General features: G+C 59.3%; 106 protein-coding genes and 2 pseudogenes (2 of these 108 running past the window's edge). 44 read left to right on the top strand and 64 right to left on the bottom strand.

Features of this window, described 5'->3' with window-relative positions; all coding sequences use genetic code 11:
- The 5 genes from argE to ACSQ87_RS18885 all read right to left on the bottom strand — a co-directional run.
- A protein-coding gene (gene argE / locus ACSQ87_RS18905; RefSeq protein ID WP_436274081.1) for an acetylornithine deacetylase crosses the window boundary here: on the bottom strand, nucleotides 1–482 show its start. Its footprint begins 670 nt before the window's first position; only the first 482 of its 1,152 coding nucleotides appear in the window; its start codon is at nucleotides 480–482; its stop codon lies off the left edge, out of view.
- Entirely contained in the window at nucleotides 479–1,156 is a 678-nt protein-coding gene (locus ACSQ87_RS18900) for a DUF1028 domain-containing protein (protein WP_436274080.1), read from the bottom strand. The genes argE and ACSQ87_RS18900 overlap by 4 nt, the downstream gene beginning before the upstream one ends.
- A gap of 165 nt (nucleotides 1,157–1,321) precedes the next feature.
- Entirely contained in the window at nucleotides 1,322–1,738 is a 417-nt protein-coding gene (locus ACSQ87_RS18895; RefSeq protein WP_201202981.1) for a RidA family protein, read from the bottom strand.
- 24 nt (nucleotides 1,739–1,762) lie between these two features.
- Complete coding sequence (locus ACSQ87_RS18890; protein ID WP_436274079.1) at nucleotides 1,763–3,073, bottom strand: flavin-containing monooxygenase; 1,311 nt, start codon at nucleotides 3,071–3,073, stop codon at nucleotides 1,763–1,765.
- Between the two features lie 160 nt (nucleotides 3,074–3,233).
- Nucleotides 3,234–4,508: a flavohemoglobin expression-modulating QEGLA motif protein gene (locus ACSQ87_RS18885; protein WP_436274078.1), complete on the bottom strand. Its 1,275-nt coding sequence runs from the start codon at nucleotides 4,506–4,508 to the stop codon at nucleotides 3,234–3,236.
- 180 nt (nucleotides 4,509–4,688) lie between these two features.
- Here ACSQ87_RS18885 and ACSQ87_RS18880 point away from each other — a divergent pair, with 180 nt between their 5' ends.
- The 3 genes from ACSQ87_RS18880 to ACSQ87_RS18870 are packed head-to-tail and all read left to right on the top strand — an operon-like array spanning nucleotide 4,689 to nucleotide 8,033.
- Nucleotides 4,689–5,351 (top strand): VIT1/CCC1 transporter family protein, encoded by a 663-nt coding sequence (locus ACSQ87_RS18880; RefSeq protein ID WP_223432275.1) that lies wholly within the window; start codon nucleotides 4,689–4,691, stop codon nucleotides 5,349–5,351.
- A gap of 42 nt (nucleotides 5,352–5,393) precedes the next feature.
- Nucleotides 5,394–6,215 carry a polyphosphate kinase 2 gene (gene ppk2, locus ACSQ87_RS18875; RefSeq protein WP_436274077.1) on the top strand — a complete coding sequence of 274 codons (822 nt, stop codon included), beginning with the start codon at nucleotides 5,394–5,396 and terminating at the stop codon, nucleotides 6,213–6,215.
- Between the two features lie 48 nt (nucleotides 6,216–6,263).
- Nucleotides 6,264–8,033, top strand: coding sequence for a SulP family inorganic anion transporter (locus tag ACSQ87_RS18870; protein WP_436274076.1), 1,770 nt, complete (start codon nucleotides 6,264–6,266; stop codon nucleotides 8,031–8,033).
- Between the two features lie 16 nt (nucleotides 8,034–8,049).
- Here the strand turns inward: ACSQ87_RS18870 and ACSQ87_RS18865 are convergent, their stop codons facing one another.
- Complete coding sequence (locus ACSQ87_RS18865; protein WP_095132201.1) at nucleotides 8,050–8,418, bottom strand: DUF5064 family protein; 369 nt, start codon at nucleotides 8,416–8,418, stop codon at nucleotides 8,050–8,052.
- A 221-nt stretch (nucleotides 8,419–8,639) separates the two neighbouring features.
- Here ACSQ87_RS18865 and ACSQ87_RS18860 point away from each other — a divergent pair, with 221 nt between their 5' ends.
- Nucleotides 8,640–9,119: a VOC family protein gene (locus ACSQ87_RS18860; RefSeq protein ID WP_223432272.1), complete on the top strand. Its 480-nt coding sequence runs from the start codon at nucleotides 8,640–8,642 to the stop codon at nucleotides 9,117–9,119.
- An 8-nt stretch (nucleotides 9,120–9,127) separates the two neighbouring features.
- On the opposite strand, the gene ACSQ87_RS18855 is transcribed toward ACSQ87_RS18860, so the two are convergent.
- A complete protein-coding gene (locus ACSQ87_RS18855) occupies nucleotides 9,128–9,553 on the bottom strand; it encodes a hypothetical protein (RefSeq protein WP_150657415.1) in 426 nt (141 codons plus the stop codon).
- A gap of 199 nt (nucleotides 9,554–9,752) precedes the next feature.
- Between ACSQ87_RS18855 and ACSQ87_RS18850 the strand changes: the two genes are divergently transcribed.
- Genes ACSQ87_RS18850 through ACSQ87_RS18840 form a run of 3 tightly spaced genes read left to right on the top strand, consistent with a single transcriptional unit; the run spans nucleotide 9,753 to nucleotide 11,289 of the window.
- The gene (locus ACSQ87_RS18850; RefSeq protein ID WP_046049313.1) at nucleotides 9,753–10,124 is read left to right on the top strand and encodes a PH domain-containing protein; all 372 of its coding nucleotides are present in this window, start codon (nucleotides 9,753–9,755) and stop codon (nucleotides 10,122–10,124) included.
- 36 nt (nucleotides 10,125–10,160) lie between these two features.
- Nucleotides 10,161–10,826 carry a DUF2268 domain-containing putative Zn-dependent protease gene (locus tag ACSQ87_RS18845; RefSeq protein ID WP_436274075.1) on the top strand — a complete coding sequence of 222 codons (666 nt, stop codon included), beginning with the start codon at nucleotides 10,161–10,163 and terminating at the stop codon, nucleotides 10,824–10,826.
- Nucleotides 10,827–10,866: 40 nt separating this feature from the next.
- A complete protein-coding gene (locus tag ACSQ87_RS18840) occupies nucleotides 10,867–11,289 on the top strand; it encodes an HD domain-containing protein (protein ID WP_436274074.1) in 423 nt (140 codons plus the stop codon).
- A 286-nt stretch (nucleotides 11,290–11,575) separates the two neighbouring features.
- Here ACSQ87_RS18840 and ACSQ87_RS18835 read toward each other — a convergent pair whose 3' ends face one another.
- Both ACSQ87_RS18835 and speF read right to left on the bottom strand, forming a co-directional pair.
- On the bottom strand, nucleotides 11,576–13,252 hold the full coding sequence (locus ACSQ87_RS18835; protein WP_223432269.1) for an MFS transporter: 1,677 nt from the start codon (nucleotides 13,250–13,252) through the stop codon (nucleotides 11,576–11,578).
- 226 nt (nucleotides 13,253–13,478) lie between these two features.
- Nucleotides 13,479–15,662, bottom strand: a complete 2,184-nt coding sequence (speF, locus tag ACSQ87_RS18830; protein WP_436274073.1) for an ornithine decarboxylase SpeF — start codon at nucleotides 15,660–15,662, stop codon at nucleotides 13,479–13,481.
- Between the two features lie 452 nt (nucleotides 15,663–16,114).
- On the opposite strand from speF, the gene ACSQ87_RS18825 reads away from it, so the two are divergent.
- On the top strand, nucleotides 16,115–16,903 hold the full coding sequence (locus ACSQ87_RS18825; RefSeq protein WP_436274072.1) for a DeoR/GlpR family DNA-binding transcription regulator: 789 nt from the start codon (nucleotides 16,115–16,117) through the stop codon (nucleotides 16,901–16,903).
- A gap of 13 nt (nucleotides 16,904–16,916) precedes the next feature.
- Here ACSQ87_RS18825 and moaD read toward each other — a convergent pair whose 3' ends face one another.
- The 4 genes and pseudogenes from moaD to ACSQ87_RS18805 form a co-directional block, all read right to left on the bottom strand.
- Entirely contained in the window at nucleotides 16,917–17,168 is a 252-nt protein-coding gene (gene moaD, locus ACSQ87_RS18820; protein ID WP_436274071.1) for a molybdopterin converting factor subunit 1, read from the bottom strand.
- Nucleotides 17,165–17,490 (bottom strand): annotated as a pseudogene (locus ACSQ87_RS18815) (cyclic pyranopterin monophosphate synthase MoaC). Before ACSQ87_RS18815 ends, moaD begins: the two are co-directional and overlap by 4 nt.
- 37 nt (nucleotides 17,491–17,527) lie before the next feature.
- Nucleotides 17,528–18,355, bottom strand: a complete 828-nt coding sequence (gene fdhD, locus ACSQ87_RS18810; protein ID WP_436274070.1) for a formate dehydrogenase accessory sulfurtransferase FdhD — start codon at nucleotides 18,353–18,355, stop codon at nucleotides 17,528–17,530.
- Between the two features lie 136 nt (nucleotides 18,356–18,491).
- On the bottom strand, nucleotides 18,492–19,382 hold the full coding sequence (locus ACSQ87_RS18805) for a LysR family transcriptional regulator (RefSeq protein ID WP_436274069.1): 891 nt from the start codon (nucleotides 19,380–19,382) through the stop codon (nucleotides 18,492–18,494).
- Nucleotides 19,383–19,676: 294 nt separating this feature from the next.
- On the opposite strand from ACSQ87_RS18805, the gene moaB reads away from it, so the two are divergent.
- Together moaB and ACSQ87_RS18795 are read left to right on the top strand one after the other, a co-directional pair.
- Nucleotides 19,677–20,216, top strand: coding sequence for a molybdenum cofactor biosynthesis protein B (gene moaB, locus ACSQ87_RS18800; RefSeq protein ID WP_436274068.1), 540 nt, complete (start codon nucleotides 19,677–19,679; stop codon nucleotides 20,214–20,216).
- Entirely contained in the window at nucleotides 20,213–21,418 is a 1,206-nt protein-coding gene (locus ACSQ87_RS18795) for a molybdopterin molybdotransferase MoeA (RefSeq protein WP_436274067.1), read from the top strand. The genes moaB and ACSQ87_RS18795 overlap by 4 nt, the downstream gene beginning before the upstream one ends.
- Nucleotides 21,419–21,619: 201 nt before the next feature.
- On the opposite strand, the gene ACSQ87_RS18790 is transcribed toward ACSQ87_RS18795, so the two are convergent.
- Together ACSQ87_RS18790 and moaA are read right to left on the bottom strand one after the other, a co-directional pair.
- Nucleotides 21,620–22,519: a bestrophin family protein gene (locus ACSQ87_RS18790; RefSeq protein WP_436274066.1), complete on the bottom strand. Its 900-nt coding sequence runs from the start codon at nucleotides 22,517–22,519 to the stop codon at nucleotides 21,620–21,622.
- A 5-nt stretch (nucleotides 22,520–22,524) separates the two neighbouring features.
- Nucleotides 22,525–23,523, bottom strand: coding sequence for a GTP 3',8-cyclase MoaA (moaA, locus tag ACSQ87_RS18785; RefSeq protein ID WP_436274065.1), 999 nt, complete (start codon nucleotides 23,521–23,523; stop codon nucleotides 22,525–22,527).
- Nucleotides 23,524–23,854: 331 nt separating this feature from the next.
- Between moaA and ACSQ87_RS18780 the strand changes: the two genes are divergently transcribed.
- From ACSQ87_RS18780 to ACSQ87_RS18765, 4 genes are all read left to right on the top strand, one after another.
- Complete coding sequence (locus ACSQ87_RS18780; protein WP_436274064.1) at nucleotides 23,855–26,179, top strand: FdhF/YdeP family oxidoreductase; 2,325 nt, start codon at nucleotides 23,855–23,857, stop codon at nucleotides 26,177–26,179.
- 135 nt (nucleotides 26,180–26,314) lie between these two features.
- Nucleotides 26,315–27,736: a cytochrome ubiquinol oxidase subunit I gene (locus ACSQ87_RS18775; protein ID WP_436274063.1), complete on the top strand. Its 1,422-nt coding sequence runs from the start codon at nucleotides 26,315–26,317 to the stop codon at nucleotides 27,734–27,736.
- Between the two features lie 17 nt (nucleotides 27,737–27,753).
- Complete coding sequence (gene cydB, locus ACSQ87_RS18770; protein ID WP_436274062.1) at nucleotides 27,754–28,770, top strand: cytochrome d ubiquinol oxidase subunit II; 1,017 nt, start codon at nucleotides 27,754–27,756, stop codon at nucleotides 28,768–28,770.
- Entirely contained in the window at nucleotides 28,757–28,912 is a 156-nt protein-coding gene (locus ACSQ87_RS18765) for a DUF2474 domain-containing protein (RefSeq protein ID WP_150657429.1), read from the top strand. Before cydB ends, ACSQ87_RS18765 begins: the two co-directional genes overlap by 14 nt.
- A gap of 70 nt (nucleotides 28,913–28,982) precedes the next feature.
- On the opposite strand, the gene ACSQ87_RS18760 is transcribed toward ACSQ87_RS18765, so the two are convergent.
- The gene (locus ACSQ87_RS18760; protein WP_436274061.1) at nucleotides 28,983–29,834 is read right to left on the bottom strand and encodes a CAP domain-containing protein; all 852 of its coding nucleotides are present in this window, start codon (nucleotides 29,832–29,834) and stop codon (nucleotides 28,983–28,985) included.
- A gap of 175 nt (nucleotides 29,835–30,009) precedes the next feature.
- Here ACSQ87_RS18760 and ACSQ87_RS18755 point away from each other — a divergent pair, with 175 nt between their 5' ends.
- The 4 genes and pseudogenes from ACSQ87_RS18755 to ACSQ87_RS18740 all read left to right on the top strand — a co-directional run bounded on the left by ACSQ87_RS18755 (nucleotide 30,010) and on the right by ACSQ87_RS18740 (nucleotide 33,439).
- A complete protein-coding gene (locus ACSQ87_RS18755; protein WP_436274060.1) occupies nucleotides 30,010–30,630 on the top strand; it encodes a cell wall hydrolase in 621 nt (206 codons plus the stop codon).
- A gap of 177 nt (nucleotides 30,631–30,807) precedes the next feature.
- Entirely contained in the window at nucleotides 30,808–31,710 is a 903-nt protein-coding gene (locus ACSQ87_RS18750; protein WP_436274059.1) for a universal stress protein, read from the top strand.
- Nucleotides 31,711–31,715: 5 nt separating this feature from the next.
- Nucleotides 31,716–31,874: pseudogene (locus tag ACSQ87_RS18745) on the top strand (PLP-dependent aminotransferase family protein); the annotation flags it as partial.
- 17 nt (nucleotides 31,875–31,891) lie between these two features.
- Complete coding sequence (locus ACSQ87_RS18740; RefSeq protein ID WP_436274058.1) at nucleotides 31,892–33,439, top strand: phospholipase D family protein; 1,548 nt, start codon at nucleotides 31,892–31,894, stop codon at nucleotides 33,437–33,439.
- A gap of 22 nt (nucleotides 33,440–33,461) precedes the next feature.
- Here the strand turns inward: ACSQ87_RS18740 and ACSQ87_RS18735 are convergent, their stop codons facing one another.
- Both ACSQ87_RS18735 and ACSQ87_RS18730 read right to left on the bottom strand, forming a co-directional pair.
- Entirely contained in the window at nucleotides 33,462–34,886 is a 1,425-nt protein-coding gene (locus ACSQ87_RS18735; RefSeq protein ID WP_436274057.1) for a GGDEF domain-containing protein, read from the bottom strand.
- 194 nt (nucleotides 34,887–35,080) lie between these two features.
- Complete coding sequence (locus ACSQ87_RS18730) at nucleotides 35,081–35,371, bottom strand: hypothetical protein (protein WP_223432250.1); 291 nt, start codon at nucleotides 35,369–35,371, stop codon at nucleotides 35,081–35,083.
- A gap of 379 nt (nucleotides 35,372–35,750) precedes the next feature.
- Here ACSQ87_RS18730 and ACSQ87_RS18725 point away from each other — a divergent pair, with 379 nt between their 5' ends.
- Both ACSQ87_RS18725 and ACSQ87_RS18720 read left to right on the top strand, forming a co-directional pair.
- A complete protein-coding gene (locus tag ACSQ87_RS18725; RefSeq protein WP_436274056.1) occupies nucleotides 35,751–36,566 on the top strand; it encodes a carbon-nitrogen hydrolase family protein in 816 nt (271 codons plus the stop codon).
- Nucleotides 36,567–36,691: 125 nt separating this feature from the next.
- Nucleotides 36,692–37,792 (top strand): polyamine ABC transporter substrate-binding protein, encoded by a 1,101-nt coding sequence (locus ACSQ87_RS18720; RefSeq protein WP_436274055.1) that lies wholly within the window; start codon nucleotides 36,692–36,694, stop codon nucleotides 37,790–37,792.
- A gap of 305 nt (nucleotides 37,793–38,097) precedes the next feature.
- Here ACSQ87_RS18720 and ACSQ87_RS18715 read toward each other — a convergent pair whose 3' ends face one another.
- From ACSQ87_RS18715 to ACSQ87_RS18705, 3 genes are all read right to left on the bottom strand, one after another.
- Entirely contained in the window at nucleotides 38,098–38,475 is a 378-nt protein-coding gene (locus tag ACSQ87_RS18715; RefSeq protein ID WP_223432247.1) for a cytochrome c, read from the bottom strand.
- Between the two features lie 284 nt (nucleotides 38,476–38,759).
- Nucleotides 38,760–38,894, bottom strand: a complete 135-nt coding sequence (locus tag ACSQ87_RS18710; RefSeq protein ID WP_436274054.1) for a hypothetical protein — start codon at nucleotides 38,892–38,894, stop codon at nucleotides 38,760–38,762.
- A gap of 148 nt (nucleotides 38,895–39,042) precedes the next feature.
- A complete protein-coding gene (locus ACSQ87_RS18705) occupies nucleotides 39,043–39,978 on the bottom strand; it encodes a LysR family transcriptional regulator (protein ID WP_436274053.1) in 936 nt (311 codons plus the stop codon).
- 138 nt (nucleotides 39,979–40,116) lie between these two features.
- On the opposite strand from ACSQ87_RS18705, the gene ACSQ87_RS18700 reads away from it, so the two are divergent.
- A complete protein-coding gene (locus ACSQ87_RS18700; RefSeq protein WP_223432245.1) occupies nucleotides 40,117–41,172 on the top strand; it encodes a tartrate dehydrogenase in 1,056 nt (351 codons plus the stop codon).
- An 87-nt stretch (nucleotides 41,173–41,259) separates the two neighbouring features.
- Complete coding sequence (locus ACSQ87_RS18695; RefSeq protein ID WP_436274052.1) at nucleotides 41,260–42,612, top strand: dicarboxylate/amino acid:cation symporter; 1,353 nt, start codon at nucleotides 41,260–41,262, stop codon at nucleotides 42,610–42,612.
- 54 nt (nucleotides 42,613–42,666) lie between these two features.
- Here the strand turns inward: ACSQ87_RS18695 and ACSQ87_RS18690 are convergent, their stop codons facing one another.
- Entirely contained in the window at nucleotides 42,667–43,152 is a 486-nt protein-coding gene (locus tag ACSQ87_RS18690) for an adenosine-specific kinase (RefSeq protein ID WP_150657443.1), read from the bottom strand.
- A gap of 185 nt (nucleotides 43,153–43,337) precedes the next feature.
- Between ACSQ87_RS18690 and ACSQ87_RS18685 the strand changes: the two genes are divergently transcribed.
- Nucleotides 43,338–43,538 carry a YbdD/YjiX family protein gene (locus ACSQ87_RS18685; RefSeq protein WP_095132157.1) on the top strand — a complete coding sequence of 67 codons (201 nt, stop codon included), beginning with the start codon at nucleotides 43,338–43,340 and terminating at the stop codon, nucleotides 43,536–43,538.
- Here the strand turns inward: ACSQ87_RS18685 and ACSQ87_RS18680 are convergent.
- Nucleotides 43,535–47,023: a hypothetical protein gene (locus ACSQ87_RS18680; RefSeq protein ID WP_436274051.1), complete on the bottom strand. Its 3,489-nt coding sequence runs from the start codon at nucleotides 47,021–47,023 to the stop codon at nucleotides 43,535–43,537. The genes ACSQ87_RS18685 and ACSQ87_RS18680 overlap by 4 nt on opposite strands.
- Before the next feature lie 126 nt (nucleotides 47,024–47,149).
- Between ACSQ87_RS18680 and ACSQ87_RS18675 the strand changes: the two genes are divergently transcribed.
- Both ACSQ87_RS18675 and ACSQ87_RS18670 read left to right on the top strand, forming a co-directional pair.
- On the top strand, nucleotides 47,150–48,082 hold the full coding sequence (locus tag ACSQ87_RS18675) for a GlxA family transcriptional regulator (RefSeq protein WP_223432280.1): 933 nt from the start codon (nucleotides 47,150–47,152) through the stop codon (nucleotides 48,080–48,082).
- Nucleotides 48,083–48,344: 262 nt separating this feature from the next.
- Entirely contained in the window at nucleotides 48,345–49,319 is a 975-nt protein-coding gene (locus ACSQ87_RS18670) for a nitrilase-related carbon-nitrogen hydrolase (RefSeq protein ID WP_436274050.1), read from the top strand.
- 51 nt (nucleotides 49,320–49,370) lie between these two features.
- On the opposite strand, the gene ACSQ87_RS18665 is transcribed toward ACSQ87_RS18670, so the two are convergent.
- The 3 genes from ACSQ87_RS18665 to ACSQ87_RS18655 all read right to left on the bottom strand — a co-directional run bounded on the left by ACSQ87_RS18665 (nucleotide 49,371) and on the right by ACSQ87_RS18655 (nucleotide 50,939).
- Nucleotides 49,371–50,069, bottom strand: coding sequence for a dienelactone hydrolase family protein (locus ACSQ87_RS18665; RefSeq protein WP_436274049.1), 699 nt, complete (start codon nucleotides 50,067–50,069; stop codon nucleotides 49,371–49,373).
- A 94-nt stretch (nucleotides 50,070–50,163) separates the two neighbouring features.
- On the bottom strand, nucleotides 50,164–50,679 hold the full coding sequence (locus tag ACSQ87_RS18660; RefSeq protein WP_436274048.1) for an HvfX family Cu-binding RiPP maturation protein: 516 nt from the start codon (nucleotides 50,677–50,679) through the stop codon (nucleotides 50,164–50,166).
- Nucleotides 50,680–50,735: 56 nt separating this feature from the next.
- Nucleotides 50,736–50,939 (bottom strand): HvfA family oxazolone/thioamide-modified RiPP metallophore, encoded by a 204-nt coding sequence (locus ACSQ87_RS18655; protein ID WP_223432238.1) that lies wholly within the window; start codon nucleotides 50,937–50,939, stop codon nucleotides 50,736–50,738.
- A gap of 418 nt (nucleotides 50,940–51,357) precedes the next feature.
- On the opposite strand from ACSQ87_RS18655, the gene glsB reads away from it, so the two are divergent.
- Entirely contained in the window at nucleotides 51,358–52,266 is a 909-nt protein-coding gene (gene glsB, locus ACSQ87_RS18650; protein WP_149630625.1) for a glutaminase B, read from the top strand.
- Between the two features lie 16 nt (nucleotides 52,267–52,282).
- On the opposite strand, the gene ACSQ87_RS18645 is transcribed toward glsB, so the two are convergent.
- Nucleotides 52,283–53,074: an N-acetylmuramidase domain-containing protein gene (locus tag ACSQ87_RS18645; protein ID WP_436274047.1), complete on the bottom strand. Its 792-nt coding sequence runs from the start codon at nucleotides 53,072–53,074 to the stop codon at nucleotides 52,283–52,285.
- 166 nt (nucleotides 53,075–53,240) lie between these two features.
- On the opposite strand from ACSQ87_RS18645, the gene ACSQ87_RS18640 reads away from it, so the two are divergent.
- A complete protein-coding gene (locus ACSQ87_RS18640) occupies nucleotides 53,241–54,743 on the top strand; it encodes an aldehyde dehydrogenase family protein (protein ID WP_436274046.1) in 1,503 nt (500 codons plus the stop codon).
- A gap of 167 nt (nucleotides 54,744–54,910) precedes the next feature.
- Entirely contained in the window at nucleotides 54,911–55,261 is a 351-nt protein-coding gene (locus tag ACSQ87_RS18635) for a BON domain-containing protein (RefSeq protein WP_223432235.1), read from the top strand.
- A gap of 80 nt (nucleotides 55,262–55,341) precedes the next feature.
- Here ACSQ87_RS18635 and ACSQ87_RS18630 read toward each other — a convergent pair whose 3' ends face one another.
- On the bottom strand, nucleotides 55,342–56,004 hold the full coding sequence (locus tag ACSQ87_RS18630) for a carbonic anhydrase (RefSeq protein ID WP_436274045.1): 663 nt from the start codon (nucleotides 56,002–56,004) through the stop codon (nucleotides 55,342–55,344).
- Nucleotides 56,005–56,168: 164 nt separating this feature from the next.
- A complete protein-coding gene (gene cynS, locus ACSQ87_RS18625) occupies nucleotides 56,169–56,636 on the bottom strand; it encodes a cyanase (protein ID WP_436274044.1) in 468 nt (155 codons plus the stop codon).
- A 124-nt stretch (nucleotides 56,637–56,760) separates the two neighbouring features.
- On the opposite strand from cynS, the gene cynR reads away from it, so the two are divergent.
- A complete protein-coding gene (gene cynR, locus ACSQ87_RS18620) occupies nucleotides 56,761–57,666 on the top strand; it encodes a transcriptional regulator CynR (RefSeq protein WP_436274043.1) in 906 nt (301 codons plus the stop codon).
- Here the strand turns inward: cynR and ACSQ87_RS18615 are convergent.
- The 5 genes from ACSQ87_RS18615 to ACSQ87_RS18595 form a co-directional block, all read right to left on the bottom strand.
- Nucleotides 57,652–57,954 (bottom strand): hypothetical protein, encoded by a 303-nt coding sequence (locus ACSQ87_RS18615; RefSeq protein ID WP_056741688.1) that lies wholly within the window; start codon nucleotides 57,952–57,954, stop codon nucleotides 57,652–57,654. The two genes, cynR and ACSQ87_RS18615, sit on opposite strands and share 15 nt — an antisense overlap.
- 124 nt (nucleotides 57,955–58,078) lie before the next feature.
- Nucleotides 58,079–58,408, bottom strand: coding sequence for a hypothetical protein (locus ACSQ87_RS18610; protein WP_150657455.1), 330 nt, complete (start codon nucleotides 58,406–58,408; stop codon nucleotides 58,079–58,081).
- 519 nt (nucleotides 58,409–58,927) lie between these two features.
- Nucleotides 58,928–59,431: a GNAT family N-acetyltransferase gene (locus tag ACSQ87_RS18605; protein ID WP_436274042.1), complete on the bottom strand. Its 504-nt coding sequence runs from the start codon at nucleotides 59,429–59,431 to the stop codon at nucleotides 58,928–58,930.
- 99 nt (nucleotides 59,432–59,530) lie between these two features.
- Nucleotides 59,531–61,480, bottom strand: a complete 1,950-nt coding sequence (locus ACSQ87_RS18600; RefSeq protein ID WP_436274041.1) for a DNA topoisomerase III — start codon at nucleotides 61,478–61,480, stop codon at nucleotides 59,531–59,533.
- A 118-nt stretch (nucleotides 61,481–61,598) separates the two neighbouring features.
- The gene (locus ACSQ87_RS18595; RefSeq protein WP_436274040.1) at nucleotides 61,599–63,830 is read right to left on the bottom strand and encodes a C1 family peptidase; all 2,232 of its coding nucleotides are present in this window, start codon (nucleotides 63,828–63,830) and stop codon (nucleotides 61,599–61,601) included.
- Nucleotides 63,831–64,145: 315 nt separating this feature from the next.
- On the opposite strand from ACSQ87_RS18595, the gene ACSQ87_RS18590 reads away from it, so the two are divergent.
- Nucleotides 64,146–64,514: a DUF427 domain-containing protein gene (locus tag ACSQ87_RS18590; protein WP_046048949.1), complete on the top strand. Its 369-nt coding sequence runs from the start codon at nucleotides 64,146–64,148 to the stop codon at nucleotides 64,512–64,514.
- Nucleotides 64,515–64,582: 68 nt separating this feature from the next.
- Here the strand turns inward: ACSQ87_RS18590 and lldD are convergent, their stop codons facing one another.
- The 3 genes from lldD to ACSQ87_RS18575 all read right to left on the bottom strand — a co-directional run bounded on the left by lldD (nucleotide 64,583) and on the right by ACSQ87_RS18575 (nucleotide 69,367).
- Nucleotides 64,583–65,725 carry an FMN-dependent L-lactate dehydrogenase LldD gene (lldD, locus tag ACSQ87_RS18585; protein WP_129444902.1) on the bottom strand — a complete coding sequence of 381 codons (1,143 nt, stop codon included), beginning with the start codon at nucleotides 65,723–65,725 and terminating at the stop codon, nucleotides 64,583–64,585.
- Between the two features lie 197 nt (nucleotides 65,726–65,922).
- Nucleotides 65,923–67,545 carry an MFS transporter gene (locus ACSQ87_RS18580; protein ID WP_436274039.1) on the bottom strand — a complete coding sequence of 541 codons (1,623 nt, stop codon included), beginning with the start codon at nucleotides 67,543–67,545 and terminating at the stop codon, nucleotides 65,923–65,925.
- A gap of 157 nt (nucleotides 67,546–67,702) precedes the next feature.
- Nucleotides 67,703–69,367, bottom strand: coding sequence for a GMC family oxidoreductase (locus ACSQ87_RS18575; RefSeq protein WP_436274038.1), 1,665 nt, complete (start codon nucleotides 69,365–69,367; stop codon nucleotides 67,703–67,705).
- Between the two features lie 121 nt (nucleotides 69,368–69,488).
- On the opposite strand from ACSQ87_RS18575, the gene ACSQ87_RS18570 reads away from it, so the two are divergent.
- Together ACSQ87_RS18570 and ACSQ87_RS18565 are read left to right on the top strand one after the other, a co-directional pair.
- On the top strand, nucleotides 69,489–70,373 hold the full coding sequence (locus tag ACSQ87_RS18570) for a LysR family transcriptional regulator (protein ID WP_150657463.1): 885 nt from the start codon (nucleotides 69,489–69,491) through the stop codon (nucleotides 70,371–70,373).
- 76 nt (nucleotides 70,374–70,449) lie between these two features.
- Nucleotides 70,450–70,665, top strand: a complete 216-nt coding sequence (locus tag ACSQ87_RS18565) for a DUF4287 domain-containing protein (protein WP_223430929.1) — start codon at nucleotides 70,450–70,452, stop codon at nucleotides 70,663–70,665.
- A gap of 34 nt (nucleotides 70,666–70,699) precedes the next feature.
- Here ACSQ87_RS18565 and ACSQ87_RS18560 read toward each other — a convergent pair whose 3' ends face one another.
- Together ACSQ87_RS18560 and ACSQ87_RS18555 are read right to left on the bottom strand one after the other, a co-directional pair.
- Entirely contained in the window at nucleotides 70,700–71,803 is a 1,104-nt protein-coding gene (locus tag ACSQ87_RS18560) for a DNA alkylation repair protein (RefSeq protein WP_436274037.1), read from the bottom strand.
- A gap of 198 nt (nucleotides 71,804–72,001) precedes the next feature.
- Nucleotides 72,002–73,813: a monovalent cation:proton antiporter-2 (CPA2) family protein gene (locus ACSQ87_RS18555; protein WP_436274036.1), complete on the bottom strand. Its 1,812-nt coding sequence runs from the start codon at nucleotides 73,811–73,813 to the stop codon at nucleotides 72,002–72,004.
- A 294-nt stretch (nucleotides 73,814–74,107) separates the two neighbouring features.
- Here ACSQ87_RS18555 and ACSQ87_RS18550 point away from each other — a divergent pair, with 294 nt between their 5' ends.
- A complete protein-coding gene (locus tag ACSQ87_RS18550; protein ID WP_436274035.1) occupies nucleotides 74,108–75,013 on the top strand; it encodes a LysR family transcriptional regulator in 906 nt (301 codons plus the stop codon).
- Here the strand turns inward: ACSQ87_RS18550 and ACSQ87_RS18545 are convergent.
- The 4 genes from ACSQ87_RS18545 to ACSQ87_RS18530 form a co-directional block, all read right to left on the bottom strand.
- A complete protein-coding gene (locus ACSQ87_RS18545) occupies nucleotides 75,003–75,779 on the bottom strand; it encodes a substrate-binding domain-containing protein (protein WP_436274034.1) in 777 nt (258 codons plus the stop codon). The two genes, ACSQ87_RS18550 and ACSQ87_RS18545, sit on opposite strands and share 11 nt — an antisense overlap.
- Before the next feature lie 23 nt (nucleotides 75,780–75,802).
- Nucleotides 75,803–77,107: an MFS transporter gene (locus tag ACSQ87_RS18540; protein ID WP_436274033.1), complete on the bottom strand. Its 1,305-nt coding sequence runs from the start codon at nucleotides 77,105–77,107 to the stop codon at nucleotides 75,803–75,805.
- A 158-nt stretch (nucleotides 77,108–77,265) separates the two neighbouring features.
- The gene (locus ACSQ87_RS18535) at nucleotides 77,266–79,188 is read right to left on the bottom strand and encodes a M48 family metallopeptidase (protein WP_223430921.1); all 1,923 of its coding nucleotides are present in this window, start codon (nucleotides 79,186–79,188) and stop codon (nucleotides 77,266–77,268) included.
- A 24-nt stretch (nucleotides 79,189–79,212) separates the two neighbouring features.
- Nucleotides 79,213–79,809, bottom strand: a complete 597-nt coding sequence (locus ACSQ87_RS18530; protein ID WP_223430920.1) for a LemA family protein — start codon at nucleotides 79,807–79,809, stop codon at nucleotides 79,213–79,215.
- 554 nt (nucleotides 79,810–80,363) lie between these two features.
- Here ACSQ87_RS18530 and ACSQ87_RS18525 point away from each other — a divergent pair.
- On the top strand, nucleotides 80,364–80,828 hold the full coding sequence (locus ACSQ87_RS18525) for a hypothetical protein (protein ID WP_436274032.1): 465 nt from the start codon (nucleotides 80,364–80,366) through the stop codon (nucleotides 80,826–80,828).
- Nucleotides 80,829–80,833: 5 nt separating this feature from the next.
- Here ACSQ87_RS18525 and ACSQ87_RS18520 read toward each other — a convergent pair whose 3' ends face one another.
- The 3 genes from ACSQ87_RS18520 to ACSQ87_RS18510 form a co-directional block, all read right to left on the bottom strand.
- Entirely contained in the window at nucleotides 80,834–81,907 is a 1,074-nt protein-coding gene (locus ACSQ87_RS18520; RefSeq protein ID WP_436274031.1) for a diguanylate cyclase domain-containing protein, read from the bottom strand.
- Between the two features lie 103 nt (nucleotides 81,908–82,010).
- Nucleotides 82,011–82,334, bottom strand: coding sequence for a protealysin inhibitor emfourin (locus ACSQ87_RS18515; RefSeq protein ID WP_436274030.1), 324 nt, complete (start codon nucleotides 82,332–82,334; stop codon nucleotides 82,011–82,013).
- On the bottom strand, nucleotides 82,331–83,395 hold the full coding sequence (locus tag ACSQ87_RS18510; protein WP_436274029.1) for a M4 family metallopeptidase: 1,065 nt from the start codon (nucleotides 83,393–83,395) through the stop codon (nucleotides 82,331–82,333). Before ACSQ87_RS18510 ends, ACSQ87_RS18515 begins: the two co-directional genes overlap by 4 nt.
- Before the next feature lie 146 nt (nucleotides 83,396–83,541).
- Between ACSQ87_RS18510 and ACSQ87_RS18505 the strand changes: the two genes are divergently transcribed.
- Nucleotides 83,542–83,880, top strand: a complete 339-nt coding sequence (locus ACSQ87_RS18505) for an FKBP-type peptidyl-prolyl cis-trans isomerase (RefSeq protein WP_347805141.1) — start codon at nucleotides 83,542–83,544, stop codon at nucleotides 83,878–83,880.
- Nucleotides 83,881–83,984: 104 nt separating this feature from the next.
- On the opposite strand, the gene ACSQ87_RS18500 is transcribed toward ACSQ87_RS18505, so the two are convergent.
- From ACSQ87_RS18500 to ACSQ87_RS18490, 3 genes are all read right to left on the bottom strand, one after another.
- On the bottom strand, nucleotides 83,985–84,320 hold the full coding sequence (locus ACSQ87_RS18500) for a hypothetical protein (protein ID WP_223430913.1): 336 nt from the start codon (nucleotides 84,318–84,320) through the stop codon (nucleotides 83,985–83,987).
- Nucleotides 84,317–85,555 carry an S-type pyocin domain-containing protein gene (locus ACSQ87_RS18495; RefSeq protein ID WP_223430912.1) on the bottom strand — a complete coding sequence of 413 codons (1,239 nt, stop codon included), beginning with the start codon at nucleotides 85,553–85,555 and terminating at the stop codon, nucleotides 84,317–84,319. Before ACSQ87_RS18495 ends, ACSQ87_RS18500 begins: the two co-directional genes overlap by 4 nt.
- Nucleotides 85,556–85,677: 122 nt before the next feature.
- Entirely contained in the window at nucleotides 85,678–86,709 is a 1,032-nt protein-coding gene (locus ACSQ87_RS18490; protein ID WP_436274028.1) for a D-cysteine desulfhydrase family protein, read from the bottom strand.
- A 139-nt stretch (nucleotides 86,710–86,848) separates the two neighbouring features.
- On the opposite strand from ACSQ87_RS18490, the gene ACSQ87_RS18485 reads away from it, so the two are divergent.
- Both ACSQ87_RS18485 and ACSQ87_RS18480 read left to right on the top strand, forming a co-directional pair.
- Nucleotides 86,849–87,730 carry a LysR substrate-binding domain-containing protein gene (locus ACSQ87_RS18485; RefSeq protein WP_223430910.1) on the top strand — a complete coding sequence of 294 codons (882 nt, stop codon included), beginning with the start codon at nucleotides 86,849–86,851 and terminating at the stop codon, nucleotides 87,728–87,730.
- 81 nt (nucleotides 87,731–87,811) lie between these two features.
- On the top strand, nucleotides 87,812–88,288 hold the full coding sequence (locus ACSQ87_RS18480; protein ID WP_223430909.1) for an MEKHLA domain-containing protein: 477 nt from the start codon (nucleotides 87,812–87,814) through the stop codon (nucleotides 88,286–88,288).
- A 15-nt stretch (nucleotides 88,289–88,303) separates the two neighbouring features.
- Here ACSQ87_RS18480 and ACSQ87_RS18475 read toward each other — a convergent pair whose 3' ends face one another.
- A complete protein-coding gene (locus tag ACSQ87_RS18475; RefSeq protein WP_436274027.1) occupies nucleotides 88,304–89,425 on the bottom strand; it encodes a cytochrome P450 in 1,122 nt (373 codons plus the stop codon).
- 82 nt (nucleotides 89,426–89,507) lie between these two features.
- Here ACSQ87_RS18475 and ACSQ87_RS18470 point away from each other — a divergent pair, with 82 nt between their 5' ends.
- Nucleotides 89,508–90,272: an ArsR/SmtB family transcription factor gene (locus tag ACSQ87_RS18470; protein ID WP_436274026.1), complete on the top strand. Its 765-nt coding sequence runs from the start codon at nucleotides 89,508–89,510 to the stop codon at nucleotides 90,270–90,272.
- Here the strand turns inward: ACSQ87_RS18470 and ACSQ87_RS18465 are convergent.
- Nucleotides 90,269–90,877 (bottom strand): LysE family translocator, encoded by a 609-nt coding sequence (locus tag ACSQ87_RS18465; protein WP_436274025.1) that lies wholly within the window; start codon nucleotides 90,875–90,877, stop codon nucleotides 90,269–90,271. The two genes, ACSQ87_RS18470 and ACSQ87_RS18465, sit on opposite strands and share 4 nt — an antisense overlap.
- A gap of 105 nt (nucleotides 90,878–90,982) precedes the next feature.
- Between ACSQ87_RS18465 and ACSQ87_RS18460 the strand changes: the two genes are divergently transcribed.
- On the top strand, nucleotides 90,983–91,909 hold the full coding sequence (locus tag ACSQ87_RS18460) for a LysR substrate-binding domain-containing protein (protein WP_436274024.1): 927 nt from the start codon (nucleotides 90,983–90,985) through the stop codon (nucleotides 91,907–91,909).
- Here the strand turns inward: ACSQ87_RS18460 and ACSQ87_RS18455 are convergent.
- The 6 genes from ACSQ87_RS18455 to ACSQ87_RS18430 all read right to left on the bottom strand — a co-directional run bounded on the left by ACSQ87_RS18455 (nucleotide 91,899) and on the right by ACSQ87_RS18430 (nucleotide 98,647).
- The gene (locus tag ACSQ87_RS18455) at nucleotides 91,899–92,240 is read right to left on the bottom strand and encodes a hypothetical protein (protein WP_150657482.1); all 342 of its coding nucleotides are present in this window, start codon (nucleotides 92,238–92,240) and stop codon (nucleotides 91,899–91,901) included. The two genes, ACSQ87_RS18460 and ACSQ87_RS18455, sit on opposite strands and share 11 nt — an antisense overlap.
- A 134-nt stretch (nucleotides 92,241–92,374) precedes the next feature.
- Nucleotides 92,375–93,394: a branched-chain amino acid aminotransferase gene (locus ACSQ87_RS18450; RefSeq protein ID WP_223430904.1), complete on the bottom strand. Its 1,020-nt coding sequence runs from the start codon at nucleotides 93,392–93,394 to the stop codon at nucleotides 92,375–92,377.
- 299 nt (nucleotides 93,395–93,693) lie between these two features.
- Nucleotides 93,694–95,076, bottom strand: coding sequence for a dihydrolipoyl dehydrogenase (gene lpdA / locus ACSQ87_RS18445; RefSeq protein ID WP_436274023.1), 1,383 nt, complete (start codon nucleotides 95,074–95,076; stop codon nucleotides 93,694–93,696).
- A gap of 3 nt (nucleotides 95,077–95,079) precedes the next feature.
- Nucleotides 95,080–96,351, bottom strand: coding sequence for a dihydrolipoamide acetyltransferase family protein (locus ACSQ87_RS18440; protein WP_436274022.1), 1,272 nt, complete (start codon nucleotides 96,349–96,351; stop codon nucleotides 95,080–95,082).
- A complete protein-coding gene (locus ACSQ87_RS18435; protein WP_033054499.1) occupies nucleotides 96,352–97,410 on the bottom strand; it encodes an alpha-ketoacid dehydrogenase subunit beta in 1,059 nt (352 codons plus the stop codon).
- 1 nt (nucleotide 97,411) lies between these two features.
- Nucleotides 97,412–98,647: a 3-methyl-2-oxobutanoate dehydrogenase (2-methylpropanoyl-transferring) subunit alpha gene (locus ACSQ87_RS18430; protein ID WP_223430901.1), complete on the bottom strand. Its 1,236-nt coding sequence runs from the start codon at nucleotides 98,645–98,647 to the stop codon at nucleotides 97,412–97,414.
- Nucleotides 98,648–98,832: 185 nt separating this feature from the next.
- On the opposite strand from ACSQ87_RS18430, the gene bkdR reads away from it, so the two are divergent.
- A complete protein-coding gene (gene bkdR / locus ACSQ87_RS18425) occupies nucleotides 98,833–99,321 on the top strand; it encodes a Bkd operon transcriptional regulator BkdR (RefSeq protein ID WP_033054503.1) in 489 nt (162 codons plus the stop codon).
- 154 nt (nucleotides 99,322–99,475) lie between these two features.
- On the opposite strand, the gene ACSQ87_RS18420 is transcribed toward bkdR, so the two are convergent.
- The gene (locus ACSQ87_RS18420) at nucleotides 99,476–100,339 is read right to left on the bottom strand and encodes an MBL fold metallo-hydrolase (protein ID WP_436274021.1); all 864 of its coding nucleotides are present in this window, start codon (nucleotides 100,337–100,339) and stop codon (nucleotides 99,476–99,478) included.
- 159 nt (nucleotides 100,340–100,498) lie between these two features.
- On the opposite strand from ACSQ87_RS18420, the gene ACSQ87_RS18415 reads away from it, so the two are divergent.
- The 4 genes from ACSQ87_RS18415 to nahK all read left to right on the top strand — a co-directional run bounded on the left by ACSQ87_RS18415 (nucleotide 100,499) and on the right by nahK (nucleotide 106,693).
- Complete coding sequence (locus tag ACSQ87_RS18415) at nucleotides 100,499–101,305, top strand: sulfite exporter TauE/SafE family protein (RefSeq protein ID WP_436274020.1); 807 nt, start codon at nucleotides 100,499–100,501, stop codon at nucleotides 101,303–101,305.
- Between the two features lie 209 nt (nucleotides 101,306–101,514).
- A complete protein-coding gene (locus tag ACSQ87_RS18410; RefSeq protein ID WP_436274019.1) occupies nucleotides 101,515–102,699 on the top strand; it encodes a porin in 1,185 nt (394 codons plus the stop codon).
- Nucleotides 102,700–102,966: 267 nt separating this feature from the next.
- The gene (gene nosP, locus ACSQ87_RS18405) at nucleotides 102,967–104,130 is read left to right on the top strand and encodes a nitric oxide-sensing protein NosP (RefSeq protein WP_223430897.1); all 1,164 of its coding nucleotides are present in this window, start codon (nucleotides 102,967–102,969) and stop codon (nucleotides 104,128–104,130) included.
- Complete coding sequence (gene nahK / locus ACSQ87_RS18400; protein WP_436275103.1) at nucleotides 104,099–106,693, top strand: hybrid sensor histidine kinase/response regulator NahK/ErcS'; 2,595 nt, start codon at nucleotides 104,099–104,101, stop codon at nucleotides 106,691–106,693. The genes nosP and nahK overlap by 32 nt, the downstream gene beginning before the upstream one ends.
- 113 nt (nucleotides 106,694–106,806) lie before the next feature.
- On the opposite strand, the gene ACSQ87_RS18395 is transcribed toward nahK, so the two are convergent.
- The 6 genes from ACSQ87_RS18395 to ACSQ87_RS18370 all read right to left on the bottom strand — a co-directional run.
- Nucleotides 106,807–107,469: a response regulator gene (locus ACSQ87_RS18395; protein ID WP_436274018.1), complete on the bottom strand. Its 663-nt coding sequence runs from the start codon at nucleotides 107,467–107,469 to the stop codon at nucleotides 106,807–106,809.
- 56 nt (nucleotides 107,470–107,525) lie between these two features.
- Entirely contained in the window at nucleotides 107,526–108,083 is a 558-nt protein-coding gene (locus ACSQ87_RS18390) for a PQQ-dependent catabolism-associated CXXCW motif protein (RefSeq protein ID WP_436274017.1), read from the bottom strand.
- Between the two features lie 139 nt (nucleotides 108,084–108,222).
- Nucleotides 108,223–109,014: an ABC transporter permease gene (locus ACSQ87_RS18385; protein WP_033054522.1), complete on the bottom strand. Its 792-nt coding sequence runs from the start codon at nucleotides 109,012–109,014 to the stop codon at nucleotides 108,223–108,225.
- Nucleotides 109,011–109,742 (bottom strand): ABC transporter ATP-binding protein, encoded by a 732-nt coding sequence (locus tag ACSQ87_RS18380; protein WP_223430895.1) that lies wholly within the window; start codon nucleotides 109,740–109,742, stop codon nucleotides 109,011–109,013. The genes ACSQ87_RS18385 and ACSQ87_RS18380 overlap by 4 nt, the downstream gene beginning before the upstream one ends.
- Nucleotides 109,739–110,698 carry a YVTN family beta-propeller repeat protein gene (locus ACSQ87_RS18375; protein ID WP_436274016.1) on the bottom strand — a complete coding sequence of 320 codons (960 nt, stop codon included), beginning with the start codon at nucleotides 110,696–110,698 and terminating at the stop codon, nucleotides 109,739–109,741. Before ACSQ87_RS18375 ends, ACSQ87_RS18380 begins: the two co-directional genes overlap by 4 nt.
- Before the next feature lie 37 nt (nucleotides 110,699–110,735).
- Nucleotides 110,736–111,677: the 3' portion of an ABC transporter substrate-binding protein gene (locus ACSQ87_RS18370; protein ID WP_223430893.1), read on the bottom strand. 243 nt of this gene lie beyond the right edge of the window; 942 of the gene's 1,185 nt are visible here — the last part of the coding sequence; its start codon lies beyond the right edge, outside the window; its stop codon occupies nucleotides 110,736–110,738.

Genomic DNA, 111,677 nt, shown 5'->3' with positions numbered 1-111,677 from the left:
CCGATGATGCAGAGCATCGGTTTGACTGGACGCTTTTCCAATTCCGATAGCAACGAACGCACACCGAGGCAACCGACTTCCTCATCGTACGAAAGCGCGATATGCACCGGCAGCCTCAGCGAGGCGTTTACCAAGGATGGAACGAGGGCCAGTACGCAAGCAATGTAGCCTTTCATGTCCGCCGTGCCGCGACCGTACAGTTTGCCGTCGCGCTCGGTGAGTTCGAACGGTGCAACGGTCCACGGCTGGCCGTCGACGGGCACCACGTCGGTGTGCCCCGACAGCACGATGCCCGGCCGGTCCGCCGGGCCGATGGTCGCGAACAGGTTGGCCTTGCTGCGCGGCTCGTTGTAGACCAGTTCGCAAGGCACGTCGAAGCGTTCGAGGTAGTCGCGGACGAACTCGATGAGGTGCAGGTTTGATTCGCGACTCGTGGTGTCGAACGCCACCAGCGTTTTCAGCAAATCGAGGCTGTTGCTCATCGGTCGTCTCCGGCGACGCCGTAGCCAGGGGATTTGTCGGGGGCCAGGGCGCGGTCGATGTAATCCTGAACCTGTGGGCGATAGGCGTCCCAGAGTTTCTCTAATTGACCGATTGGATCGTGATCCGCCCAGTCCACCCGCAGGTTGATGATCGGCCAGGTCAGCTCGCCGACCACCACCACCGCCGCCGAATGCACCGGCCCGGCTTCGCCACCTGCCGCGATGGCTGCTTTCATGGCCGCGAGCAAGCGGTCGGTCAGTTGACCCTCGCCATGCTCGAATGCCTCGACCATAGCTTCGATCACTGATCGGTCCGCCAGCATGTTGCCGGCAGCGACGCATTGATCGCCGGACACGGCGTTGTGGTTGCCCAGGGTTTGTGCGCCGCTGAAGTGGGCGGTTTGGCCGAGGTGGTCAATCGCGGTGATTTGGCGATATTGGCTGTAGCCGTTGCGGGTCAGGACCTTGTCCAGTGCCTCGGCCGGTGCAAGGCCTTGTTCCATGAGGGCAAGGACTTCCGGGCCGAGCGACGGCAGGGTGATGTTTTGTGTGGAAACGGCGCCGACACCCGGCAGTAGCCAGGGGCAACGGGCGCCGACGGCGATGCTGGAGGAGCTGATCGCAATGCCGAACTGACCGGTTTCGGGGCAACGGGCGGCGATGGAGAAGGTCATGTTTTGGTTCCTTGTTTAGCCTTGGCAAAGTGGGTGTCTGTGCGGACGCCTTCGCGAGCAAGCCCGCTCCCACATTTGATCTGTGTCGCTCACACATTTTGTGTTCGCTGAAGATCCCCTGTGGGAGCGGGCTTGCTCGCGAAGGCCGCGCCTCGGTCTACTTCCTTACTCAGGAATCACCGCAATCACATCAATCTCCATCAACCACTGCGGTTGCCCCAACGCCGACACCACCAGCCCGGTCGAGATCGGAAACACCCCTTTGAGCCACTTGCCCACTTCCTGATACACCGGCTCGCGATACCGCGGATCGATCAGGTAGGTGGTGGTTTTCACAATGTGGCTGAGGTCGCTACCAGCCTCTTCCAGCAACTGCTTGACGTTGCGCATGGCTTGCTCGGTTTGCGCTCGCGGGTCGCCGAGGCCTACCAGTTTGCCTTCGAAATCGGTGCCGACCTGACCGCGAACGTAAACGGTGTTGCCGGCCCGAACCGCTTGGCACAGGTCATTGTCCAGACTCTGGTTCGGGTATGTTTCTTTGGTGTTGAACATGCGAATGCGGGTATGGGTTGGCGTGGACATTTGAAGCTCCTAAAGAAAAATGGCTCAAGCGCTGACAGTTGTTTTATGGGCGACCGGGGCGATTTCAGCCTCGCGTTGCGCCGCATCGTGGTAGTCGAGGTATGAACGCTGGATGGCGATGTGATCAGCCACGTACTTGGCGTCATGCCAAACGCCCCAGATGAACGAAGAGCCGCGACGGGACTGCCATGGCAGCCCGAGGAAATACACGCCAGCTTCGCTCGACACGCCGCGCTGATGCGCCGGCTTGCCGTTGTCGTTGAAGGCGTCAACCTTGAGCCAGCTGTAATCCGTGGCAAAACCGGTGGCCCAGATGATCGAGGTCACGCCGGCCTGGGCCAGGTCGAGCTGAAGAATCGGGTTGGTCACGCACTCCGGATCCGGGAAGGTAATGCGCGCTTCAGGCTCTTCCGGCAGGTCCAGGCCGTTGCGTTCGATGTAGGCATCGGCGGCATTGAGCAGCGCCAGATAGTTCTCATCGCCACGCGCCAGGTTGTCGGCAAGGTTCGGTTGAAAAGTCGCTACGTCGCCATTGAACGATTGGGTCAAACCCACCAGCGTCATGCCGCGATGGGCGAGACCACGGAAGTCCACCGTGCGGCCGCCATGCGCACCGCTGACCGCGATGGTGACGTGTTCCCGGCCGGGTTTCATCGCCGCCTGATCCCACTCGCCGAGCACACCCAACCACCAGCAGAAGTCACGGTTGCGATAGGCGCGAGGAGGGCGATCGTGGGCGCCGACAGAGAGGTAGACCTTCTTGCCGGCGCGCTGCAATTCATCGGCGATTTGCACGCCCGACGAGCCGGCACCGACCACCAGAACCGCGCCTTCGGGCAGCTGCGCCGGGTTGCGATAGTCGGCGGAGTGGATCTGCAGGAATGGCTGATCTTTCGGCGCGATTGGCGGGATGACAGGGCGCTGGAATGGCCCGGTGGCCGCCACCACGCGGTTGGCCTCGATCACGCCCTCGGAGGTTTCAATGGTGAAGCCCGGGCGACCGACATTGCGCTCAACCTTCAGCACGTCCACGCCGGTGCGGATCGGGGCGTTGAATTTCTTGGCGTAGGCTTCGAAGTAGTCGGCGACCCGCTCTTTCGGGGCAAAGTCGTCGGGGCTGAGGTCGTCGAAATCGAGACCGGGAAAACGGTCGTGCCAGGCCGGACCGTTGGCCACCAACGAATCCCAACGGCCGGTGCGCCAGCGCTCGGCGATACGGTTGCGCTCCAGCACCAGGTGCGGCACGCCGAGTTTGCTCAGGTGTTCACTCATGGCCACGCCAGCCTGACCGGCGCCAACAATCAGCGTATCTGTTTTTATTTTTTCAGTGGTCATCTCAATACCCTTCGAAGTTGGATTTAGGTCGGTAACGGCCTGCCATTTCTTGGGGTCAAGACTAGGGATCACCCTGGTATCGGTAAAATATTATTAAGCTGGCATTTGAGTATAAATAACTGATGCAGAGCGTTTGGTTCGGTGGCTCTCCCTTTAAACGCTAGGCGCTGGCATCGGCTTCATGCTCGTCGGCGAAGGCCATGAGCACCTCCAGATCGAGTACATCCAGCTTGATCCGGGAAATAAAAGCGGAGAAGGCCAGGTTGGCGGCGAGCAGACGCAGATCGGAGGCCCAGGCCGGGACATGGACCGGCCCCTGCAGCCAGCCGGACTCGAAGAGCGGGGCCAGGCGCACGGTATCCCCCAGACTGAGGCGCCCGGCGAACAAATGGCCCACCAGTTCCGGCCGGTTGTCGCGGATCGCGATGCGCAACAGGGTATGCACGCCGAGCAAACCGGTCAGGTAGGCGGCATCCTTGGTGAACGCCGAACCGCCGCGCAGGTCGGCGCCGCGGAACACCCGCTGGGTCGAGCGGAAGGATTCCTCTTGCGACTGTCCGGCCGCGAGAAAACCTTCAAATACCTGGATGAAATCGGCGCCATCCAGCGCCTGCTGGACCGCGAGTACGCGCAGGGCGAGGCGGCGCAGGCGGTTGATGTCCATGCTGCCGGTGAACAGCTCGGCCAGGGTGGCGATGCCCTCCTGAGTCTGGGTCGTGCGTGGCGCCCCCAGGCCCAGGCTTTTGAGGTTGGGTTGGAGTGCGCCGTTTTGTGCCGTGGCGACATGCACGAAGGCCTCATGCTGCAACAGCTGGTTCTTGTCCAGTTCCGAGAACAGGGCGCTGGCACGCAGGCGGATGCGACTCGCTCCAGCGATGGCCTTGGCGGCCAGGGTCGGATCGAGCACGACCGTGATCCGGCCCGGTCCGAAGAAACGGTCGAGTTCCGGCTGCATCCAGGCGGCGAAGACCTCGGCCGGAATTTCTGCCGGGCACGGTGGAATCCGGGCTCCGCCCAGAAGGGCGTCGGTGGTCTTGAGGAAGAATTGGGCCGCGTCCAGCATGCTCAGTTTCAGGCGCGAATAGTAGAAGTCCGGGCGTCGGTACAGCGCTGACGAATACTGAGTAAAGTCGGGTGTGCCGATGGCACCGAGCATGTGCCCGGCGGTGGCATAGCTGCGCGCCGTCATGGCGAGGTGGCGCCCGGCCGGATGGCCCTCATCGCAGCGGCCGATAAAGGCTTCGAGGGCGGCGATGTCGGCGCTGTGGTCGCGCGGGTGCAGTTCGACCCTGGGCAGTTCTGCCTGCCCGGCGCGCCAACGTGTCAGGAATGCTTCCTCAACCCCATCCGGCCAGGCCAGGGCGTCCAGCACGCGGATCTTGCGGACCAGACCGGGTAGAGCAGCATCGAGTTCGGACAGGGACGCGGTGCTCATGAAGATCTCCTTGGGGAACAAGGTTCAATCGCAAAAGTTTAGTCGTTGTCGATACGCCGCGTTGTGACAGGTCAAGTCTGAACTAAGCTGTTCGGTGTGCTTGCGGATGCCGGGTCTTGGCCATCCTGGCACGGCTGAAAACCAGGACCACGCTGACGCAGCCGTGGTGAGGATGAGCGCATGCAAAGCACTGGAGAGCAAAAGCGGGCCCGTGTACTTGATCCGGTCGATCGTGTCACGGAGGTCATCTTCGGCCTGCTGATGGCAATGACCTTCACCGGAACCATCAGCGTGGCCACGTCTGGTCAGGAGGCGGAACGGACGATGATGATCGCCGCGCTGGGTTGCAACCTCGCCTGGGGACTCGCGGACGCCGTGATGTATTTGCTGCGAACCCTGATCGAGCGCACACGCAACCGTACGCTTCGCACCAACCTGCGCGATGCGACGGACGCAGCCGCCGGGCAAGCGCTCATTGCCGAGGCGTTACCCCCGCGTCTCGCAGCAGCGGCCGGCCCTGAAGAGCTGGAATCGTTGCGGCGCCGCCTGGTCGAGTATTCATCGATGCCGGTACAGCCGCGCCTCGGTTGGGATGATTTCAGGGGCGCTGTGGGCGTTTTCCTGTTGGTGGTGTTCTCGACATTCCCGCTTGTCGTGCCGTTTCTGTTGCTCGACCAGACGGCGCTCGCCGTGCGCCTGTCTAACCTGGTCGGACTCGGGGTGCTGTTCATCGCCGGTTGGGTGCTCGCGAAATACGCTGGCGCAAAACCGTGGCAAGGCGCAATTGCGCTGGCAGTCACCGGCGCTGTTCTAATCACCGCGATCATCGCGCTCGGTGGATGAGCAGATTGCAACCCTACGCTGTTTATTGGTGAGGTCTCGATCATGGCAAAGGACAAGAAAAAAGCCCCTAAGCGTAAATCTGCTGAAAACCCGAAGCTGAAGAGCAAGGATTACCTTGAGCAACTGCGCACCCTGCACGTCGAACTGGTCAAGTTACAGGAGTGGGTAAAAGCCAAAGGCATCAAGCTCTGCATCGTCTTCGAGGGGCGCGATGGCGCTGGCAAGGGCGGAACGATCAAGGCGATTACCGAACGCGTCAGCCCGCGTGTCTTTCGGGTGGTGGCGCTAACGGCGCCGAGTGATCGAGAGAAAAGTCAGATGTATGTCCAGCGTTACCTGCCGTACTTGCCCGCGGCTGGCGAAGTGGTGATCTTCGATCGCAGTTGGTACAACCGGGCGGGTGTCGAGCGGGTGATGGGGTTCTGCACTAAACAGCAGGTTGCCAGTTTCCTGAAGACAACACCTCTGGTGGAGCGTGCAATCGTCGACTCGGGCGTGATCCTGCTCAAGTACTGGCTGGAAGTCAGCGAAGACGAGCAGACCCGCCGACTTCAGGAGCGCATCAAGGATGGGCGCAAAATCTGGAAACTGACCCCCATGGATCTCAAGTCATACAGTCGCTGGTATGACTATTCGCGCGCACGTGACGACATGTTCAAGGCAACCGACACCGATCATGCCCCATGGCTGGTGGCCAACTCGAACGACAAGCGGCGGGCGCGCCTTAACATCATCTCCGATTTGCTCAGCCGCATCCCGTACAAGGATGTCGCGCGCGAGGAGGTGATACTGCCCAAACGGCAGAAGCCAGGCGGCTATCGCGACCCGGATTACCCGCACCGGCGAGTGCCCGAAAAGTTCTGACAGGCACGTTTAAGCGAATCTGCGCTGTACACCTAAAGGCACAGTCCTATGAGCGATTCGGATTCTTCGCCTCCCGTCCCGGAACCGGGCCGGATTGCACATCGCAATACCGGCGTGCAATCCGGCTGGAGCCGCTGGCTTCCTGGACTTCGCACGCTGCGCGGGTATCAGGTTGCCTGGTTGCGTCACGACATCATGGCCGGGCTGGTGCTGACCACGATGTTGGTACCCGTCGGCATCGCTTACGCCGTGGCATCGGGCGTACCCGGCATTTATGGCCTCTACGCGACCATCGTTCCGCTACTCGCTTACGCATTGTTCGGGCCTAGCCGGATTCTGGTGCTGGGCCCGGACTCCTCACTGGCCGCCGTTATCCTGGCAGTTGTCCTGCCACTGTCGGGCGGTGACCCGCATCGCGCCATCGCCCTTGCGGGCATGATGGCGATCGTTTCAGGCACCGTGTGCATCCTGGCGGGCATCATGCGTTTGGGCTTCGTTACGGAGTTGCTTTCCAAACCGATCCGCTACGGGTACATGAACGGCATCGCGCTGACTGTATTGATCAGCCAACTGCCCAAGTTTTTCGGTTTTTCGATTGAGTCCGACGGCCCGCTGAGAAACATATGGGCAATCGTCACCGCGGTGATGGAAGGAAAGACCAACTGGACCGCGTTCATGATCGGCGCAGCCACTTTGGTCGTGATCCTGCTGCTCAAGGGCTTCAAGCGCGTGCCGGGCATCTTGATTGCCGTGGCAGGCGCGACCGTCGCCGTCGGCGTGCTGGACCTTGGCACGCGCGCGGGTGTGTCGGTCCTCGGTGCTCTTCCACAAGGTTTACCTGCGTTCGCCATCCCCTGGATCACCCAAGCCGATATTGTACCCGTACTCATCGGCGGTTTTGCCGTCGCCCTGGTGTCGTTCGCCGACACCAGCGTGCTCTCTCGTGTCTATGCGGCGCGGACCCGTTCCTATGTCGATCCGAACCAGGAGATGGCGGGGCTCGGTTTTGCCAATCTGGCGGCTGGATTTTTCCAGGGCTTTCCAATCAGCAGCAGTTCGTCACGTACCCCCGTGGCCGAAGCCGCAGGCGCCAAAACCCAGTTGACCGGAGTCGTCGGCGCGTTGGCCGTTGCCTTATTGCTGATGGTGGCGCCGAACCTGTTGCAGAGTTTGCCCAGCAGCGCGCTGGCAGCGGTCGTAATCTCCTCGGCCATCGGCCTGATTGAAGTGGCCGACCTGCGGCGCATTTATCGCATCCAGCGCTGGGAGTTCTGGTTGTCGATCGTCTGCACCGTCGGCGTGGCCGTGTTCGGCGCGATCGAGGGCATCGGCCTGGCCATCGTGATCGCCGTGATCGAATTTCTGTGGGATGGCTGGCGGCCGTATTCCGCGGTGCTGGGGCAAGCCGAGGGGGTCAAGGGCTACCACGACATCCAGCGCTATCCCGACGCGAGCCTTATCCCCGGCCTGGTGTTGTTTCGCTGGGATGCGCCGTTGTTTTTCGCCAACGCCGAACTGTTCAATGACCGGGTGCTTGCCGCAGTGGCGACATCGCCTACGCCCGTGCGCTGGTTGGTCGTTGCGGCCGAACCCGTCACCAGTGTGGACGTGACCTCTGCCGACGTGTTGGCTGAACTGGACGACACCTTGCACGCGGCGGGCATCAAGTTGTGCGTGGCCGAGATGAAGGACCCGGTCAAGGACAAGCTGAAGCGATTCGGGCTGTTCGCACGGCTTGGCGAATCGGCGTTCTTTCCAACCATCGACGATGCCGTCGACAGCTACCTCGTGATCCATCCGGTGGACGAGGCGCGCTGAGTGGCATTGGCGTCACTCAGCGACGGTCTTTCTCCGCGTTATCCAGATTGACTGGATCGCCCGGTTGGACGCCGAGTTTGTCGCGAATATCCTCGAACATCGCGTCGTATTCCTTGTGCCCGCGCATGATGAGACTGGCATTGGCGGGCACTCCATGCTTGGCCGCAGCCTTTGCCACGCGGCTGGCGAAGTTGAAGGCCGTGTCGCGGTGCATATCGAATTCTTCAGTGAAGCTTTTACCTGATACCGCTCCGTCCATCTTGAAGTGCATCAGCATGCCTTCCTTGGGGTCGCGGCGGACTTCATAGAAGACATCAATGTTGTATTCCGGGACTCCGGGAGTGCCAGGAGCATTAGTACGGTTCAGGTGACCGGGCTTGAACATGAGTGGCTCCTTTTGGGGTGGATGGCTACCTTCCTGGAATCGGCAGTCCATGAAAATCGCATTAATGGAGCGTGCTCCATAGCGTGGAGCTATCAATTTGTAGCAGCGCAAAATCTCCCCTTAGAGCTTAGGTGATCGCTTGGGGTTTTCTACCTTCAAGGTGCACGAAAGGCGTATCCGTACCAGAATGCACGTACCCGTTTCTTTTCTGGAGAACCGCGATGATCAGCAAAAACACGATTTGTCTGTGGTACGACGGCACCGCGCTGGACGCTGCGACGTTCTACGCCAAAACGTTTCCCGACAGCGCTGTGGGAGCGGTCCTTCGCGCGCCTGGCGACTATCCGGCGGGCAAGCAGGGCGATGTCTTGACGGTCGAGTTCACGGTGATGGGCATCCCTTGTCTCGGACTGAACGGGGGCTCGGCGATCAAGCACAACCAGGCTTTTTCGTTCCAGGTTGCAACCGACGACCAAGCCGAAACGGACCGCTTGTGGAACGCGATTGTCGGAAATGGTGGCCAGGAAAATGTATGCGGCTGGTGCCAGGACAAGTGGGGAGTGTCATGGCAGATCACACCACGCGTTCTGACCGCCGCGATAACCAATCCTGATCAAGCAGTGGCCAAGCGCGCGTTCGACGCCATGATGGAGATGGGAAAGATCGACGTCGCTGGGATTGAAGCGGCGGTTAAGGGTTAACTGAGCGGTTACTGCGCTTTCCAGTGACCACCACCCGACTCGCAATCAATTTTCGCCTGACTCAAGTGCTCAGCGCCGTAGTAATACGTAGTGACCTTCGCATTGTTCGGAATGTTCAGCGATGTGCTGCTCTTGTCCTTGCTGGTGGAGTGAGGATTGGCCAGCGATTCTTGCGTCAACGTCGCGATGCAAGTGGCCTGAGAATGATCGGCGCATTGTTCGACTTTTTTCTTGGTGCTGGTCAGCATGTCTTTGCTCTCGTTGCTGCATGACCAATCAATGGAACTCACCGGCATGCCTTCGTACTCATAGCAGCTATGCGTTTCGACTACCGGCACGGAAGGGCTTTGGGAGCGGGTCAGCACGTCACAGCCCTCAGCCATGACCAGGGTTGGGCTCAGGCTGGCAAGCAGAAACAGCAGTCTACTGTTCATCGGGGTTTCCTCTCCAATGGCGCCTTGTTTGATCAAAGATCAGCGCTGATAGGCTTTCGAAAACGCGATGAGGCGCGGGGTTCCATTGGTTTTTCAGATCCGCTGTGGGAGAGGGCGCAAAAAGCGCAGGCCCGATGGTATGCTCGCCGCGCCACGCGCTGGCAATCCAGGGAACACTCTTTAAGGAAGGGGATGACGGATGATCGATTTCAACAACAAAGGCTTTTTCAAACTCAAGCAAAACAACGAGTACGCGGAGCGAGTCACCGCGCTGCTGCTGGACGGCGAGCAGGTCATTGATGCCTATAAATCCATGCGCGACGGCGTGGTGTTTACCAACAAGCGAATCATCGCGGTGAACGTGCAAGGCATCACCGGCAGCAAAAAAGACTTCACTTCGTTGCCTTACAAAAACATCGTCGCCTACTCCGTGGAAACCTCGGGCACCTTCGACCTGGATTCTGAGCTGGAAATCTACTTCTCGGCGCTGGGCAGAGTGAAGTTTGAATTCACTGGGAGGACGTCGATGGTCGAGATCTCCAAACTCATCTCACAGCATCTGTTGGGCTGAGTTTTTAGGCTTCGTGACAGTTTTTCAGAGGTAACAATGGACGCATGGACACTGCATTGGCTGGAAGCCTCGGGGAGTCTTGCTGAACTTCGCTCCGATCTGATCGGCGAATTTGACGCCGCTTACAAGACAGTCTCCCGTCTGATGACGCCTCCGCGACTCGATGTGTTGATCCAGCGGCTCCCTGGCGAGACCATTCCTGAAATGGGCCTCGTGGGGCGAGCGTATCGAAGCACCATGTTCACGATGAGCATCGATCCGGACAATCCTAATTTGTTGCCAAGCCTGCGCACGGGCACGCTGCATCGACAAATCGTCCATGAAGTTCATCATTGTCTGCGCATGGCGGGGCCTGGCTACGGCTGGACGTTAGGCGAAGCCTTGGTCAGCGAGGGACTTGCCGGCCAGTTCGTCCGGCATTTGCTCGGCAGCGACCCAGAGCCTTGGGAGTGTGCCGTTACCGGCTCCGATCTGCTTCGCTCCCCGGTAGACCTGAAGACCCTTGAGTCCACGCACTACAACCACGGCGAGTGGTTCTTCGGGTTGGGTGCTCACCCGAAATGGCTTGGCTATACGCTCGGTTATCAGATGGTTGGGCGCTGGCTTGCGTCAGTGGGCGAAATCGATGCTGCAACCTGGATCAACGTGCCTGCTCAAGATATTGTCGCCTCAGCGCTTGAGGAAGGCATTGTGTTGCGCTAACCCAACGACCGTTAAGGCATTCAAGCCTGGGAACTGCGAGATGACTCAAACACTGGAACGCGCCATTGCCATTGCCGCCACCGCGCATGAAGGGCAGGTCGACAAGGGCGGAAACCCTTACATCCTGCATCCGCTGAAAGTCATGTTACGGGTCACAACGCTGGAAGAACGCATCGTCGCGGTGCTGCATGACGTGGTCGAAGACAGTGGCATCAGCCTTGATGACCTACGCAAGGAAGGCTTCAGCGAAGCCGTTCTGACAGCCATCGAGTCGGTGACCAAAGTGGCGGGTGAGTCCTATGAAGCCTTCGTCGAACGCGCGGCGCAGAACCCGATAGGCCGGGTGGTGAAACTGGCGGACCTTGAAGAGAACAGCGATCTGTCGCGGATCGCGCAGCCGTCGTGGGAAGACCTGGAGCGTATTGAAAAGTATCGGCGGGCGATCGGCGTGTTGCGCTCCTGACGAGCCGAACCAATAGATCAATTGCGCCCCGTTCTGTGTAGCAGCTGGCGAAGCCTGCGTTCGGCTGCGAAGCAGTCGTTAAACCTGAACACACGGTTTTCCTGAAGCATCGCATTGTCTGGACATCACGACTGCTTCGCAGCCGAACGCAGGCTCCGCCAGCTGCTACACAGTGCGTGTTGCGGCGCAAGTAACCGAGATTACTGCGCAATGAAGTCGCGAATCGCTCGAATGGTCTGCGTTGGCGCTTTGCCCTCTCCCACACGGGAGAGGGCAGGTGACAACCTTAGGTGTGATGAATTTCCCGATCCTTGGTTTCCGGCAGGAAGAACGTGCCAAGAATGGCCGTCATCACAGCGATGACAATCGGGTACCACAGCCCATAGTAGATATCACCCGTGGCCGCCACCATGGCGAACGCCACCGTGGGCAGAAAGCCGCCGAACCATCCGTTGCCGATGTGGTAGGGCAGTGACATCGAGGTGTAGCGGATGCGCGCCGGGAACAGTTCCACCAGCCAGGCGGCGATCGGGCCGTAGACCATGGTCACGTAGATCACCAGGATGGTCAGGAGCAGCAGCACCATTGGGTAGTTGGTCTTGGCCGGGTCGGCCTTCTCGGGGTAGCCGGCGTCCTTGAGCGCGGTGCCAAGCGTGGCGGCGAAGGCGTCGTTCTTGGCCTTGAAGTCGGCGCCCGGCATGCCGGTGCCCTCGAAGCTCTGGATCACCTTGTCGCCGATGCGCACCTGCGCGACGGTGCCCGGTTCGGCTTTCTCGTTCTTGTAGGGAATGGCCTTCTTCGCCAGCACGGTCTTGGCGAGGTCGCAGGAGCTGGTGAATTTGGCCTTGCCCACCGGGTCGAACTGGAATGAGCACTGGCCGGGATCGGCGACCACCGTGACCGGGTTCTTCTCCTGCGCGATGAACACGTCGGGGTTACCGTATTGGGTCAACGCATGGAAGATCGGGAAGTAGGTCACTGCCGCCAGGATGCAGCCGGCCATGATGATGCCCTTGCGGCCGATGCGATCGGACAGGCTGCCGAATATGACGAAGAACGGCGTGCCGATCAGCAGGGAGCCGGCAATCAGCAGGTTGGCGGTTTGCGGGTCGATCTTCAGCGTCTGCAGCAGGAAGAACAGCGCATAGAACTGCCCGGTGTACCAGACGACGGCCTGGCCGGCAGTGCCGCCGAGCAGGGCCATGATCACGATCTTGAGGTTGTCCCAGCGGGCGAAAGATTCGGTCAGCGGCGCCTTGGAGGACTTGCCTTCGGCTTTCATCTTCAAGAACACCGGCGACTCGCTGAGTTGCAAGCGGATGTACACCGAGACGATCAGCAGCAGGATCGACAGCAGGAACGGAATCCGCCAGCCCCAGGCTTCGAACGCTTCGGTGCCGAGTGCCGTGCGGCAAGCGAGGATCACCAGCAGCGAAAGGAACAGCCCAAGGGTCGCGGTGGTTTGAATCCACGAGGTGAAGTAGCCGCGTTTGCCTTTCGGCGCATGCTCGGCGACATAGGTCGCCGCGCCGCCGTACTCACCGCCCAGGGCCAGGCCTTGCAACAGGCGCAAGGAGATCAGGATGATCGGCGCCGCCACGCCGATGGTCGCGTAGCCGGGCAAAAAGCCCACCACGGCCGTGGAGATACCCATGATCACGATGGTGATGAGGAAGGTGTGTTTGCGCCCGATCATGTCGCCCAGTCGACCGAATACGATGGCGCCGAAGGGGCGTACCGCGAAGCCCGCGGCGAACGCGAGCAGCGCGAAGATGAAGGAGGTTGTCTCATTGACGCCGGCGAAGAAGTGCTTCGCAATAATTGCGGCGAGAGAGCCGTAAAGGTAGAAGTCGTACCACTCGAACACGGTGCCCAGGGACGAGGCGAAAATGACCTTGCGCTCCTCCTTGGTGATCCCGTGGTGGGGCGCGCTGCTCGTGGAAGTGTTGTCGATTGCGGCCATGAGTCTTCTCCGTCGTTCTTGTTATAGGCCGGAGTACCTCGTTACTTTTTTGCCGCACCCAGGCCCTGGGGCTGATGTCGTCGGATTACGGATTGCGCGAAGCATGCACACAGGCTGACGGCCTCGCATCGCTGCAAGGTTTCCTGAAGCATAATCGGCTTCGCGCAGATATCCACTCGCCATCACGCTCAACCCCGGGCTGACACACCGCTGGAGGTGTGAAGACTCACGTCTTGATCACGTACCCATAGGCTCGAATGCGATCACCTTCCTGTTTCAAGTACACGCCCTGCAGTTCCGGCGTGAAGCCGGGCAGTGAGTTGATACCTTCCTCCAGCGCCAGGAAGTACTTGAGCACCGCACCGCCCCATATTTCCCCGGGCACCACGCAGAGTACGCCGGGTGGATAGGGAAGGGCACCTTCGGCAGCGATGCGACCCTCCGCGTCTGCCAGCGCCACCAGTTCGACGTTGCCACGGATGAATTCGAACTGTGCTGCTTGCGGGTTCATCGCCTTTTTCGGGAAGTGTTCCTTGCGGAACATTGCCTTCTGCAATTGCTGGACGTTGTGGGTGCGGTAGAGGTCGTGCATCTCCTGGCAGAGTTGGCGAATGGTGTAGTTGCGATAGCGCTCCTGATGCTTCGCATAGATGGCCGGCAACACCCGGCTCATTGGCGCGTCATCACTGATAAAGCGTTCAAAGCGCGCGATCTGTGCGGCGAGGTGAGTCATCTTCGCCCAGTCTTCAGCCGGGGTGAGCAGGAACAGAATCGAGTTCAGGTCGCACTTTTCCGGAACGATGCCATTCTCGCGCAGGAAGTTGGCGAGGATGCCGGCATGGATACCGAAGTCGGTGTAACTGCCATCGATCGGGTCGATGCCGGGTGTTGTGAACAGCAACTTGCAGGGGTCGATGAAGTATTGCTTGTCGGCGTAACCGCCAAAGGCATGCCAGCGATCCTTCGGATGGAATTCGAAAAACCGGATGTCGTTGGCGATGTTTTCGGTCGGATGGTCCTGCCAGGGGCGCCCGTCAATGGTGTCCGGCACGAAGGGGCGAACCAGGGTGCACGCTTCCAGAATCAACTTGCGCGCCTCGATGCCGAACTTCACACAGTCTTCCCACAGGCGCAGGCCACTGCGGCCGGAATGGATGCGCGCGTTCACATCCAGTGAGGCGAACAGCGGGTAAAACGGGCTGGTAGAGGCTTGGGCCATGAAAGCGTTGTTTAGCTGCGCATGGTTGCAATAACGGGCCTGGCCCTTGATATGGCGATCTTTTTTGTGGATCTGCGACGCCTGGGAAAACCCCGCCTGCTGTTTGTGCACCGATTGAGTGACAAAGATGCCGGGATCGTTTTCATGCAGATCCAGCAGCAGCGGCGAGCAATCCTTCATCATCGGGATGAACTGTTCGTAGCCCACCCACGCCGAGTCAAACAGGATGTAGTCGCACAGTTTGCCGATGCGATCGACGACTTGCCTGGCGTTGTAGATGGTGCCGTCATAGGTGCCCAGCTGAATGATCGCCAGGCGAAACGGCCGTGGCAGCTCGGCCTTGTCCGGTGCAACTTCACGGATGAGTTCGCGCAGGTAATCTTCTTCGAAACAATGCGCGTCAATCCCGCCGATGAACCCATAAGGGTTGCGCGCGGTTTCCAGGTAAACCGGGGTCGCGCCTGCCTGGATCAATGCACCCTGGTGATTGGATTTGTGGTTGTTGCGGTCGAACAGCACCAGGTCGCCAGGCGTGAGCAGCGCATTGGTGACCACCTTGTTGGAGGCCGATGTGCCATTGAGCACGAAGTAGGTCTTGTCGGCGTTGAACACCTGCGCCGCGTGCTTTTGCGCCAGAAGTGCCGGGCCTTCATGGATCAGCAGATCGCCAAGTTTTACGTCGGCGTTGCACATATCGGCGCGAAACAGGGTCTCGCCGAAGAAGTCGAAAAACTGCCGGCCAGCCGGGTGTTTGCGGAAAAACTGGCCGCCCTGGTGACCCGGGCAGGCGAACGTCGCGTTGGCTGATTCGGTGTAGTGCTTTAGCGCGTCGAAGAAGGGCGGCAGGAGACTTTCTTCATAGGCTTTTGCCGCCGTCTCCAATTGGTTGCCATGGTATTCGGCGTTGTTGCGCGAGGGGTCAAAAATGCCATTCACCTGAAGCAGAACATCTTGCAGGTGCTTGTAAACCTCCCGGGCGCGGTTGCCGGAACCGGGGGAGGCGACGAGAAAAATGGGGATATCGAAACCGGTACGTTGCAGGACGCCCAAGGCGTCTCCCAGCACATCCTCCACAGAGAACACCGCAACCGCGACGTCGGTGTAGTCGGTTTGATTGAGCGGAATCACTTCCCGGGAGGTTTGGAAACAATCGAACGCGGAATCACTGGCGGCAATTTTCAGGGTTTTCATGCGAGGAATCTCCTAGCGGACAGTCACTTGTCGGCTTTTTTCAAGAGATCAATTTAGCGAGGGAGACTTCAAGGTTCCCTGATCCAAATCATGTAGACATTGGTTATAGACCATGTTTGGCAAGGCTTATGGCTTTTCTTCCGGCGTTCCCCAAGCACCGCGGCGCTCGACCCCTCTGATTCGCTAACCCCTTGGTTTCCGCTGATCAGGCGTGACCCAACGCAATCGCGAACGAGACCACGATCATGCAGGCAAAGGCAAAATTTAGATTCATGAAGTTTTCATCCAAAACATGTGTGATGGCGCCATCTTGAATAGGTCACAAACAAATAAAAAATTCGGCTTAATGATTTGAATCATCGAAACAATTGATAGCCGACTGGTTTGTGTTTATCCCGCGCTTTGGCTAGTCTCGCACAAACACGCAATTACGCGCAAAAACGGGCGAAAGCATGCACGACTCACACTCAGCCGCCGAGCTCCCTCATCTGCGCCGGCAAAAAATCCTGTTGATTCTCGAACGTGATGGCAAGGTCATGGCTAGTGAGCTTAGCCAGCATTTCGTGGTGTCCGAAGATACTATTCGCCGTGACTTGGCGGAGCTGGCCACCGCAGGGCTGGTGCAGCGGGTGCACGGCGGGGCACTGCCGCGGCCCAAGGATACCGGCAAGGATTATTTCACCCGCGTCAGCGAAACCGATGAGGTGAAAATACACTTGGCGCAACTGGCCGCACGCCAGGTACACAACGGCCAGATTGTGATTTTCGATTCGGGGAGCACGACGCTGCAGATCGCCCGTTCTCTACCGTCGGACATTGCCATTACGGCCGTCACCGCGTCCCCGATGATCGCGATCACCCTGGCCGAATACAAAGGCATCACGGTGATTCTGGCCGGTGGGCAACTCAACCCCGCGACCCTGTCGGCCAGCGGACATGAAACGTTGCGGCTGATCGAGGGCATCAAGGCTGATTTGCTGTTCACCGGTGTCTGCGCGATTCACCCGGAAGTCGGCATCAGCTCCCTGCATTTCGACGAGGTGCCGGTCAAACAGGCGATGCTCGCCAGCGCTTCCCATGTCGTTGCCGTTACCACCGCCGACAAACTGGGGGCGGTAGAGCCGTTTGTTGTTGCGCCGTGCCAGCGCATTCACACCCTGATCACCGAGCGCCACGTGGCGTCGGGCAATGTCGAGGACTATCAAAAACTCGGGATTGAGGTGGTGCAGGTGGAGGCGTGAAGCGCGTCATGCTTCAGCCCCCGGTCACCGGCGGAAAAAAGGCGATCTCGTCAAAGTCCTCGATTGCCTGATCCGGGTGGCACAGCTCCTGGTTCAGGGCGCACATCAGGTTGCTTTCACCCAGCACCTCTGCCCAGACACCGCCGCGCGCGATCAGCAGTTGGCGGACGTCGTCGATGCTTTTGAGGGTGGCGGCCAATGGCAGCTTTTCACCGTCAAGGTTCAGCTGCTCGCGATAACGAGCGAAGTAACTGATCAGAATCATTGTGCGTCCTCCCACTGGAATTTCCCCGAACGGCCACCGTGTTTGCTGAGCAGACGGATTTCGCCAATGACCATGCCGCGATCCACCGCTTTGCACATGTGGCCGCCATGATGCCGGCGATCCGGGCGACGGCAAACACATCGCCTTTCGGGTGGCCGTCGTTCTGAATCAGCTTCAAAGTCTCGGGGCGCATACGCACCCAGGCGTGTGCCTGGGCTTCACGCAGGGTCGAAGTTTTTTCACTCACATCGACCATGTTCGCGCGGCCCTGGCTGTCGAGGTGGGTCAAGCGGTTGGATGGGGTATTCGCGTTTTCTGTCATGTCTAACTCCTGCGCTCACAAGAGAGCGCTAATCCCGTTAAACCGGGCTGTAAATGCGTGGCGCGTTTCGATGGGGGACGTGGATCAGGTTCAGGCGATGTTTGAGGGCCCACTGCACGGTCAGCGCGGTGGGCGCCGACAAGCTGACCAGCGTGCCAAGCTTCGCCCTGACGGCTTTGTGAATGAGTTCCAGGCTGCAGCGGCTGGTCACCACCGTGAAGCCGCTGCGCGTATTGATGCCGGCGTGTTGCAGGGCGCCGATCAATTTATCCAGCGCGTTGTGGCGGCCGATGTCTTCGCGGCACACTAGCGCCGCGCCATGCGCATCGAAGTACAGCGCCGCATGCAGGGCACCGCTGCTGCGGGCCATTTGCTGAGCCTGTTCGATGCGATCGCGGATGCCGTGCAAGTGCTCCGCCGGTGGCAGCGCGGCAGGGTGCAGAATCTCCAGTTGAGGCAGCGCCTGCTCCAGCGCTTCCACGCCGCACAAGCCGCAACCGCTGGTGCCCGCCATTTGCCGGCGATGATTTTTCAGTGCCCAGAAAGCGCGACTGGAAATCTGCACATCTGCCTGACAGGCCTGGTCGAAATGCGAGAGACGGACATCGTAGATTTCGCTGAGGTCTTCGACGATGTCGTTGCTGACGCTGAACCCGCGAATGAAGTCCTCGAGGTTTCCGGGCGACACCATCATCACGGCCTGGCTCAAACCGTTGTAAGTGATCGCCAGGGCAATCTCGGAGGCCAGCGCCGCTTGAGCGACTGACGCGTTCGAATCGTATTCTTTATAAGTGACGTGCAAAGGCTTTGGCGCAGGTGCGTTTGCGTCGGTTAGTTCACGTGTTTGTTCAACTTGGCACGCCATGATAAATCCCCGCAGCACTGGACTAAGTTCAGGCTACGGATATTCAACGAGTGCGTCTAATCGCTTGTTCCGATTCGGTGATTGGTTGTGTCGATCATCAAGTCCGATATGAGTTATTAGTTGTGAATAATCAGTATTAACTTTTTGGACTGAAAAGCAGTTTGGCTTCAGCAAAACATTTCTCGGCAATGGCCGATCGAGGCTCGGTTTTGCGCATGACGAGGCCCAGGGGCGCAAGCACACTGGCATCCGGCAGGTTGATGAACCCCAGATGCTCGATGGGCTCTTCCAGACCGCTGTCCAACGGCATGATGGCGCAGCAGAAGCCTTCGTGAATCGCCTGGAGCAACTGGTAGGTCGAATCGCTTTCCAGTATCGGCTGCGGGTTGAGCCCACGGCTGCGGAAACTCAGATCGATGGATTTTCGATAGTGCATGCCGTTGCTGATCATCCCCAGGGGCAGTTCGGCGGCGTCTTCCCAGCTCATTTCAGTGCCTTCGAAATGGAAGTGACGCGTGTCGTACAGCAGGCCGACGCGGGTCTCGCCGATTTCGAAAGACTCGAAATAATTCGGATTGACGTGATCCAGGTAGCACACGCCCAGGTCCAGTTGATTGTTGCCAAGACCTTCGATGATCTCGTCTGAACTGAGGGAGCACAGGCTGAATTTCAGCTCGGGAAAGCTGCGGTTAAGGCCCTGAATGTAGCTGACGGGATTGAAGCTGCTCAGCGGCACCAGGCCCAGACGCAAGTTGCCGACCAACTGGCCACGGCACGCGGCGGCTTCAGCGAAGAGCCCGTCGTGGGCGGCCAGCAATGTCTTGGCCCATGCCAGCACACGCTCACCGGCCTGGGTAAAACCCTCGAAGCGTTGGCCCCGGGTGACCAGCACCAGGTCCAGTTCATCCTCCAGGTTGCGCAAGCGCATGGACAGGGTTGGCTGAGTGATGTGGCAGCGCGCGGCGGCCTGCCCGAAGTGTCGGGTCTGCTCCAGGGCAATCAGGAACTTGAGTTGTTTGATGTCCATGATGGCACCTGCTGACGGAGGAATGAGAGGTAAGTATTGACTCAGGTGCCGTAGACACAAGGCTGGGCTGATGGCGTTAGGCGCAGACGATCTCACTGTCCTTGTCATGCGTCCAATCAGCAGTATTTAAGGGGTTATCGATGGGCTCTATCAGCGGCGGGTTATTTACACTTGATACACACTATTTATCGATAGAGGCGCTCGATAGTCTGGTTGGTTAGAGTGATTAGACAGTCAGCGTTTAAGCGCTTTAGTCTCTGAAAGTTATTTAACTTATATCGGTCGGAGAATGACATGAGCGTGAAATCGGATGCATTGTTTATACCGTTGAATATTGCCGTGCTGACTGTCAGCGATACCCGTGAATATGCCAATGACACGTCCGGGCAATTACTGGTCAGCCGGTTGCTGGAAGCCGGTCATACCCTGAGTGAACGAAACCTGTTGAAGGACGACCTGTACAAAATCCGCGCGCAAGTCGCGCACTGGATTGCCCATGAAGGGATTCAGGTGGTGTTGATTACCGGGGGCACCGGGTTCACCGGCCGCGACAGCACACCTGAGGCGGTGGCCTGCTTGCTGGATAAACAGATTGATGGCTTTGGTGAGTTGTTCCGGGCGATTTCCATCCTCGACATCGGCACGTCCACGGTGCAGAGCCGGGCCTTGGCCGGGCTGGCCAATGGCACGCTGGTGTGCTGCCTGCCAGGGTCCACAGGCGCTTGTCGCACGGCGTGGGAAGGCATTCTTGCCGAGCAACTGGACGCCCGCCACCGTCCGTGTAATTTCGTGCCGCACCTCAAGCCTGTGCAAGCCTGCGGGTCACGGGGATGAATCGGTCAGCGCTGATGCCGGTGGAAGAGGCCATTGCGCGGTTGCTGGAGATGGCTGAGGCACAACGTCTTCAAGACAGCGAGCCCGTGCTTTTGAGCGAAGCTCGGCAACGGGTGCTGGCCAATGATTTGCTGGCGACGATGGACCTGCCGCCCTGGCCGAACAGCGCCATGGATGGTTATGCCCTGAATGTGAACGACTGGCATGGCGAACCACTGACCGTGTCGCAGCAGATTTTTGCCGGCCGCGCCCCCGAAGCGCTACGCCCGGGAACCTGCGTCCGCATCTTCACCGGAGCCCCCGTACCGTCAGGGGCCAACTGCGTGGAGATGCAGGAAAACACCCAGGTGCTGGACGACGGCCGCGTCAGCTTCAAGCAACCGCTGGCGATGGGTGACAATATCCGCCCGCAAGGCCAGGAGAACCGTGCCGGGCAAGTACTGCTGCTGGCCGGCAAGCGATTGGGGCCTTTCGAGTTGGCGGTCGCTGCGGCTCAGGGCTGCACCCATGTGCACGTCGTGCGGCGGCCACGGGTCGCCTTGCTCTCCACGGGTGATGAGCTGGTCGATCCAGGAACGCCGCTCAAACCCGGCAGTATCTACAACAGCAACCGCACCTTGTTGAGCCATTGGCTGAGTGCATTGGGTTGCGAGGTCATCGATGCCGGCATTCTTCCTGACGATGCCCGGCAGACGCGTCTCAAGCTCGAACAGTTGCAGCACGCGGCGGACTTGATTCTGACCACGGGCGGGGTGTCCGCCGGTGACGCCGATTGCCTCGGGCAGGTGCTGCGTGAGTGCGGTAAGCCGCTGCTCTGGAAGCTGTCGATCAAACCGGGCAAGCCGTTGACCGTGGGCCATTTTGGCACCGTGCCCGTCATCGGACTGCCCGGTAACCCGACGTCGACGCTGGTGACGTTTGGCCTGTTGGCGCGACCTTATGTGTTGCGGATTCAGGGTGTCGAAGACGTCACGCCATTGAGCTTCCCGATCAGCGTCGGCTTTGCCTGGCCCAAACCGGGCAGCCGCCGGGAGTACCTCAGAGCCCGTTTGGAGGCGGGTCGAGCGGTGCTTTATCCGAACCAGAGTTCCGGCGTGTTGCTGGGCGCCTCATGGGCGGATGGGCTGGTGGAAATTCCAGAGGGCTGCACGCTGGAAGTCGGCGACACGGCGCGGTTTATTCCCTTCAGCGAATTGTTCTAAAACACGTAACGCACTCTGTAGCAGCTGGCGAAGCCTGCGTTCGGCTGCGAAGCAGTCGTGAAATCAGGCAATGCGGTCCTTCAGGGCTACCTCATTCTCAGGTTTTACGACTGCTTCGCAGCCGAACGCAGGCTTCGCCAGCTGCTACAAGGTGTGTGTTGCCGGGGAAATTACTTCACTGGCGGGCATTAACGAAACCCATCAACTAAGCACATAGTCCACCGGCTCCAGCTGCGGTGGCAGTTGCGTCACGCCAAGCGCCGCCAGCACATCCCGTTCGACGCTGCGCACCAATGCATCGGTGGGCAGGTCGTTTTCATCGCGCCCGAACGGGTCTTCCAATTCATCGCCAATCGCATCCAGACCGAAAAAGGTATAGCTGACAATGGCGGTGAAAATCGGTGTCAGCCAGCCCAGCGGCTCGGCCATCGCGAAGGGCAGCAAAATGCAGAACAGGTAGATGGTCCGGTGCAGCAGCAAGGTGTAGGGAAAGGGCAGCGGTGTGTGTTTGATCCGTTCACAGACCGCTTGCACCTGGGTCAGGCGGGTCAAATGGTTGGCCATGAGCGTATAGCGCCATTCATTGACCGCGCCTGACTCGGCGAGCGCCGAACACTGTTGACCGACCTGCAGCAGAATCTGCCCGCTGAAGTCCGCAGCGTTGTCCTTGGGTATCGGGTTCAGCCATTCACCACTGGCCGCCAGTTCGTTTTCTTTGCGCAGTTTTGCATTGAGCGCATGGGCGAAGCCGCAGAGGTTGCTGAGGATATTGTGTCGCTCGTTCGCGTCCTTGATGACCTGGGTTTCGCGCACCATCGAGCGAATGTCCACCAGCATGTCGCCCCAGGCTTTGCGCGCTTCGTACCAGCGGTCGTAGCAAGCGTTGTTGCGAAAGCTCATGAAGATCGACAACGACAAACCGAGCAGGGTGAAAGGCGTTGCACTGACCTTGGAAAAATAGCTCGGGTGCAGTGTTTCGATGAGTACGATGGCCGAAGCGAGCAGCGTTACCAAAAGGCTGCGCCAGGCAATTCGTTTGGCGATCGAGCCCTTGAGTGAAGTCAGGACGCCGATCAGATTGGGTTTGGGTCTAACGATCATGGTGTTCAGCCGCCCGTCATGTTCATGAAGCGAACCACCTGGACATCGTCGTTCACTTCGAAATTGTGCCGATAGGGTTTGAGTTTCATCGCCTCGATGATGGCTTTTTCCAGGCGCTCGGGATGGCCGGGGTGGCTGCGCAATACGGCCTTGAGATCGACGGAGTGCTCATTGCCCAGACACAGCAACAGACGACCTTCCACCGTCAACCGAACCCGATTGCAGGTGCCGCAAAAGTTGTGGCTGTGGGGCGAAATGAACCCCAGACGAATCTGCGGTGCCTCGGTCAGGCGCCAGTAGCGCGAAGGGCCTTGAGTCGACTCGGCGGACTCGATCAACGTGTAGCGCTCGGCGATCCGTTCACGTACCTGGTGGCTTGCGTAAAACGACTCCGCGCGGCTGTGTTCATGGATGGTGCCCAGCGGCATTTCTTCGATGAAAGAAATGTCGAGATTTCGGTCGATGGCAAAGCTCACAAGGTCGTTGATCTCGTGGTCGTTACGGCCCTTCATCACCACGCAATTGAGTTTTGTGTGGCGAAATCCCGCGGCGTTGGCCGCGTCGATGCCTTTGATGACCTGCGCCAGATCACCGGTGCGCGTCAGTTCACGAAAGCGTTGCGGGTCCAGGCTGTCGAGGCTGATGTTGAGCCGTTTGACCCCGGCCTCGAACAAGGGCGCTGCAAGCTTGCCCAACTGCGAGCCATTGGTGGTCATGCACAGTTCACGCAGGCCTGGCAGGGCGGCGATCTTTTCGCACAGTTGCACCACGCCCGGACGAATCAGCGGTTCGCCACCCGTGAGGCGGATCTTGCGAGTGCCCAACGCCACGAAGCTCTCGGCCAGTTGGTAGATTTCTTCCAGGGTCAGTACCCGTTGGCGTGGCAGAAACTGCATGTCTTCAGCCATGCAATACACGCAACGGAAATCGCAGCGGTCGGTGACAGACATCCGCAGATAGTCCACACGCCTGGAGAACCCATCGATCAAGACTCGCTCTGACATGACATCCTCGCCTGCATCCGTGAAATGAGTATTCCGCTATTAACGGAGTTGTTGAGCGCAGGCTAAGAGCAACTAGAGGGGGCGTCCAATCACTATTAATGACCGGCTGATCGACGGAATCGATGATGGGTTTATTTAAGCGATGAAAGTTGTTTTATGTACGCTCAACATGCTGATTTGTATATAAAAAAACTCATGATAGATGTCCTCGATAATGCAGTCGTAAATAGCGATTAGACAATATTTAATCCCCGTTCATATTCTTTCTCCGTCAATCGAACAAAGACCTGAATCAGGTCGAAGCCTGTGTGCATTGTCACGGAGAATTACCATGTCTCAAGTCGACCGTTACAAACCCTACAAAGGCGCCGCCGCCGGTTGGGGCGCGTTGATCAGTGTCACCAAGAACTGGTTAAGCAGTGAAAATGCCCTGAAAAACATTCGCGCCATGCTCAAGACCAACCAGAACGGTGGCTTTGACTGCCCGGGTTGCGCGTGGGGCGAGTCGCCGGAAAGCGGCATGGTCAAGTTCTGTGAAAACGGCGCCAAGGCTGTTAACTGGGAAGCGACCGGTCGCTTGGTCAACCCGGCCTTTTTCGCCAAGTACAGCGTCTCGACGCTGTCCGAACAGAGCGACTATTGGCTCGAGTATCAGGGGCGACTGAGCCATCCGATGCGCTATGACGCCGCCACCGATCATTACGTGGAAACCACCTGGGACGAAGCGTTCGCCCTGATCGCCCGGCACCTCAATGCGCTGGAATCGCCGGACCAGGCCGAGTTCTACACCTCGGGCCGGGCCAGTAACGAGGCGGCATTTCTCTACCAATTGTTCGTACGGGCCTACGGCACCAACAACTTCCCGGACTGTTCCAACATGTGCCACGAAGCCAGTGCCGTCAGCATGGTTGAAAGCCTGGGCGTGGGCAAAGGCACCGTGGTGTTTGACGATCTGGAGCATGCCGACGCGATCTTTGTCATCGGCCAGAACCCCGGCACCAATCACCCGCGGATGCTTGAACCGCTGCGCGAGGCGGTCAAGCGCGGGGCACAGGTGATCTGCATCAACCCGCTCAAAGAGCGCGGGCTGGAGCGTTTCCAGCATCCACAGCACCCGATCGAGATGTTGCTGAACGGTTCCGAGCCGACCAACACCGCCTACTTCCGTCCGGCGCTGGGCGGGGACATGGCGGTCATGCGTGGCATGGTCAAGTTCCTCTTGCAGTGGGAGCGCGAAGCACAGGTCAGTGGTGGCGAGCCGGTATTCGACCATGCCTTCATCGCCGAACACACCTCGGGAATGGACGCCTACCTGGCCGAAGTCGACGCGACCACGTGGGCGCACATTGAGCAGCAATCCGGCATGACCCTGACCGACATCGAACTGGCCGCGCGCATGTATGCCAAAGCCAAGCGCGTGATCATGTGCTGGGCGATGGGCCTGACTCAACACACGCACTCGGTGCCGATGCTGCAGGAAGTCATCAACCTGATGTTGCTGCGCGGTAATGTCGGTCGTCCCGGCGCCGGCCTGTCGCCGGTTCGCGGTCACAGCAACGTGCAAGGCGACCGCACCATGGGCATCAACGAACTGGCACCGGTCGAATTGCTGGATGCGCTGGAAAAACGCTTTTCGTTCAAACCACCGCGCGAGCATGGCCACAACACCGTCATGGCGATCGGCGCGATGGAGCAGGGGCTTTCAAAAGTGTTCATCGCCCTGGGCGGCAACTTCGCTCAGGCCACCCCTGACACGCCGCGCACCCATGCGGCCTTGCGCAAATGCGACCTCACGGTGCACATCGCCACCAAACTCAACCGCAGCCATCTGGTCACCGGGCGTGAAGCGCTGATCTTGCCGTGCCTGGGCCGCACCGACATCGACGTGCAAGCCGAGGGGCCGCAAGGCGTCACCGTGGAAGACACCTTCAGCATGATCCACATCTCCCATGGTCAGTTGAAACCCAAATCGGTGCACCTGCGTTCGGAGCCAGCGATTGTTGCCGGGATCGCCGCCGCCACGCTGGGCAAGCATCCGATCGACTGGAACTGGGCCATCGGTGACTACGGCCGCATCCGCAACATGATTGCCGACACCATTCCCGGCTTCGAAGACTTCAATCAACGACTGCTGCACCCGGGCGGTTTCCATATGCCGAACGACGCGTCGAATCGCCTCTGGAAAACCGCGACCGGCAAAGCCCGATTCATCCCGAGCGTGTTGCCGGAACATCTGATCAGCGAAGGTGTGCGCAATCTGAAAGTGAAGCCGCATCTGATCTTGCAGACCATGCGCTCCCACGATCAGTACAACACCACGCTGTACGGTCTGGACGATCGCTATCGCGGGGTTTACGGCATGCGCGATGTGGTGTTTGCCAACGAGCAAGACATTCGCCGACTCGGTTTCGAACCGGGGCAGAAAGTCGATCTGGTGGCGCTCTGGGACGATGACCGCGAGCGTCGGGTCAGCGGTTTCACTCTGATCGCTTACGACATTCCGGCCGGTCAGGCGGCCGCGTACTACCCGGAGACCAATCCGCTGGTGCCGCTGGAAAGTTACGGTGACCGTACGTACACCCCGACTTCCAAGTTCGTCGCCATCCGGCTCGAGCAAGCGGGCGCGAGTAACGTGATTACGTCTTCCGTCGCGTAGTTCAAACGGGGCGGCGATCCACGCCGCTCCGGTTTCACTGAAAACCTTTCGACATGTGTTGGCTGCTGGCCTTACGGCCTGACGGTGGCCCGACCGTGTGACGCATTTTTTTCAGCATCGATGAGGATATTCATCATGTTTAACCTGGAGGCACTGGACCTGGCGCGAATTCAATTCGCGTTCACGGTTTCGTTCCACATCATCTTTCCCGCCATCACCATCGGCCTGGCCAGTTTTCTGGGCGTGCTTGAAGGGCTTTGGCTCAAGACTCACAACGACACCTACCGTGATCTCTACCATTTCTGGTCGAAGATTTTTGCGGTCAACTTCGGCATGGGCGTGGTCTCGGGGCTGGTCATGGCCTACGAGTTCGGCACCAACTGGAGCCGCTTCTCGGACTTTGCCGGGAGCATCACCGGTCCGTTGCTGACTTATGAAGTGCTCACGGCGTTCTTCCTTGAGGCCGGCTTCCTCGGCGTCATGTTGTTTGGCTGGAACCGGGTAGGGCGCGGCTTGCACTTCTTCTCGACGGTCATGGTGGCGATCGGTACATTGATTTCGACGTTCTGGATTCTCGCGTCCAACAGCTGGATGCAGACGCCTCAGGGTTTCGAGATTGTCGACGGTCGGATCATGCCGCTGGATTGGCTGGCGATTGTGTTTAACCCTTCGTTCCCGTTCCGCTTGGCGCACATGGCGATTGCAGCCTTCGTGGCGACGGCGTTCTATGTCGGCTCGTCGGCGGCGTGGCATCTTCTGCGCGGCAATGACACCAAACAAGTGCGCAAGATGCTGTCGATGGCGCTGTGGATGGCGTTGATCGTCTGCCCGATTCAGGCGGTGGTGGGTGACGCTCACGGGTTGAATACCCTGGAGCACCAACCGGCAAAAATCGCCGCCATCGAAGGGCATTGGGAAAACAACAATGACGAACCGACGCCGCTGGTGCTGTTCGGCATCCCCGACATGCAGGCCGAGAAAACCCGTTACGCCCTGGAGATTCCGTACCTAGGCAGCCTGATTCTGACCCACAGCCTGGACAAACAAATCCCTGCGCTCAAAAGCTTCCCGAAAGAGGATCGGCCCAACGCGACGATTATCTTCTGGAGTTTCCGCGTCATGGCCGGCCTGGGCATGTTGATGATTCTTGCCGGCGCGCTGGGCCTGCTGTTGCGCCGCAGCGGTGGCATTTATCGCAATCGCTGGTTCCTGCGCTTCGTGCTGTGGATGGGGCCAAGCGGTCTGATCGCCATGCTGGCCGGCTGGATCACCACGGAAGTGGGGCGCCAACCCTGGGTGGTGTATGGCCTGATGAGAACCGCCGATGCCGCGTCTCATCACACCGCCATGCAGCTGAGCATTTCGTTGGCGCTGTTTGTGTTGATCTACTTCTCGGTGTTCACGGTGGGGATCGGCTACATGATGAAACTGGTGCGCAAAGGGCCGCAACCGCATCACCAGCATGCGGTTGGGGACACTTCCGGTCAGGTGGTCACGCCGCGCAGGCCGCTGTCCGCCGACGCCGAAAACCTCGCAACCGACGCCCGCGTCAATTGAAGAAGGGGAGTTGAGTCATGGGTATTCAAGGTATCGATTTATCATTGATCTGGGGCGTGATCATCGCCTTCGGGGTGATGATGTACGTGATCATGGACGGGTTCGATCTGGGGTTGGGCATCCTGTTTCCATTGATCCCGGATGCACGGGAACGCGATGTCATGATGAACACCGTCGCACCGGTCTGGGACGGCAACGAGACCTGGCTGGTGCTGGGTGGCGCGGCGCTGTATGGCGCCTTCCCGCTGGCGTATTCGGTGATTCTGGAAGCGTTATACCTGCCGCTGATCCTGATGTTGTGCGGGTTGATTTTTCGCGGCGTGGCATTTGAGTTTCGCTTCAAGGCCAGCCCTGAAAAACGCCATATCTGGGACCTCGCGTTTATCGGCGGTTCGCTGTTGGCGACGTTCTCCCAAGGTGTGGTCATCGGCACTTACATTGCCGGCATCCCGGTGGTTGATCGGCAGTTCGCCGGCGGCACGCTGGACTGGCTGGCACCGTTTCCGTTGTTCTGCGGTTTTGGTCTGGTCGTCGCTTACGCACTGCTGGGCAGTACCTGGTTGCTGGTCAAGACCGAGGGCATGCTGGAATCGCGGATGCGCCTGTTCACCCGACCTCTGGCCTGGCTGTTGTTGGCTGTGATCGGAGTGATCTGCGTCTGGACGCCGGTGCTGCACCCGGAGATTGCAACGCGCTGGTTTGCCCATGCGCACCTGGCGGTGTTCGGTGCGTTGGCGGTATTGGCTTTGCTGGCGATGTTCGGGCTGCTCAGAACCTTGCGTCAACGCCACACCCATTGGCCGTTCGCCTTTACCCTGATGCTGGTGTTTTTGGGTTACATCGGCCTGGTGTTCAGCATCTGGCCGAACATCGTGCCGCCATCGATCAGCCTGTGGGCCGCAGCATCGCCACCCTCCAGCCAACTGTTCATTTTGATCGGGGCCTTGTTCATTCTCCCGATCATCCTGATGTACACCTGCTGGAGCTACTATGTGTTCCGCGGCAAAGTGAGGATCGGTGATGGCTACCATTAAATCGCGTCAACCTGAACCCGCGCGCTGGTACCGGCGCCTTGGGTGGCTTGTGTTGATCTGGCTGGGCAGTGTGCTGGCGTTGGGTGTCGTGGCGGGGGCATTGCGATTGTTGATGCATGCGGCCGGGATGAGTACCCACTGACGATCGCTGCAAAAAGAAACCCGGAGCCCCATGACAGGGCTCCGGGTTTTTTCTATCGGGCGTCCCGAACTTACGGCGCCCCGAACATCGCCGTCCAGTAAATCCCCGGATCACTCTTCGGATCAACCGCATAGGCCGCGCCCAACTCCCGGTACTGTGGGTTCATCAGGTTCGCGCAGTGGCCGGCGCTGGACACCCAGCCTTCGACCACTTTGCGCACGGTGTCTTGGCCGGCAGCGATGTTCTCGCCGACCTGCCCGCCGCTGTAGCCTGCCAGCTCAGCCCGATCACCCGGCATGCGGCCATCGCGGTCCTTGTGATCGAAGTAATTGTTGTTGGCCATTGACCGGGCGTGCTCCTCGGCCGCCGTCGCCAGCGGGGCGTTCCAGGCCAGTGGCGTGGTGGCGGCAAAGGATTGCGTGCCGCACTGGCGCGGCTGGCTGCGTACGATGTTGAGCTCGGCCAGCAGCTTCTGGCCTTCCGCCTGCCAGTCGCCCAGGCGACCGCTCAACAGTGGACGCGCCAGCACGATGCGCCACTCGCGGTCCTGGTGGCTGACGCCGACATCGACGAATTGCGGGTCCAGCACGATCTGGCAAAAACTTTCCTGAATGGCTTTCATCGCCGACGGCGCATCGCGGGGCCCGGACAGGCTGATCGCCTGTACATTCTTCATCGGATAACCCGCGCTGGCCATTGCCTGCTGCAGATTGCCGACACTGTTGGCGTTCAACGCCAGCCGTGGGTCGCCGGCCAGCGGTGGCAGTTCCTGCGACACCTGACCCGCGCAGCGCTGCACCTGACTGCGGTAGAGGTTGATCGAATCAATCAGTTGTTTCTCGTCGGCCGCCAATGTATTCACGGCGAACAACATCCCCAGTGACAACGTGGCAAGACGCATAGCAGATGATTTGACGCGCATGGAAATCCCCTTGAGCTGACTGCGCCCATGATGCGCGATTTCACCCCCGCGAGCGCAATGACTTTTCACGCCCCAAGACTGTTTTTTTGTCCGTCTGTTGGAATGAATTCTGACAACTACAATCAAGCAAAGTCGCCAGTGTGGCGTGCTTCCGGTTCCGTCCGAAGGGTCGATCATGCGAGTTGTCTGGATAGCCACCTGCTTGGCAATAACCCTTCTCGCCGGCCAGGCTATCGCGTCTGAACAGGAACAAAAAAAGGAAGTGGCTGAGGACAAGGCCGAGGTCCTTGAGCAGAAAGCCGCGGAGAAGGGCACCGACGTACCGGTGCCCAGGTCCGAAGCCATCACCACCTCCGAAGTTCAGGCAGTCGATCCCGCCGGAGCGTCGCCGCTGGACGATGCAATCACCTGCCTGGCCCGCTCCATCTATTGGGAATCCAAAGGCAAATCGTCCGCCGACATGGAAGCCGTCGCCAGCGTCGTCATGAACCGCCTGGGCCATGAGGGCTTTCCGGACACGGTATGCGCCGTGGTCAAGCAGGGTTCTGAAACCAAAAATTGTCAGTTTTCGTGGTGGTGTGACGGACGCTCGGATCGGGTCCAGGAAGAAACCCAATACGCGATTGCCAAGGAAATCGCGCGCAAGGCGCTTAATAAGCAACTGAAGGACCGAACCCACGGCGCGATGTACTTCCACGACCGGAAGGTGAAACCCGCTTGGGCGAGGAAATACATCAAGACCACCGAGACCTCGATGTTTCTTTTTTATAAGCCGCGTGGTGGGTCGGCGAAGTAGGGATGTTCGCATGAGCGAGGTCCACGCCATCCTCAAAGCCTATGGCTTCAAACTCGGGAATCCAGGCGTATATTGATAGTGTCGATCCAGATAGTTGAGGCGATAGTCAATCGTCGGTGGTGTGACAGGCGAGAGCGCTGGGGGAGCTAGATATCCCGGAACGTTTGGAGGTGTTACATGAGCCAATATCAACGACTCTTTCTGATAGCCGGTCCAGGCATGCGTCATACCCCGGCGTTGGAGCGAGCTGTCGCCATTGCCGAAGCCACTGGCGCAGCGCTGCACATCACGGTGTTTATCGAAGACTCCAACCTCTTGGGTTTGAAGAGCGCTGGTGCACGTTTTCGTGAGGCCTGTCAGCAGGAGAACGAAAAATGGTTGAAGGATGAGGCCGATCTAATACGCGCGCGCGGGGTCATGCTGAGTACCGAAGTGCTTGTTACGCGAACCGCGCTGCAAGAAATACTTCGGCATGTGGCAGAAATGCAGCCGGATCTGGTTATCAAGGACGTGCAACACGAGTCAGCGCTCAAACGCGTTTTCATTACGCCTCTGGATTGGCACCTGTTGCGCGAATGTCCGGTGGCGGTGCATCTGGTCAGCGAAGTCAGGTGTCCACTTCCGCGGGTGGTAGTGGCGGCAGTCGACCCGTCACAACCTGAGACTCAGATCACCGGCATCAACGACCGCATCATCCAGGCGGCGAACGGATTGTCCATGCAATGCAGCGCGGAACTGCATCTGCTGCATGCCTACGATCTATCACGGACACATATATCCGACGCAGGCGCTGGTGCAGTGACGATGCCAGGTTTCAACAGTGAAGTGCGCAAGTCACTGCAAAAGTCATTTATCGCCTTGGCTGACCACTATGGTGTGCCCATTGAGCGACAACACTTCGTTGAAGGGCCACCTGGCAAAGCGCTGGCCGACTTTGCAGCGCATCACCGGGCCGATGTGATCGTCATGGGAAATGCGCATCGCAAGGGACTGGGCAAATGGGTGGGCAGTACGACGGAGCATGTTCTGTATCAAGTGCCCTGCAACATTTTCGCCGTTACGGGGTCTGCGGATCAGTGAATGGAGTGGAACTGCCGGAAAATTTCGACACGCTGCGCTTAAACCGGGCTTTACTGAAATAAGGTGTGCAGATTGCCGTGGGCTGCATTTTCTCGGCATCGGGCAAGTACCGTAACTGTCTGCGAATGAACTTCGCTTCCAGGGCAACACAGGAAATCGATTGAGGACGAGCCCCTTGCCCATGTCCCGGTTCTTCCCCGCCATGTTGCTCGCACTGCTGCTCGCTGGCTGCGCCACCACGCGCTTGCCCCATGACTTCAGCGAGGCAATACCCGCCAGCGATTCGGCTTTCGGGCGCTCGATCCAGGCCCAGGCCGCCCAGCATGAGGGGCGCTCGGGTTTTCGTCTGCTGCCTAACAGCAGTGAAGCGTTCCGGGCGCGCGCCGAGTTGATCCGCAATGCGCAGAAAAGCGTCGATCTGCAGTACTACATCGTGCATAACGGTCTCAGCACCCGGGCACTGGTGCGTGAAATACTGCTGGCAGCCGATCGCGGTGTACGGATACGCATGTTGCTCGATGACACTGCCAGCGACGGCCAGGAAGAAGTAATCGCTACTTTGGCCGTGCACCCGAACATCTATATCCGTGTCTTCAACCCTTTGCATCTGGGGCGCAGCACCATGGTTACCCGAACCATGGGCCGTCTGCTTAATCTTTCCCAACAGCACCGGCGCATGCACAACAAACTGTGGCTGGCCGACAACAGCGCAGCCATCGTCGGCGGACGCAACCTGGGGGATGAGTATTTCGACGCCAAGCCCGATCTCAACTTCACCGACATGGACCTGCTGTGCATCGGCCCGGTCGCCGAGCAGTTGGGCCACAGCTTCGATCAGTACTGGAATAGCGCCCTGAGCCAGCCGATCAGTGACTTCCTGCTCAACAAGCCAACAGCCGAAGACTTGCTCAAGAGCCGCCAACGCCTGGAACAATCGCTCCAGACCACACGTATCGAGAACACAGTCTTGTACGACCACCTCATGACCTACCGGACACAACCGCAACTCGAGAATTGGCGCAAGCAGCTGATCTGGGCCCATAGCAAAGCGATGTGGGACGCCCCGAGCAAGGTACTGGCCGACGACGAACCGGCCCGCGCGCTATTGATGGCCACACAACTGCGGCCTGAGCTCGATAGCGTCAGTAAGGAGCTAATCATGATTTCGGCTTATTTCGTCCCCCAAAAGCCGGGCATGCTCTACCTCCTCGGTCGTGCCGATGCCGGTGTTGATGTGCGCCTGTTGACCAACTCACTGGAAGCCACCGATGTGCCAGCGGTGCATGGCGGCTATGCGCCTTACCGGAAAACCTTGCTCGAACATGGCGTGAAGCTTTATGAACTGCGGCGCCAGCCGGACGATCCCAGTGGCGGTTCTTCTTTTGGCTTCAGTGGTGGCTCGGACTCCAGCTTGCACACCAAGGCCATGATTTTGGACAAGCAGAAGGTGTTCATCGGCTCCTTCAATTTCGACCCGCGCTCAGTGTTTTGGAACACGGAAGTCGGGGTGCTGGTCGACAGCCCTGAATTGGCTGGTTACATGCGTAAGCTGGCGCATGAGGGCATGGCGCCAGCTGTGAGTTACCAGGCCCGCCTGGAAAACGGCGAAGTCGTCTGGATCACCGAAGACGACGGCCGCCTGCATACCTTGCATAAGGAGCCCGGCGGTAAATGGCGCAGCTTCAAGGCCTGGCTCAGCGACAAGATCGGCCTGGAGAAAATGCTCTAGATCGAAGCCGGTGCCGACGCTTTCACAGCGATTGGAGGCTGGTCTTGATGGTCGTGACCACACGGTTACGGCCTTCGTGTTTAGCGTGATACAGGCGTTGATCGGCTGTACGCAGAATGGCCTCGATGGTGTCGCCGTCGCGGCCGGATTGCGATACGCCGATGCTCACTGTGACCACGGTTAACCGCTGCAGGCCATGAAAAGAATTATTTGCAACGGTGCTTCGCAGACGCTCAGCGATTACGTGCGCGCCTTCAAGTGACGTCTGAGGTAGCAGAATCATGAATTCTTCCCCACCCACTCGGGCTACGCCGTCATACGGCCGGATCGAATCGAGGCATTTCTCCACGAAATCCTTCAGGATGTCGTCGCCAACCTGATGCCCGAAGCGATCGTTGATGGACTTGAAATTATCCAGATCGAGTGCCAACACGGAGAACGGCTCACCGCCGCGCTTGGTTCGGCCCATTTCGACTTCGACCCGCTCCATGAACCGACGCCGATTATCTGCACCCGTCAGTGGATCGGTGGCCGCAAGGTGCCCGAGTTCTTGATTGGTGCGCTGGAGTTCCTGCAGGGCGCTCTCGGTATACGCCATCGCTTCGGCAAGACGCACCATCAGCTCCTCTTGGCTGTAAATCTTCGAGAACGACCGCGTGGTGAGGAACGCTTGCACGACCCCATAGCTCAACATGAAGAATCCACCGGCGAAAATCGCATGAGCGAGCCACCACATGTGGTTCCACGGACGTGCAAGGATGAAGGCAAGCGATGACAACGCGAACGCGGTGACCGAGACGACAAAAATCATCATCAGCGGCGAACGGATACGGCGCAGCAGGAGTATTGCCACGGTCAATGTGGATAGAACGAGCGCACCACCTTCCATCGAGAGGCGCACCGCGAGATTGCCGGCGATCGGTGAATTCGCGACGTACGCCACTGCCACATCAACCAGCAGGAACAGTCCTATCCAGGTCAACCACGGGCGGGCCTTCATTCGTTGGTCCGCGGCATCAGGTGGGCGGTGGTACGACAGCATTCCGACTAACAGCAGAATCGACATGACCAGTCGAGAGGCCGGTCCATAAAGCAGGAAGAGCCAGATGTTGTGGTGTGCTTGCCCGGTGAACGCACCATGCAACGCGTAGATCAGTACAAAACCGAGAAAACCAAGCGTCATCCATCGCAGCAGCGGATCTCCCGATGACTGATAGCAGCGCCACGTGACGTAAGTCACAAACAGGCCCGCCAAGGTGGCTGCCGTGATCGCAATGATATGGAACAGATGGTTTTCGAAAATAAGAGTGGGGTCTTGAAAGACGTATAAGTAGCCAATCAGATAGGCCGGAACAAACGCAAACCCTGCGAGCAGCAAGTAAGCGTAAACCTTGACCATGAGGCGGACGGCTTCAGGTGGCTCGCCGCTGGCGATGAGATTGCTCATGGTTCCCTCCAGGTTGAAATCTATTTAGCCAACACCGGTCCGGTGTTGGTTCCAAAGCCGCCTGCATGCCAACAGTCCCACGCATCATTACGCAGATAGGGGATGGACCGACCTATGGCATTTCAATATTAGACTCCTTCCCGATTTCTGCTGCACAAGCAGGTAAAAATGTTCACGCGAACGCAAGGGGCGCGCTAATTGATCTGCACAATGACCGGACCTTCCGTGACGACTGGCGGGTTCGCATGGATGTGCGAAGCGTTTTTCTGAATCCAGTCGCGAGCGACTTTCATGCTCTCATCGGTGCCGGCCTTGTCCGTGCAAACAGTCACCGACATACCGCCATCACCGAGAGGTAGCAGTGTGTAGCTTGCCAGGCCAGCCACTTTTCGGAGGGCAGCTTCGACGTCGTCCTTTTGCTTTTCTAAAACATCGAAAAGCTGCTTTGCACCAGGACCTGAGTAGGTTCTTATGACCGCATACATAGTCGTCTCCTTTGTGATTTACCGTCTTGATACCCACCCAGATTCGTTGATGGCCGCATCACTTGGGTTTCAGTCCGTACTGATTTGTTCAGCTTAGTCAAACGCCGGTGACAAGCGAAATGCAACGACCACCGGCAGCAGCCATTCCTAATGTGGACGTAGAGTCCAGCAGGGCGAATGAACCAATCAGAAACTGGGGCGATCCCCGTCTGGATCTGCCGGCGCTCACTTAGCTCCGACCCCATCCTGCAATGTCGCTTTCACGTCACTACTCATTCGCGGTTAACCCTGGGGGGTAATTACGGGTCGCTCTTGCGCGCTCCATACTCTGGCCAACCCTGGCGGGTTGGGCCCTTACTTAACTGTGCAAGGAACAGAGATGAAGATTGAATTGGTGCAACTGGCTGGCCGTGACGGCGATGTCGTTCACAACCTCGGGCGTACCTTGGAGGCCATCGCTACCTGCGCGGCTGACACGGATCTGTTGATCTTCCCGGAAACCCACCTGACGGGATTTGTCGATGCCGAGCAATTGGCGAGTGTTGCCGAACCCTTGGATGGCCCCACCTTGCAGGCCGTCGAGCAGCTGGTGCGCAAGCGTAATGTCTCAGTCGTCGTCGGCATTGCGGAGAATGATGGCGGTATCTTTTACAACACCTCGGTGCTGGTGACGCCCGACGGTATCGCGTTGCGCTATCGCAAGACCCACCTGTGGCCATCGGAGCGTGGGCTTTTCCAGCCGGGTGACCGCTATGTCACGGCACTGTGGAAGGGCGTGCGTGTAGGCATCCTGATTTGCTACGACATCGAACTCCCGGAAAGCGCCCGCGCCCTTGGGCAGCTCGGCGCCGAGCTGATACTGGTCACTAACGGCAACATGGATCCTTACGGCCCGGTCCATCGCACGGCAATCATGGCTCGCGCCCAGGAAAACCAGGCGTTTGCTGTCATGGTGAATCGGGTGGGAGAAGGGGATGACGGCCTGGTGTTCGCGGGGGGCAGCGCAGTGGTCAATCCATTCGGGCAAATAATGTTTGAGGCCGGCCGCGAGGAGTGTCAGCAGGTGGTCACGCTTGACCTTGAGCAGCTCAAGGAGTCCCGTAAGGATTACGACTACCTCAACGACCGCCGCCTGCATCTGACAGGCGTACAACTTGAACATACGGACGGTCGTCGCGAGCTGCTGATTCCTTGAATCGCTCGAATTCTTTTCCCCAGTAATACGTCGTTGATCTTGCCGATGTCGGCCCTGCCATATAAATCTAACAATCAGCAGGCGTAGCGTTTTTTTAAACAGCGCTACCGCTCCGGAGTCTCCAGATGAACCCGAAAGTCGGTTTACAGCTAGTCCTTGCCTCACTGTTGAGTACAAGCATCCTCTGCACCGAGGCCGCTGAGCCCCAGATGAATATCTACAGCTGGTACGACTTCATCGCACCGGATGCGACGAAAAATTTTCACGAAGAAACCGGCATCAAAGCGACGTATGACTCGTTCGATAACGCCGATGTCATGCAAAGTAAAGTCATGGCCGGTCGTAGTGGCTATGACGTGGTGATCGCTACCGATGGGCTGTTGCCGAACCTGATAAAGGCCGGTGCCCTCAAGGAAATAGATCGGGCGCAATTGTCCAATTATCACCATCTCAACCCGGATATCCTTGCCAAGCTACAAGCTAACGATCCAGGTAATCGATACGCCATTCCGTATATGTGGGCTACCACCGGGATTGGTTATGATGCGGACAAGGTCAAGTCGATCCTTGGCCCGGATGCTCCGGTCAACTCATGGGACCTGATTTTAAAGGAGGAGAACCTCGCCAGGTTAAGCCAATGCGGCGTGGCCATGCTGGACGCACCGGGCGAGATTTTTCCGATAGTGCTGCATTACCTTGGGCTGCCCTATAACAGTCAGAATCCCGAGGACTTCCGCAAAGCTGAGGCGCTGTTGCTGAAGCTGCGCCCGTACATCCGTTACTTCGACTCATCTAAATTCAGCGCTGACCTGGCCAATGGCGACGTCTGTGTTGTGCTCGGCTGGGCTGGCGGAGTTTTCGGGGCACAAGAGAGCTCCAGACTTGCTGGTAACGGACGCAAGATCATCTATAGCATTCCTCGCGAAGGTGCTCCGGTTTGGGTAGAAAACCTTGTGCTGCTTAATGATTCCCCGAATCCAGTGGAAGGAATGACCTTCATCAATTACATGCTACGCCCTGAAGTTATCGCCAAGTCCTCCAACTACTTGGCCTATCCGAACGCCAACAAGGACGCCACCGCGCTGGTCGAGGAGAGTATTCGCAATAATCCTGACGTTTATCCGTCGAAGCAGGTTTTGGATACTCTGTTCCCGCTGGAGCCGATATCGCTGAAGATGGAACGCGTACGTACCCGTCTCTGGAGCAATATCAGGACTGGCAGTTGATCGTATCTGCGCAAGGATGATTAGGGGTCATTGATCAGTGCTAGGCAGGTCACTCAGACCAGCCGAGCGCCACCGTCGATGTTTGTTACTCGTATCTTCCAGTTCAGGACTAGGCCTATTAGATTGTGAGACCGGAGAAAAAATTGCCCGAGACGCTTCTGATCGAGCACTCACAAACCGCTTCCTCGAATGCAAGGGCATCGGCGTGCTTGAAAACAAGGTCGACGGGCTCACCGGCATTGCCCCACAAGCCCTCAAATCTGAAATGGCTCTTAGATTTCTGTGCCTACCTCTCAACTCAAAAATCATCGATTTTTTGAAATCACACCACTCATGTATTGATTTAAATCGCGCAGATCTTTAATCCTCCATGAGTACGGCGATAGCTTTACACCATTCTCTCGCAAAGTTTTTGGAATCAAGTCTCCATTTGGACGAAGTATTATCGATGATACAATTACGCCCGGATAATCATTTAATCGTTTTTTGAAAGCGGATGTTGTTAGATCAGGTGTAGGAGGATTGCTTTTATTGGCCAATGGTCCTGTTGCTTTGAGATCTATTCCGTGGCACATGGTGCATCGCTGTAAATAGAGATTTTTTCCATTAACATTATCCGCGAAGGATAGTGATGTTTGAACTAGCGATAAAATTCCTAGCGAAGCGATGAATAATATTTTCATTGTTTTTATCTTCCTTGATGGATCAGCGTCGATTGGACGCGATTTGGTGCGCGGGAAAGATATCAGCCATCGTATCGGCTTGCCAATCCTTACCAGTCGCTGTGGTTCTAGTGGCGCCAGTAATTGTCACAAGACCTGCTGGTCAAATCCGATGTACATAACTGGTCATGCAGAGGCAAGTGGTTGGTGATATCAAACAATTGTCCGTAGGAAAATGAACAAGTACTGGGCTAATAAAAAGCCCTCCGACATGCTAACGATGACGGAGGGCTGTCAGCCTGTAGTTAGTCTCCAGGCTTGTGCTTGTGGATAGGCAAAGTAGGGTGTTTTTTATCGTTGGGTGGATTCACATGCCGTCTGCGGTCCTCCTTGCCATCATCGCGCTTGGGCTTCGGGCCTGGCTTGATATCAGTAAACATGCGTACTCCTGTAAAGAACGGTAGATGAGAAGCTTTGAAAACGCAGCACATAGCCATTCACCTACCTCATTTCGCTTAAACAACCGGCACCGCTCAAGCCCGGCTTTACTGGACAGCGGCACAAGAGAGGCGCGTTTCTCTCCTCTGCTTAAAGCTCAGAGGAGTTCGTTATTACAGGAATGTCGTCCAGGTGATCGATGTGCTTGAAGCGCTCGACCAGGAAATCGATCAGGCTGCGTACCCGTGCCGACAGGTGCAACTGTTGCGGGTAAACCGCGTAGACATCGGCGCGGGTGGGGGTCTGATCCTCCAGCACCAGGCGCAAGCGGCCACTGCGCACGTAACGGGCGATGTCCCATTCGGCCCGCAGCAGAATGCCGTAACCTTCCAGCGCCCAGTTCAGGGCCACTTCACCGTCGTTGCAGCCTAACGCGCCGCGCACCTTGATGTTTTGCGTGCGCCCGCCATTGGTGAAACTCCACACGCCGTAGGGCGTTTCGTTTTGCCGCAGGAAGATGCAGTTGTGTTGCTGTAAATCCGCCAGGCGTTGGGGCACGCCATGTTGTTCCAGGTACAGCGGCGAGGCGCATAACAGACGGCGATTGGAGGCGATCTTTCGGGCATGGAAGGCGGCGTCCGGCAGCGTGCCGAAACGAATACCCAGGTCAAACCCGTGAGTCGTCAGGTCGAGCGGGTGGTCGCTGATTTCCAGCTGTATTTCCACCTCCGGGTATTGTGCGAAGAACGCGCCCAGGGCAGGGCCGATATACCGGCGACCGAATCCCAGCGAAGCGTTGACGCGAATCAGGCCTTTAGGCGTCGCCCGACTGCTGCTGATCAGCTGCTCGATCTCGTCGATCTGCGTCAGGATGCGCGCGGCATGGGAAAAATACAGTTCACCTTCCGAGGTCAGGCTCATCGAGCGCGTGGTGCGGTTGACCAGGCGTATGCCCAGTCGTGCTTCCAGCGCAGTCAGGCGTTTGCTCACCGCCGGCGGTGTGACGCCCAACTCTCGCGCCGTCGCCGCCAGGCTGCCTTTGTTGGCCAGCAGGTAGAAAAAAGACAAATCCAGGGTTTGGCTCATTGGTAACTCAAATTCATCTATGTAGTGATTTGGAGTAACTCACGCTCATTTGTTCACTACATATACTCCGCTCACACCCTGATTGAACACCCCCGTTCGACAGGCACAACAAGAACGTGACGAGAGTGGAGTGAATTGATGAGCGCATACAAAATTGCTGCGGTTCCAGGTGATGGTATCGGTGTTGAAGTGATCGCCGCAGGCGTCGAGGTGCTGCAAGCCTTATCGAAGAAATCCGGCTTCGAACTGGATTTCAAACACTTCGACTGGAACTCGGACAACTACCTTAAAAACGGCTACTACATCCCGGAAGGTGGTCTGGAAGAGCTGAAAACCTTCGACGCCATTTTCTTCGGCGCTGTCGGTGCGCTCAACGTGCCGGATCACATTTCGCTGTGGGGCCTGCGTCTGCCGATCTGCCAGGGCTTCGACCAATACGCCAACGTACGCCCGGCTCGTGTACTGCCAGGGGTCAAAAGCCCGCTGCTCAATGGTGATCAGATCGACTGGGTCGTGGTGCGTGAAAACTCCGAGGGCGAGTACTCCGGCAATGGCGGTCGCGTCCACCGTGGGCTGCCTGAAGAAGTCGCCACCGAAGTGTCGGTGTTTACCCGTGCCGGGGTCGAGCGTATTCACCGTTTCGCCTTCGAACTGGCGCAAAGCCGTCCACGCAAACACCTGACCATGGTCACCAAATCCAACGCCCAGCGTCACGGCATGGTGCTATGGGACGAGATCTTCTATGAAGTCGCCAAGGACTTTCCGGATGTGAAGATCGACAAGGAACTGGTCGACGCGGTGACCACGCGCATGGTGCTCAAACCGTCGACGCTGGACGTGATCGTCGCCACCAATCTGCACGCCGACATCCTGTCCGATCTGGCCGCCGCGTTGTCCGGGAGCCTGGGCATCGCGCCGACCGCCAACCTGAACCCCTCGCGCAAATTCCCCTCGATGTTCGAACCGATCCACGGCTCGGCCTTCGACATCACCGGCAAAGGCGTCGCCAACCCGATTGCGACGTTCTGGACGGCGGCAATGATGCTCGAACACTTGGGCGAAGCGGCCGCGGCGAAGCACCTGATGTCGGCCATCGAGGCGGTGACCGAGAGCGGTCTGCATACCCCGGATCTGGGCGGCACGGCCACCACCCGCCAGATCACGGATGCGGTCATCGAGTTGATCAAACGCTGATTCAAGCTGCGGCACAACGCCAAGGGGCTGATCACCGATCAGAGCCCTTGGCATTTCCTGACAACAATAAAAAATCAGGGCCCTGTCATGAAAAGAATATTCGGCAAACTTTACGTACAAGTGCTCATCGCCGTGATCCTCGGCGCCATCGTCGGGGTGTTCGTGCCCGAAACCGGAACAGCGCTCAAACCCTTGGGCGACGCGTTCATCAAACTGATCAAAATGCTCCTTGCCCCGGTGATCTTCCTGACGGTGGTCACGGGCATTGCGCGCATGGAGAACATGAAAGAGCTGGGGCGCGTCGGCTTTCGTGCGCTGATCTATTTCGAAGTGGTGTCCACCCTGGCACTGGTCGTCGGTCTGGTGGTGGTCGATGTGTTCAAACCCGGCGCCGGCATGAACATTGATGTCGCCACGCTGGATACATCCAGCCTGGCCACCTACACCAGCGCCGTGAAGCATGCCTCGTTCATGGACTTTGTGATGAACATCATTCCCGACACCATCGTGGATGCCTTCGCCAAGGGCAACGTGCTGCAAATATTGCTGTTCTCTATCCTGTTGGGCATTGCCCTGGCGCATGTCGGACCTCGCGCCAAGGTCTTCGTCGACACGCTGGACAGCCTGATGCAGGGCATGTTTCGCATCGTCAACATGGTCATGCGTCTGGCACCCATCGGCGCCTTCGGGGCGATTGCCTTCACCATCGGCAAATACGGCTTTGGCTCGCTGTTCTCACTCGGCAAGCTGATGGCCTGTGTCTACCTGACCTGTGCTGTGTTCGTGATTTTTGTACTGGGCCCGATCTGCCGCTACAGCGGATTCAGCCTGTGGAAGTTTCTGAAATTCATCAAGGAAGAACTGTTCACCGTCCTCGGCACCAGCTCTTCGGAATCGGTGCTGCCGCAGATGATTTCCAAGATGGAAAAGGCCGGTGTTTCCAAACCCGTCGCCGGCATGATCATTCCCTCGGGCCTGACCTTCAACCCGGACGGGCAGGCGATCTACTACACCATCGCCGCCATCTTCATCGCGCAGGCCACGAACACACCGCTGACCCTGACGGATCAGTTGATCGTCCTGGCCGTGCTGATGTTCACCTCCAAGGGCTCTGCCGGGGTCACCGGCTCGGGATTCATCATCCTGGCCGCGACGTTATCGTCCCTTGGCACCATTCCGGTGGCAGGCATGGTGCTGCTGTTGGGTGTCGACCGGTTCATGTCGGAAGCGCGTGCGATCACCAACACCATCGGCAATGGCGTCGGGACAATGGCCATTGCCAAATGGGTCGGGGCGCTGGACACCGTGAAAATGCACAAGGCGTTGAATGGTGAGGTCGAAGGGGAGACGCCCGCGACGACTCAGGCAGAGGTTATCTCTGCTCATTCAGCGCTGGACGCTCGCGTGCTGCAAGGCCGCCAAAAAGCCTCTCAGGCATAAGGTGTGAGGCGCTGAACGCTGTGATGTTCAGCGCCCGGTTATAACGCAAGGTACTCAAAGTTTGTAGCCGATCTGCCGCAACAGGTTCTTGCGCCACAGGATGTCTTCCTCGCCTTCAATGTCACGGGCACAGAAGCCATCCACCACGCCCAGAATCGCTCGCCCTTGGTCCGTCTCGGCGAGAATCACTTCAGTCGGATTGGCCGTTGCACAAAAAATACGGCACACCTCTGGAACCATTTTGACGGTGTTCAACACGTTCAGCGGATAGAAACCATCGCCGAGGAAAATGATGAAGCTATGCCCTGCGGCGATGGCTTGCGCATTCTTCTGGGCCAGTTCGATCATGGCGGTATCGGTGCCAGACCAGCGCACCAGGCATTTACCGGAGGCTTCGCAAAAGGCCACGCCAAAGCGGATACCTGGCACGGCATTGACCAACGCTTCGTGGATGTCCTCGACGGACTTGATGAAGTGGGTCTGACCCAAAATGAAGTTCGTCGCTTCCGGCTTGTCGATTTTCAACGTGATGAGTTGCATCTAAACGCCTCCTTTCACGATGTGGCTGCCAGGGGCTGGCAACACATCAAGCATAGCTACCCATGGGTTTTGTGATCGCCGCCGCTGTTGATACTTGAAAATACAAAAGGCCCCGGTGCTGACACAGGGCAGATACATCGGTGCGCTTTCATGGGGCCAGGCCCACACACATAGAGAGAATTGCCATGTACAGCAAACTGCAGCATGTCGCGAAGTTCCTCAGCCAGAGCGCGCGTTTAATGGTTGGCGTGCCCGATTACGATAACTACGTTGCGCAAATGGCGCTCAATCATCCCGGCGAGCCGGTCATGAGCTATTCGGCGTTTTTCCGTGAGCGTCAGGAGGCCCGTTTCGGCAGTGGAAAATGCAATACCCGTTGCTGCTAGAACTTCGCATAGTTCAGCGCATCGACAATGGCCGAGCCGCCGATACCGGTCAGCGACAGCAGCAGCGCCCTGATCAACGGGTCTTCAGCGTAGCGTGAGAACGACCCGGTATTGAACGTCGCGGCCCGCTCGCGGATCATCTTGAACTTGGTGTAGCAAGGCGTTGTTTCGGGTGTTTGCAGCAGATAGGCGTCGAGCCGTTGCAAGGCAACGGTGCGGGCCTTTTCCGCTGCGCGTCGCAGTGATAGCGCGGAAACCAGCAGTACCAACGCCGTCAGCAAGTAGGAAATGATCAGGCCGGGCGGTGTCGGCCAGTTATCGAACAGACTGCTGCGCGACGCCAACAGGATCAACAAGACCACGGTCGGCGCATAGATCAGACGGTTAACGGCCGAGGTGCGCTTGGCGATCAGCTGCAAATCCACCCACTCGTCGATACATGGGTGCCGGAGCATGCCAAAGGTTTTCTTGTGCTCCATCTGCAAGGAGCCAGGCCAGATCGCATGATGTTCGCTGAGATGGCGGATGAATCGCGTCAGCAGCAAGTTGGCATCCACCACCCAGAACACCAGCACCTGGAACGTCAGGGAGGGGATCAGCCAACTCATCATCCACCACATCGATGCGCCGCGAACGGGCATGCCCTCCATGGGCCAGATCACAAACAACACGCTGGTGACCACGACGTAAACCCACGTGGCGAGCATGGCCCGCAGCATTCGGGCGCCGAAGGAGCCGCAGACGCAGTGCTCACCCCAGAAGCGTGCAATGAAGATCATCTTGCGCCCGTCCGTGCAAGCGGCCTGTGCCGGTGCGCAGGACGTTGACCATTCTTCGCTGGCGGTCAGTAGCGGGAAGAAAATCTTCAGCAGGCATTGCCCCAGCTCGTTGCACCAACGACGCAATGCCCAGCCTTTGCCCCGGCGAATCAAGCGTCGAACCTGGCCCCACAAGGTCATCTCGTATTTGCGCATGTGCAGGCGCAAATGGAACGCGGCTTCGATCTCGGTCCGGTTGATGCGCAGGTTGCGCCAGCCCCATGCCAGCGCCGAGAGGGAGATCAGCACGGCCAGCAGCCGCAGTGCCACAGTGGGCCAGGCACTGATGCCTTCAAACAGGAACATCGGCTCACCCAGTCCGTTGTCCGTCAACGTGCTGCGCATCTGGTACGCGAGCATCAGCGCGAGGATGAACATGACGAGAGGGACCACGATGTACCACGCCCGGGAGTCGTATAAACCAGTGTCCATGCTGGCAGTCGAGTCCTTGGCCATCGCCAGTTGCCTGGCGGAGCGTCGGGTCAGGTTCGACGAGATGATACCGAGCAATATCAGCACGAACGTGAACCAGAGAAACTCTGCATGCCAGAACCGTGTAGCGATGAATGCGCAGGCCGCTGCCACCATAAACAGCGTCATCGGCACGCCGCGCACCCAGGCCAGCCGTGCGTCATGGTCATCTTTCGGGCCCTCGATGCGCCACCAGACGATGAACCCGGCGAGTATCAGCAGGGTGATCGTCAGTGGCCCGGCCCAGAAGAAGGATTGGGCTTGCTTGAAACGGTCGCGGATGGATTTGGAGGGTTCAGGGTAGGGCGGTGGCGAGGGGTCCTGGAGGCAGCGCAGCGCCATCAGGTCGTGCGGACGTACGCCTCGTTCCGACTGCGATTGTGTCGGTGCTTCGCAGCTCGCCGGGCGAGACGCGGTCAGCCGGCTCGCCAGGGGAATGAAGCCGCTGATCCCCACTTCATAGATGCCCGGCGAGAGCAGCTCCGATTTGGAGTAGTCGAACTTCGCGCGCTTGGCGTCGAAGGATTGCGGTGCCAGCGCCGCCAGCACCGAGATGAACACCGCACTTTGCAGGCTGTCGCGAAACGGTGGCACGTCCTGTTGCAGGGCGCGGGTCAGCGTGAGTCCGTAGGGGGCGGCGAGTATCAGGTTGCGGGTGGTTTGCGCCTGGCCCCGTTGCAACATGCGGGCATCAAGGTCGGTGGAAAAGTACAGTTTGTACGGCATCCGGCTCTTCAGCGCTTGCAGCACCAGGAGCTTGTCGTAGGCATCGACGCCCAGTACGCCAATCGCGCCGATGCCGCTTTCGCCGTTGCGTCGATAGGTCGCATCCTCGTTGGCGATATGGTCGGCGAGGCGCCGCAGGTAGTCGAGCTGGGAGTTGCCGTCGGATTTCTCCAGCGGACTGAGATCAAGCTGGGTGGGGTCTTTGTTTTTACCAGGATCGGTACCGGCGCTTTTGTCGTTGCTCGCCGACTCTTCCGGGAGGCGTCCGTCCAGGCCGCGTAGATAGCTGAAGCGCAAAATCCACTGATCGACCACATCCCTATGGTTTTTTTCGTCGCTGCCCAGGCGGGCATCCTTGGCCACCTGTGTCTTGAAGCTTTCGATCAGCGCGCGGCTGTAGAAACTGTCCCACTCGGAAATCAAGGCGATGCGATGACCGCTGCGGCGAAGGTCGCGGGTACACGGTGAGCCGATCCGTTGCAGTTTGCCTTCGCTGCAACGCACCCCGGCGGCCGGGTCCACGCGGCGCAGCTTCAGCTCTTCCAGCATCAGTTGCGTCATGGTGCCGTCGTCGCTGACGGTGCGCAGCAACTTCATGGGTTGCCTGATCGCCAGCGGCGGCGACAGCTTCTGGTACCCGCGATCCAGCGTCTCGTTATCGGCCGTGGCCAGCGGTGAGTAGATTTCGACCTTTGGCGTGGCCTGGCCGATGTCCTGGTCCTGGAACATGTCGCGCAGGACGGTTGAGGTAGAAGGGCCGATGACTTTCAGGACCGCCGTGTCAGGTGGCTCTGAACACGGTTTTGGAGCGCACGCCAAAGCAATTTTGTTTTTCAGGGTCTCGCGTAACGTTTCGAGCGATTGCAGCGGAGTCGAGCCGAGCGCGTCCTGTTTGAACCAGAACACGATCGTTCGGTCAGGCGGCGGTGGTGCGCCTTCAAGTGCTGTCGGCGGGTCGAAGGGGTTGGAAACGAACACTTCATAGGGCGCGTCGACGAAACCGGTTTTCTGCGGGGACTCCAGCGACAGGTTGGCGGCGAGTCTCAAGCAATGGATGTACTGTTCCTGATCCGGCACCCGGTGGGAGTTCTTGAACCCTGCGAGCAGTGCATAACGAATGCGCCGACGCCGTTCGACTTCGTCGGCGTAAGGGCCGCCTTCGACCAGCGCCACCATGATGTCGGGAGCCGGTTTGTTGCCAGACAGGGGAGAAATGTCCGGGCTGCAAACATGCTCGGCATCCGGGTTCTTGCTGTCCGTGAGCTTCTTGCGATAACGCTCGACCGCATCGAAAGGGTCTTGCCATAGCCGGGCTTCGATGGGCAGTTGTGCCTGGAACTGTGCACCGATCGGCCGCGGTTCAAGGAACGGTTCGCGGTTGAGCGCGAACATCGATACCACCAGACTCAGGATGACCGCACTGCCTGGCAACCAGAAGGCCAGGTTAGTGCCAGATCCCTTGTTGTCCATGGCCTGTGCCTCTTGTTCTCGGCCGACTGATTACAGTTATGTATAGACCCATTAAGGGCATTCAGTGCAAAGTCAAGTGGCGGTAAAATCACTCATGCCACCTTTAAGGTCAAAGAAGCAGCCACCATGCACACCATCGGACTCATCGTTTACCCCGGGTTTCAGGTGTTGGGCCTGGCCATGTGTGCCACGTTCGAGTTGGCCAACATGGCCACTGACGAACCGGCGTACAACATTGTCTTGCTGTCCGAGCGCGGCGGTACGGTGCAGACCTCCGCCGGGTTTGGCGTGGAAACCTCGGTGTTCGACCAGCGCTCGTTCGACACGCTGCTGGTAATGGGCGACAACCTGATCCGTCCGGTATCACCGGGGATGGTGGCGTTCTTGCGCAACGCCAGCCGAACCACCCGGCGTCTGGGTTCGATCTGCACTGGCGCGATTGCGCTGGCCGAGGCCGGTTTGCTCGATGGCCGGCGCGCGACCACGCACTGGTGCCATGCCCCGGCGCTGCAGAAGGCGTACCCGAAGGTGAAAGTCGAGGAAGACCGGATCTTCATCAACGACGGCAACATCTGGACGGCGGCAGGCATGAGCGCCTGCGTCGATCTGGCGCTGGCGCTCGTTGAAGGCGACCTGGGGGCGGAAGTGGCGCGGCGGGTGGCCCGGCAATTGGTGGTGTACCACCGGCGCGCGGGAGGGCAGTCGCAGTTTTCGGTGATGCTCGAACTGGAGCCCAAAACCGATCGCATCCAGGCCGCGTTGGCCTATGCCAAGCAGAACCTCAAGTCCGCGCTGTCGGTCGAGGAACTGGCCAGCGCCGCCAACCTCAGCCCTCGGCAGTTCAGCCGTGTGTTCCATGCCGAAACCGGGCAATCACCGGCCAAAGCCATCGAAAACCTGCGCGTGGAAGCGGCGCGTCTGATGATGGAAACCGGTCGGCACCCCATCGATGTGGTGGCGACCGATACCGGTTTTGGCGATCGGGAGCGGATGCGTCGGGCGTTTATCCGTGCGTTTGGCCAGCCACCGCAGGTCATTCAACGCGCCAATCGCGGCTGACGCCAGTCAGTCAAACGTGACACTGAACCTGTGGCGAGGGAGCTTGCTCCCGCTGGACTGCGCAGCAGTCCCGTTCTTTTTAGGGATTAGGGGCCGCTTCGCGGCCCAGCGGGAGCAAGCTCCCTCGCCACAGGTTACTCATCGATCGTTGTGGCAGATTTTTAGGATGTCCTAAAAGGTGGTGTATTCGACATTTCAGTCTAAATATTATTGGCGTAATTTTGATCTCGTTGAAGTCCACTCCCTCAATGAGATCACCGTCATGACCCTCGTCAAAGCCGCCGCCGTACAAATCAGCCCAGTGCTCTATAGCCGTGAAGGCACCGTCGACAAAGTGGTGCAGAAGATTCTCGAACTCGGTGAGCAGGGCGTGCAGTTCGCAGTGTTCCCGGAAACGATCGTGCCTTACTACCCGTACTTCTCTTTCGTTCAGTCGCCTTTCGAAATGGCGGCTGAACACCTCAAACTGCTGGATCAGGCCGTCACTGTCCCGTCGGCTGCCACCGAGGCCATCGGCGCCGCCGCCAGACAGGTCGGCATGGTGGTTTCCATCGGCGTCAATGAACGTGACGGCGGCACGCTGTACAACACGCAGTTGTTGTTCGATGCCGACGGCACCCTGATTCAGCATCGCCGCAAGATTTCCCCGACCTATCACGAGCGCATGATCTGGGGCATGGGCGACGGTTCAGGCCTGCGCGCCACTGACAGCGCGGTTGGGCGCATCGGCCAATTGGCCTGCTGGGAACATTACAACCCGCTGGCCCGTTACGCCTTGATGGCCGATGGCGAGCAGATCCATGCGGCGATGTATCCAGGATCGTTTGCGGGGCCGTTGTTTGCTTCACAAATGGAAGTCAGCATCCGCCAGCACGCATTGGAGGCGGCCTGCTTCGTGGTCAACTCCACGGCTTGGCTGAACCCTGAGCAACAGGCACAAATCATGGCCGACACCGGTTGCCCCATCGGCCCGATTTCCGGTGGTTGCTTCACTGCGATCATCAGCCCGGACGGCGTGGTGCAGGGCTCGCTGACTGAAGGCGAAGGCGAGGTGATCGTCGACCTCGACATGGGCCTGATCGACAAACGCAAACGCATGATGGATTCGCGCGGTCACTACAGCCGCCCGGAACTGCTGAGCCTGCTGATCGACCGTACACCGACAGCCCATGTGCATGAGCGCAGTGCACATCCGAAATTGGCGGTGACCGATACCGTGGAAGAAATCAGTCGTTAAATCGCAGACACAAAAAGGGGACTTTGGAAGTCCCCTTTTGCTCGTCTGGCCTTACAGTTCCTGACCCAAAAAGATCAACGTATTGCCATGGGCCTCAGCCGCTACGCGCTGGTTGTAGCTGTCGCGATGCGAACAGTTGAAGCCATGTTCGGCCTCCGGGTACACGACAATTTCGACGTTATCGTTGTTCTCGAAACGTTCGGCGATTTTCTCCACGGCTTCCAGTGGGATGTGGCTGTCCTGTTCGCCGAAGTGCATCAGCAGCGGCACTTCGATTTCATCGGCACGGTCCAGCTGATTCTGGATTCCGCCGCCGTAATAGGCGATGGCCACGTCCACCAGCCCATTGGCGGCGGTGTGGTACGAGAGCAAACCACCGAAGCAGTAACCAATCGAAGCGATCCCGCCGTCCAGGCCCGGCTGGGCTTTCAAGGCGTCGATGGCCAGTTCGATGTCACTCTGTGCCTTGCCGACGTCGGTGGCGTTCATCAACTCGACGGCGCGTTTCCAGCCGGTCTCGTCGTAACCCAGTTCGATCCGCGCGCCGCTGCGCCAGAACAGGTCCGGTGCGATGACCAGGTAGCCGTCGGCGGCGTATTGTTCGGCGACCGAGCGGATGTGTTCATTCACTCCGAAAATTTCCTGGATCAACACGATCCCCGGGCCTTTGCGGGTGTGCGGAATGGCCAGGTAAGCGCCGAATTTACCGTCGGCGCTGTCGATCTCGATCCATTGGGTGGTCACGCTCATGGTGGCTCCTGTCTTCGCATGTGAGTGGGGTGAAGCTTGTTGGGGCTGTAAGTCGTCGATGCCGGGTTTTTGACGTTATCCAGTCCCTGGCGCTTCAGCGGTTATCGCGACGCCAGAAGACTCGAGCCAGCAGCGCATCGAGGCTAAGCTTGCCGGCACCCGAGAGCAATAGCGGAATAAAGGCCGCGAGGTAGATCAGCGGCAGTTTGAAGTTGCCATGACCTTTGTTGCTGATGGCGTAACCCTGGGCAAGCTCACTCAATGTAGACCAATCGGCCGGCCAGTGAACGGCAGCGGTTGCGACGACGGTGACCACGATCAAAATGATTGCCGAGATCCGCGTTCCCAGGCCGATCAGTATGGCCAGGGCGCAGATCAGCTCGGCCCACATCGACAGTTCCCAGTTCAGCGTGGCCGGCACGTGGTTGAAGGGGAACGGGAAGCTGTCCTGAATATCGGCGAACCAGTTTTCGCCATTGAATTTTTCCAGGCCTGATTCGAAGAACTCCCAGGCGAGGAACACCCGCAGGGTCAGCGGCGCAATCCAGCTACCGGCACGGTCGAGGTTCAGGTGCAGGCCTTTCACAGCCGAAGAGAGTGAGGTGGTCATGGCTTGATCTCCGTTCAGTCAGGGAAGTGGGGCACCGCGGTGCCCCACACATTGGGTTACTCGCCAGCGCCGCACTTGCCTTCGCCGCATTTACCTTCCGCCGGTTTCTCCACCGAGTCGGCCTGGACCTGGCTGTAGCCGTGGGTCAGTTGTTTCATGCTGAACGCCTCGGACTCGGAGGCTGAAGCCGCGTTGGACAGGGCCAGGCCGCCAGCGATGATCAGGCCGAGGGTCAAAGAAGAAGTCGAGAGCTTGAACATGGTGATACTCCGTAGCATTGAGTGAGTTGAGCGCTTTGATCGGCGTGGCCAATCGACAGGCACAGTTCATCAAGCAGGTGTATCTGCGATGTGTCTTTGGTGTGGGGTTTTAGGGGCGGGGTGTGTCGGGAGAGGCGCTGTACACAATGTGATACGTAACCCTGAAAGAACGCAGACCTGTAGCAGCTGTCGAGCCTGCGAGGCTGCGCAGCAGTCGTAAACCCTGTGCACGCGATTCACCAGGACTACCGAGCCGCTTGGTTTCACGACTGCTGCGCAGCCGAACGCAGCCTCGCTGGGGCTCGACAGCTGCTACAGAGAGGCGGTGGCACAGTACAAAACTGTGATCCGGCCTCGACCGCAGGCGTCTAGCGTCTGTGTCCCCGCAATCCCATGGGGCGTGACTTCGGAACCCGGCATGCAAGCGCTGTTGAACGAGATCCTTGACGCAGTACGTCCTCTGATCGGCCAGGGCAAGGTGGCTGATTACATTCCCGCCCTCGGTACGGTGCCAGCCGATCAGCTGGGCATTGCGGTGTATGGCAATGACGGCGAGCTGTATTGCGCCGGCGATGCCCATACGCTGTTCTCGGTGCAGAGTATTTCCAAGGTGTTCAGCCTGGTGCAGGCCATCGGACACTCCGGCGAAGCCATTTGGGAACGCCTGGGTCACGAGCCTTCCGGCCAACCGTTCAACTCGCTGGTGCAACTGGAGTTCGAGCGCGGGCGCCCGCGCAATCCCTTCATCAATGCCGGTGCGCTGGTGATCTGCGACATCAACCAGTCACGCTTTGCCGCGCCGGCACTGTCCATGCGCGACTTTGTCCGTCGGCTGTCCGGCAACCCGCAAGTCATGGTGGACGGCAAGGTCGCCGAGTCCGAATACCAGCATCGTGCGCGCAACGCGGCGATGGCTTATCTGATGCAGTCTTTCGGCAATTTCCACAACGACGTCGAAGCAGTACTGCGCAGTTACTTCAGCCATTGCGCGCTGCGCATGAGCTGCGTGGACCTGGCGCGGGCGTTCTGTTTTCTGGCCAATGACGGTTTCTGCAAGCACAGCGGCGAACAGATCCTCACCGCCCGCCAGACCCAGCAAGTCAACTCGATCATGGCCACCAGCGGCCTCTACGATGAAGCCGGCAACTTTGCCTATCGCGTCGGTTTGCCCGGCAAGAGCGGCGTGGGCGGGGGGATTGTCGCGGTAGTGCCAGGGCAATTCACAGTGTGCGTCTGGTCGCCGGAGTTGAACACCGCCGGCAACTCCCTCGCGGGCATGGCCGCGCTGGAGTTGCTGAGTCAGCGGATTGGCTGGTCGGTGTTCTAGACACAATGGTGCCGGGTCAGAGCGGCAACGCTTCGACTCGGTTGCGCAAACACGCCAGCGTTTCATCGTCCAGCACCGTGGTGATGTCCAGGTGCTCTTTTGCCTGAAAGAGATTCATCGCATCCCGGGTCTGTTTGCCGACGATGCCGTCGACGAGGCCGGGATGCCAGCCCAGGTACGTCAAGTAGGTTTGCGCCATACGGATTCTCAGGTCCGGCGTCCCGCCATAGGAGAACTTCTGATACGCCGCGCTGAGCCGCACGTCGTAGTTGTTGATCGCGTAGTTGGGACCGTTGTAGCGGCGTGCAAAGTTGGCCCAGTCCTTGGCCCGTAATGCCGCGACTGACCCGCCTTCGATCAGCGTGCCAACGGTACACAGCAGTTGTTGGTTTTCGGACTCGATCATTCGCTTGATCATCGCCTCGACATCCGCCGAACGGGTCTGCGCAAAATTGAACCCCATGATCTGCCCCAGCCCCCACGATGTACTTTGCAAGGCTGCGTTCCTGTTCAGGCCGACGGCCAGGTTCAAACGGTCATATTGATGCGGCCCCGTTGCACCATAGTTGCCGGGGGTTTTGCTGCTGATATCCGGGTGTTGCGCGTCAAACTTCTGATGGGTCAGCCGACTGAATACGTGGCGCTCGTAAAGGATTTTCGGACGGCGATCGGGATAGAAACCGTTGCCGGAGGTTTCTACTGCCAAAACAGCCCAGAGTTGCGCGGCACTGACTTTGGCAAGGTCCAGCGCAGCCGCCAGACCTTCATCGTCAAGGGCCGCTCCATGGCTTGTGAATTCATCGCTCATGACGGCCTCCTTGGAAAACAGGAAACGCTGATGTACCTCTTTTAGCGTAGGAGGGCCGGGTGCAGGGCCGCCGGGTTTTCGATCACCGGTCAGGCGTGCGGTTAATGACGCTCCAGGGATTTTGCTATACATTTTCCGGCCGCCCACTGCATGGTGAAACCGCTTCATGTCTCTTGCGCTCGAACGTCTAGTCGCTGGCACGCCTATCCCTTTCGCCGGGAATCGTGTCTCTGTGGTCAGCCCCGAATTAGCCGCGCGCTTTCAGCCCGGGGACCATTTGCTGGTGGAGCAGGTCAGCGGCGAATTGTTGCTGATCCCGGTGGCCGACCAGCAAGCGGCGGCCATTGCAATCGAGCGTGCCGAAGCGGCTTTCAGCGCAATGTCCGCGGTTTCCGATCAAGCCATCAGCGAGTTCTTTGATCGCTTCGCCCAACGCCTGGAAAACCCTGACTGCTGGGCCTTGATCGAAGCCGCCAACCTGGCCGACATCGAGCGGGCCAAGGCCCGCGGACGCTCCACCACGCGGCTTCTGGCTGATGAACGCATGCGTCGCGACATGATCGCCGGGCTCAGGGCCTGGCGTGATGCGTCGGCCACACGCGGCAAAGTGGTCAGTTGCATCGAGCATGACGGCTGGAAAGTCGAGCAAGTGGTCTCGCCGCTGGGCATCGTTGCTTTCGTCTTCGAAGGTCGACCGAACGTCTTCGCCGACGCCGCCGGTGTGTTGCGCACGGGTAACACGGCGGTGTTGCGCATTGGCAGTGATGCGTTGGGCACGGCGCAAGCCATCGTCACCCACGCACTGAATCCGGCACTGAGCGACGCCGGGCTGCCGACCGGCGCGGTGTCGCTGGTGGAAAGCGTCAATCACGCCGCCGGTTGGGCGATGTTCGCCGACCGACGCCTGTCGCTGGCAGTGGCCCGTGGTTCGGGTCGTGCCGTCAGTCAATTGGGCAGCATCGCCCAACAGGCCGGCACCGCCGTCAGCCTGCACGGCACCGGTGGCGCCTGGCTGATCGCCGACAAGGACGCCGATGCCCAGCGTTTTGCGGCGGTGGTGCGCAACTCGCTGGATCGCAAAGTCTGCAACACGATGAACGTCTGCCTGATCCACCGTGACCGTGTCGCAGAACTGCTGCTGCTGTTCCTCGACGCGTTGCAACAGGCCGGCACCGCACGCGGGCAGGGCTGCAAATTGCACATCGTCGAAGGTAGCGAGCAGTACTTGCCAGCCGATTGGCAAACCGCCAGCGTTGAGGTGTACCGCGCCGAAGGCTATCAGACCGAAGCCATGGCCGAACCGCTGCCCGAGGATCAGTTGGGCCGCGAGTGGGAATGGGAAGAAACCCCGGAAGTCAGCCTGAAGATTGTCGATGACCTGGACAGCGCCATCGCGTTGTTCAATCGCTATAGCCCGCAGTTCACCGTGTCGTTGATCAGTGAAGATGCCGCGGCTCAGGAACGCTTCTACAGCGCCGTCAACGCACCTTTTGTCGGCAACGGGATTACCCGCTGGGTCGACGGCCAGTACGCGCTGAACAAGCCGGAACTGGGGCTTTCGAACTGGGAGAGCGGTCGCCTGTTTGCTCGCAGCGCGATTCTCTCGGGCGATGGGGTGTTCACGATCCGCAGTCGCATGACCCAGACGGATCTGTCGGTCAAACGCTGAGCCAGCGCCACGACCCCAGTCAACGGCCGCACTATACTTAATGTGCGTCCGTATGGGCGTGGCGAGCACTCCAAAACGAATCAGATGTCCATAACGCTCGCCTGAGCGTCAAGGCTGCACAGCCAATGGACGGGCAGTGCACCTGATGACGGAGAGAGGGTTACACCATGAAACTTCATTCCTTTCAGCAATACTCTCATGATCTGGAAAGGGGCGTTCACGACACGTGGATTACTGCCAGGGTGAAGTCAGCCTTGGCAATGGCTGAACCAAGCCTTGGCCTGCAAATCCATGTCAAAACCCACGGAGGCACGGTGGCATTGAGCGGCCGCGTCAACACCCATAAACAGTGTGAGCAGGCAGTAGCGCTGGCCCGTTCGGTTCAGGGCGTCGTCGACGTCGATGCCAGAGACTTGCTGACTCACGTGTTCACGCCAGGCAGTATTCCAGAACCCCCCAACGCTGAAGAGGCCCCTGAAATTCGGCCTCAATCGTCAACAAAGATGGACGATAAATAACCCGGTCGATCGTGTCAGTGCAGCGCTCCCGTGAGCCGGGAGCGCTGCGTCGATCGTCTATCTGCCAATGGATACACACTTCAGGCGGCTGCTTCTATGGATCGGGCTTGAAGGGCGCAGGTGTCCGGATACTCGGCGAGCGCCACAAAACGGTGGCTGTCGCCATCCAGGGCGTCAACCGAACCGGTCTCGATGTCGTAAACCCAACCATGCAAATTCAACAGGCCTTTCTCCTGAGCCAGGCGCACGCTCGGATGCGTCTGGATATTGGCCAGTTGCGCGATGACATTCTCCCGAACCATTGAACTCACCTTCGCCGCTTCATTGGCGTGAGGGCGGGATTCGTTGATGACTTTCGCTGACTCGGCGTGTTGCAACCAGCCGCTGACGGCGGGCAGGTGGTCCATGCATTTGCACTTGGCGACGGCGGTCATGGCGCCGCAGTCCGAGTGCCCGCAGATCACAATATCGGTGACGCCGAGCACTGCGACCGCATATTCGACCGTGGCCGACACACCGCCGGGGTGAGGGCTGTAGGAGGGCACGATGTTGCCGGCATTGCGGATCACAAACAGTTCACCGGGTTCTTGTTGGGTCAGCAGTTCCGGCACGACACGGCTGTCGGAACAGGTGATGAACAGCGTGCCCGGATGCTGGGTGGTCGCCAGGTGTTTGAACAGGTCGGTCCGTTGCGGAAAGGCGTCTTTCTGGAACTTCAAAAAACCTTCGATGAGCGCTTTCATAGTGACTTCCTAATTCTGTAGCAGCTGCCGAGCCTGCGAGGCTGCGTCCGAGGACGAAGTCCTCGCAGATCGATGCGACTGCTGCGCAGCCGGACGCAGCCTCGCAGGCTCGGCAGCTGCTACCGGATTTCGTGGGCTGAAAAATCGTTGCGGCTGGTATCTATTTAGAAAGGACGCAGCGGCAGGAACTTGCCATCGAGGGTAATCACCGCGCGGGAGCCGCCTTCCGGATCTTCGACTTTCTTGATGTCGAGCTTGAAGTTGATCGCACTGATAATGCCGTCGCCGAATTGCTCATGAACCAGGGCTTTCAAGGTGGTGCCGTAAATCTGGATCATTTCGTAGAAGCGGTAGATGGTCGGGTCGGTCGGGACACCCGAGAGGCTGCCGCGCAACGGGATGATCTGCAGGCGGGCCACGGAGTCGGCGTCCAGGTCCAGTTTCTCGCCAATCACTTTGGCGGCGCTTTCCGGCAGCGGGTGCTGACCGAGCAGGGCGGCAGTGACGTAGGCCAAACCGAGGCCGGTGCCGTCGGTCAGGTCCTGCCAGGACAGGTTTTTGCGCGCTTTTGCGTCGAGAATCGACGTGGTCAGGGTCAGGCTTGGGTCGTTGTAAGCGTGGGACTGTTGCATGGTGTTTCTCCTGTCGGGAGTGATGTTGCTTGGGTGTGGAGCCATCTTCTGCCGATTGATCCATAGCGTCCAAGATCGATATACAATGCAGTGCATAAGCACAGCCTATAGATGGTGATTCCCCATGCTGCTCCGACATTTGCGCTATTTGCTGGCGGTCGCCGACCACGGCGGTTTCACCCGCGCCGCCGAGGCGCTTCACGTTTCGCAGCCGACCCTGTCCCAACAGATCCGGCAACTGGAAGAAACCCTGGGCGTGAGCCTGTTCGACCGAACCTCGCGCACGGTGAAACCCACCGATGCGGGAGAGGCCTACATCGAATGTGCTCGTCGGGTGCTGGTGGAACTGGAGGCAGGCAAACGTGCGCTGCATGACGTAAAGGATTTGTCCCGCGGCACCTTGCGGCTGGCCATGACCCCAACGTTCATGGCGTACCTGGTGGGGCCGCTGGTGCGCGATTACGTGGCACGGTATCCGAACATCCATCTGCAGATTTTCGAGCTGTCGATGGATGACATCGAAGCCGGGCTAGTGGATGACTCACTGGACATCGCCATCGCGTTTACCCAGGTCAGAAATGCCGATATCGAGTCGATCCCGGCATTTACCGAGACGTTGGGCGTCATGGTGGGGCGCGATCACCCGTTATACGAAAGCCAGGTCGCGTTGTCCGCGCAAGAGGTCGCGCAGCTGGAATTTGCGCTGCTGGCCCCGGACTTCGTTACCCGCACCCGCATCGATGAGTACTTTGTCCAGGAGCAGATCACGCCGAAGGTGGTGATCGAGGTCAATTCGGTGAGTACCTTGCTGGAAGTGATCCGGCACACGGCTATCGCCACCATCCTTCCGGAGCCCATTGCCACCGAGGACCGGGCGTTGCGCAAGATCCCGTTGTTGGGGGAGGCGCCCAAACGAGGGGCCGCGCTGCTTCGACGCAAAAACAACTATCACAGCGCAGCGTCGGTGGCTTTTATGGAACTGGTGTTGGGTGCGGCTGCAGGTGAGTCGACGACGTCAGTCTTCTATTAATTGGCACACACCATTGGGCGCCTTGCCCGTGGAGGACACCGTGACCGAGTCGTCATCGGAGAGGAGGATGGAGATGACGACGCCCGAACCCTTGGCTTCGAAACGGCGATCGTCAATGGCTTTGGTCTCGGCTTCCTTGCTGTTGATCAACACCGGCCCGTCCTGATCCGCGTGGACGATGATTTTGCCGGGGCAGTCCGCATCGAACAACGGAACGCCGGTGATGCTGTTTGCATGGGCAGCACTGGCCATTACGAGCAACAGCAAGCCTGTCAGTTGTATGTTCATCACAAACCTCCAATGATCCAGTGCACACGGTTAACCATAGCGTTGTTTGGTGCGCACGAGACAAACAAAAAGGCCCCGCTCGATATGACGAGCGGGGCCTTTTTATGGATGGGGTGTGGAGGTATCAGTAGAACCGGTCAATCACCCGAACTTCGTTCTGGTTCTGCATCGAGGCCCACGCCTGTTTCAGCGTCTGCAGCACATTACCGATGAAGTCCTTGTCAGCCGCGGCTTTCTTGCCGACATAGCCTTGGCCGCGACGGTACATCTTCAGTCGGGCGAGCAGGTTCTGGTTGTTCTTGTCGAACTCCGCTTCATGGGCGTGAGGCGACAGGCGGTCGATATGCACCTGGCCAGACTTGCTGATCCACAGAATGTGGCTGTCATGGCTGTCTTTTTGCGCAGCGAACAGATGAGCCAGTTCATCGATAGTAGGTTGATTGTTCAGATTCATAGTAAGCCCCTTGACCATTTGGTGATCTTTCAAAGTTGATTCGCTAATACAGGTAGCCCATCGGTTAGTTGATCCCTGGCACCGAAACCAGGACGTCAGCGGTCGGCCGCCAAATTGACGGGGGCCCGCGTCTGTTGCATGTAGTCGTGTTGAATAACTGCTACGCAATAGCGTCACAACGAGGAGAAGCAGCGAAAACCTTCAGGCCACTGCCGACATTTTCAGGGTCGGCCACAAGCTTCATGAGGATTGATCGCCAGCGCTTCTCGTCCTTGTACTGGACGTTCAGGCCAGGTCAGCTTCTTCAATCTGCCTTGTGGGCAGCGTGTATCCGGGAAAAACAGCTCGGCGGTCAGACGAGCTTGCTCAAACGTGTTGCCTGTTCTCCCGATCGGGGAGACGTCTGCATCATGCAAGGGCAAATCGGAGGCGTCAACGGTTTTGTAGTGATTATTTTTGGTCACTACATATTGTCGGACAAAGTTGTTTGGAATTAAAAAGCGGAGGGGAAAGCGCCAGTCAGGACGCTGGCAGCGATGTCTGGAATCGGTAAACGGTGCAGGGATAACCGTCTACCGGCAGCTGATGCAGGGTGAACTCGCCATGGGTGAGATCGGCCAGGACCCGGGCCCAGAACCGCCGCGCAGGCTGATTCACGTTGAGGTGGAAAATTTGCCATTGACCGGGGAACCGGCTCAAGAGGGTGGAAACGACAAACTTCGCGACGCCTTGGCCACGAAAGCGTCGACTGACAAAGAAGTAACCGATGTTGTACTCGGCGCCGTGAAGATGGGTTTCATCATCCACAGTCACGAAACCGGCCAATTCACCGTCGACCTTGATCAGAAACGGCCTGGTTGCCGGTTTTCGCCAGTAACCCGGTTTGGGCTGGGCGTTAAAGAAGCCATGCTCACCGAACTTCAGCGGCAGCCACTCGCTGAAGTCATACATATAGAACTGCATCAGGTTTTCAATCGTTTCAAGTTCGTCGCGCTGGGCGGCGCGCAGTTCGATCAAGGGCATGCGGGTTGGCTCCTGAAGCGCAGGTCCGTCGTGGCGCTGGTGCGCTGCACGATAATTATGGTCGATACTTTTCCAGAAAGTCGCCCGCTCGAAGTGCCTTCAAGCCTTGCTCGCCGGTTTCGCCGCGCGTTTGGTGCCCGTCGAGGGCTTGCGTTTGGCGGGCTGGCGTTTGTTTTTCCACGGTGTGGCACCGCGCCCGGCGGGGCTTGCCGGTCCGCTGATGGTCAGGCTCAGGCCGGCGCAACGGGCGACCTGTTTGCTCATCCACGCGGCTTGCTTGGTGACGAATTCTTCAAGGCTCATTTCACCACTCTGCACCATGTCCAGCGCCTGTTCCCAAATCGCCGTGGTCCCGGGGTCGGCGATGGCACGCGGCACGGCATCGATCAGGCTGAACGCGGCCGGGGTGGCGGCCAGGGCCTTGCCGTTCTTGATCAGATAACCACGGTCGAGCAGGCCCTGGATAATCGAGGCGCGGGTCGCTTCAGTGCCGATGCCGGTGGTGTCCTTGAGCTTCTGCTTGAGCAGGGGATCTTCCACCAGTTTGGCGACGTTCTTCATCGCCTTGATCAGATCGCCTTCGGTGAACGGTTTGGGCGGTTGGGTCCAGAGGTCCTTGAGCTTGACGTCGACCACTGCGCAGTCACGCCCTTCGGCCAATGTCGGCAATGTTTGCGGCGCCGGTGCTTCGCGGCCTTTGGCCGGGGCGAGGGCCTCGGGCAGGGCGCGCTTCCAGCCGGGTTCGACGATCTGCTTGCCGACGGCACGCAAGGCTTCACCGGCGCAGTCGAAGTCGGCCTGGGTCCGGTCGTATTCATGGTTGGGCAGAAACTGCGCCAGGTAACGCGCGCGGATCAGGGTGTAGACCGCCCGCTGCTTGCCCGCCAGCCGCTCGAGGTTTTTCGCCGCAGCCGTGGGGATGATGCCGTGGTGAGCGCTGACCTTGGCGTCGTTCCAGGCCCGTGAGCGGCGCTGAGGCTCCAGGAAATCGTTCAAAGCGTTCAGCGCCGGATCAGCCTGCCTCAGCGCGGCAAGAATCCCCGGCGCTTCACTGTGCTGACTCACGGGCAGATAACCGCAGTCGCTACGTGGATAGGTGATGACCTTGTGGGTTTCGTACAGGGCCTGGGCGATGTCTAGGGTTTCCTGGGCGCCGAGCCCGAGCTTCTTCGAGCAGACTTCCTGCAAGGTGCCCAGATCGAAGGGCAGGGGGGCCACTTCGCGCATCCGCTCGGTGCGCAGTTTGATCACCCGGGCACTCGCCGCACTGCCAATCGCCGTCGCGGCTTTTTGCGCCAACGCCTGATTCAGGCAGCGATCCTGATCGTCGCAAACTTCGGAGGCTGCACGCCACTGGGCGGTGAACGCGGTGCCGTCGTGCAGCAGTTGCACGTCGATGGCCCAATAGGCGACCGGCACGAAATCGGCGATGCTGCGGTCACGATCCACCACCAGGCGCAGGGTCGGCGTTTGCACCCGACCGACCGGCAATACGCCCTGATAACCCGACTGACGCCCCAGCAGTGTGAACAACCGACTCATGTTCATCCCGATCAACCAGTCGGCCCGCGAGCGCCCGAGTGCCGAATGGTAAAGGCTAAAGGTCTCGGCCCCCGGCTTCAGGGCTGCCAGCGCCTTGCGGATCGACGCATCGTCCAGCGCCGACAGCCATAGCCGCTGGATCGGCCCGCGATAACGGCAATGCTCCACGAGTTCCCGGGCGATCATCTCGCCCTCACGGTCGGCGTCGGTGGCGATCACCAGTTCGCTGGCCTCGCCGAGCAGCCGCTTTACCGCTTTGTACTGGCTGGCCGTGCGCGGTTTGACGGTCATCTTCCACTTCTCTGGAATGATCGGCAGATCCGCCAGCACCCAGCGCTTGTAACGCGCGTCATACGCATCCGGCGGCGCGGTTTCCAGCAGATGGCCGATGCACCAGGTCACCGTGACGTCCGTTCCCAGCCAGCAGCCGTCGCCACGACGCCTGGCGCCGAGGACGGCCGCAATGTCTTTGGCCTGGGAAGGTTTTTCACAGAGGTACAGCCGCATAACCACCATCGCTCATCAACTGTCGAGAGGCGGACAGAATGGCGGCTGATGAGCGAGGGGGCAATCTTTATCTGTATGGATGTACAGTCGGTGCGTTGCGATTCATTGCACAGGCTCCTCAGTAGTTCAGGTTAACCACCGGCTGATCCAGCTTCGCGCCGGGCTCTCGCCTGAGAATGGTCAGCAACGCTGCGGTAATCACGTTCACATCATTATCGAAGCCTCCGTGGGAGGTGTCCTTTTTGGTGCCCGCGCCATAGTTCATTTTCGGATCGTTGAAGATATGCAGGGTTTGCGCGAACGCTTCGGGAAGCCCGCGTCCCGTTGCGGCAAACCCGGTCGGAATGGTTTTGCCAAAGTAAAACTGGCTCCACTGTTCGGTCATGTTTTTGGCGGCGATGTTCCACTCCGCCAGATCGGGATTGCTGAAGTCCTGGCACTGCTTGTCCAGGCTCTTGGCCATGCCCAGCAGCGGCATGCGTTGCAGTTCTTCATAGGCCCGGGAAACGAGGTACAGCAGGGATTTGTGGTACACGCCGATGACGTTGTCATCCTGTTCGCGGCTGTCGGACATGATGTAGATGTGGAAGTCCTTGCGCTTGAGGCCTCCCCCTTCGATGACTTTGCGGTAGGTCTGGTTGGCGAAATCGAGGGTGCAGGCCGGGGCCATCAGCGTCGACGTTTCCGTGGGCAAACCCCTGGCCCACAGCAATTGAATCAAGTGGCCATTGATCAGGGAGCCCGCGGAATGGCCGATCAAATGCAGCTCGACGTTCTTCTTGCCCATGTCGGCGACCAGGTTTTTCAGCGACTCCGCCATTTCCACCAGTCCACGCGGGGTAAAGCCGGCGACGGCGGCAGCTTCGGCGTTCTGTTTCATCTGGCTCCACTGGTCGCCGCCGGGTTTTTTGGTCGCCAGTTCCAGCGTGCGATCAAAGCCTTCCACGGCTTTGTCCTTGATCGCCTTCAATGCATCGCTGATGCTGCCGGCCTCGGGAAATAGCCCGGGCAGGGTGTCCTGGACGATATCCGCCAGCGTCTCGAGAGCCCCGGTGCGCCAGGTGACAAACAGCGGATAGATGCCGTTTTCAAGGAAGTAGGGTGCCATCGCACAAATGCGATTGATCGAATCCTGCTCGGAATTGAGCCCGCCGTGGGCAATGACGGCGATGCGCAGCACTGGGGGTTTGTTTGCGGCCGGCAGCTTGTCGTACCAGGCACGAGGCGCCTCGTAGACGATGCGCTTGACGCCCGCCCGGACGTTTTCCACGTCGGTAAGGCGAGGGCCGATGCTGCCATTGTTTTCCATCACGATGGTCAGGCCGTAAGCCTGATCCTTGGTCAACAGCGGCGGCCCTTTGCGATCGGGCTCGCAGGCGCTGGCCGTGAACAGGGAAAACCCTTCGCGCTTGGCGCTGGAACTGGACAGCGCGCTACGAAACGGTGATTGAGCGCCATTCCTGGAACCTGAAGGGCGTGCGTTTTGCGATAGCGCGCCGCGTTCGATCGGCACCCCGAGGGCCACTGTCCAGGCGTCGGTGCCATTGGCCAGCCAGTCTTCGAACGTCAGGATGGCGAAGCCGGAAAATCCCCAGTCGGTTGACCAGGAGTTCTGCACGATGAACCCCTGACTGGTGTAGCCGATCAAGGCAAAGGCGTGACCGCCCTCACTGGCTGCCGGCCATTTGATGACGGGCAGCGCAGACATGCTCTGGAATTGCACCGTCGGCTGCTTTTTGCCTTTGGGCCGCATCAGTGCCCAGCCCTGATGCACATTGGCAGAGACGAAAAGCGCGCCGGCCTCATACAGCGCCGCCATCATGGCGGTGACATCGTCCTTCTCGACACGGTAGTAAACCCCCAGCGGCCGCGTCATGGCATCCATCGCCCAATTCTCCGCCGGTGCTTCAAAGGCCGGAACCGATCCGTCCGGCTTGACGGTATAGGGCCACAGTTCCTGCGCGCAGACGCCGTGTTTGTGCCAACCCTTCAACGCGCCGCGACAACTGGAACCCACATAATCCTCGCCTGGCCATTCATCATAGAGTTTGGCCAGATGATAAAGCTGGCGCGGACTTGTTTTGGTGGAGGCCCTGTCTCGCCGCCACAACAGAAAATTGACCACCGCCGCCAGTCCGAACCCGGTGCACGCGCCTTCGCTGCCCTGGTTGAGCACCATGTTTTTGTCCAGGTAGCCCGAGAGTTCGGAGGCAATGTCCTTGTCGGCGGGCCAGGAGGGCGGCAGCGACTGGACCCGTGGGGTAAAAATACGATCGCGCAGGTCGAGGCGATCCGGACGGGCGTCGAGGGTGATGATTTTCTGGTCGAGGGAAAACTGTGTGGCGGGCATGGTGAGACCCTCAGGTTTCTGAGACTCAAATCCCCACGCCATGCCACGACTGCCTGTCTGGGCAGCAGGGACGTCAACGGTTCTATTGATCGTAGACGATGTTCACCGGCTCTGAGCGTTTGCCCGCTTATCTCGGCATTTCGTTTTTGGCCTCGTCGGAACGCCGCATCGTCCCGTTCGGCTGCGAAGCCGTCGTGAGTGCAAAATCTGGGTTATACCTGAAAGTCGTGGTCTCAGGTTTTGGGGCTGCTGCGCCACCCACCGCGGGCAAGCGTCGCTCTCACAGGTTCATCACCGTCATGAGGAACGTATTTCATGAAAAGCACCGGTCCTAGTCCTGTCATCACCATTGCAGAGCAGCCGGGCTGCCTGCTTGTAAAGTTTCACGGTATTCAGGTGGCCGCTTCCGCACGGGCGCTGGTGTTGCTCGAGGCCAACTATCCTCCGGTGTATTACGTACCGCGGGAGGACATCGATGAAAAATACTTTGCCCGCACCGATCACACGAGTTATTGCCCCTACAAGGGCGATGCCAGCTATTTCAGTCTGCAAGTTCCGGGACATGAGGGCGCTAACGCGGTGTGGAGCTATGAAGACCCGAAAGTGTCGGTCGATCAGATTCGCGGCTACATGGCGTTCTATCCCGACCAAGTCACGTTTGAGGTACTCAAAGACGTCGAGTGAGGGTCGCTTTCCAGGCATCAACGAAAACGCCGCGCACGGGCGCGGCGTTTTAAGGTCAGGTGTTCAGCTCATCGAACAGCATCCACCAGCGTGGATTCATCAATCTGGCTAATCGAGGTCACCCCGGTCAAGGTCATGGCAACGCGCATTTCCTTGGCGAATATATCCAGCATATTCTCCACCCCGCGTTGACCATCGGCCGCCAGTGCATAAGCCATGGAACGCCCCAGCAATACGCCTTTTGCGCCCAGCGCCAACATCCGTACGACATCAAGCCCCGAGCGGATTCCCGAGTCGACCAGCACCGTCAAATCATTACCGATGGCTTGCATAATGGGCGGCAACGCCTTGGTGGTGGAGAGCACGCCGTCCAGCTGTCGCCCACCGTGGTTCGACACGACAATGCCGTCAGCGCCAAAGCTGACCGCGTCTCTGGCATCCTGAGGATCGAGGATGCCTTTGATGATCATCGGGCCTTTCCAGAACTCACGAATCCACTCCAGGTCACTCCAGCTGATCGAAGGGTCGAAGTTGTTGGCCAACCAGCCCATGTAGTCTTCGAGCGTGACGGCTTTGCCAAGGTACTTCGAAATATTGCCCAGGTCGTGTGGACGCCCCATGACGCCGACGTTGAATGCCCAGTCGGGTTTGGTCATGGCCTGAAGCATTCGCCGCGATGCCGCAAAAGGGCCTGACATGCCCGAGTGTGCGTCCCTGTATCGGGCGCCGGGCGTGGGCATGTCCACGGTAAACACCAGGTTTTTCACACCGGCGGCCTTCGCCCGCTCCAGTGCATTTTTCATGAAACCTCTGTCCTTCAACACATACAGCTGAAACCAGATGGACTGTTGGCTTTGTGCCGAGACCTCTTCGATCGAGCACACCGAAACCGTTGATAGGCACAGTGGAATGCCTTTATTTTCCGCCGCTTTTACCGCCTGTACCTCACCACGACGGGCGAACATGCCCGTCAGGCCGACCGGGGCCAATATGATCGGCATTGAAAGTGGTTGATCGAAGAGGGTGGTTTCAAGGCTCAGGGTTTCGACGTTTTTCAGAATGCGCTGACGCAGGCTGATGCCGGTCAGATCCGCGCTATTGGCCCTCAGCGTATGCTCTGCATAAGCCCCGCCATCAATGTAATCAAACAAAAAACGCGGGAGTTTGCGTCGTGCTGCCTCGCGATAGTCAGATGCGGATGAAATGATCATGGTGCCTCGGTCTGTGGAATGGCGGGGCCGCCGATGTCGTCGAGCTTACCTGTGGCGAGGGGATTTATCCCCGTTGGGCTGCGAAGCGGCCCCGATCCAGCCGACTCGATCGTTCTGACACACCGAGGCGGCTGGTTTAGGCCTGCTTCGCAGCCCAACGGGGATAAATCCCCTCGCCACAGGGGATTGTGGTGAGCTCAGTTGGTATCCAGGTCTACGTTCTTGGTCTCACGCAAACAGATCATGCCAACCACCAGGCTCACCCCGGTAATCAGCACCGGGTACCACAGCCCGTAGAAGATGTCCCCGGTGTACACCACCAACGCAAACGACACCGTTGGCAGGAAACCGCCGAACCAGCCATTACCGATGTGGTACGGCAGGGACATTGAGGTGTAGCGGATGCGGGTCGGGAACAGTTCGACCATCAGCGCTGCCAGCGGGCCGTAGCACATGGCGGAGATGATGATCAGCGCGACGATCAGCGCCACGATCATCGGTTTGTTGACCAGCTGGGTGTCGGCTTTTGACGGATACCCCGCGAGGGTCACGGCGCCACGCAGGGCCGCTTCATCGTAGCCTTCGAGTTTCACTTCACCAACGCTGACCTGCACGGCGCTGCCGGCCGGTGCGGCTTCGCTGTTGTAGGGAAGGCCCTGTTTCACCAGGAAGGTTTTGACCTTGTCGCACGGGCTATCAAATTTCGCCTTGCCCACCGGGTCGAACTGGAAGGTGCAGGTGGCCGGGTCCGCCAGTACGGTGATCGGTGCCTGACGGCTGGCCTGGTCGATAGCCGGGTTGGCGTAGTGGGCGATGGACTTGAAGATCGGGAAGTACAGCGCGGTAGCCAGCAGCAGGCCGATCATCAGCACCGGTTTGCGCCCGACTTTATCCGACAGCCAGCCGAAGAAAATAAAGAACGGTGCGCCGATGATCACGCTGACGATCAACAGACTGTTGGCCAGCGCCGGGTCCATTTTCAGGAACTGGGTGAGGAAGAACAGCACGTAGAACTGCGCCGCGTAGAAGGTTACGGCTTGCCCGGCGTTGATGCTGAACAGGGCGATCAGGACGACTTTAAGGTTTTCCCATTTGCCGAAGGAATCGCGCAGCGGCGATTTGCAGAGCTTGCCTTCTTCTTTCATTTTCACGAATGCAGGCGACTCGTGCAGGCTCATGCGAATCCAGGTCGAGATGCCCAGCAGAATGATCGAAAACAGGAACGGAATCCGCCAGCCCCAGACTTCGAACTGGTCACCGGTGAAGTAGCGGCAACCGAGTACCACCAACAGCGACAGCAGCAAACCGAGGGTCGCGGTGGACTGAATCCAGCTGGTGTGGAAGCCGCGTTTACCCATCGGCGCGTGTTCCGCGACATAGGTCGCAGCGCCGCCGTATTCACCGCCCAGGGCCAGGCCCTGAAGCATGCGCAGCACCACGAGGATGATTGGCGCAGCAATGCCGATACTTGAGTAGGTCGGCAGCAGCCCGACGCAGAAGGTCGCCAGGCCCATGAGGATGATGGTCGCAAGGAACGTGTATTTACGCCCGATCATGTCCCCCAACCGGCCAAACACCAAGGCGCCGAACGGCCGCACGATGAAGCCGGCAGCGAAGGCCATCAGCGCAAAGATGAACGCCGTGGTGTCGTTGACCCCGGCGAAAAACTGTTTGCTGATCACCGCCGCGAGGGCGCCATAGAGGAAAAAGTCATACCACTCGAAGACCGTCCCGAGCGACGAGGCGAAGATGACTTTCTGGGTTTCCTGGCTGGTGCCCGCGCTACGCACGGCTTCCAGAGGCTGAACATGTTCTGACATATCGGTATCCCTCACAGTGATTGTTTTTTTTGTTCCACTGGTGTTGCGTGTTCCTTGCAGGGTTAAAGCTCAATGTCCGTGAATCAAATACAAATCCCCTGTGGGAGCGGGCTTGCTCCGGGCGGCGTTCCGACGAAAGCGGTGGGTCAGTCGACCTCTATGTTGAATGTAAAGCCGCCTTCGCGAGCAAGCCCGCTCCCACAGGGGATAGGTCTACTGTCGAAGGGTTAAGGATCAGTTGTGCTGCCTTTTCGGCAATCATCAGCGTAGGCGAGCAGGTGTTGCCCGAGGTGATGCGCGGCATGATCGAGGCGTCGGCGATGCGCAGGCCGGGGATGCCATGGACTTTGAGTTGCGCATCGACCACGGCGTCCGCGTCGTTGCCCATGCGGCAGGTGCCGACCGGATGGAAGATGGTGGTGCCGATGCGGGCGGCGGCTTCGTGCAATTGTTCTTCGCTCTGCAAGCTGTCGCCGGGCAAGTACTCCACTGGATTAAACGCTTGCAGAGCCGGTGCGGCGACGATGCGCCGGGTCAGGCGAATGGCATCCGCTGCCACCCGCAAGTCCTCCGGATGGCTCAAGTAGTTGGGTTGAATCAGCGGTGCTTCCTGCGGATCGGTGGAGCGAATCTCGACGCGACCACGGCTTTGCGGGCGCAGATCGCACACCGACGCCGTGAAGGCGGGGAACGCATGCAACGGCTCGCCGAAACGCTCCAGCGACAGTGGCTGAACGTGGTACTCGAGATTCGCCGACGTCTGCTCCGGTCCCGAGCGGGCGAAGGCCCCGAGTTGGCTCGGCGCCATGGACAGCGGGCCGCTGCGGTCATACAGGTAACGCAGGCCGATGCCCATCTTGCCCCACAGGCTGCCGGCGATCTGGTTAAGGGTGCGGGCGTTTTCCAGTTTGTAGATCAGCCGCAGCTGCAGGTGATCCTGCAGATTGCCACCCACGCCGGGCAGCTCATGGGCAACGCCGATTCCCAATCGTTGCAGCAGCGGGCGAGGGCCGATCCCGGAACGTTGCAGGATGCTCGGTGAGCCGACGGACCCGGCGCACAGCACAATCTCTTTGCGCGCCTTGAAGGTTTTCGCCTGACCCTGCCAACGCGTACTGACCGCTGATGCACGGCCGTTCTCCAGCAGCACGCGGTCGACTTCGACATCGGTCAGCACGGTGAGATTGGGCCGGTTGCGGATCGGTTTGAGAAACGCCTTGGCCGCGTTCCAGCGAATCCCGGCCTTCTGGTTGACCTGGAAGTAGCCACAGCCTTCGTTGTCGCCCTGGTTGAAGTCATCGATGCTGGCGATGCCGCTTTGCTCGGCGGCGCTGCGGAAGGCATCGAGAATCGGCCATGACAGCCGCTGACGTTCGATCCGCCATTCCCCGGCGGCACCGTGGAATTCCGAGTCGCCAGCAAAGTGGTTTTCGCTCTTTTTGAACAACGGCAGCACGTCGTTCCAGCTCCAGCCGGGATTGCCATCAGCGGCCCAGCCGTCATAGTCGCCGGCCTGGCCGCGCATGTAGATCATGCCGTTGATCGAGGAGCAGCCGCCGAGCACCTTGCCACGTGGATAACTCAGGGCGCGGCCTTGCAGGCCGGGTTGCGCTTCGGTCTTGAAGCACCAGTCGGTGCGCGGGTTGCCGATGCAGAACAGGTAACCCACGGGGATGTGAATCCACGCATAGTTGTCGCGGCCGCCGGCTTCGAGCAGCAACACGCGATTTTGCGGGTCGGCCGACAACCGATTGGCCAGCAAACAACCGGCCGGCCCGGCCCCGACCACGATGTAGTCGTATTCATCCAGGGAAGTCTGCATCCGTGACCTCAATTTGTTGTTCTTGTTGTCGGTCATCCTAGTTGTTAGCTTTCGTCAAAAGAATGTTAGTTTTTGCGCAGCCGCTGTGCGTTTTTAAACAGCCCCACCTCAAGGACGGTTCATGTTCGACTGGAATGACCTGCGGTTTTTTCTCGAGTTGCAGCGCAGCGGGCGTCTGCTCACCGCTGCCCGCCGTTTGAACACCACCCACGCCACCGTGGCCCGGCACATCGAGGCCATCGAAAAGAGCCTCGGTACTGCGCTGTTTGTTCAGCACGCCCAGGGTTATGAGTTGACCCCGGCGGGCGAAGCGTTGCTCAAACATGCCGAAGCCATGGAAAACGTCGCGTTGCTGGCGCAGGAAGAAATTACTCAGTCCACGGCGCCGCTGGGCAAGATCCGCGTCGGCGTGACCGAAGGGCTGGGCATCATGTTCCTCGCCAGCCGCATGAACGGGCTGTTCGAACGTTATCCGGGGCTGGAAGTGGAACTGGTGGCGGTGCCGCGTTTCGTCAGCATCCTCAACCGCGAAGCCGAGATCAGCATCCACCTGGAGCGTCCGGCCGCCGACATGCTGGTCACGCGCAAACTGACTGACTATCGATTGGCGCTGTACGCCAGCCAGGAGTATCTGGATCGTTCGCCACCGCTGCGCAGCCGCGAAGACCTCGGTCGCCACGCCTGGATCGGCTATGTCGATGACTTGCTGTTCAGCCAGGAACTGATGTTCCTCAACAGCTTCTGCCGCAATCCGCAGGTGGTGTTTCACAGCACCAGCGTCATCGCCCAACAACAGGCCGCTCGTTCCGGGCTGGGGATCGCCGTGCTGCCTTGTTACATGGCCAGCGCCGATCCCGGCCTGGTGCCGTTGTTGCCGGATGAAAGCATCCAGCGCAGCTACTGGATCAGCACGCGGCGTGAGCTGCACAAGTCGGTGCGGTTGCGGGTGTTGTGGGATTACGTGGTGGGGTTGTGTGAGGCGGAGCAGGGGTTGTTGCTGGGATAAGGTTTGTCGTCCAGTCTATTGGATGACGACAAGGAGCGTTATCCGACACTCCGTCGCGATAAAGGGAGCTTGCAGCATGACCGAAGATACAAAAGTGAAAGGCCCGGCGTCGTACTTCCCGTCAATCGAGAAAAAGTACGGGCAGCCAATCAGTCACTGGCTGGATCTGCTGGGAACAGTGAGCGGTAAGAAGCATATGGAAATGGTGGCGTGGCTGAAGACTGAACATGGTATGGGGCATGGCCATGCGAATGCTCTGGTTGCGCATTATTTAGCGAGCGCTAAAACGTGAGCCACCTGTAAGTGCTCCTACAGGGGAGCGTGTTTCAGGCGAGGATTTCGAATGAGGTGCTGGCCAGGCGCTCCCCATTCACCAGCACGTGCACGGCGTGTTTGCCCACGTAGTGTTTGCGGGTGGTGAGTTCCTTGATCTGCTGGCTACGGGCAATGGTCTCGGTAGCGTTACCGGAAAGCGTCAGCGCCTTGAGCTTGAACACCTTCGCCGACGTGCTGCCATTGGCTTTGACGTAATCGATGGCGTAGTCGATCACCAGTCGCTGACTGTCCTGGACCGTGGATTTCACGGCGAAGGACAGGGTGATTTTTTCACCCAGGCGAATCACCGCCGGTTCCACCTTCACATCGATGATCTCGACCTCAGGCTTGCCACCCGCGCCAATGATCGCCAATGCGCGTTGGTTGCCCTGTTTGATCAGGCTGCGCAGGGCGTGTTTGGCGATCCACGCGGTGTGTTTGTTGTCCAGCGACCAGCCTTCGATCAAGTCCAGCACCCATTCGGGATGATCCTTGGTGATGTCGTTGAGGTGGTTGGCCACGGACTTGCGCACGTAGAGGCTGTCGTCGGCCTTGAGGTTGTCGAGGATCGCGGCCGCCAATGTCGGGTCAGCCTGAATCTGTTCCAGCCGAAACGACCACGGCAGGCGCGGTCGGCTGCCTTCACTGGCCAGGCGGCGGACATGCTCGTTTTCGTCCAGGGACCACTCGTGCATGACCGCCAGTGAGCGTTCGATGTCGCTGCGCAGGTAATGGCGGATCGCGAACTCCGCGGAGCCGAAGGTGGTGAAGTATTTCAGCGCCTCCATGGACTGTTCGAAGGCATGTGCGCCGTAGGTCGCGACGTAATGCGGTAATGAGATGCTGACGAAGCCGCTGTTCAGCCGCGGAGCGAGGGCGCGCAGCACTTCAAGCGTCTCTTCATAGCTCAACGGCAGGACCGCGTGCAGGCATTCGCTGACCCGGGCCATGCGCTGCATGATTGATAATTCGGCTAGCCCGTCGTTGGCCAGTTTCAGGAAGGCCTTGGTGTTGAACGCTGGGTAGACGGCGGTCATCTCGGTGGCGATGTGCTTGAGGCGGTCGGCGTTGAAGATTTCTTTTAGGGCGGGGGCGGGTTGGTTGGTGGTGGTCATGGGATGGGTTTGCTCGAATGGTTGTGTGTCAGTTAGATCCACCCCCTCTCCCCACAGGGGAGAGGGGGAAAGGGAGCCGATCTCCATTGCTTTCAAATCCTGAGTTCGACTCGATATCTCAGGTCGATGTAGCTCTTAAGAACAACTCGGTCAGTCCCCTCGCCCCCCTGGGGAGAGGGTTAGGGTGAGGGGTGATTCTCAAGCCTTACCCGATTCCTGTTCCCCCAACTGATCCGACTCAAACAATCTCGCCAGTTCCACCCGGGCTTCCTGCGCCGTCTGCAATACCTTCGCCGCATCGTCATAAATCGCATGCTGGGCCTCCAGCACCTGCTCGTCGTGATGCTTGAAACGCTTGATTCGCGCATCGGCCTGGGCTTGGGTCAAACCCAGGCCAACCAGCGTGCGCCGGCTCATTTCCAGACTCGAATAATAGGTTTCCCGAATGGCCTCGGCGCCAAGGTCCACCAGCCTATGCACATGCTGACGGTTACGGGCCCGGGCGATGATTTTGATGTGCGGATAGAGTTTGTGCACCAGTTCGGCGGTCTTGATGTTGGTGTCCGGGTCGTCGGTGGCGATGACAAAGTATTCCGCCTGCTCGACCTTGGCCGCACTGAGGATCTCCGGGCGCATCGGGTCGCCGTAGAACACCGGCACACCGCCGAAGCTGCGCGACAGTTCGATGGTTTCCACCGAGGTGTCGAGGGCGACAAACTTGATGTTCTGCGCGCGCAAAATCCGCGCAACGATCTGCCCCATACGGCCCATGCCGGCGATCACCACGCGTGGCGTGTCGGTATCGATCGCGCGGAATTTCTCCGGCACCACCACCGGTTGAACCCTGGGGCTGACCAGTCGAGCGCACACCAGCAACAGCAGCGGCGTCACCGCCATGGACAAGGTGATGGTCAGCACCAGCAAGTCGTACAGGTGCGGTTCGAACAGCCCCTGGTCGCGGCCGATCTTGAACACCACAAACGCAAATTCACCACCGGCCGCGAGTACGATGCCGAGGCGAATCGCACTGACCTTGCCCAAGCCACCGGCCAACCGCCCGACGACAAACAGCAGCGGCAGTTTGATTGCGATCAGCAACAAGGTCAGGCCCAGCACCGTGATCGGCGCGCTCAGGAGCAGACTCAGATTGGCGCCCATGCCGACGCTGATGAAAAACAGCCCCAGCAGCAATCCCTTGAACGGCTCGATTTGCGCTTCCAGTTCATGCCGGTATTCGGAGTCCGCCAGCAGCAACCCGGCGAGGAACGCCCCCAGCGCCATGGACACGCCGACCAAGTCCATCAGCCACGCCGTGCCGATCACCACCAGCAACGCGGTGGCGGTCGAGACTTCCGGCAAACCGGTCTTGGCCACCACCCGGAACACTGGGCGCAGCAGATACCGCCCACCGATCACCACCACCGCGATGCTGCCCAGCACGCGCAAGCCGTGATTGACGCCTTCGCCAGTGCTGCTGGTGTGATCGCCGCCCGCCAGCAACGGCACCATTGCGATCAACGGGATAGCGGCGATGTCCTGGAACAATAGAATCGCGAACGCCAAGCGCCCGTGGGGGCTGGTCAGTTCCTTGCGCTCGGCCAGGCTTTGCAAACCAAACGCCGTGGACGACAGCGCCAGGCCCAAGCCCAGCACGATCGCGCTGTTCAACGGTTGGCCGAACACGAACAACGCCAGCACACCAATCACCGAGCCCGTCAGCAGCACTTGCGCCAGGCCGACGCCGAACACCGATTTGCGCATCACCCACAACCGTCGCGGCGACAGCTCAAGGCCAATGATGAACAGCAGCAACACCACCCCGAGTTCGGAAATGTGGCTGACGCTTTGCGGATTGCCAATCAAGCCCAGCACCGACGGGCCGATGATCACGCCGGCAAACAGATAACCCAGCACCGCCCCCAGTTGCAGGCGCTTGGCCAAGGGAACGGTGAGCACGGCCGCGAACAGAAACACGACAGCGGCTTGCAACAGGTTGCCTTCATGGGGCATGACAAAAACTCCATTAACTCGGTACGGCGGGGGGGACAAGGATAAAGGGTGATGCTTCATGCGTCAGCCATGACATACAACGATGTTGCCTGATCCACCGCCTTCGCGAGCAAGCCCGCTCCCACAGTGGATCTCCAGCGAGCATGGAACTCGTGGGCGACGCTGATCAAATGTGGGAGCGGGCTTGCTCGCGAAGGCGGTGCATCAGGAGAAATAGATTTCGTTACATGTTGCATCAATTGGTTACATTCATAGGATAAGCTGATCAATCTTTCCCGTTCCCGAGTGCGCACCATGGCCATCAATTTCGACCTGAACGACTTGCAAGCCTTTCGCGCCGTGGTGGAGCAGGGCAGCTTTCGCAAGGCGGCCGACGCGGTGCGGATCTCCCAACCGGCGCTGAGCCGGCGCATCGAAAAACTCGAAGACGCCCTCGGTGTGAGGTTGTTCGAACGCACCACACGCAAGGTCAGCCTGACCCAGGCCGGACGCGGTTTTATGCCGAGCGTCGAGCGTCTGCTGGACGACCTGGATGTGGCGTTATTGGGCATCAGCGAAGTCGCCTCGACCCGCCTCGGCCACGTCACCGTGGCCTGCGTGCCTTCGGCGGCTTACTACTTCATGCCGCGAGTGATCGCCCACTACCACCGGCAGTTTCCACGGATCAAGGTCAAGGTGCTCGACTCCAGCGCCCATGAGGTACTCAGTGCGGTGGTCAACGGCGAGGCGGATTTCGGCCTGAGCTTCATGGGCACACTGGAGGCGGAAGTGGAGTTCGAGCCGCTGGTACAGGAAGGTTATGTGGTGGCGTGCAGGCGCGATCATCCGTTGGCCGGGCGCAGCAGCGTGACGTGGGATGAGTTTTATCAGCAGGACTACATCTCGTTGGACAAGACGTCCGGCAATCGCTTTCTGCTGGACCAGGCGCTCACGGGCATCGTGCCGCAGCGGCCGAGCATCTGCGAAACCCGGCATGTGACGACGATGATTGGTTTGGTCGAAGCGGGGTTGGGCGTGGCAGCGGTGCCGTTGATGGCGATGCCGGCGGCGGAACACCCAATCCTGACACGGGTGCCGCTGACCTCACCGCAGGTGATGCGCAGTGTCGGTTTGATCAAGCGCCGGGGTCGTACCTTGACCCCGGCGGCACTGGAACTGGAACGTCTGGTGGTGGAAATGAAAATCCAGGTCAGCGACTGACAGAGTCCAGCCCGGTGGCTTTCACATCTGGCTGAGCGGCGGTGGAGGCCAGGTAATCCAGCAATGCCTTGGCTTGCGCCGGGTGTTGCGCACCGACTGGAATGCCGGCAGCGAAACGCGTCACCGACTGCACCGACTCTGGAATCTTCGCCACAAAACTCACGCCCGGCACCGGCAGCAACTCGCTGACCTGCTGAAAGCCCAGCTGATAGTCACCGGTGGCAACCACCGAGCCCACCGGGATTTTCGCAACCATCGTTGACTTGGGTTTGAGCTGGTCTTCGATGCCCAGCCGTTTGAACAATTGTTCCTCGATGTACACACCACTGGCGCTGTCGGAATAGGCCACGGACTTCGCGTCGAGCAAGGTCTTTTTCAGGCCGTCGACTGAGCTGATGTCCGGCTTCGGCGCGCCTTCGCGCACCACCAGGCCGATCCGCGAGTCAGCCAGCTCGACCCGTGAGGCGGGATCGACTTTGCCTTGCTTGATCAGGTCATCGAGGGCGTAGCCGACCATGATCACCACGTCGGCTTTTTCACCGTGAGCCAGGCGATTGGGGATCGCTTCCGGCGCCTTGCCCATCGAAGGGCCGAGGGCGGTGTCCAGTGTGTTTCCGGTGGAGGCAGCGAATTTCGGGCCGAGAATTTTGTAGGCCGCGGTGAAACCGCCGGAGGTCATCACGCGGATCTCTTCGGCCTGGGCGACGCTGCTCAGACCGAGGGCGGCCACCAGTGCAAGGGCTGCAAAACTGAATAGCTTTTTCATGGTCATTTTCTCGAAAGGGGGGCTCAAGACATCGCCGGTTGCAAGCGACCGGTCGAACGGCGATAGAGATACAGCGTCGCGCACAGGGCACACAGCGCGGCAAAACTCATCCAGTAACCGGGTGCAGCCTTGTCGCCGGTGTACTGGATCAGAAAGGTCGACATCGCCGGGGTGAAACCACCGAACACCGCCGTGGCCAGGCTATAAGCCAGGGAGAAACCGGCGACCCGCACTTCGACTGGCATGATTTCCGTCAGCGCGGCAATCATCGCGCCGTTGTACAACCCGTAAATGAACGACAACCACAGCAGCACCAACAGCATGTTGATGAAGCTCGGCGCCTGCACCAGATACGTCAGCGCCGGATAGGCCGTGGCCAAGGTCAGCAGGGCCATGGTAATCAGCACCGGACGACGGCCGATGCGGTCCGACAGTGCACCGCCAATCGGCAGCCAGAAGAAGTTCGAAACGCCTACCAGCAAGGTCACCAGCAGCGCATCAGACGTGCTCAGGTGCAGCACGGTTTTGCCGAAGGTCGGTGCGTACACGGTGATCAGGTAAAACGCAGTGGTGGTCAGGGCGACCATCATCATTCCGGCGAACACAATCACCCAGTTCTGCGCCAACGTGCGGAACACATCGCCCATGCTCGGGCGGTGTTTGCGGGCGGCGAACGCTTCGGTTTCCTCAAGGTTGCGGCGCAGGAAGAAAATGAACGGCACGATCATGCAGCCGACGAAAAACGGAATCCGCCAGCCCCAATCGGCAATCATCGCCGGCGCCATCCATTGGTTCAGGCCATAGCCCAACGCCGCCGCGACAATGATCGCCACTTGCTGGCTGGCCGACTGCCAACTGGTGAAAAAGCCTTTGTTGCCGGGCGTGGCGATCTCCGAGAGGTACACCGAGACGCCACCCATTTCTGCGCCGGCCGAGAAGCCTTGCAGCAAGCGGCCGATCAACACGATGGCCGGGGCGAACAGCCCGATGGTTTCATAGCCGGGCACCAGCACAATCAAAATCGTGCCGCTGGCCATGATCGACAGGGTGACGATCAACCCTTTGCGCCGGCCCACATCATCGATGTAAGCACCCAGCACTACGGCGCCCAACGGTCGCATCAGAAAGCCTGCGCCGAACACCGCGAAGGTCATCATCAGCGAGGCGAACTCGCTGCTGGCCGGGAAGAACACGGCAGCAATCTGCGTGGCGTAAAAGCCGAAAAGGAAGAAGTCGAATTGTTCGAGGAAGTTGCCCGAGGTAACCCGGAAAATCGCACTGGCCCGGGAGCGACCGGAAGTCGCGGGCCGTTGGGTTGATGCTGTCATAGACGTGTACTCCACCGCTTTTATGACGTGCACCGCCTGGACGCGGCGCACGGTTCTTATTGGGGCGGATAGTGGAGCAGGGTGATCGATATGTTAATTGCATTGTTGGCATGTATTAATGCGTGAAGCGGATCAATGCGAATGCGCAGCCCTGCGAATCAATTTGTAGTCGTTGGCGCGATATCGTGTTGCGCAAACAGCACAGGCGGCATGGGGCAGTCCAGCAGGTCTGCGATTGCCCGCATCAATTGCGCTTCCGCCACGGTGACCTTGCCGTCATGCTCCACACAGCGAACCAAGGCGTTCAACAGGGCGGGTTTTTCCTCAGGCATAAGGTGACGCAGGCGCTTGAGTGCCGCTTCGAGGTTTTCCAGTTCGCTCGGCAGTTCGTGCCCGCGTTCGAACGGCAGGCCTTCCCAGGCGTATTCAAGGGCTGCTAAAGCGTCTTTCGGGTCTGGCTGGCCCGCGATGGCCAGGGTGCTCAGCAGTACGGTGAGCTCGTCGGCGCACTGGAACAAACCGAACTTGAATTGAACGGCGGGCGCGCCTTCGACGTTGCGCTCGACGATGCGCAGAAGGGTCCACTCCAGCAAATCGACGTCGTTATCGGCTTCAATCAACAGGCTCAAGTTACGTTTAACCGCCGCAAAGGGTTTTTTACCGAGCTGCTTGAGGCTCGGTATCGCCAGATCCAGCAGCGGTAAACGCAACCCGGGGTTGAGGGTCGAGAGCGAATCGCGCAACAGGTCCAGGGTATTGAACACCGTGCTGTCGACCTGTGGCTGCAGCGTCTCGAGTTGCATCGCCAGCAGCGGCGCGGAAGGTGATAACACCAGACCATAGAGCAAGGCCTCGGCGCCGTCAGTACTGCGAGCCGCGAGTTTGAGCGCCTGCGGAATGTCTTCCAGCAACCGGCGAGCCTCGGTGATGTGCTCGGGCTGTGGGGAACCGATCATCGCGATCGACGCCTGCACTGCGCTGACGTCGTAGAGCACCGCTGTGGCGGCAGCGGGCAAACCACTGAAGGCGTCAGACACCGGCAATACCATTGCGACGTCCATCGCCGCCAGCGCCGGTGCTTCGATTATCGGGAAGCTGCCGTCCCAATGCGCGTCAATGCGCCGGATGCGCTCACTCAGTTCAGGGTGGGTCGAGAACATGCCATCTATCGCCGTCGACACGCCCGCGCCAAAGTACAAGTGACTGAATTCGGCGGCAACGGGCGATTTGAGGTTCGAACCCTGTTCATACCCGCCGATCTTTTTCAGCGCGCCGCTAATGCTTTGCGGGTTTCGGGTGAACTGCACCGCAGTCGCATCGGCCAGGAACTCTCGTTGTCGGCTGACGGATGCCTTGATCAGATTGCCAAAAAAGCTTCCGGCAAACCCGACCACACACAGCACCATGCCCACGACGAAAGGCAGCAGCACCAAGCGGCGGATTGCCACTTGGTCGACCTTTTCCAGTTTGCGCAAAATGAAACCGCCCGTCAGGCTAAGCACCAGAATCCCGTGGACGATGGCGATCAGTCGGGTATTGAGGCGCATGTCACCGTTGTAGATGTGGCTGAACTCGTGGGCGATCACGCCTTGCAACTCATCACGAGAGAGCAGCGAGATCGCCCCCTGCGTGACGCCGATGACGGCATCCTGAGGCGTGAAACCGGCGGCGAAGGCGTTGATGCCGGGTTCCGGCAGCAGGTACACCGACGGCACAACGGTGCCCGAGGCGAGGGCCATTTCTTCAACCACGTTAAGCAGCCGCTGTTCTTCCAGGGTGCGTGCACTGTGGTTGATCAAGCGGCCCCCGAGGCGCCGGGCGACCACTTTACCGCCTGTGGCGAGCTCGGAATATTTCGCCACACTGCCCAGCAGCACAATGCTCAATACGACCGCCGAAACCACCGTGACGAGCCGCAAGTCCAGGGTCAGGTATTGTCGCAGGACGTAGGGGATTTCTTCCATTGGCAGGGTCAATGCCAGGCAGGTGATGGCGATCAGGCTGAACACGGCCAGCGTCATCAACAACACGAGCAGCACTGTGCGGCGCTTGGCCTGGCGCTGTTGTTCAAAAAAATTCATGGGTCCGTCCGTGGATAAGGGGCGTCAAAAAGAGACTTTCGGAGCGTCCTGAATCACCGCGCTGTCGGCAAATTCCAGCAGGCTGGCGTCGGCGCCATGGCCGAAGATGGCAGCCAGCAGCACGGCCGGGAAGCTCTGCTTGAGCGTGTTGTAGGCCATGACCGCATCGTTGAACGCCTGACGGGCGAACGCCACCTTGTTTTCGGTGCTGCTCAACTCTTCACTGAGCTGCTGCATGTTCTGCGAGCCCTTGAGATCGGGATAAGCTTCCATCGTCACATTCAGGCGTCCCATGGCGCTATTGAGCGCACCGTCCGCAAGGCTCAATTGCGCGATGCTGCCCGCATCACCCGGTTGTGCCCGGGCGGCCTGGAGTCCGGCCAGTGCGGTGTTGCGCGCGGCGATGACAGCTTCAAGGGTGCCACGCTCGTGGGCCAGATAGCCCTTGGCGGTTTCCACCAGATTGGGGATCAGGTCGTAGCGACGCTTGAGCTGCACTTCAACCTGGGCGAAGGCATTCTTGAATTGGTTGCGGCGGGCGACCAAGGCGTTGAAGACGCCAATGGCATAGAGAATGAAGAGGGCCAGAATGACCAGAATAACGGCGCTGGAAGCTGCCATGTGATGTCCTTATCAGCGTGCGGGATGGGGCGCGGGATGTTATCTGAAATCAGCAGGTTTGGCTGCTGCCGGTCGCCCCGATTGAAATGATTGGGCGTCACTACGGTCCCGGATCGGGTACCACGAATTTACTGGGGGTTCATCGATGAACAACAAGACCCTTATCGCCAGCCTCGCCCTTGTCGCAGGCATTGCCGGTATCCAGCCCGATCGTTCAAGCGGATGACCCACCGCAAATAACCGTTCAGCCAGGGGTTAACAACTCCCAGGATTTAGTGGTCGCGCCCGCGCCCCGGACGTTTTTCAGCGCAGCGCAAAGGCCTTGAGTAACTGGAAACAGAAAGGTCTGAAAGCCCCGAAGGGGCAGGCGCAATGAGTGCAGAACAACGACAAGTACATGATGGTGATGATTACTAACGGGACGATTATTGCTATCACGCCAGTGGAGCGTTAAACCGCCAGCAACAATTGGCCATCGAGGGTTGATTGAAATTGCCAGCGGTTCCGGTAAAGCTCTGCGGCGATTTCATTGACTGGATGTCAGGAGCGACTCGTTGGAAAAGAAACCCCTTTACCGCAAGGTTAATACCCGCACTTGGGGTGTCCGGTGTAACGAAATCACGGGGCATTACCGGCATCAGCGCAATACCAAGACTGAAATCCAGAACGATGCGCTCCGGGGATCGATGCATGGGACTCGTCTGCACGGGTTCGATTACACGCCGTTGTTCCGGTTTTTGCTGTCCCGCGTCGGTGGGCGGTGGGATGAAGTGTTCAGCGAAGCGGTGGCTCGCCTCGATCGGCCTGAACCGGTGTTCTGGATGGTGGCTCTGCATGAAAACGAAAGGCAGGAGCAGGTGCGATTGGGGGAGTCGAGCTACTTCAGTGGCTTGTATGTCGATGATCAAGGGTGTCTGCGGATCGTCAATCCCGAGCTGACGGCCGAGCGCATGACACCTAATTGTTATTGCTGCACCCACACCTTCAACGGCATTCCATTCGGCCAGCGCAAGGATTGAACGGGTCAATCAACCCGGCTAGGGCTCATCGATTGTTCACCCAACCGATACTGATTATTCCCACTGCGCTTCGCCTCATACATCGCCAGATCCGCAATATGAATCAACCGGTCCATGCTCGGCGCATGGTCCGGGAACACCGCGACCCCCAGGCTGGTGCCGATGTGGCGTTGATCATTACCGATGGTCACCGGTGGCGACAGTTCGACGAAGATTTTCTGGCAGATGCTGCGGGCTTCGTCTTGCAGGCTGTTGCCCTGGGGCAGGCCTTGAAGGATGACCACAAATTCGTCGCCACCGATCCGGGCGACGGTGTCGGTTGAACGCAGGATTTTCTTCAGGCGGGTGGCGGTGGTGATCAGTACCCGGTCGCCGGCGGCATGGCCGTAATGGTCGTTGATTGCCTTGAAACCGTTGAGGTCGACAAACACCAGCGCAACCCTCGTGGCGCTGATGCGCGCCTGTTCCAGCGCTTCCGACAGACGCTCCTCGAGCACCAGACGATTGGGCAGGCCGGTCAGCGGGTCGAAGTGGGCCAGGTGTTGCAGGTAGCTGGCGGAGGCTTTTTCCTCAGTGATATCGCGTACCACGCCCATCATCTTGATCGTTGCATCGTGGTCGTTCTTGACCACATTGCCGGTTTCCCGAAGCCAGCGGATCGTGCCGTCGGGCCAGATCACCCGGTATTCCTCGTCATGGTTGTCGCCGGTTTCCAGGCAGCGCAATTCCCCGGCCCGGACCCTGGCCCGATCGTCGGGGTGAACACATGAGCAAAACAGGGCGTAGGAGGGCGTTACTTCGTCGATCCTGAAGCCAAACATGCCGTAGATCGCGTCCGACCAGTAGAGCTTGTCGGTGTCGACATCCCAGTCCCACGTGCCGATGCGGGCGAAGTACTGGCTACGCTTGAAGCGTTCGGCATCGCCGTCCTGACGGATGTTTTGCCCGTCAGTCAGGCTGGTGATCAGCACGCGATACTCGGCCAGCTGCTTTTGCAGCGAGCGCTCGCGACAGATCAACGCGATGATCAGGGCTAGCATCATTGAGCCGATGGCAGCGCTGGTCCAATCCACATTCATTCAGGTTTCGCCATCGTGGCGTATCAGCCGTATCGGGAGAGATGCGCCTATGTTAGTTCACACGGCCTTCGATCATCAGCCTCTATTGCGAGGGGCGCCAAACTTATAGCAGTTCACCTTTGTCCCACAGATGCACCAATTCCCCAGGCGCCTGATCTTCAGGCACCTTCATCACCATCCGGTCGTCCTGTTCGCCGCAGCGGTAGCGCACTTCGATTTGATAGAAGCGCTGATCGCCCCGACCGGCGGAAGAACTCGTCATAAGCAGGCAACCCTCGAGCAACGAACAAATGCGGGTGCGTTGGTCGGCATTGCATTGGGCGAATTCGATCTCTCGAGGGCGGGTCAAGGTGTGGATCGCCGCTATGCCGCCCTGGCGGGAGACACAGACCACCGCGTTATCGTCCAGTGTTGGCAAGGTTTTCATTGTTCCTCCGGCGTCAGGTCGACGCCCACTTCAGACCAGCCGTGCCGCACCGCCTCGACTGCCTTCGCCCCAAAACCTTGCCGGGCATGCTCGACGGTCAGTTGCGCGAAGGCACTGAATGTCGCTTCGCTACTCAGGCGTTTGTCGCACAGCGCGTCGTACCAGATGCGGCCGGTTCTTTCCCAGGCAAAGCCGCCCAGCGCCATTGCGGCCAGATAAAACGCCCGATTAGGGATGCCCGAATTGATGTGCACCCCTCCATTGTCTTCCTGGGTGATGACGAACTTGCGCATGTGATCCGGTTGCGGGTCCTTGCCAAGCAACGGGTCGTCATAGGCCGTGCCCGGATGGGCCATCGAGCGTAAACCGATACCTTTGATGCGTGGTGCCAGCAGGTCCGCACCGATCAGCCAGTCAGCCTGTTCGGCGGTCTGGCCCAGTACATGTTGTTTGATCAGTACCCCGAAAACGTCCGATATCGATTCGTTCAATGCGCCGGACTGGCTGGCATAGACCAGACCGGCTTCGCTTTCGATAACGCCATGCGTCAACTCGTGACCGATCACATCCAGAGAGCGGGTGAAGCGCTCGAAGATTTCACCATCGCCGTCGCCGAACACCATTTGCGCGCCGTTCCAGAATGCGTTCTGGTAATCCAGGCCGTAATGCACGCTGCCGATCAGGGCAAAACCCTTGTTGTCGATGGAGTCCCGACCCAGCACCTTCCAGAAGAAATCATAGCTGGCACCCATTGCGTCGTAGGCCTCGTCGACCGCCGGATCGCCGGTTGCCGCCTGGCCTTCAAGCCGCACAGGCATCCCCGGCAGAAGCATTTTCCCTTGCGCGTCATGAATGCTGCGTTGCGTCAGGCCGGGGCGGCCGGGCAGCGGCAAGATCGCTTTGGCGGGTGGTCGCGATGGCGGGCCGGGATTGTGCCGCAGACGACGGACATGGATCAGTGTGGTCTGGGCGCTGGAGCGCTGACGGTCGGAACCGTGGGCGATGATTCGGTTGAGGATGTAGGGCGGGATGAAACTGTACAGCGGTGATGAGTCGGTCATCAGAGCATCCTTTCCTGAATACGAAGTCGTTATTCATGTGAGCCGGATGACGGTCTTTCGGTTCCGTGGATTGCCTTGCGCGCCGGTTTCTGCGAAAACCTCCGTCCGCGCCCCAATCACTGGGCGACAGTGAACGAGTAGGAATCATGAACGACGAGTTGCAAATCATTGACCTTGAGCCGGGCGACGGCAAAGCCGCCGTCAAAGGCGCGCTGATTACCACCCAATACCGCGGCTGGCTGGAAGACGGGACTGAATTTGATTCTTCCTACAGCCGGGGCAAACCTTTCCAGTGCGTGATTGGCACCGGTCGGGTGATCAAGGGTTGGGATCAGGGGATTATGGGCATGCAGGTCGGCGGCAAGCGCAAGCTCCTGGTGCCTGCGCATTTGGCCTATGGCGAGCGGACGATGGGTGCGATCACACCGAATTCGAACCTGATTTTCGAGATTGAATTGCTGGAAGTGCTGACGCGCGATGATTGATTTGTTGGGTGTGGGCTGAAATGGCGAACCCCGCCATCTCTGTTAGAAGAAATGGTGGGGTTTTTATGTGTTGGGAGGGTGATTTCTGGTTTTGATTTAGTGAGTCAGGTGAACATTTCAATATCGTCGAGCGTGTCAGCAACTGTGGCTTCTAGTGCAGGGAATTTTCCTTTCACGTAATCAAGGGCGGGCATCACGGCTTGTATTTCAAGCTCACCGAATCTGCGGGCTACATGGCCGAGTGCGGTGATTGCTGCCGCAGCCACCGACTGAGTGCCACTCTCGAGATGTTTCAGGCAAATGGTCTGAGCCCAGGCACTGTCTTGCTCATTTAGTCCGATGGAAATCAGCGCGGTGACAATGTTCTTTTCTAAGCCGCTATCAAAGAGACTGATTGCTTCGTCATGGCTAATCGACGGATCGTGGTAGATAAGACTCACTGTTTAGCTCCCAGGATGTTTCCCTTGGTGTCGGCTTTTTTTGCCTTGATCAATACATTTTTCATATCTTGATGGAGTTTATTCCATGCTCTGACATGTCCGTGGTAGTCGTCCCCTCCCGTATGATCAAAGACGACAAACTCGTTGGTTTTGGGATCAATACCAATCCTGCGTTCCGATGTAGGTTTTATCTGTACCGAATTATCCAAAGCTTCCTGGCCATTCTCGGGACCCTTACTTTTAACTGGTGTATCCGTCTTTCCATGGTACCTGGCAGCATCGAATCGCAGGGAAAAGACAATGTAAAGAGGCTTGATGCCGGAATCAGCCGGGAAAACAAGGATGAAGTCCTTGTACTCAGGCGGATAGATTGGGTTAACAATGATGCTGTCAGCCGCTGGTGTAGGCGGATAAACCCAGATTTGCGGAGCTTGTGGAGCTCCTTCTAGCGGCGGGATTCCCGAAGTGCTCGACGGATCTACGGCTGGTGTCCATATCAGCGTTACCCCGTTACCAAAGTCAGCCACTTGCTGAGAGCCTTGAGCTACGAACTGCACGACAGGAATCATTTCCCAGTCGCTGCGCTTTTGAGTGTTGTATCCGTATGCCTTCAAGGTGCCATTGGCCTGGTGTTCAATATGCAGGCGAACTCGGGTGCGACCTTCTTTGAGTGATTTGAGCTGTACTTCCGAATACAGGGAACTGTCCCCGAGCGTCGATGGCCAGAGCAACGCAACGACTCCCGCCAAAGCGCCAGCAACAACACCAGCCGTCACTACCCCCGCACCGCTTGCAGCCGCCCCGGAGCCAGCAGCTCCTACGCCACCCAAAATCAGTGTTCCAAATGAGCGAGGTAATGCGCTACCACTGATTTTTTTTAGAGGTATGTTTCCTGCTTCATCCCTTTCACGGCCACCTAAAAGCGAGAACTTTCCGTAGTCGGCCAATTTCTCGACCGGGACAAACCCGGTTGGATTGTCGTGGTTGATTACGCCGTCGGGGAGGTTGCAGCTTTTGGCGAATACGCAACCCATGGAGCTGGGCTGGTCATGTTGCTGAGGTTGCCTTATGAAACGGTCTTCATATGCCTGTTGTCGGGCCAACATGTCGTCATATTTTTTTTGTCTGGCGTCCCGCTCTGCCAGTTCGGTGGCGTTCATGTAGCGGCTGGTGACGTGATGCCCGTCGCCTGACGGTGGGTTTTGAATCCTGGGTATGCCTGTTTTGCTAGCCATGAGCGTCCTTGTTTCATCATTTGAAAACGATGCGGACGCTATATCAACGGACATTTGATAGATGTAGGACGGGTCTGAAACTCTATGAGTTAGTGGAAGGACTGACGCGCGACGATTAACCGCTAAGACTGAAAGGTCTCCCGGTAGGCATAAAGGCCCGGTGTTCCACCCGTCATCACGAACAGCACATTGTCCCCAGAACGGTAACGTCCTTGCCTGAGATCGGCCAACAGCCCAGCAAACGCTTTGCCGGAGTAGACCGGGTCGATCAACAGGCCTTCGGCGCGAGCCATCAGGCGCACTGCTTCCTGCATGGCCGGCGTTGGCAGACCGTAACCGTCGCCCAACTGACTGCCGTCAATGGCGATCTCTTCAGCCTGAACGACGGCGCTGCTGCCCAACAGCGCCAATGCGTCCTGGGTCAATTGCCGGGTTCTGGCCGCTGACGTGTCTCGATCGGACAAAACTGAATAGGATTTTACGATCGAGGTGCCTCGGCCCAGCAACTGGAAGCCGGCCGCGAGCCCGGCGTGGGTGCCGGCGCTGCCGTTGGGCACCACGACTTGATTGAAGGTGAGGCCGAGTTCCGTCTCCTGCTGCGCGATCTCCGCCGCGCAGCGCGCATAACCGAGACTGCCCAGCGGCGTTGAGCCACCGGTGGGAATCACCAGCACGTTGCGCCCCGAATCCCGAAGTTGCGTGGCCCGTGTTTCGGCCACGGCGAGTGAGTCGCTGCCCCCGGCAAGCACCTGTAGCTGTGCGCCAAACAACTGGTCGAGCAGAACGTTGCCGTTGAGTTCGTAATCCACATCGGTTTTGGGTACCGCGCGGATCAGGATCAGTTCGCAGGCAAGGCCCAGGCGCGCGCACACCGCGGCGGTCAGGCGTGCATGGTTGGACTGAGTGCCGCCCACGGTGATCACCGTGTCGACTCCGGCCGCCAGCGCTGCGCCGATATGGAATTCGAGTTTGCGCAGTTTGTTACCGCCACTGCCAATCAGCATATGATCGTCGCGCTTGAGAAACAGGCCGATTCCCTGCGACTTCAAGCCCAGCAGGTGTTCGAGGCGTTCGGCGCGCTGGATGGGCGTGGGGCCTTGCAGAAGGTCTGCCCGCGCAAAAGAACTCAGTGACGTGTCCAGTAGGGTTTGCATCAATGGAGCCTCGTTGTTCACTTTAATCAAGTGACTCTAGGGAGAAAGCCCTTCGTGATAAACGCATTGCCGGTTATTACTCCTTTAACCTGATGTACTTAATCAAGCGTTCTGTTTCCTCCCTTCACAAGGCATGGTCATGAGCAAACTCAGGCAAATGGAAGTTTTCGTCGCCGTGGTCGAGGCGGGCAGTTTCGCCGATGCGGCCAGTGACGTCGGGATGTCGGCAGTCATGGTTGGACGGCATATCCAGAGCCTGGAGAAAACCCTCAACACCCAGCTCATTCAACGCACCACCCGACGGCAATCCATCACCGGGGAAGGGCGGTTGTTTTATGAAGAGGCCAAGCGGGCACTGGAGCAGGTGAAGTACGCATTCAGCCGGGTGGAGGCGTCGAACCCGGAGCCCAGCGGCCTGTTGCGAATCACCGCGCCGATGACCCTCGGCGTGGCATTGGTCGGTCCTCTGGTGTCGGAGTTCATGCAGTGTTATCCGCAGATTCAGGTCGAGCTGATTTTGAGCAACGAAGTGGTGGACCTGTACGAGACGTCATTCGATCTGGCGTTCAGGATCTCCGAATTGATCGGCGTGAATCTGCTGGCCAAGCCATTGCCACCGTATCGAATGGTGATCTGCGCATCGCCCCGGTATCTGGAAAAATGGCAGGAACCCCAATCCCCCGAAGACCTGCACCGACACAGAATCCTCACCCACACGTCCTGGAATAACCGGTTTGCCTGGCCTTTGCAAAACGGCGCCAGCGAGGTTCCCTGGCCTGAAGGGGCGGTGTTGAAAAGCAATGACGGCCAAGTGTTGCTGCAGGCGGCCGTGGCCGGAGAGGGGATTTTGATGCAGCCTGATTTCCTGGTGTCGGCCGCGTTGGCTAAAGGTGAACTCGTGCGGATCCTCGACGCCTATGCTCCGCCGCCCAAGCCGGTACAAATGGTTTATCCACGCTCGCGCAAATCACTGCCCAAGTTGAAAGCCTTTATCGAATTTGTTGCGCAGCGACTGGCGTGACCGTTGCGGATGCGGATTTTTCAGCAGGGTTTCGATAGGCTACGGCGCATCAAAAACCAACGCCTTTGCGTGGGAGGGCGCGTGTCGCCAATCAACGAATATGCAGCTGCTGTTCAACTGCTGGACGAAGCTTACCGGCGCTGGACCGGCCAAAGCCTGCCATCCCCTGAGTCGCTGACCGGACCTGAGCGCTTGCACTGGTTGCACGCGCACGCGCCTTACAGTCTGCTAGCGCATGGTACCGAAGCCGATCCTTGCTTCTTCTATGCCAATGAACAGACGCTGGCCTGTTTCAAATACGATCGCTCGCAGTTCCTCGGCATGCCATCACGGTTCAGCGCTTCGCCACTGGACCGAGCCATGCGCCAGACGTTGCTGGAGCAGGTCACGGCCAACGGGATTGCTCATGGATACAGCGGTTATCGGGTGGATCGGGATGGCAATGCCTTCATGATTCACGAAGGCAAAGTCTGGACGCTGATCGATCAGCACGGTGAGCATCGAGGGCAGGCGGCACTGTTCTGGCCGGATGCGGAGCGTGTTGGTCGGGTTGATTAGTAGGAACGATCGGGCTTACGGCAAATCGCTAAACAGCGGAATACGCCCGTTCAGCGAAGGTCGGTAATGCCAGGTCAGGCGATCCAAAGCAGGCTTTAACGTCAGAATCTCCCTCAACGTGGCGCTGGCAATACTCAACGCCAACAACTGTCCCGGACATTGATGCCGCCCCGCACCAAAGGTGAAGCTGCGCCGGTCTGGACGATCAAGAAGAAAGACGTCGGGATGGTCATTGAGCAGCGGATCACGATTAGCCGAGGCCAGCAGCACCAGAATCATGTCGCCTGAATTGAGGCCTACCCCGTCGATTTCACAAGTCGCAGCGACAAAGCGGCGGGTGTTCTGCACCGATGGATCGAAGCGCTGAACTTCAGCGATCAAGTCGCCCACGGGTGTCGATTCGCTGTGCAGCGACGGGGTTCGAATCAACGCCAACAGCGCATTGCCGATCAGCCCTGCGGTGGCTTCATAGGTCTGGGAGAACAGGCCGATCAGGTTGGCGATCAACGTTTCGGAGTCGTCAGAGGTTGCCGCGAAGCGCTGGCGGATCCCGGCGAGCAGGGTGCTCTGATTGCTCGGGTCATCCAGCAGCTCAACGAAATAGCCGCTCAAGTGTTCCGCCGCAACGTGCGCTGCATCCCGTTGCGCCTGATCGCCAAGGGCCGACAGGCACGCGACGAAGTCTCCGGTCAGTTCGCTGATAGCCCGGCCCTGAGCCGGAGAGAACCCCAGCAATGCAGCCACCACGCACACCGGCCCGCGGAACATCGCCTTGTACAGCCCATCGGCGCCGGGAGTGATCAGGCGAGCGCGGACCAACGCGTTGACTTCATCTGCATCAATCAACGCCAACCCCGGTTGAATCGCCGACCTCGGGCAACGCTGCCGTTCGCCCTCATTCATCCGCATCAACTGACCAAAGACCTTGCCGGCCATCCCGCCAACAATCGCCTTGGGCACCGGTTCGTGGGATGGCCGGACATGGCAGTCAGGGTGCGCCAGCACAGCCGCAACGACTCGGGCGTTACTCGCAATCCACATTTTTAGTCCTTGATGAAAAAACAGCCCGCCGTCCGCGCGCAGTTGCGCGTAATAGGGATAAGGATCGGCATGAGTCGCAGCGATGATCGGGTCCATGGGTCGCAGCCTTGTTCGTGGTTGGAAAAGTGTTGCTACTATCTCCAGTCCGAAAGGGCCTTGATTCGTCCGGGAGCGAAATATGAACGTAGAACAGCACGACATCGGCGTCTCTCAGGTGGCTGCGGCGATCGCGGAACCGGCCCGGACGAAAATCCTCTGTTCGCTGATGGACGGCCACGCCCGCACCAGCACTGAGTTGGCGGCGATTGCCGAGGTCAGCGCCTCCACCGCCAGCGCGCACCTGGCCAAACTCAAGGATTTGGCGCTGGTGCGGCTGCACGTGCAGGGCCGACATCGCTATTACAGCCTGACGGACAAGCGCGTCGCCCAAGCGCTGGAAGCGTTGATGGTGATCGGCCAGAACGCCGCGCCGACTTTCAATCCGCGCACCCCGGATCGCCTGCAATTCGCCCGCACTTGCTACGACCACATGGCCGGCACGTTGGCGGTGCTGCTGCATGACCGGATGATCGAAGCGGGGTGGCTGCAGGAAACCGATGAACAGGTCTATCAACTGAGCGACAGCGGTGAGGCGTTGTTCGAAGGGTTGGGTATCGAGGTCAAGGACTTGAGCACGCTGCGTCGCCGCTTCGCCTGCCCATGCCTGGACTGGAGCATGCGCCGTCCGCATCTGGGCGGTTCGTTGGGGGCGGCGTTGTTGCAAACGGCGATCAAGCGCAAATGGGTGACTCAAGACCTGGACAGCCGCGCGCTGGCGTTGACGGCGATGGGGCGAAAGGAACTCAGCAGCCGGTTTGCCGTTGAACTGCCGGTTCAGATATCGACAACAAAACCCGCTTCCACCGAGACCAGACGCCGAGCGAACGCCAGTTCTGCGCCTTAGCGACTGGCCGAGGCCATCAGCACGCCGAAACCGGCGAAGGTCACGCCTGAGACTTTCGCCGCCAGCCAGGACCCCTTCGGGCTGGATAACCAGCCTTTGGCGGCATTGGCGAGCAAGGCATAGCTGCCATGCACCAGGATCACCAGTACGCCGTAGGAGGCGACCAGCTTGAAAAACTGGCTGGAGAAGTGCGCCGAGGTGTCAATGAATTGCGGGAACACCGCCAGAAAGAAAAACACCGCCTTAGGGTTCAAAAACTGGATCGAAGCCGCTTCAAGGAAGCGGTAGCCCGGGCTTGAGGGGCGCGTTTCAAGCAGCGTGTTGAAACCAGCCGAGCGCCAGCTTTTGTAACCCAGGTACAACAAATAGGCGGCCCCTGCGTATTTCAACGCGGTAAAGGCGTTGGCGGAGGTGCTGAGGATCAGGCCGACACTGGTGGCGCTGATGGCGGCGACGATAAACGCTCCGGATGCGATCCCCAGAATGCCCGGCACTGCCCCGGTCCAGCCGTGGCGCACCGCGTTGGACAGGGTCAGGAGCACGCCAGGCCCTGGACTCAAAATGGTCAGGGTGGCAAACAGTAGAAAGAGTCCGTAGCTGTTCATGTCTTGCTCCGTCAGGTGGCTCTGGCTGCGTGCGAGCAGATTGGCGTGGCGACGTGGGCGTGACAAACGCTTTAATTGCGGTGCATATGTGACTAAATTAGACACATGATGAATCTACTACCGCCGCTTAATGCTGTTCGCGCCTTCGCTGTTGCTGCTCGCCATCAGAGTTTCAGCCTGGCGGCCGAAGAGCTGCATGTCAGTCACAGTGCCGTCAGCCGGCATATCAAATTGCTTGAAGAGCACCTGGGTGTGCTGCTGTTCGAGCGGCGTATCCGTCAATCGGTGCTGACACCGGCCGGTCAGCGCTTTTATGAGCAGGTCAGTGCCGGGCTGGCGCAGATCGCCAACGCCGCGGCTGAACTCAAGCAGCACGCCTCGCTGCCGACCGTGAAGATCAATGTCCGTCCATCCTTTGCCATGCTTTGGCTAGCGCCCAGGCTGGTGGACTTCATTGCGCAGCACCCGGACATCAAGCCGCAGGTGATCACCCAAACCCAGGCTCCCGATCATGCACGCGACGGGTTCGACATCGTCATTCGCCGTGGTCGTGACGACTGGGCGCCGGCGATTGAGGCGCGAGCGCTTTTCGAAGACGAACTGTTGCTGGTCGCGGCACCCTCGCTGATCGAACGCCTGGCCCTTGAGGACCTCGCGTCCCTGAGCCGGCACACGTTACTGACCGCCAAGGCGCGTCGCGAAGATTGGCACAACTGGGCCCTGCATTTTGCTCAAGGCCAGCCAGGTACTCAGGTCACGCGGCAGTTTGATCACATGCACCTGGTGCTTGAGGCCGCCGTGGATGGACAGGGCGTTGCCTTGTGCCCGACCTCTTTGCTGGGCACCCACCTCTCGAGCGGTCGCCTGATTTGCCCGTTACCCGACTTGCGGATGCCGCTGCCGCGTTATTACTACGGTGTCGCGCCGGACGTGACCGTGCAGACACGGGTGTTTGTGGAGTGGTTGTTTGCTCGCATTGCTGAGGATGAGCTGCGTTGGCAAACACCTCGTGCTGTGACCGCTACGCCCTGAAATTCCAGACAATCTCCACCACCCGCACCGCCAACACCAGGTAGACCAGAAACAGAATGATCTGAAACGCCGTGTGATACGGCAACCTGGACAGCCGACGCAGGCCGTCGCTGACATTAAGCAGCATCAGCACCGCTGACAGCAGGATCAATCCCCAGCCGGCGAGGCTTGAGGTGAGAAACCCCATAAACAAGTACTGATCGCTGTGTAGCGCGTTGGTGCCCGCCGCGAACAGCAGGGCACACACCAGCAGGTTCTTGATGTTGTCGAACACTTGCGTGGTGAAGTCGGTGTCCAGCAAGGCCAAATACTTTCGCCAGAGTTTGCTCATGGTTGAGGTGGCACCTGTTAACGGCTATTGAACGTGGCAGTCTAGAGACGTTTTCCGCGATATGCGGACGAAAAAAAGCCCGGCCTTCAACGTGATGGCCGGGCTTTTGTGTTCAAACGGACAGTTGCGTCAAATCAAACTTTGACGATCCAGCCCGCTGGCGCTTCGATGTCGCCGGTCTGTACGCCCGTCAGCTCTTTATAGAGCTTCTGGGTGACCGGGCCGACGTCGGTTTCGCTATGGAATACGTGCAGTTTGTCGTTGTAGCTGATGCCGCCGATCGGGGTGATCACCGCAGCAGTACCGCAAGCACCGGCTTCCTTGAAGTCGGACAGCTTGTCGATGAACACGTCGCCTTCGACCACTTCCAGGCCCAGACGCGTTTTTGCCAGCTCGATCAACGACAGACGGGTGATGCCCGGCAGCACCGACGGCGAGTTCGGGGTCACGAACTTGTTGTCGTGGGTGATCCCGAAGAAGTTGGCCGAGCCGACTTCTTCGATTTTGGTGTGGGTCATCGGGTCCAGGTAGATGCAGTCGGCGAAGTGGGCTTTCTTGGCCTGGGAACCCGGCATCAGGCTGGCCGCGTAGTTACCACCGACCTTGGCTGCACCGGTGCCTTGTGGGGCGGCGCGGTCGTAGCTGGAGATCAGGAAGTTGTGCGGGGTCAGGCCGCCCTTGAAGTAGGCACCGACCGGGATGGCGAAGATCGAGAAGATGAACTCGGGGGCGGTACGCACGCCGATGTTGTCACCCACGCCGATCACGAACGGACGCAGGTACAGCGCGCCGCCGGTGCCGTAAGGCGGGATGAAGCGCTCGTTGGCGCGGACCACTTCCTTGCACGCTTCGACGAACTGCTCGGTGGACACGTGTGGCATCAGCAGGCGCGCGCAGCTGCGTTGCATGCGTGCGGCGTTCTGATCCGGGCGGAACAGATTGATCGAACCGTCCTTGCAACGATAGGCCTTCAAGCCCTCGAAGCATTGCTGGCCATAGTGAAGGGCAGTAGAGCCTTCGCTGATGTGCAGCACATTGTCTTCGGTCAGGGTGCCTTTGTCCCACTCGCCATTACGCCAGTGCGACAGATAGCGCTTGTCTGTCTTGATGTAGTCAAAACCCAACTTGTCCCAATTGATGCTTTCGTTACCCATGACACCCTCTATCACTTAACAACCGTCGAAACGGTTCAAGGCTTCTGACGTTTTTCTGGATGGGGACAACAATACTTCATTCCGGGCCCATTTCGCAGCCGGAATTCAATCTCTGCGACCATCGATGCACCCGATGTAGCAGCTGTCGAGCAACGCGAGGCAGCGTTCGGCGACGAAGTCGTCGCAAAACCGGCCATCGCGTTCTTTCATGTAGACCGCGTGGGGCGAATTACGACGGCTTCGCCGCCGGACGCTGCCTCGCGTTGCTCGACAGCTGCTACAGGGTTTTGTGTGCGTCTTTACAGGTGCAACGCGTGGCCGAGGGCACGCAAAGCCGCTTCCTGCACAGCTTCGCCCAAGGTCGGATGCGCGTGGATGGTGCCGGCAATGTCTTCCAGCCGCGCGCCCATTTCCAGGCTCTGACCGAACGCCGTCGACAATTCCGACACGCCCGCACCGACCGCCTGCCAGCCGACAATCACATGATTGTCACGCCGCGCCACGACCCGCACGAAGCCGCTTTTCGATTCCAAAGTCATCGCCCGACCATTGGCCGCAAACGGGAAGCTGGAAACGATGCAGTCCAGACCCGCAGCCTTGACGTCGTCCGGTGTCTTGCCGACCACCACCAGTTCCGGGTCGGTAAAGCACACGGCGGCGATGGCAGTCGGGTTGAATTCACGGGATTTACCGCTGATCAGTTCGGCAACCATCTCGCCCTGAGCCATGGCCCGGTGGGCCAGCATCGGTTCGCCGCTCAGGTCGCCGATGGCGTACACGTTGCGCATGCTGGTCTGGCAGCGGTTGTCGATCTTGATTGCCGAGCCGTTCATGTCCAGGTTCAAACCTTCGAGGTTCCAGCCTTGAGTGTTCGGTTTGCGGCCAACGGCCACCAGCACCTGGTCGGTTTCCAAGTTCAAGGTGTCGCCATTCGGGTCAAGCACTTGCAGTGTATTGTTAGTAGAATCAAAGCCTTGAACGCTGTGCTTCAAGTAAATATTCATGCCGAGTTTTTTCAGTTCGTCATGTACAGGCTGCGTCAGTTCGGCGTCGTAGGCCGGCAGGATGCGATCCTGAGCCTCGACCACGCTGACCTCGGCGCCGAGCTTGCGATAGGCAATCCCCAGCTCCAGACCGATGTAACCGCCACCGACCACGATCAGCCGTTTCGGCACGGAGGTCGGCGCCAGGGCTTCGGTGGAGGAGATGATCGGGCCGCCAATCGGCAGCATCGGCAGGTTCACGCTTTTCGAGCCGGTGGCCAGCACCAGGTGCTCGCACTGAATGCGCGTGTCGCCGACTTCTACGGTTTTACCATCGATAACTTTCGCAAGACCTTGAATAACCTGAATTTTGTTCTTTTTCAGTAGCGCCGAAACGCCCGTGGTCAGGCGGTCAACGATGCCGTCCTTCCATTCAACACTCTTGCTGATATCGAGCGTCGGCGCCGAGACGCTGATACCCAGCGCCGAATACTGGCTGTGATGCTGCGTCTGGTGAAACTGTTCGGCAACGTGGATCAACGCCTTGGACGGAATGCAGCCGATATTCAGGCAGGTACCGCCCAGTGATTCGCCTTCGACCAGAATGGTCGAGATGCCCAGCTGACCGGCACGAATCGCCGTCACATAACCGCCGGGGCCGCCGCCGATGATCAGCAGCGTGGTGTTTAAAGTCTGCATGCCTTACTCCACAAACAGGGTGGCGGGTTGTTCGAGCAAACCACGGATGGCCTGGATGAATTGCGCCGCGTCCATGCCATCGACCACGCGGTGATCGAAGGAGCTGGAGAGGTTCATCATCTTGCGAATCACGATCTGGCCTTTGACGACCATCGGGCGTTCGACGATTTTGTTGACGCCGACGATCGCCACTTCCGGCAGGTTCAGCACCGGGGTGCTGACGATGCCGCCCAAGGCGCCGAGGCTGGTCAGGGTGATGCTCGAGCCGGACAGCTCATCGCGGCTGGCCTTGCCATTGCGTGCAGCGGTGGCCAAGCGGGAGATTTCGGCCGCGCTGTCCCACAGGCTGCGGGTTTCGGCGTGACGGACCACCGGCACCATCAAACCGATGTCGGCTTGCGTGGCGACGCCGACATGCACCGCGCCGAGGCGGGTGATGACCTGGGCTTCGTCGTCGTAACGGGCGTTGATCTGCGGGAAGTCGCGCAGGGCGACGACCAGGGCGCGGACCAGGAACGGCAGCAAGGTCAGCTTGCCGCGGGTCGCGCCGTGTTTTTCGTTCAGATGAGCGCGCAGTTCTTCCACGGCAGTGACGTCGATTTCTTCGACGTAACTGAAGTGAGCGGCGCGCTGAGTGGCGTCCTGCATGCGCTGGGCAATCTTGCGGCGCATGCCGATGACCGGGATTTGTTCTTCGTCGTTACGCTGGGCGTAAGCGGCGGCTGCGGTGGATTGCGGCTGCTGACTCTGGGCCAGATAGGTGTCGAGGTCTTCGTGCAACACCCGACCGGCAGGGCCGGTGCCACGCACCAGACGCAACTGGATACCGAGGTCCAGCGCATGTTTGCGCACGGCCGGGGAGGCCAGTGGACGCTCATCAGCTTCGCGAGCGACCATTGGGCCGTGGCATACGGCAGCTCGCGGCGCTGCAGCAGCAACCGGTTTGCTTTCAACCGCGGCGGCAACTTTCGGCGCCGCAACCGGTGCTTCTTTAACGGGTGCAGGCTGAGCGGACTCTTTAACGTTGCCCGCGCCTTCGACTTCAATGCTGATCAGGATGCTGCCAACCGCCATGACTTCGCCGGGCACACCGCCCAGCGCAATCACTTTGCCGTTCACCGGCGAAGGGATGTCGACCATCGCCTTGTCGGTCATGACATCGGCGAGTACCTGATCTTCGACGACCATGTCGCCGACCTTGACGTGCCAAACCGACAATTCAACTTCTGCAATGCCTTCACCAATGTCCGGCATTTTAATAACGTGCGTGCCCATTCAGACCTCCATAACCCGATGCAAAGCCGCGCCCACTCGGGACGGACCAGGGAAATACGCCCACTCTTGTGCGTGCGGGTAGGGAGTGTCCCAACCGGTGACGCGCTCGATAGGCGCTTCCAGGTAGTGGAAGCAGTGCTCTTGCACCAGGGCGACCAGTTCGGCGCCGAAACCGCAGGTGCGGGTCGCTTCGTGAACGATCACGCAACGGCCGGTTTTCTTCACCGACTTGACGATGGTGTCCAGGTCCAGCGGCCACAGGCTGCGCAGGTCGATGACTTCAGCGTCGATGCCGGTTTCTTCTGCCGCGACTTGCGACACGTAAACGGTGGTGCCGTACGTCAGGATGGTCACGTCCTTGCCCGGACGGGTAATGGCGGCGACGTCCAGCGGCACGGTGTAGTAACCGTCCGGCACTTGTGCGGCCGGGTGTTTCGACCACGGGGTTACCGGACGTTCGTGGTGACCGTCGAACGGGCCGTTGTACAGGCGTTTTGGCTCGAGGAAGATCACCGGGTCATCGTTTTCGATGGAGGCGATCAGCAAGCCTTTGGCGTCGTAAGGGTTGGACGGCATCACCGTGCGCAAGCCGCAGACCTGGGTGAACATCGCCTCGATGCTCTGGCTGTGGGTCTGGCCGCCGTAGATGCCGCCGCCGCAAGGCATGCGCAGGGTCATCGGTGCGGTGAACTCGCCGGCCGAGCGGTAACGCAGGCGGGCGGCTTCGGAAATGATCTGGTCTGACGCCGGGTAGACATAATCGGCGAACTGGATCTCGGCCACCGGACGCAGGCCGTAGGCGCCCATGCCCACGGCGACACCGACGATGCCGCTTTCGGAAATTGGTGCGTCGAACACCCGGGAAGTGCCGTACTTGTTCTGCAGGCCTTCGGTGCAACGGAACACGCCGCCGAAGTAGCCGACGTCCTGGCCAAACACCACGACGTTGTCGTCACGCTCAAGCATCACATCCATGGCCGAGCGCAGGGCCTGGATCATGGTCATGGTGGTCGTGGTCATGGCGGTTTCCAACTCGATTTTGTTGTTGTGATCGTTCATGTCAGATCCCCAACTCTTGACGCTGGCGCTTCAAGTGCTCCGGCATCTCTTTATAGACGTCTTCGAACATGGTCGCGGCGCTTGGAATCTGGCCGCCGGCGAGGGTGCCGTACTGTTCGGCTTCTTTTTGCGCGGCGATCACTTCTGCTTCGAGTTCGGCGCTGACGGCGACGTGTTCCTCTTCGGACCACTGACCGATTTTCACCAGGTGCTGCTTCAGGCGCGCAATCGGGTCGCCCAGCGGGAAGTAACTCCAGTCGTCGGCAGGACGGTATTTGGATGGATCATCGGACGTCGAGTGCGGGCCGGCGCGGTAGGTGACCCATTCGATCATGGTCGGGCCGAGGTTGCGGCGCGCACGTTCGGCGGCCCAGGCAGAGGCGGCGTAGACCGCGACGAAATCGTTGCCATCGACCCGCAGGGAGGCAATGCCGCAACCGACGCCACGACCGGCAAACGTGGTCGCTTCACCCCCGGCAATCGCCTGGAACGTGGAGATCGCCCACTGGTTGTTGACCACGTTGAGGATCACTGGCGCACGGTAAACGTGGGCGAAGGTGAGGGCGGTGTGGAAGTCGGATTCAGCGGTAGCGCCGTCGCCGATCCAGGCCGAGGCGATTTTGGTGTCGCCCTTGATCGCCGACGCCATGCCCCAGCCCACACCCTGTACGAACTGAGTGGCAAGGTTGCCGGAAATGGTGAAGAAACCGAAGTCTTTGACCGAATACATGATCGGCAGCTGACGTCCCTTGAGCGGATCACGCTCGTTGGACAGCAGCTGGCAGATCAGGTCCACCAGCGGCACGTCTCGCGCCATCAGAATGCTTTGCTGGCGGTACGTCGGGAAGCACATGTCATCGACGTTCAGTGCCAGGGCCTGGCCGCTGCCGATGGCTTCTTCGCCAAGGCTCTGCATGTAGAACGACATTTTTTTCTGACGCTGGGCGACCACCATGCGGTTGTCATAGATCCGCGTCTTGAGCATGGCACGCATGCCTTTACGCAGGATCTCGACCGGAACGCCTTCGGCCCATGGACCGAGGGCATTGCCCTCGTCATCGAGCACACGAATCAGGCCCTTGGCCAGATCAGCGGTGTCGGCCGGTTCAACGTCGATTGGGGGTTTGCGCACCGTGCCGGCGTCGGTCAGACGCAGGTAGGAGAAGTCGGTTTTGCAGCCAGGACGGCCCGATGGTTCGGGAACGTGCAGTTGCAGCGGTTCGTACGCTTGGTTCATGGCTTCTACGCTCGATCTTGTGAATTTCTTGTAGTGAGCTGACCGTCATTCTTCGATGAAAGAAATCTTGTCCTACAACAATCATAGGCCGGCCCAAGAAGAATATTTCTCTCTGTTTCGTTGCGCTGGAGATCATTTGAGGATAAAAAATCTGCATAAACATAAAAAACAGGTGGTTTTGTCTCATGCGCAAACTGGACCGTACCGATATCGGCATTTTGAACAGCCTTCAGGAGAACGCGCGCATCACCAACGCCGACCTCGCACGCTCGGTCAACCTGTCGCCGACGCCGTGCTTCAACCGGGTCAAGGCGATGGAAGAATTGGGCCTGATTCGCGAGCAGGTGACCCTGCTGGATGCCGAGTTGCTGGGGCTACACGTCAACGTGTTCATTCACGTCAGCCTGGAAAAACAGGTGGAGGAGGCGTTGCAGCATTTCGAGGAGGCGATCTCGGATCGCCCGGAAGTGATGGAGTGCTATTTGATGGCCGGCGACCCGGACTATTTGATTCGCGTACTGGTGCCGACTATTCAGTCGCTGGAGCGCTTCATGATGGACTTCCTCACCAAAGTCCCCGGCGTTGCCAACATCCGTTCGAGCTTTGCACTCAAGCAGGTGCGCTATAAAACCGCGCTGCCATTGCCGGCCAACGGATTGACCCTCAACAACTAAACGCAAAACCCCTGTAGCAGCTGTCGAGCACCGCGAGGCTGCGTCTGCAGTCTGTCAGAAAGAACGCGGTTACAGGTACTACGACTGCTTCGTCCGAATGCGGCCCAAACCGAACGCAGCCTCGCGGTGCTCGACAGCTGCTACGAGGTGGAAGTCAGAGTTTATTCAGAGGGATTTTGAGGTAGGTCACGCCATTGCCTTCGGCCGGCGGCAAATTCCCCGCCCGCACATTCACCTGAATCGCCGGCAGCAACAGCGTCGGCATGCCCAACCCCGCATCGCGCCGGGTGCGCATGTCGACGAACGCGGCTTCGACAATCCCGTCATGAATGTGAATATTGCTTTTGCGCTGCTCGCCCACCGTGCTCATGCACTGAGGTTCGCGGCCCGCAGGCGGGTAATCGTGGCAGACATAGAGTCGAACGCTTGCAGGGAAAGCCAGCAGTTTACGGATCGAGGCGAACATCTGGTTGGCATTGCCGCCGGGAAAGTCGCAGCGCGCGGTGCCCACGTCCGGCATGAACAGTGTATCGCCCACCAGAATCACATCGCTGTCGATCAGATAAGCCATGTCCGCTGGCGTGTGGCCGGGAACATGCAGGGCCGTAGCCTTGAGGTTGCCGATCCTGAATGATTCGTCCGGCGCGAACAAATGGTCGAACTGTGAACCGTCACTGCGAAATTCCGGCTCAAGGTTGAACAGGGTCTTGAACACCCCCTGAACCTTGCTGATGGATTCGCCGATAGCAATCTTCCCACCCAGTTCCCGACGCAAATACGGTGCGGCGGACAGGTGATCGGCATGGGCATGGGTTTCCAGCAGCCATTGCACTTGCAATTGATGTTGGCGAACGAAGGCGATGATCTTGTCGGCCTGAGCGGTGCCGGTTCGCCCGGCGGCGGGGTCGTAGTCGAGCACCGGGTCGACGATGGCGCAGTGCCCGCCATCGTGCTCGTAGATGACGTAGCTGTAGGTCGACGAGGCAGGGTCTAAAAAAGCTTCAATCAAGGCGGGCATGGTGGCCGTTTCTTTCTGGACAAGTCATGAGGGTAGTTTCATTTTCCCTGCGCTGACCAGCCCGCATCAATTCAATTAATGAAAAAAGCTGCGCGGGCTCTATCCTGTCAGTCATCGATACCGGGCGCTCCCGGCTTTTTTGCAGATCACGAGTGTTTTATGTTGCTGGCGAGTTTCTTTGGCGTGGTGATGGGGTTGGTACTGGGTTTGACCGGCGCCGGTGGCGGCATTCTTGCGGTGCCGGCCTTGGTGTTGGGGCTGGGTTTGACCATGACCCAGGCTGCACCGGTCGCACTCTTTGCTGTGGGCAGTGCGGCGGCTGTCGGCGCCATTGACGGGTTGCGCCATGGTCTGGTGCGTTATCGCGCAGCCTTGCTGATCGCCCTGCTGGGGGCGGTTTTTTCGCCGGTCGGCATCTACTTCGCCCATCAGTTGCCGGAAAAAATCCTGATGATCCTGTTCAGCCTGCTGATGGTCATGGTGGCCTGGCGGATGCTGCGTCGTGAGCGACAGGAAGAGGGACCAAGCGACCACGGCCACGCCAACTGGGGCCAGAAGAACTGCATGCTCGATCAGCAGACCGGGCGCTTTTCCTGGACCGCCAAGTGCACCGCGACCCTCGCAGCGCTGGGCGCGGTGACCGGTGTGGTCTCCGGGCTGCTCGGGGTAGGCGGCGGCTTCCTGATCGTCCCGGCGTTCAAGCAGCTGACCGATGTGCAGATGCGCGGAATCGTCGCCACTTCCTTGATGGTCATCAGCCTGATTTCCGCCATCGGCGTGATCGGCGCGTTTCAGGCCGGGGTGCGAATCGACAGTCTGGGCGTGGCGTTTATCGTCGCAAGCATCGTCGGCATGATCATTGGCCGAAGACTTTGCGCGCGAGTACCGGCCCGGGGATTGCAGATCGGCTTCGCCAGCATCTGTGTCGTGGTCGCCGCTTACATGCTGTTTAGAGCGGGCGTCTAGCAAGTACCGGTTCCTGTGGAGGCCAGTCCGTTCCACAGGCGTACACCTTAAGTTCCGGGCCTCGTCGACGGACGGTCTTACACCGAACTTGTCGCGCATCACCTGCCACTCCAAAGCACTTCAAAACCGCCTCCAAGGCAGCGTATGACGCCGCCGGTCAGCTTTCGATAATCGCCTCCGACATTCAGTCCCCCGCTGCGGAGCGCGTCATGCACAACAATAAGAACATCAAGCATCGTTTCTTGCCGGCCTTCATCGCCAGCCTGTCGACCCTCGGTTTGAGCTCGATGGCCGAAGCCGAGATCGTGCTGTACGACAAGGACCAGACCACGTTTTCCACCGATGGCTACATCAACGCCTTCTATGTGAACAGCGATGTGGACCGTGCCGGCGACCAGTTCGACCGGAAACAGGCGCGGGTCAAAATGGGCTTTCTGCCCAACTACCTGGGCTTCAACATGAGCAAGCAGGTCGATGACCTCAAGCTCGGCGCCCGGTCCTCCTTCTGGGTGACCATCAACGACAGCGAAACCAATGGCACCGACACCGCCATCGACGTGCGGCAGTTCTACGGCACGGTGGCGAACCCGGAGTGGGGCGAAGTGCTGATTGGCAAGGACTTCGGCCTGTTTGCCCGTTCCAACATCCTGCTGGATGAAATGCTCGCCGGTTACGGACAGGTCAGCGATACCCTAGGGCTGGTGGACGGTGGCGGGGTGTCGTTCGGCAACATCGGCACGGGTTATCCGTACCCGTTCCCGACGTCGCAGATTACCTACCGCACGCCGGTTATGGAGGGTTTGCGGGTGGCCGTGGGGATCATGGACCCGGTGGACACCAACGACAGCAGCCCGACAGGCAAGGCTTACCAAGAAAACCCGCGTACCGAAAGCGAGATCACCTATCAGTTCGACCTCGCCGGGGCGAAGATCTACAGCTGGGTCAACGGCAGCTACCAGACGTCTGACAATACCGATTCCACCGTCGAGTCCGTCACCTCCAAAGGCGTCGGCTATGGCGTGCAGGCGAAAATGGGCGGCTTGTCCCTCACCGGTTCCGGCTTCCAGGCCAAAGGCATCAACCCGTTCTTCACCAACAACGCCGGCGAACCGACCCTGCGCAACGTCGACAGTGACGGTTACCTGCTGCAGGGCTCCTACAAACTGGGCAAGAACCGGTTGGCTTTGTCTTACGGCAAGACCAACGACGACGGCAATGGCGTGGTTGGCAGCGGCGCGGACTACGAAACGCGGGGCATCGCGCTGTTCCATGACGTCAACGACAACCTCAAGCTGGTAGCCGAGTACAACCAGTTCGCAATCAACGGCCACGACACCAGCGACCAGAACGAAGACACCGACACCTTTGCGGTGGGGGCGGTGCTGACCTGGTAACCCTGTAGCGACGCAGATCCCTGTGGTGAGGGGACTTGTCCCCGTTGGGTCGCGAAGCGGCCCCCTTCGGTTGCGCATCAACCGCAGGGGCCTGCTGCGCAGTCCAACGGGGACAAGTCCCCTCGCCACAAAAGCTCCAGCCATGCAATCGTGCAAATCCCGTTCTCATCCCATCGAAGCGGCTACCCGCTACCCAAGTAGCATACGTAGCCGCTCACAGGCTTCGTACACTCGAACCTCATACATGCGCACCTGCGGGAGGCGACGATGCAGCAGGTCCAGAGTGAAGGTGTGGTCAGTGCAATGTCCCAGGCTACCGATGCACAACAGGTGGCCCAGGAGCTGGCGCGACAACTGTTGCACCCGCACTTGGGCTTCGTGCTGTTCTTCTGTTCCGCCGAGTACGACTTGCAGGCGCTGGGCCAGGCCTTGCAACAAAGCTTCGGCGGTATTCGCCTGGTGGGTTGCACCAGCGCCGGGGAAATCACGCCCCTTGGCTACGGCCGCAATTGCGTGACCGCGGTCGGATTCGACCACCGACATTTTTCCATCGACGCCGAACTGATCTCCGAGATGGAGCGCTTCAGCCTGATCGACGCCCAGCAAATGGTCGAACGACTGGTCAGTGGCTGTCGCAGCAACACCCTCGCGCCGATCAAGGGCAACAGTTTTGCGTTGACCCTGCTCGATGGTTTGTCCAGTCGTGAAGAAATGGTCCTCGCAGCTCTGAGTGCGGCGCTGGGCGACATCCCGCATTTCGGCGGTTCGGCCGGCGACGACAATTACCTGACCCACACCCACGTCTTTTTTAATGGCGAGTTCCACAGCGGTGCGGCGGTGGTGGTGCTGGTCAACACCTGGCTGGACTTCGAGGTGTTCACCACTCATCACATCCTGCCAAGGGCAGAAAAACTGGTGGTCACCGGGGCCGACAGCGCCTCGCGCCGGGTTTTCGAACTCAATGCCGAGCCGGCCGCCGAGGAGTACGCCCGACACATCGGCGTGCCGGTGGCTGAGCTCGATCATCGGATCTTCGCCGCGCACCCTTTGGCCGTGCGGATCAACGATCAGTATTACGTGCGGGCGATCCAGCAGGTTCACCCGGACCTGAGCCTGAGTTTCTACTGCGCGGTGGAAAACGGCATCGTCCTCACCGTCATGACGCCCGGCCCGATGCTGCCGAATCTGCAAACCCTGTTCGAAGGCTTGCAGGAGCGCCTCGGCGATCTGTTGCTGACCATCGGCTGCGACTGCTTTCTCAGGCGTCTTGAGCTGGAAGACGGCGGCAGTCTGGAGCAGATCGGAACGTTTTTGCGTGACCAGCGGGTGATGGGTTTCAACACCTACGGAGAACAGTTCAATGGCATGCACATCAACCAAACCTTCACCGGGGTTGCCATTGCCCGAGACCGGTCCCCTGGACACCGCTGAGCTTCAGGCACAGATCGCCAGCCTGCAGCGCGACAACCACAAACTGCAGCGCATCAATGGCGCCCTGATCGAGCGGATCGAGTCCGGCATCACCCGCGGCAATGACCCCTACGCGGCGTTCCAGCATTCGGTGGTGCTGGCCGAGCAGGTGCGTGAGCGCACCGACGCGTTGAATCAGGCCATGGCCGAACTCAAGTCGGGCAATCACTTGCTCAGCGAGGCACGCCTGCGCGCGGAAACCGCGCATCAGCATTTGATCGATGCGATCGAGAGCATTTCCGATGCGTTTGTGCTGTTCGATGCGGACCAACGAATCGTCTTGTTCAACAGCCGTTTCAAGGCGTTCTGGGGCAACAGCCGGGTGCGGATCAACGCCGGCATGCGCCTGGCCGAGGTCAAGCGGCTGATGTCCGCCACCGGGCTGTTCACTGAAGAACCGCGCGGGCATGCCGACGAAAACCTGCTCTATCGCCTGCAGGACGGTCGCTGGTTGCAAGTCAGCGAACGACCCACCCAGGAAGGCGGGCGGGTGATCCTGTTCACCGACATTACCGACGTCAAACTCAGCGAAACCGTGCGCCGCGAGCAGGCGGTGGCGCAGAAATCGCATTTGTTGCAACGGGCGGTCGACAACCTGTCTCAAGGCGTGGCCATGGTCAACGCCGAGGGCATTCTGGAGTTGTGGAACCGGCGTTTCCTCGAACTCAGTGGCTTGGCCCCAGTGGCGGCCCATCGTCCGTTTGCCGAAGTGATCGGCGACAGCGAGTTGAACCTGCTGACCCCGGCCAGTCGGGATCTAAACGGGCGGCACGTGCAGGAATGCGAGCAGCGTCTCTACGATGGCCGGGTGCTGGAAATCCGCACCCATCCGTTGCCCACCGGCGGTTTCGTCAACACCTTCACCGACATCACCGAACGTTACCAGCACGCCGAAGCGCTGAGCGAAAGCGAGCGCTGGATTCGCCTGATCACCGACCATGTGCCGGCGCTGATTGCCTACCTGAATGCCGATCTGGTCTACGAGTTCACCAACAAGGTGTATGAAGAATGGTACTGCTGGCCTCGGGGCGTGATGCTTGGGCAGAGCCTGCGCGAAGTCCACAGCGAACAGCATTACCAGCGCCTGGAAGCCTACGTGGCCCGGGCCCTGGCCGGTGATAGCGTGACGTTCGAGTTCGCCGAAACCAACATCAACAGCCAGGAGCGCTACATGCTGCGTTCCTACGTACCCAATCGCCTGGCCACCGGGGAAGTGGTGGGGATTTTCGTGTTGATCCGCGACATCACCGAACGCCGTCGCACCGCTGAAGCGCTGCACCAGGCCTATCAGAATCTTGAGTTGCGGGTGCGCGAACGGACGGCGGAACTGACTACGCTCAATGACCAGCTGCTGCGCGAGATCGATGAGCGTCGGCGGGCGGAATCGCGCCTGCGTGAAGCCAAACTCGAGGCCGAACAGGCCAACCTGTCAAAGACCAAGTTTCTCGCTGCCGTCAGTCATGACCTGCTGCAACCACTCAACGCCGCGCGGTTGTTTACCAGCGCGTTGCTCGAACGGCGGGAGCCGGTGGCCAATGCGATTTTGGTGCGTAATGTCAGCAACTCCCTGGAAGACGTGGAGAGCCTGCTGGGTACGCTGGTCGATATCTCAAAACTGGATGCCGGGGTGATCAAGGCCGACATTGCGCCGTTTGCCCTGAGCGAATTGCTGGAAAACCTTGCGGCCGAGTACACCCAGGTGGCTCGCAGTGAGGGCCTGGAGCTGCATTTCATCCCTTGTTCCGCACTGGTACGCAGTGACATTCAATTACTGGCGCGGATCCTTCGAAATCTGTTGAGCAACGCCATTCGCTACACCTACAGCGGTCGCGTGGTGCTCGGTTGCCGGCGTCATCACCAGCGCCTGTCGATTGAGGTCTGGGACAGTGGCATGGGGATCGCCGAAAACCGTCTGGAAGAGATTTTTCAGGAATTCAAACGCGGTGATGTGCAGCGTCCTGATCAGGATCGCGGTTTGGGCCTGGGGCTGGCGATCGTGGAAAAGATTGCCGGGATTCTCGGTCACCGCATTCACGTGCGTTCTTGGCCGGGCAAGGGCTCGATGTTCTCGGTCGAAGTGCCGCTCAGCGCCACGGCACCCAAGGCGCTGCCGAGTCTGCTGATGAGTGAACCGATGCTTGAACGTCTGCGTGGGGCGCGGGTGTGGGTGCTGGACAACGACGCGGCCATTTGCGCCGGCATGCGCACGTTGCTCGAAGGGTGGGGGTGTCTGGTGGTCACGGCACTGTCGGAGCAGGACCTGGCGCGGCAAGTGGACAACTATCACGAAGAAGCCGATTTGCTGATCGCTGACTATCACCTGAATGACGATCAGAACGGCGTCGATGCCGTCGCCCGGATCAACGCCCGACGCGGTTCAGCGATCCCAGCGATGATGATCACCGCTAATTACAGCAATGAACTCAAACAGCAGATCCGCGAACTGGGCCACACCCTGATGCACAAACCGGTGCGGCCGATGAAGCTCAAGACCGCGATGAGTCATTTGCTCGGCAGGCCTTGAGGCGTCTGGTGTGTTCACTGGCCCCTTCGCGAGCAAGCCCGCTCCCACAATTGACCGAGTTCACTCAGATCCAATGTGGGAGCGGGCTTGCTCGCGAAAGGGGCGACTCGGTCTCAACGCCGTAAATACGATCCGAAATCTATGTCGCCGGCACTCAAAATCGCCTGCACCCGGTTGTGCACATTGAGTTTGCGCAGGATTGCCGAGACATGCGCCTTGACCGTGGTTTCAGCGATTTCCAGGGTGTAGGCGATCTGTTTGTTCGACTCGCCCTTGGTCATGCGTTCGAGCACCAGCAACTGCTTGCGGGTCAAGGCCTGGAGCAGTTCCGGCGGAAAGCTCGGGGCATCGTTCATGCGCCTTGTGCCGCATCTTTGCGTGCGGATGATGTCCGGCGGCAAGTAGACATTGCCGTTGAGGATCTGCTGGATGGCGTCGGTCATCTGCACCCGTGGCGAGGATTTGGTGATGAAACCCACTGCACCATAAGTGATGGCTTGCAGCACGATTTGTTTGTCCTGTTCGGCCGAGACGATCACCACCGGTATGGTCGGCGCCTCGTTGCGCAGGTTGATCAGGCCATTGAGGCCGTGCATGCCGGGCATGTTCAGGTCGAGCAGGATCAGGTCCAGGTCGTCGTGTTCCTGCGTCAGCACCAGGGCGCTGTCCAGGTCGGCGGTTTCCATCACTTCGCTGCCGGGGAAACCGTCGCTGATGACGTTATGAATGGCTTCGCGAAACAGCGGGTGATCGTCGGCAATCAGAATTTTGTACATAGCCTTTCACCTCATTATTTTGATCAGGGTGTGGCAACAACTCGCACGCGTAAAGGTCAGGGGAAGGGCTCGGGCTGGGCGGGCGATACGGGCAGGTTGGCGGCCTGCCAGGCGTCCAGGCCGTCGCGATACCAATACAGAGTCTTATAGCCCATGGCGGCGGCGCGCTTCACGGCGTTCCAGCTCAGCCAGCAATCGGAGCGGCAGTAGAAGACCAGCGGTTGCGCGAGATCACCTGCGGTCAATGTGTTCAGCTTACGCGCAAAATAGTCCTGCCAGTCGGGCGTCAGGTCACCGTCGCCGGTATTGGCCAGCCAATGGCTGCCGGGGAGGTTTTCGTGGGGCTGGTCTTCGATGAAACGTCCTTGCAACCATTGGCGGCGGTAGACGTCGATCAGCACCGGACGCGGTGTCTGGGTCAGCAGGGTTTGCAGGGCGGCGGTATCAATGATGCCGGCGCCTTGTACTTGATTCGGGGTCGGGCTGCGGTACAGACCGATGCGATAGCCGTCGGCGGAAAACAGCGGTGTTTCGGCCTGCGCGACGCCCAGCAACAGGCTCAGCGATAGCGCGGCGAGAGAAGGGCGTAGCAGACGACGTCGGGCACGCGGCATGGGGTTCAATCCTTATAGTTATGAACCTATTACATGCCAGTCTCGGTGCGATTGGAATGCGACGATAGACAGGAAAACCAGTACTAAAGTAGTAATTTCACCCTGTTCAACACAAATCCCCTGTGGGAGCACTGTGTTGCTAGTTGGTTTTGCGCAGGGCAGCGTGTTGCGGGTTGAAGGTGAACACGGCGAGCAGCGCGAATACCAGTGTCAGCCCGATGCACACCGCCAGCGCCAACGGATTGAAGCGTTCATACAGGGCAAACCGCACCAGTTCCACCGCATGGGTGAACGGGTTCAACGCGCACAACCAGTACAGCCACTCACTGGATTCGCGCATCTTCCACAGCGGATACAGCGCCGATGACAGGAAAAACAGCGGGAAGATCACGAAATTCATCACCCCGGCAAAGTTCTCCAGCTGACGGATCGCGTTCGACAGCAACAGGCCCAACGCGCTGAGCATCAACGCCACCAGCAGCAACGCCGGCAAGGCGATCAACAGCCCCATGGCGGGTGGTTGCACGCCGTACACCCAGGCAATCGCCAGAAAGGCATACACCTGCAACAGCGAGATCAACGAGGTAGCCAACAGTTTGCTGCACAGCAGGAAAGTCCGGGGCAGGGGACTGGTCAGCAACACACGCATGCTGCCCATTTCGCGGTCGTAGACCATCGACAGCGAACCTTGCATGCCGTTGAACAGCAGAATCATGCAGGCCAGCCCGGGGATGATGTACACCTCATACGGAATGTAGGTGTCGTAGGGCTCGATGATCGCGATCCCGAGTGCGGCGCGAAAACCGGCGGCGAACACCAGCAGCCACAACAACGGCCGCACCAGCGCACTGAGAAACCGCGTGCGTTGCAACACAAAGCGCAGCCATTCACGCAGCACGATGCCGCTGAAACATTGCCAGTAGGCATTCATTGGGCGGCTCCTGAAGTCGTCAGTCGAGAGAAGGCCGAGCCGAGGTCGCCGCCGTGTTCCAGGCTCAGGGCGTCCGCCTGTCCGCTGGCGACCAGCCGACCCTGATGAAGGATTAACAAGTCGTCGCTGGGCTGTACTTCATCGAGTAAGTGAGTGGTCCAAAGCACGCTGATGCCTTGCTCGAGGCACAGGCTGCGGATGTGTTGATTGAGTGCCAGACGACTGGCCGGGTCGAGGCCGACGCTGGCCTCGTCGAGCAGCAGCAGGCGCGGTTCATGCAACAACGCTCGGGCGATTTCCACCCGGCGACGGTGGCCGCCATTGAGTTCGCGAACCCGCTCGCGACGGCGTTCGGTCAAGGCCAGACGAGCCAGTTCGGCGTCGACCCGCAGGCCGGTCTGGCGCCGGGACATCCCATGCAGCGCGGCGTGATAACGCAGGTTTTGCTCGACGCTGAGGTCCAGGTCCAGCGTGCTTTGCTGAAACACCACACCCAATTGCTTGAGCGCCGGACGCGCCGCGTTGCGCAACGAACAGCCTCCGACCCGGATGTCACCGCGCTGCACATCGTAGAGTCGAGTGAGCAGGGCGATCAGCGTCGATTTGCCCGCGCCGTTCGGCCCCAGCAGCGCCGCGAAACGGCCGGGTGCCAGGCTGAAACTCACCTGACGCAACGCCTCTTTCGCACCATAAGCGAAACTCAGCTCGCTGACTTCGAGTGCGTTCATGGCGTCACCACCACGCCCCACGGATAGCGCCCGACCTTGATCGATCGGGTGACCTTGAGGTTGTCGACATCGATCACCGATACATCGCCGCTGACGCCGTTGGTGGCCAGCAATTGTTTTTGATCCGGGGTAAACGACATCTGCCAGACCCGTCGTCCAACCAGCAGATAATCAAGAATCTCGAAGGTCTTGGCGTCGATCACCGCCACATGATTGGCCGGGCCGAGGGCGACGAAACCGTACTTGCCGTCGGCGCTGAGCTTGATCCCCACCGGTTGGACTTTGTCCGGGTGCACGCCCTTGATCTGGAAGGTCAGGGTCTTGAGGACCTTGCGGGTGGCGACGTCGAGAATGGTCACCGTGCCACCAATTTCCGCCGAGGCCCAGAGTTTCGAGCCATCGGGTGTGAACTCGACGAAGCGCGGCCGCTGATCCACCAGGGTGCTGTCGGCCAGGGTCTGGGTGCTGGTGTCGATCCAGTGCAGCATGTTGGTGGTTTCGCTGGTGTTCACCGCCCACTTGCCGTCGGGGCTGACGGCCATGCCTTCGGGTTCGACGCCGACGTTGATCTGGCTCAGCACCTTGGAGGTTTCGGTGTCGATCACTGTCACCAGCGCATCGTCTTCGTTGGAAACGTACAGCCAGCGATTATTCGGGTGCAGGGCGAATTGTTCAGGATCCTTGCCCGAGGGCAGTTCCTTGATGATCTTGCGCGTGGCGATGTCCATCACCTGGACCCGGTCCGAGTCGCTGGCGCAGATGTACAGCAGCCTATTGTCGTGGGACAGCAGCAGACCGCGCGGGCGCTGGCCGACGGGCAGGGTGTCGGTGACTTGCAGGGTCTGCAGGTCGATCAGGCTGAGGCTGTTGTCCTTTTCGTTGGAGACCCAGGCGGTGCTGGCCGCGGCGTGCCCGGCGGCGAGCAGCAGGGCGCAAGAGAGCAGGGTGCGGCGCATGGCGGATTCCTTTTTTGTAATTGTTGTGGAGGTGGGATCAGGGAAAGCGGCAGCTGACCTCGGGCTTGTCGTAACCGAGGCTGTCCATCTCGTTGAAGGGGTGCAGGAAGCCGTCTTGCGGCGACGTGCTGACTAGCGCCCGTGGCTGCACGATGGGAATGGGTTGGCGCAACTGGCCGTTCCACGGCCGATAACTGAGCTTGCGACCCTTGAAGCCGTCCAGCGGTAATTGATCGCTGATTTCAAGCGTACGGATCGCCATCGCATCGACCTGACGCAGTTTGCTCACGGCACTGGCAATGCTGCGCACCGCGATCCAGGCCGCGAAATCGCGGTCATTCATCCAGCGCCCGGTCAGGGCTTCGAAGCGTTTCTGCAACTGGGCGGCGCCGTAGGTTTCCACGGTTTTGTGCCAGCCCACCGGGGTCAGCCCCTGCGTGCCGGCGACCGGCCGTGGGTACCAGGTCTGGTAGGGCACGTATTCGCCGAAATCACCGCGCTCATCCGCCACCAGCACCACGTCGTACTCAGCGGTTTGGGTGAACAGCGGCATGTCGGCCTGGGCGCTGCGACGCTGATCGTTGTCGAAACTCCAGGCTTTTTCCGCGACCAGTTTCAGGCCGAAGCGTTTGGCCGCGCGGCGCAGGGCGGCGGCATAGGCTTGATCGTCCGGGGTCGGGCCGACGATCAGCAGCGCCCGTTGCCATTTGCGCACCACCAGAAATTGCGCCAAAGCATCGGCGAGCATCGCCCGACTCGGCAGGCTGTGCAGCACGTTCGGCAGGCAATCGGTGGTGCGCAGGCTGTCGTCGGGGCTGCCGGCGTTGAACAGCAAGCTGTCGGGCAGCACGGCGCTGAGCCGGCGCAGGCTGGCGGCCGGTGCGTTGACGACAAACAGACGCAGACCTTGTTCATGTTGAGCCTTGGCCGCTTCGACCAGGGCATCCGGATTGTCGACGTTGGCGCTCACCAGGCTGTA

It is taken from the genome of Pseudomonas sp. LjRoot277 (genome assembly GCF_964253845.1).
Taxonomy (GTDB): Bacteria; Pseudomonadota; Gammaproteobacteria; order Pseudomonadales; family Pseudomonadaceae; genus Aquipseudomonas.
Note: the sequence above shows the minus strand (reverse complement) of the source record. Positions and strands in the feature narration are given on the sequence as shown.

Bases quoted from the DNA above. Each gene is read 5' to 3' on its own strand.
- ACSQ87_RS18505 (WP_347805141.1), top strand. From the start codon at position 83,542: ATGAACGACGAGTTGCAAATCATTGACCTTGAGCCGGGCGACGGCAAA.
- ACSQ87_RS18595 (WP_436274040.1), bottom strand. From the start codon at position 63,830: ATGCCCGCCACACAGTTTTCCCTCGACCAGAAAATCATCACCCTCGAC.
- ACSQ87_RS18515 (WP_436274030.1), bottom strand. From the start codon at position 82,334: ATGAAAACCTTGCCAACACTGGACGATAACGCGGTGGTCTGTGTCTCC.
- ACSQ87_RS18545 (WP_436274034.1), bottom strand. From the start codon at position 75,779: ATGAAAAAGCTATTCAGTTTTGCAGCCCTTGCACTGGTGGCCGCCCTC.
- ACSQ87_RS18705 (WP_436274053.1), bottom strand. From the start codon at position 39,978: ATGAGCCAAACCCTGGATTTGTCTTTTTTCTACCTGCTGGCCAACAAA.
- ACSQ87_RS18775 (WP_436274063.1), top strand. From the start codon at position 26,315: ATGTTTAACCTGGAGGCACTGGACCTGGCGCGAATTCAATTCGCGTTC.
- cynS (WP_436274044.1), bottom strand. From the start codon at position 56,636: ATGCAACAGTCCCACGCTTACAACGACCCAAGCCTGACCCTGACCACG.
- moaA (WP_436274065.1), bottom strand. From the start codon at position 23,523: ATGTCAGAGCGAGTCTTGATCGATGGGTTCTCCAGGCGTGTGGACTAT.
- ACSQ87_RS18560 (WP_436274037.1), bottom strand. From the start codon at position 71,803: ATGACCACCACCAACCAACCCGCCCCCGCCCTAAAAGAAATCTTCAAC.
- ACSQ87_RS18690 (WP_150657443.1), bottom strand. From the start codon at position 43,152: ATGCAACTCATCACGTTGAAAATCGACAAGCCGGAAGCGACGAACTTC.
- ACSQ87_RS18735 (WP_436274057.1), bottom strand. From the start codon at position 34,886: ATGAGCAATCTCATCGCCAGCGGCGAGCCACCTGAAGCCGTCCGCCTC.
- ACSQ87_RS18395 (WP_436274018.1), bottom strand. From the start codon at position 107,469: ATGTACAAAATTCTGATTGCCGACGATCACCCGCTGTTTCGCGAAGCC.
- ACSQ87_RS18385 (WP_033054522.1), bottom strand. From the start codon at position 109,014: ATGAATGCCTACTGGCAATGTTTCAGCGGCATCGTGCTGCGTGAATGG.
- ACSQ87_RS18695 (WP_436274052.1), top strand. From the start codon at position 41,260: ATGAAAAGAATATTCGGCAAACTTTACGTACAAGTGCTCATCGCCGTG.
- ACSQ87_RS18870 (WP_436274076.1), top strand. From the start codon at position 6,264: ATGAGCGATTCGGATTCTTCGCCTCCCGTCCCGGAACCGGGCCGGATT.
- ACSQ87_RS18855 (WP_150657415.1), bottom strand. From the start codon at position 9,553: ATGAACAGTAGACTGCTGTTTCTGCTTGCCAGCCTGAGCCCAACCCTG.
- bkdR (WP_033054503.1), top strand. From the start codon at position 98,833: ATGCGCAAACTGGACCGTACCGATATCGGCATTTTGAACAGCCTTCAG.
- moaB (WP_436274068.1), top strand. From the start codon at position 19,677: ATGAGCGTGAAATCGGATGCATTGTTTATACCGTTGAATATTGCCGTG.
- ACSQ87_RS18435 (WP_033054499.1), bottom strand. From the start codon at position 97,410: ATGAACGATCACAACAACAAAATCGAGTTGGAAACCGCCATGACCACG.
- fdhD (WP_436274070.1), bottom strand. From the start codon at position 18,355: ATGGCGTGCCAAGTTGAACAAACACGTGAACTAACCGACGCAAACGCA.
- ACSQ87_RS18420 (WP_436274021.1), bottom strand. From the start codon at position 100,339: ATGCCCGCCTTGATTGAAGCTTTTTTAGACCCTGCCTCGTCGACCTAC.
- ACSQ87_RS18440 (WP_436274022.1), bottom strand. From the start codon at position 96,351: ATGGGCACGCACGTTATTAAAATGCCGGACATTGGTGAAGGCATTGCA.
- ACSQ87_RS18790 (WP_436274066.1), bottom strand. From the start codon at position 22,519: ATGATCGTTAGACCCAAACCCAATCTGATCGGCGTCCTGACTTCACTC.
- ACSQ87_RS18700 (WP_223432245.1), top strand. From the start codon at position 40,117: ATGAGCGCATACAAAATTGCTGCGGTTCCAGGTGATGGTATCGGTGTT.
- ppk2 (WP_436274077.1), top strand. From the start codon at position 5,394: ATGGCAAAGGACAAGAAAAAAGCCCCTAAGCGTAAATCTGCTGAAAAC.
- ACSQ87_RS18490 (WP_436274028.1), bottom strand. From the start codon at position 86,709: ATGCAAACCCTACTGGACACGTCACTGAGTTCTTTTGCGCGGGCAGAC.
- ACSQ87_RS18715 (WP_223432247.1), bottom strand. From the start codon at position 38,475: ATGAAAATATTATTCATCGCTTCGCTAGGAATTTTATCGCTAGTTCAA.
- ACSQ87_RS18890 (WP_436274079.1), bottom strand. From the start codon at position 3,073: ATGACCACTGAAAAAATAAAAACAGATACGCTGATTGTTGGCGCCGGT.
- ACSQ87_RS18680 (WP_436274051.1), bottom strand. From the start codon at position 47,023: ATGGACAACAAGGGATCTGGCACTAACCTGGCCTTCTGGTTGCCAGGC.
- ACSQ87_RS18760 (WP_436274061.1), bottom strand. From the start codon at position 29,834: ATGCGCGTCAAATCATCTGCTATGCGTCTTGCCACGTTGTCACTGGGG.
- ACSQ87_RS18880 (WP_223432275.1), top strand. From the start codon at position 4,689: ATGCAAAGCACTGGAGAGCAAAAGCGGGCCCGTGTACTTGATCCGGTC.
- ACSQ87_RS18495 (WP_223430912.1), bottom strand. From the start codon at position 85,555: ATGGCTAGCAAAACAGGCATACCCAGGATTCAAAACCCACCGTCAGGC.
- ACSQ87_RS18550 (WP_436274035.1), top strand. From the start codon at position 74,108: ATGGCCATCAATTTCGACCTGAACGACTTGCAAGCCTTTCGCGCCGTG.
- ACSQ87_RS18485 (WP_223430910.1), top strand. From the start codon at position 86,849: ATGAGCAAACTCAGGCAAATGGAAGTTTTCGTCGCCGTGGTCGAGGCG.
- ACSQ87_RS18465 (WP_436274025.1), bottom strand. From the start codon at position 90,877: ATGAACAGCTACGGACTCTTTCTACTGTTTGCCACCCTGACCATTTTG.
- ACSQ87_RS18740 (WP_436274058.1), top strand. From the start codon at position 31,892: ATGTCCCGGTTCTTCCCCGCCATGTTGCTCGCACTGCTGCTCGCTGGC.
- ACSQ87_RS18860 (WP_223432272.1), top strand. From the start codon at position 8,640: ATGATCAGCAAAAACACGATTTGTCTGTGGTACGACGGCACCGCGCTG.
- ACSQ87_RS18390 (WP_436274017.1), bottom strand. From the start codon at position 108,083: ATGCCGCGTGCCCGACGTCGTCTGCTACGCCCTTCTCTCGCCGCGCTA.
- ACSQ87_RS18605 (WP_436274042.1), bottom strand. From the start codon at position 59,431: ATGCCCTTGATCGAACTGCGCGCCGCCCAGCGCGACGAACTTGAAACG.
- ACSQ87_RS18615 (WP_056741688.1), bottom strand. From the start codon at position 57,954: ATGAACATACAACTGACAGGCTTGCTGTTGCTCGTAATGGCCAGTGCT.
- ACSQ87_RS18610 (WP_150657455.1), bottom strand. From the start codon at position 58,408: ATGAATCTGAACAATCAACCTACTATCGATGAACTGGCTCATCTGTTC.
- ACSQ87_RS18630 (WP_436274045.1), bottom strand. From the start codon at position 56,004: ATGAAAGCGCTCATCGAAGGTTTTTTGAAGTTCCAGAAAGACGCCTTT.
- ACSQ87_RS18835 (WP_223432269.1), bottom strand. From the start codon at position 13,252: ATGGCCGCAATCGACAACACTTCCACGAGCAGCGCGCCCCACCACGGG.
- ACSQ87_RS18430 (WP_223430901.1), bottom strand. From the start codon at position 98,647: ATGAACCAAGCGTACGAACCGCTGCAACTGCACGTTCCCGAACCATCG.
- ACSQ87_RS18645 (WP_436274047.1), bottom strand. From the start codon at position 53,074: ATGAGCGATGAATTCACAAGCCATGGAGCGGCCCTTGACGATGAAGGT.
- ACSQ87_RS18555 (WP_436274036.1), bottom strand. From the start codon at position 73,813: ATGCCCCATGAAGGCAACCTGTTGCAAGCCGCTGTCGTGTTTCTGTTC.
- ACSQ87_RS18380 (WP_223430895.1), bottom strand. From the start codon at position 109,742: ATGAACGCACTCGAAGTCAGCGAGCTGAGTTTCGCTTATGGTGCGAAA.
- moaD (WP_436274071.1), bottom strand. From the start codon at position 17,168: ATGATTCTGATCAGTTACTTCGCTCGTTATCGCGAGCAGCTGAACCTT.
- ACSQ87_RS18575 (WP_436274038.1), bottom strand. From the start codon at position 69,367: ATGCAGACTTCCCTGGATGAATACGACTACATCGTGGTCGGGGCCGGG.
- ACSQ87_RS18470 (WP_436274026.1), top strand. From the start codon at position 89,508: ATGAACGTAGAACAGCACGACATCGGCGTCTCTCAGGTGGCTGCGGCG.
- ACSQ87_RS18590 (WP_046048949.1), top strand. From the start codon at position 64,146: ATGAAAAGCACCGGTCCTAGTCCTGTCATCACCATTGCAGAGCAGCCG.
- ACSQ87_RS18375 (WP_436274016.1), bottom strand. From the start codon at position 110,698: ATGCGCCGCACCCTGCTCTCTTGCGCCCTGCTGCTCGCCGCCGGGCAC.
- ACSQ87_RS18865 (WP_095132201.1), bottom strand. From the start codon at position 8,418: ATGTTCAAGCCCGGTCACCTGAACCGTACTAATGCTCCTGGCACTCCC.
- ACSQ87_RS18455 (WP_150657482.1), bottom strand. From the start codon at position 92,240: ATGAGCAAACTCTGGCGAAAGTATTTGGCCTTGCTGGACACCGACTTC.
- ACSQ87_RS18730 (WP_223432250.1), bottom strand. From the start codon at position 35,371: ATGTATGCGGTCATAAGAACCTACTCAGGTCCTGGTGCAAAGCAGCTT.
- ACSQ87_RS18750 (WP_436274059.1), top strand. From the start codon at position 30,808: ATGAGCCAATATCAACGACTCTTTCTGATAGCCGGTCCAGGCATGCGT.
- glsB (WP_149630625.1), top strand. From the start codon at position 51,358: ATGCAAGCGCTGTTGAACGAGATCCTTGACGCAGTACGTCCTCTGATC.
- ACSQ87_RS18475 (WP_436274027.1), bottom strand. From the start codon at position 89,425: ATGGACCCGATCATCGCTGCGACTCATGCCGATCCTTATCCCTATTAC.
- ACSQ87_RS18765 (WP_150657429.1), top strand. From the start codon at position 28,757: ATGGCTACCATTAAATCGCGTCAACCTGAACCCGCGCGCTGGTACCGG.
- ACSQ87_RS18570 (WP_150657463.1), top strand. From the start codon at position 69,489: ATGTTCGACTGGAATGACCTGCGGTTTTTTCTCGAGTTGCAGCGCAGC.
- ACSQ87_RS18725 (WP_436274056.1), top strand. From the start codon at position 35,751: ATGAAGATTGAATTGGTGCAACTGGCTGGCCGTGACGGCGATGTCGTT.
- speF (WP_436274073.1), bottom strand. From the start codon at position 15,662: ATGAAAACCCTGAAAATTGCCGCCAGTGATTCCGCGTTCGATTGTTTC.
- ACSQ87_RS18665 (WP_436274049.1), bottom strand. From the start codon at position 50,069: ATGAGCGTGACCACCCAATGGATCGAGATCGACAGCGCCGACGGTAAA.
- ACSQ87_RS18600 (WP_436274041.1), bottom strand. From the start codon at position 61,480: ATGCGGCTGTACCTCTGTGAAAAACCTTCCCAGGCCAAAGACATTGCG.
- ACSQ87_RS18710 (WP_436274054.1), bottom strand. From the start codon at position 38,894: ATGTTTACTGATATCAAGCCAGGCCCGAAGCCCAAGCGCGATGATGGC.
- ACSQ87_RS18780 (WP_436274064.1), top strand. From the start codon at position 23,855: ATGTCTCAAGTCGACCGTTACAAACCCTACAAAGGCGCCGCCGCCGGT.
- ACSQ87_RS18755 (WP_436274060.1), top strand. From the start codon at position 30,010: ATGCGAGTTGTCTGGATAGCCACCTGCTTGGCAATAACCCTTCTCGCC.
- ACSQ87_RS18685 (WP_095132157.1), top strand. From the start codon at position 43,338: ATGTACAGCAAACTGCAGCATGTCGCGAAGTTCCTCAGCCAGAGCGCG.
- ACSQ87_RS18805 (WP_436274069.1), bottom strand. From the start codon at position 19,382: ATGGACATCAAACAACTCAAGTTCCTGATTGCCCTGGAGCAGACCCGA.
- ACSQ87_RS18895 (WP_201202981.1), bottom strand. From the start codon at position 1,738: ATGTCCACGCCAACCCATACCCGCATTCGCATGTTCAACACCAAAGAA.
- ACSQ87_RS18510 (WP_436274029.1), bottom strand. From the start codon at position 83,395: ATGACCGACTCATCACCGCTGTACAGTTTCATCCCGCCCTACATCCTC.
- ACSQ87_RS18885 (WP_436274078.1), bottom strand. From the start codon at position 4,508: ATGAGCACCGCGTCCCTGTCCGAACTCGATGCTGCTCTACCCGGTCTG.
- ACSQ87_RS18675 (WP_223432280.1), top strand. From the start codon at position 47,150: ATGCACACCATCGGACTCATCGTTTACCCCGGGTTTCAGGTGTTGGGC.
- ACSQ87_RS18450 (WP_223430904.1), bottom strand. From the start codon at position 93,394: ATGGGTAACGAAAGCATCAATTGGGACAAGTTGGGTTTTGACTACATC.
- ACSQ87_RS18460 (WP_436274024.1), top strand. From the start codon at position 90,983: ATGATGAATCTACTACCGCCGCTTAATGCTGTTCGCGCCTTCGCTGTT.
- ACSQ87_RS18410 (WP_436274019.1), top strand. From the start codon at position 101,515: ATGCACAACAATAAGAACATCAAGCATCGTTTCTTGCCGGCCTTCATC.
- ACSQ87_RS18670 (WP_436274050.1), top strand. From the start codon at position 48,345: ATGACCCTCGTCAAAGCCGCCGCCGTACAAATCAGCCCAGTGCTCTAT.
- ACSQ87_RS18635 (WP_223432235.1), top strand. From the start codon at position 54,911: ATGAAACTTCATTCCTTTCAGCAATACTCTCATGATCTGGAAAGGGGC.
- ACSQ87_RS18565 (WP_223430929.1), top strand. From the start codon at position 70,450: ATGACCGAAGATACAAAAGTGAAAGGCCCGGCGTCGTACTTCCCGTCA.
- ACSQ87_RS18415 (WP_436274020.1), top strand. From the start codon at position 100,499: ATGTTGCTGGCGAGTTTCTTTGGCGTGGTGATGGGGTTGGTACTGGGT.
- ACSQ87_RS18520 (WP_436274031.1), bottom strand. From the start codon at position 81,907: ATGAATGTGGATTGGACCAGCGCTGCCATCGGCTCAATGATGCTAGCC.
- cydB (WP_436274062.1), top strand. From the start codon at position 27,754: ATGGGTATTCAAGGTATCGATTTATCATTGATCTGGGGCGTGATCATC.
- lldD (WP_129444902.1), bottom strand. From the start codon at position 65,725: ATGATCATTTCATCCGCATCTGACTATCGCGAGGCAGCACGACGCAAA.
- cynR (WP_436274043.1), top strand. From the start codon at position 56,761: ATGCTGCTCCGACATTTGCGCTATTTGCTGGCGGTCGCCGACCACGGC.
- ACSQ87_RS18845 (WP_436274075.1), top strand. From the start codon at position 10,161: ATGGACGCATGGACACTGCATTGGCTGGAAGCCTCGGGGAGTCTTGCT.
- ACSQ87_RS18540 (WP_436274033.1), bottom strand. From the start codon at position 77,107: ATGACAGCATCAACCCAACGGCCCGCGACTTCCGGTCGCTCCCGGGCC.
- ACSQ87_RS18535 (WP_223430921.1), bottom strand. From the start codon at position 79,188: ATGAATTTTTTTGAACAACAGCGCCAGGCCAAGCGCCGCACAGTGCTG.
- ACSQ87_RS18720 (WP_436274055.1), top strand. From the start codon at position 36,692: ATGAACCCGAAAGTCGGTTTACAGCTAGTCCTTGCCTCACTGTTGAGT.
- ACSQ87_RS18530 (WP_223430920.1), bottom strand. From the start codon at position 79,809: ATGGCAGCTTCCAGCGCCGTTATTCTGGTCATTCTGGCCCTCTTCATT.
- nosP (WP_223430897.1), top strand. From the start codon at position 102,967: ATGCAGCAGGTCCAGAGTGAAGGTGTGGTCAGTGCAATGTCCCAGGCT.
- ACSQ87_RS18640 (WP_436274046.1), top strand. From the start codon at position 53,241: ATGTCTCTTGCGCTCGAACGTCTAGTCGCTGGCACGCCTATCCCTTTC.
- lpdA (WP_436274023.1), bottom strand. From the start codon at position 95,076: ATGCAGACTTTAAACACCACGCTGCTGATCATCGGCGGCGGCCCCGGC.
- ACSQ87_RS18900 (WP_436274080.1), bottom strand. From the start codon at position 1,156: ATGACCTTCTCCATCGCCGCCCGTTGCCCCGAAACCGGTCAGTTCGGC.
- ACSQ87_RS18660 (WP_436274048.1), bottom strand. From the start codon at position 50,679: ATGACCACCTCACTCTCTTCGGCTGTGAAAGGCCTGCACCTGAACCTC.
- ACSQ87_RS18795 (WP_436274067.1), top strand. From the start codon at position 20,213: ATGAATCGGTCAGCGCTGATGCCGGTGGAAGAGGCCATTGCGCGGTTG.
- ACSQ87_RS18580 (WP_436274039.1), bottom strand. From the start codon at position 67,545: ATGTCAGAACATGTTCAGCCTCTGGAAGCCGTGCGTAGCGCGGGCACC.
- ACSQ87_RS18655 (WP_223432238.1), bottom strand. From the start codon at position 50,939: ATGTTCAAGCTCTCGACTTCTTCTTTGACCCTCGGCCTGATCATCGCT.
- ACSQ87_RS18825 (WP_436274072.1), top strand. From the start codon at position 16,115: ATGCACGACTCACACTCAGCCGCCGAGCTCCCTCATCTGCGCCGGCAA.
- ACSQ87_RS18850 (WP_046049313.1), top strand. From the start codon at position 9,753: ATGATCGATTTCAACAACAAAGGCTTTTTCAAACTCAAGCAAAACAAC.
- ACSQ87_RS18840 (WP_436274074.1), top strand. From the start codon at position 10,867: ATGACTCAAACACTGGAACGCGCCATTGCCATTGCCGCCACCGCGCAT.